This is a genomic window from Streptomyces camponoticapitis, assembly GCF_014646115.1.
Classification (GTDB): Bacteria; Actinomycetota; Actinomycetes; order Streptomycetales; family Streptomycetaceae; genus Streptomyces; species Streptomyces camponoticapitis.
In genome coordinates, this window is record NZ_BMMV01000017.1 from 1 (window position 1) to 115343 (window position 115343).

Genomic DNA, 115343 nt, shown 5'->3' on the forward strand with positions numbered 1-115343 from the left:
CCGCGTACTGGTTCCGCAACCTGCGCAACCCGGTGCAGTTCGAAGCGGCCGTACGGACCCTGCTGGACAGCGGCCGGCGGGTGTTCATCGAAGCGAGTCCGCACCCGGTGCTCACCGTCGGCGTACAGGAGACCATCGACACCACCGGTCTGCCCGCCTCGACGCTCGGGTCGCTGCGCCGCGACGAAGGCGGTCTCGCCCGCTTCACCGCCTCCCTTGCCGAAGCCTTCACCCACGGCGTGTCCGTCGACTGGCCGGTCTTCTTCGAGCGGTCCGCACCGCGCCGCGTGGAACTCCCGACGTACGCGTTCCAGCGCGAGCACTATTGGCTGACACCGTCGAACGCCACCGGCGACCCGGCGGAACTGGGTCTGGGCGCGGTGGAGCATGCGCTGCTTGCCGCCGCGGTCGAGGTGGCCGACGGCGGGGTCGTGCTGACCGGGCGGGTGTCGACGCAGGCGCAGTCCTGGCTGGCCGACCACGTCGTCGGCGGCGTCGCGCTGATGCCGGGCACCGCGTTCGTGGAACTGGCGATACGTGCCGGGGACGAGGCGGGCTGCGACCGGGTCGAGGAACTGGTCCTGGAATCACCGCTGGTGCTGCCGGAGCGCGGCGGTGTGGCCCTCCAGGTACGCGTCGGGCCCGAGGACGGCACCGGCCTCCGCACCTTCGGCATCCACTCCCGCCCCGACGAGGTCATGGGCGAGTGGACGCGGCACGCGAGCGGCACCCTGACCGCCGGCTCGCCGGAGAGCCCGCCCGAAGCGGCGGACCTCACGGCCTGGCCGCCCCCGGGCGCCACCCCCGTCGACGTCGAGGGGCACTACGAGCGGATGGCAGAGGCGGGCTACGCCTACGGCCACGCCTTCCGCGGGCTGCGGGCCGCGTGGCGCCGCGGGGACGAGGTCTTCGCCGAGGTCGCGCTGCCCGAGCACGTCCGGGAGCAGGCCGCCGGGTTCGGTGTGCATCCGGCACTCCTGGACGCCGCCGTGCAGGCGAGTGGCCTGGGCGACTTCTTCCGGACCGCGGGTGAGATCCGCCTGCCCGCCGAGTGGAACTCGGTGCGGCTCTTCGCCTCGGGCGCGACCGCGCTGCGGGTGCGGCTGACGAAGACGGGCCCGGACGCGTTCGCCGTCGCGCTCGCGGACGGCACGGGCCGGCCGGCGGCGTACGTCGAGTCGCTGCTCGTCCCGGCCGCCACGCCGGAGGAGCTGGAGGCCCTGCGCAGCGGCGAACAAGAGTCCCTGCTGCGGATGGACTGGCTGGCGCTGCCGGCCGGCGGCACGCGGACCGCGGGCCGCTGGGCCGTGCTGGCGGCCGAGCCCGGGCAGGTCTGCGACAGCCTGCGCACGGCGGGCATCACCGTCGAGACCCACGCGGACGTGCCGGCACTTGCCGCTGCCCTGGCCGAAGGGGCGCCGCCTCCGGACGTCGTGCTGCTCGTCTGCCCGGACGGCTCGGCGGGCGCCCTCGCGGAGCTGGCGCGCGAGGCTGCGGCGCACGCCCTGGAAACCGTCCAGACCTGGCTGGCCGACGAGCGGCTTGCCGCCGCACGGCTGGTCGTGGTGACCCGAGGGGCCCTTGCCGTCGGGGCGGACGACGAGGTGACCGAGCTGGGCCAGGCCACGGTGTGGGGTCTGATGCGTTCTGCGCAGTCGGAGAACCGCGACCGGATCACACTCGTCGACCTGGACGACCCGGCCGCCGCCGGTCTGCTGCCGGCGCTCCTGGAGAGCGGCGAACCCCAGCTCGCCGTACGGGCGGGGGAGGCGCTGATGCCCCGGCTCGCCCGGGCGGACGGCGACCTGCTGTCGCCCCCGCGCGGAGTGCCGTGGCGCCTGGACGTACGCGACGACGCGACCGGCGTGGAGAGCCTGGTGCCGGTGGCGTGCCCCGAGGTCGACAAGCCGCTCGAGCCGGGGCAGCTACGTATCGCGGTACGCGCCGCCGGGCTGAACTTCCGCGATGTCCTCGTCGCCCTGGGGGTGGTTCCGGACCGGGTGTTCACCGGGGGCGAGGGTGCCGGTGTCGTCACCGAAGTGGGTCCGGGTGTGGAGGGCTTCGCCGTCGGCGACCGGGTGCTGGGCTTCGTACCGCAGGCGTTCGGGCCCGTGGCCGTGGCGGACCACCAGTTGCTGACGCGGATGCCCGAAGGCTGGTCGTTCGAAGAGGCCGCCGCGGTACCGGCGGTGTTCGCCTCCGCCTACTACGGGTTGGTGGACCTCGCCGGACTCAGCAAGGGCGACGTGGTCCTCATCCACGCCGCGGCCGGCGGCGTCGGCACGGCGGCGACGCAGATCGCCCGCCACCTGGGCGTTGAGATCTACGGCACGGCGCGCCCGCAGAAGTGGCACGCCCTGCGCGCCGCTGGTGTGGACGACGCGCACCTGTCCTCGACCCGCGACCTCGACTTCGAGGCGAAGTTCCTCGCGGCAACCGGGGGCCGCGGCGTGGACGTCGTCCTCAACTCCCTCCCCGGCGAGTACATCGACGCCTCGGCGCGGCTCCTGCCGCGCGGTGGCCGGTTCCTGGAGCTGGGCAAGACCGACGTCCGCGACCCCGGGCAGTTCGCCGAGGCGCACCCGGGCGTGGCGTACCAGGCGTACGACCTGACGCAGGCGAGCCCGGAGCGGATCCAGGAGATCCTGTCGGAGGTCGTGCGGCTGATCGAGTCCGGCGAGCTGCGGCACATCCCGGTGACGACGTTCGATGTCGGCCGCGCCCGGCAGGCGTTCCGCTATCTGAGCCAGGCGCGCAACATCGGCAAGGTCGTCCTGACGATCCCGCCGCCGCTGGACGGCAGCGCATCGGTGCTGGTGACGGGCGGGACCGGGGTCATCGGCTCGGCCGTGGCGCGGCACCTGGCACAGGCCCATGGCGTGCGGCATCTGGTGCTGACCAGCCGGCGCGGCATGGCGGCGCCGGGTGCGGCGGAGTTGGTCGACGAGCTGGCGGGGCTGGGGGCACAGGCGAGCGTGGTGGCGTGCGACGCGGCCGACCGCGAGGCGCTGGCCTCGGTGCTGGCGGAGATCCCCGCCGAGCACCCCCTGACCGCGGTGGTGCATTCGGCGGGTGTCCTGGCCGACGGCGTGATCGGATCTCTGACCGGGGAACACCTGGAGGCCGTGCTGCGGCCGAAGGTGGACGCGGCGGTCAACCTGCACGAGCTGACGCGGGACATGGATCTGTCGGCATTCGTGCTGTTCTCTTCGGCGGCCGGTGTGCTCGGTGCGCCGGGTCAGGGCAACTACGCGGCGGCCAACGCCTTCCTGGACGGCTTGGCGGCCCACCGCCGGGCCCAGGGCCTGACCGCGACATCCGTGGCCTGGGGGTTGTGGGCGCAGGCGAGCGGCATGACCGGGCATCTGGACGAGCAGGACATCGCCCGCATGGGGCGTACCGGCTTCGTCGGCCTTTCGACCGACCAGGGGCTGTCGCTGTTCGACGCGGCGCTCAAGACCGACGAGGCACTGGTCGTCGCGGCCAAGGTCGACGCCGCGCGCCTCCGCGCCCAGGGCGGCGCCGTGCCCGCGATGCTCCGCAGTCTCGTCCGGGTCACGTCCCGCCGGTCGGCGAATGCCGCGGCCGATACGTCCGTGCTCGTACGGCAGTTGACGGGCGCGTCGGAGACCGATCAGCAGCGGATCCTGACCGCGCTCGTACGCTCGCACGTCGCGACCGTCCTCGGGCACGCCTCGCCGGACTCGGTCGTCTCCGACCAGGCGTTCAGCGAGATCGGCTTCGACTCCCTCACCGCGGTCGAGCTGCGCAACCGGCTCTCCGTCGTCACCGGGCTGAGCCTGCCGGCCACGATGGTCTTCGACCACCCCACCCCCGAGGCCCTGGCGGCCTTCCTCCGCGGCCGGTTCGCGCCCGGCTCGGACGAGAGCCCCGCCGCGGTGGAGCGCGGGGACGCAGACGAGGCGGAGGTCAGGCGAGCGCTGGCCGGGATTCCGCTGCCGCGGCTCCGCCAGGCGGGCGTGCTCGACCTGCTCCTCACCCTCGCGCGCTCCGACGGCGCGCCGGCCGCCGACGACCCGGGCGAAGGCAGTGCGCTCGCCGAGATGGGCGCGGCCGACCTCGTACAGCTCGCACTCAAAGACACGGACGGGGAGCCGAGCCTGTCATGACTCTGTCCACCGAGAAGGTCGTCGAAGCACTTCGTGCCTCGATGATGGAGGCCGAGCGGCTCCGCAAGCAGAACCAGCGGCTCACGTCCGCGCTGTCCGAACCCCTCGCGATCGTCGGCATGGGATGCCGCTACCCCGGCGGCGTGCAGTCGCCGGAAGAACTGTGGCGCCTGGTGGCGGACGAGCGGGACGCGGTGTCGCCGCTGCCCGGGGACCGCGGCTGGGAGCGGGGCGCGCCCGCACCACAGGGCCCGGGCGAGCCGGGCGGGAACGAAGGCCCCGTCGGCGGCTTCATCGACTCCGCGGCGGAGTTCGACGCGGGGTTCTTCGGGATCGGCGCCCGCGAGGCGACGGTGATGGACCCGCAGCAGCGGCTGCTGCTGGAGACCTCCTGGGAGGCGTTCGAGCGCGCCGGGATCTCTCCGGCAGCGGTACGCGGCAGCGCCGTCGGCATCTACATCGGCGCGATGGCCACCGAGTACGGCTGGGGCGCGGGCAGTGGCGGACGGATCGACGCGGCCGCGGTGGCCGGCCGGGCCACCAGCGTGATCTCCGGCCGGCTTGCGTACACGCTCGGCCTGGAAGGGCCGACGGTGACGGTGGACACCGCGTGCTCGTCCTCACTGGTGGCGCTCCATCTGGCCGGCCAGGCGCTGCGGTCGGGGGAGTGCTCCCTGGCGCTGGTGGGCGGGGTGTCGGTGATCAGCCATCCCGACCTGCTGTCCGGCGCGAGCCAGCAGTTGATCCTGGCCGCGAACGGCAGGTCCAAGCCCTTCGCGGCGAACGCCGACGGCGTGGGGCTGGGCGAAGGCGTGGGCGTCCTGCTGCTGGAGCGGCTGTCCGACGCGCGGCGGCACGGCCACCGCGTACTGGCGGTGATGCGCGGTTCCGCGGTGAACCAGGACGGCGCGTCCAACGGCATGACGGCGCCGAACGGACCCTCCCAGCAGCGGCTGATCGCGCGGGCCCTGGCCAGCGCCCGGCTGACGCCCGCGGATGTCGACGCGGTGGAGGCGCACGGTAACGGTACCCCCCTGGGCGACCCGATCGAGGCACAGGCCCTGATCGCCGCCTACGGCCGGGACCGCCCCGCCGAGCAGCCGCTGTGGATCGGATCGATCAAATCCAACATCGGCTACCCGAGGGCCGCTTCCGGCGTGACGGGCGTCATCAAGATGGTGCTGGCGCTACGGCACGGGATGCTGCCCAGGACGCTGCACCTGGACGAGCCGTCACCGCACGTCGACTGGTCCGCCGGCGCCGTGGCGCTGCTGACCGAGGCGCAGCCGTGGCCGGACACCGGCAGGCCGCGGCGGGCGGGGGTGTCCTCGTTCGGGATCAGCGGCACCAACGCCCACGTCATCCTCGAACAGGCCCCGCCGGGCGAGCCAGAGAGCGAACCTGCGGCGGACGGGGCGCTGGCGCCGCCGGTGGTGGTGCCGTGCCCGGTCTCGGCCAGAACCCAACAGGCCCTGGCGCGCCAGGCGGCGCGGCTGCACGACCACCTGTCCGCCGCTCCCGCGCCGGCTGTCGGCGGCGTGGCCGGCGTCGGCCACGCGCTGGCCACGACCCGGGCGCACCTCGACCACAGGGCCGTCGTGCTGGCCCGGGACCGGGACGACTTGATGGTCCAGGTCGCCTCGCTGTCGCGCGGGGAGCCGGTGCCCGGCCTGGTGACGGGCGAGGTGCAGCGGGACGTCCGGCTCGCGATGAACTTCCCGGGCACGGACTCGCGGTGGCGGGGGCAAGGCAAGGGCCTCTACGAGAGCTTCCCGGTGTTCGCGCGGGCACTGGACGAGGTGGGCGCTGCCCTGGACCGGCCGCTGGCGGCGGAGATCTTCGCGGACCACGAGCCGGACGCGGCGGGGCCGCCCGACACGGCATCCGCTGAGGCTGGCGTGTTCGCGCTGGAGGTGGCCCTCTGGCGGCTGCTGTCCTCCTGGGGCATCGAGCCCGACGTCATGGCAGGTGACGGAGTCGGGTACGTGGCCGCCGCGTTCGCGGCCGGGGCGCTGCCACTGGCGGACGCCTGCGCCCTGGTGGCCGCAGGCGGGCATGACCCGTACACCGAGGAATTCCGGCGGCTGGTCGAGAAGTCGTGGGTGTCCGCACCGAAGGTCACCCTGGTGCCCGACCTGGCCGCGCAGGACGCGACCGCGATCCTGGAGCTGGGGCCCGCCGGCCGCAACCGGGGGCCGGGGCCGGTGCTCGTTCCGGTGCTGCGCCCCGGCGAGGCGGAACCCCTGGCCGCCCTGACCGCGCTCGCCGAGGTGTTCGTGCGCGGGATTCCGGTGGAGTGGGCGGCTCTGTTCGACGGGGCACCGACGCCGGCCGTGGAGCTGCCGACGTACGCCTTCCAGCGGCAGCGGTACTGGCGGGCCTCGGACTCGGCGGAATCCGCAAGCGCGGAACCCGCGGGCGCGGATGCCACCGGCTCCCCGGCGGCGCCGCCCGGCCGGTCCGCGTTCTGGGCGGCGGTCGAGCACGGGGACGCCGAGACGCTGGCGCACACCCTCGCGCTCGGCAGCGAAGCGGAGCGCTCCGCGCTACGGACCTTGCTGCCGGCGCTGTCGTCGTGGCACCAGCGGGCCCCTTCGTGATGTTCAGCGACCGTACGAGAAAGGCAGCGCATTGACAGCGACCGCGACGGACCCGTGGATCAGGCAGTTGAACGACGCCGGAGGCGCCTCCGCACGCGTGGTCGCCTTCCCGCACGCCGGCGGCTCCGCCTCCTTCTACTTCCCGCTCGGCCGGACGCTCGGGCCCGCGGTGGAGGTGCTGGGCGTGCAGTACCCGGGCCGCCAGGAACGGCGGACCGAGGAGATGATCGACAACGTTCCCGGTCTGGTCGACCAGATCGCCGGCCGGATGACCGCGTGGCTCGACCGGCCGCTGGTGCTGTTCGGCCACAGCATGGGGGCCGTCCTCGCCTTCGAGGTCGCCCGCCGCCTGGAGCAGGAAGCCGGTACGGGCCTCTCCGCGCTCATGGTGTCCGGGCGGCGCGCACCCTCGATCGTCAGGGACGACGAGGACATGCATCTGCGCGACGACCGGGAGTTGCTGGCCGAGGTGCGGTCCCTGGGCGGAACGGACGGCGGGTTCCTTCAGGACGACGAATTGGTGCGGATGATCCTTCCGGCGATACGCACCGACTACAAAGCCATCGAGACGTATCGCATGCTGCCGGGACCCCGACTGCGGTGCCCCATCAGGGTGCTGACCGGGGACGCCGATCCCAAGGTGCACGTCGACGACGTCCCGGCGTGGTCCGACGAAACCTCGGGCGAGACCAGCGTCCACGTATACGAGGGCGGCCATTTCTATCTCGCGCCGCACCTCGCCGAAATCAGTGACCTGATCTCGGCGGAAGTCGCAGCCGCGCTCGCCGAGTAAATGACCCACATTTCACAGCGGAGGTTGCCGATGGGCACCCGAAAGATTCTTGTCGTGGGTGCCGGCCAGTCCGGGCTGCAACTGGCCCACGGACTGCGCCGGCACGACTACGACGTGACCGTGATGACGTCCCGTACCCCCGACGAGATCCGCGAGGGCCGGGTGCGGTCGACCCAGGCGATGTTCGCCCCCGCGCTCCGGCACGAACGCGACCTCGGGCTGAACTTCTGGGACGACGAGGCCCCCGTCATCGACGGGTTCCATTTCGCGCTACCCACCCTGACCGGCGGGCCAGGCAACCGGGGCATGGACTTCCACGGCCGGATGGAGAGCCCGTTCCAGTCCGTCGACCAGCGGCTCAAGATGTGCGTCTGGCTGCAGGAATTCGCCCGCAAGGCCACCCGGGAGACCGGTGAGGACCGGGTGATCGTGGGCAGCGCGATGGGCTCCGACCTGGAGTACATGACCCGCAACGAGATGTACGACCTGATCGTCATCGCGGCCGGACGGGGCGGGCTGTCGCGCATGTTCATGCCCGAACCCGCGCTCTCGCCCTACAAGGAGCCGCAGCGCAACCTGTCGGTGACCTACGTGCGCGGCTTGCGGCCCGACCCCGATCTCGGCGACGCGAACATGGTCAATTTCACCCTCATACCCGGCCTTGGCGAGCTGTTCATCGTTCCCGCCCTCACCACGACGGGCCCGTGCCACATCCTCTTCTTCGAGGCCGTCCCCGGCGGGGAACTCGACCGCTTCACCCGCCGCACCCACACGGGCGCGGAGCATCTGAAGATCACCCTCGAGCTGATGCAGAAGCACACACCGCGTGAATACGAGCGGGCCCGGGACGTGGAACTGACCGACTGGGGCGCCTTCCTCACCGGCGCCGTCACCCCGGGGGTGCGCAACCCCGTGGGGCGGCCCGGCAGGAACGGCGGTCCTGTCCTCGGCATGGCGGACGCGGTCCTCACCAACGACCCGATCACCGGCCAGGGCGCCAACAACGCGGCGCACTGCGCGGCGGTGTATCTGCAAGCGATCCTCGAGCACGAAGGCAAGCCCTTCGACGAGGAGTGGATGCGGCGCACGTGGGACACGTTCTGGAACACGACGGGCAAGGCCGTGACGACGTGGACCAACACGATGCTCCAGCCGCCGCCCCACGTGTCGCGCATGTTCCCCGCGGCCGACAGGCACCAGGAGGTCGCCGACCGCCTGGCCAACGGCTTCGCCGATCCCAACGATCTTTCCGCGTGGTTCCTGGACCCGGACAAGGGCAGCGCATATCTGTCCGAAGGAGGATTTTGGTGAACAGCGATGGAGAGAGCATGACCGGTCAGGAAGCCGTCACCATAGCTCTGGAAGGCGGCCCCAGTGATTCGCCCGGGGAGGCTGCGCACCCAGCGGTCTCCGGCGCCATGGACACGGTGAAGGTCCCTCACCAGGGCGGATACGAGCACTTCGAACGCGACCCGGACCCGAAGGGCCCCGGCGGCAGGAGCTCCGAGGTCTTCCGGTGGGTTACCCGGATGGCCGAATAGTCCCCGGCTCCCCGGCACACACCTCGCCGGCCGGCCCCGCCCGGGGCCGGCCGGCGAGGTGCTTCTCTCAGGCGGTGGCCCGGACGCTCAGCGCGGTGGAAGGCAGCATGATCCGCCCGTCGCCCGCCGCGTGGCGCTCGACGGCGTCGGCCACCGCGCCCCAGGTGCCGGGATCGTCCTCGGACCCGAAGCGGCGCTTGATCAGATCGAGTACGGCCCGGGGGGTGACCGCCCGGCCGAAGGCCGCGTACTCCGCGGGGTTCTGCAGCACGAACGGCACGGTGAACTCCGTGACCGTGACGTCGCTGAACCCCGCCGCCGTCACGGTCTTGGCGAGTGCGTCGGCCTCGCACATGCTGAACGGCCCCGGCTGCCCCGGGGGCGGCCCGGGCAGCCGCAGCCGCTCACCGAGCACGCGGGTGGCCGTGAACAGCATGGGCACGGACTGCGGCGGCCCCCACGTGGTCGTCGCCAGCACCCCGCCCGGCTTGAGCACGCGCCGGATCGCCTCGAAGGTCGCGAGTTGGTCGATGACGAGCATCAGACCCCAGCGGCTCAGCACCACGTCGAACGACTCCGCGGCCAGGCCGATCGACTCCACGTCGCCTTCCACGAACTCGGCCTGGGGGAGCGCGGCAGCACGTGCGTGGGCCCGCGCGAGCATGGCGGTCGACAGATCCACCCCGACGACGCGACCCTCCGGGCCCACCGCCTCCGCGGCCCTGATCGCGGGCTCCCCGTGGCCGGTGCCCAGGTCGAGGACCGACTGACCGGGGCGTACGCCGCCCCGTTCGAGAAGGTGCTCGGTGGTGGGCTGTCCGCCGCGCTCGAAGATGTCGGTCGCGGCCGCCCAGCCGGCGCTCATGCCGTCCCAGGTGGACCGCTGGTTGTCCTTGAAGCGCTGCGGGTCGACGGACGGCGTGGGCATGTTCGCTCCAGACAGGGACGAGACGGAGGCGTCGGTGGGGCGGGGAGTCCGGTGGGCGTTGCTCAGTCGGTGGTCGCAGTCTTGACGGGGCCGAACTCGGAGAGGACGTCCAGGTACGGGAGCGGGTCTCCGTCCCAGTCGAGGGCGAGGATCTGCTCCCGGCTGCGGCGTCCGGCCATGACGCGCAGCAACTCGTGCCGGTCCGCGCGCAGTCGCGCGCCCGGCTCGCCGTCGCCGATCGTGCGCTCCATGCCCGCGTAGGAGAGGACCAGCGCGGGCAGTCCGAGGGCGCGGATGCGGTGCCCCAGGCCCATGCCGTATCCCGCGAGGGCCGTGGACAGCGCGGGGGACTCGGCCGCCCGGGGCAGGCCGAGGGCGGCGCGGATGTCGGTCTCGTGCACGACCAGGTCGTTGAGCGCGATATTGCCGGTCAGTGCCCCGAAGGGCGCGGCGTCCGGCCGCGGGCCGCGCAGCAGCTCCAGCAGCGGCGGGGTGGACTTCTGCCACTCGGCCACCAGTTGGTCCACCGGCCGGTCTTCCCGCTCGGTGACCTGCCGGGCGGTCATCGCGTCCCTGGCCCGCGCGACCCCGTCGTCGCGCCACTCGTCGAGAATGCTCTGCCCCTCGGCGAACTCCGGAAAGTTTCCCGTCGCGATGTCCGCGACGTATCCGGTGTGATGGGCCAGCACGTCGTGCACCGACCAGGCTGGGCAGGCGGGGACCCGCGTCTGCAATGCGGTCGCGGGATCGGTGACGACCGCGATCAGCCGCTCCTGGACATGCTGGTAGCCCTCTGCCGGATCGGGCATGGTGACCTCACTTATCGGCGATCCGTACGTGTCTGGGGTCCGTCGGAGACGGTTTCTCAGCCCATCGGGTAACGGCGGAAGCCGACGGCGTAGTCGCAGCCGGCGCCCAGGCCGACGTATCCCGTCATGTTGCGGAGGAAGTCGTCGGGCTCGAAGTCGTTGTCCAGGCCGTCGATGTACGCCTGGTGCTCGCGCAGCGAGGCGACGCCGGCGTTGATCGTCTCGCTGACGTCGGCGAAGTGGGTCGGGTCGCCCGTGGCGGCCACGTACGCGTCCTTGAGGCCGGTCACCTTCGGGCCCGCTTCGGGGAAGACCCACTCGTTGGCGGCGTCCCGGCACGCGTCCAGCACTGCCAGCCCGAGGGCGCGGTGGTCGGAGTGGTTGACCGGCCCCTTCTCGCCCCAGGTGAGGTCGAAGCTCATGGTGATGACCACCTCGGGCCGCAGCCGCCGGAACGCGGCCGTCAGGTCCCGCCGCAGCGGCAGCCCGTACTCCAGCAAGCCGTCGGGGTGGTCGAGGAACTCGACGTCGCTCACTCCGACGACGGCCGCGCCGCGCCGCTGTTCCGCGACCCGCAGCGGGCCGACCTCGTCGGGGTGCTTGCCCGCGATGCCCGCCTCCCCGCGGCTGGCGAGTACGTAGCTGACGTGCTTGCCCTGGCCGGTCCACCGGGCGACCGCGGCGGCGACCCCGTACTCCAAGTCGTCGGGGTGAGCGGCGACGGCGACGGCGCGGCTCCAATCCTCCGGTATCGGCTGCATCTTGCTTCCTTCGTGGTCAGATGTGTCGGAACACCCGGGCGGGATCTCGGCCGGCTCGGAAGGCGTGCGGAGACCCTGCCCGGGATTGACCGCGATCCGCGTGAGACTGCACGGGTGGAACGAGGGCGTCGTGCCGCCGACGGTGCGGATGGAGTGCGTTCAAAGCAGGTAGGCAACGACCGGTGTGATGCGGCCCGGTGTCCTGGCGATGCCGCTGGCAGAGTTACGTGGTCGATGCAGATGGACGGAACGTGGCTTGGCGATCCCGCAGCACTCACCACGCTCGCCCTCAAGGCCGCAGCTCATGACGTCGATATCACCATGCCGGGATGATGGTATCGGAGTTGGGCGATGTTATCTAGGGTGTGTCGGGCTCGCCGTCCGGACGGAACTCCGCGCTGCCCGTGGTCTCCAGGATCTTCTCCGCGGACGACGTGAGCAGGTCCGGCAGGTCGGGATGGGCGAGCGAGTAGAACATCTGTCTTGCCTCCGGGCGCGCCACCACGAGACCGCACTCGCGCAGCACCGCCAAGTGGGCCGAGACCGAGGACTGCGCCATGCCCATGGCGGTCGTCAGGTCGACCACGCGTGCCTCGCCGCCGGCCAGTCGCTGCAGAATCAGGGCTGATTCAAAGTCGTGGTGATCATGTGGTGTTGCTGGTCACGGGAGGCCGATCAAGTCCAGTGGGAGGGTGAAGGGCTGGTAGGAGACCTTGCGCAGGCCGCCGGCGATGCTGTGGTGCCCGGCGGCGCGCAGGGTGCTGATCGCGAAGCTGCGGAGCGTGGCCGTGTTCTCCGGGCCGTGCCCGTTTCGGATCCTGGAGGCGTCCTCGCCGAACGTGGTGTCTCGGACGTAGTGGACGGCCTCGATGCCCCACTGCGTCGGGCGAGTTTCCCGATGGCCTGCGGCGATGCGTCACGGGCCGGCACCCGCAGCCGGCTGACGGTGCGCCCGCCGGGCAGCACGGCCGACAGCAGATGCGCGGCCGGCGCGCAGGCGGTGCGCGAGCCGCGGGCACACTTACCGTCCACGGCCAGATGTGCCGCACCGGCGGGATCACAGCCGAGCAGGTCGGCGAGCCCACCGGGGCACACCACGGCCAGAATGCGGCGGATCGTCGAGCCGGACGCCGCCCGGCGCACGCCCAGCGGACCGACGGCCCGCACACCGAGGCGGGCCAGTGTGTCCTGCGGCGCGTGACGGGCCCACTGGCCGACGGCCAGGTAGGAACGGGCACCGGCCAGCACCGCGCAGCAGGCGGTGAGCACCACCGCCACCAGTGAGTGCCGCCGTCCGCGCCGGTGGCGCGGGTCGCGAAGAACCGCGAGCCGCTCAGCGATGCCGCTCACGGCACGCTGGGCGGCAGCGGGCGACTTGGTCAGGCAGACGGTGGCAGACTGGCGGCACATCGAAGCTTCGGAAGCACTGGGCGACTTGGCAAGGTCACCCCGCCAACCGGAGCTTCGTTGCGTTCGTCACGGCCTCCCCCGGATCCTCACACCATCACGACCTGCACACCCTTATGATCACCCAGACTTTGAATCAGCCCTGGCTGAAGAATGGACAGCCGGGCCGGATCGGCGAGGCCCCGGAACAGTGACACGGCGGGCGCGAGATTCTTTCGGAATTCGGGCGATGCAGCCCCGCTCGTTATCGCCATACGTCGACGATAACACTCGGCGTAATTGCCCAGAACGGGCTGCCATACAACATGCGCAGGGGGTCGTGATTTAGCAATCCGCAGGCCCGCACGAGATACCGTTCATGACGCATTTCCTTCTACGGTGCCGTGAATATGACCGCACGCCGTATCGGCGCCCACTGCGGCCAGAAGGTGCCCCGCGTTGTTCAGCAGATCGAGGAGTTCCGGCTGATGGGTTATGTAGTAAGCGTGACCGTGCTCCGCGATGCGCCGGTCCACCAGCCCGCAGTCCATGAGATACGACAGGTGTGCCGAAGTGGTGGCGGAGGGCAGACCCAGGGCCTTCACGAGATCGACGACGGTGCCCTCGCCGAACGTCAGGCGCTGGAGGATTGCCAGCCTCGTGGTGTCGCCCAGGAGGTGGAACAGCGCCACCGTCGCCGCCTTGGTCTCGCCGGCGGTCCTGGTCTTGACGTCGAGATGGTCGCCGGATCGGCCCCAACTACGGGTCATTCTGATTCCTTCCGGTTGGGTCGGAAGTAGCGATGTGTTGCCATGTGTGCGTGAACAGGCATTCAGTGCTTCGTCGCGCGGAGCCATGGGGGTGTCCCACCTCCGTGCTCGCTCATTACCCGCAATGGTACGGGCGTATCGAAGGATGTCCAGCCACTTGAGTAAGCGAAGACCGACATTCCTCTTGAGTCATTCGGGCGGCGCCGGGTCATGAAGTCCGCGGAGTGCGGATACCCTCTCGATATTCATGCCTATTTGGGCACATTGGGGGCATTTCCGGGGGGTCGTTGTGGGTGGGGGGCTTTGATCGATGATATAACGTCGGATTACGCCCTGTCCTGGCGCTGCACTGACCACGAACGCGGCTCGTTCCGTAGCCGCGTGTTTCTCGGAGGTGAGTACTGTGCCCGTCCTTGCGCTCGTCCTTTTTGTGGCATTCGTACTGTTGGCCGGTGTTGCTCGGGCTCTGATCCAGCAGCGCCGCAACGACGACACGGGCATTCGCGCCCGCGCGTCGATCCCGGCCCAGCAGCAGGCGAGGTCCGTGCTGGTCACCGGGACGGTGCTGGTGGGTATCGCGGCGCCGGTGGCCGATCTCGTCGGCCTCGACGCGATAGGTTTCCTCGATCACACGGCCGTGCGGCTGACCGGTGCGGGTATCGCCGTGCTGACGCTGATCCTGGTCCTCGGTGCCCAGAGCGCCATGGGGGCTTCCTGGCGCAACGACGTCGACCCGGAGGAGAGCACCGCCCTGGTCACGGGCGGCCCCTTCGCCCTCATCCGCAACCCGATCTACACCGCCACCCTCGTCTTCGTCCTTGGCATCGCCCTGGTCGTGCCCAACTACCTGGCCCTGGTTGGAGGGGCGGCGTGCCTGCTCGGTCTGCAGCTCCAGGTGCGGCGGGTGGAGGAGCCCTACCTCCGCCGCGTCCACGGCAGCCCGTACCACCAGTACTGTGCCAGCACCGGCCGTTTCCTTCCGGTCATCGGCCGGGTGCGTGTTCCGGAGGCCGAGGCCGACCAGTCGGCCTGACCGAGGCCGCCGGCTGACGCAGACCGTGGGTTCTTGTTTCACACCTGTGTGAAACAAGAACCCACGGTCGCTGCGCAGCCGGCCGGGTGGTCGATCTCGTCAGCGCTCCGCCGTCGGCCGCGGCGGCCGGACTTCCCAAGCAGGCCGTTGGGGCCGGTCGTTGTAGACGATGACGTCGGCGTGGTCGGTGGGGCGTGCCGTGGCGAAGTAGAGCTGCTGGGCGGGGATGTAGCGGTGGCGCCAGGACCGTTCGATGTCCGTGGCACCGGCGGTGGACCCCGCCTGTGCGGTGGCCCGGTTCCGGGCGCGACCCACCGTCTCGTCGAACGGGACGGACACCAAGATGCGCAGGTCCCACCGGTCGATGGGATCCGGGCGCAGGAGGAAGACGCCGTCGAAGAGCAGGACGGCGTCTGCGGCGGCGGTCCTGGCCGGCGGGGACGCGGGGGTGTCGGTGCCGCCGTCGTGGACCGCGTGCCGGAACCTCCGGTCGCCGCCGGGGCCCAGCGGATCGAGCAGGACCGGCACAGCGCGGCGCGGTCGTGGGCGTCGTGGTAGCAGCTTGCGGCGGAGCACCGGCCGCGTCGGTAGCGCTGCTCGCGGGGGAAGAGGAAGTCGTCGACGGTCGCGCGGACGACGTCGCGGCCCTGCGCGCGCAGGGAGACGGCGAGTTCGTCGGCCAGTGTGGTCTTCCCGGCGGCGGGCGGCCCGTCGACGGCGACCCGCAGCGGGTGCGCGGTCGTGACGGAGCCGATCACCCCGGCCAGCCGGCCGATGAGCCCGGCGCGGGTACCTCGGTCCGTGGCTGCCTCCCATGCGGTGTCTCTACGGGTCCTCACATGCCGCGTTCAAGGGGTGTCCGGATCGGCAGGTCCACCGTCCTCTACGGCACGCTGCCCACCCGCTCGCGGCCTCCCAGCATCCCGCGCCGCGCCCGCGGCGGGGGCGGGCTGGTCCATCAGCCGCCACACGGGGAAGATCGCCGGGGCGAGCGTGACGACGAGGTACGCACCACCGAGCACCCACGTCGCGGCGAACAGCCCCGCCGAGTCCACGAAGTACCCCGCGACGAGGCCCCCGAGCGGCGTGACCGTCAGCACCGAGGCGGTGGTCGCGCTGAGCGCCGATGTCTGCGAGCCCTGCCGGCAAGAGACCCGTGGTGCTTGCGGAGCCGGTTACGTGGTTCGTACGTCCGCGACCGCGTGGGACAGGGTGGCTATGCCTTCTGCTATTGCGCGTTCCGAAAGGGTTGCGTAGCCGAAGATCAGGCCGCCCGGGCCCGCCGGGTTGAGGCGGTAGCGGGCGACGCTGCGTAGGGCGACGCCGCGGCGGGCGGAGGCGGCGACGACTGCCGCCTCGTCGAGATCCGGCGGCAGCCAGGCGACCACGTGTTGCCATGGTGGTGTCGAAGGTGTGGGCGTGACGGGGGTGGGCACGGCGGGTGGGTGGCTGGAGGGGCACGGCGGGGGCGCCGGGCTGGGGCGGGATCGTGTAGTTCCACTCGCCGTGGAAGCTGTCGGGGGTGATGGTGAGTGCGGCGGCGTGCTGGGCGTCGATTTCGATACCGATGGGCTAGGTGCCCTCGTCCAGGCGGGCTTCACGCTGGCGAGACGCCGACGTATCAATCGGATAGGCGGGCCGGGTGACCGGCCCTCCTACCCGATTGATGCTCCGTCGGAGGAGCAGCTCAGGTTCAACTTCCAAGAAGCATCCTCCGCGGTTGCCTACAGCGAGGACCCCGGGGACGACCGTCGGCGACTCCCAGTCGGTGAAGAGCACGACGACACAGATGGCCTGCGCTGACCTGAACACACACGGAAACGCTCCGGTGGGCGTCAGGGGAGTCGCAGGGGTCGTCTGGGTCTCGCAGGGCGATTGTCCGCAGGCTGGTTCTGCGCGGCCTGTGCGGGTCGGTGCAGGACTACCTCGACGGCGTCTTGGGCGACTGACGCGTTCCTGAAGTGTGGCTGCTGCTGGTGTGTCGGTTACAGGCGCTTCGCTGTGCGGTCGCGCAGCAGCAGCCACTGACTCGCGTCAGCGCCACCTGGGCGTACAGCCGGTCCATGCAGCAGCACGGCGTAAGCCGTCCTCTCCGCCGTGCCCGGGGCGCCATACTGGCCTGGCGCCTCCCGGGTCGGGAATGACCTCGTCATACCCTTCCAGGCCTTGTCCGCGTTCGGAGTGCTGAGCATCGGCCCTCCCGGGCTCAATAGGGTCGTGCAGTGAAGTACGAGCAGGCGTGTGAACATCCCCGGTACGGATTGACCGTCCATTCGAAGGGCATCCGGGACGCGCCCGGTGCCCGGTTCACGATCGAACGGGCGCGGATCTCGTGGAAGGTGATGCCGCGGAATTCGGGGGTGTCGAAGGTCCTGGCGGTCACCGCGTCCGTACCGAAGAGCGCAGCGTCGCGGGCCGACATGGGGTTCTCGGCCAGATTGTCCCAGCGCCTGTGCACCTCCTCAGTTGTACTGACCACTGAATAGAACACGTGTTCCCATGATCGATGCAACCCCGGATTTGGGCGCGCCTCGCGGAGATGGTTGGCTGGCCGCCCGGAGAAACGAATGCTGGAGGAAGCCATGGCGCAGGTCGAGGCCACGACGGAGCGGATCATCGCGGCGGACCCGGAGACGGTGTTCGACGCGCTGGCGGACTACCAGGAGATCCGTCCGAAGGTGCTGCCCGCGCACTTCAGTGAGTACGAGGTCCGCGAGGGCGGCGACGGCGAGGGGACGCTCGTCCACTGGAAGCTCCAGGCGACCAAGAAGCGCGTCCGTGACTGTCTCCTCGAAGTCACCGAGCCCACGGACGGGCAGCTCGTGGAGAAGGACCGCAACTCCTCCATGGTCACCACCTGGGTCGTCACCCCGGCCGGCGAGGGCCGTTCCAAGGCCGTCGTCACCACCGTCTGGGACGGCGCGGGCGGCATCGGCGGCTTCTTCGAGAGGACGTTCGCGCCCAAGGGACTCGCCCGTATCTACGACGAGCTGCTCGAAAAGCTCGCGGCCGAGACGGAGAAGGCGTCCGAGACGTCCTGAGTCTCAAGTCCGCGACCCGTCAAGTCCCTTGAGTACGCGGCCGCCCTGACGTCAAGAGACACCGGCCCCGGGGTCACCGATTCGAGTGGATTTCCCCGCGACGCGTGACGTGCGCCCGCGCACCACGCGTCGTGGGAAACCCGCTGATGAGCGCCCCCGGGAGTTCCTCCCCACCAACTGCCGCCACGCGCCGTACGGCCTTCGGCGAACCGTCCGACTTGCTCCCGCTCTGCGTGCAATGTGAAGAATTACGCCGCGCAGACGCGACGAAGGGGAGCAATTCGTGGGTGGCATCACGCTGGTGAAGGACGACGAGCAGGCCACCGTGCCCACTCCGGCCACGATCAATCCGCCCCCACCCGCCACCGGCGCCGCCACCCCGGGCGACGAACTCTCCCCGCGCCGGGTGCGCCTGGTCTTCATCGGGCTGATGCTCGCGCTGCTCCTCGCGGCGCTGGAGCAGATGATCGTCGCCACCGCCCTGCCGAAGATCGTCGGGGAGCTCCAGGGCCTCGACCGGATGCCCTGGGCGATCACCGCGTATCTGCTGACCTCCACGATCGGCCTGCCGATCTACGGCAAGCTCGGCGATCTCTTCGGCCGCAAGGGCGTCTTCCAGTTCGCCATCGTCGTCTTCGTCGTCGGATCGGCCCTGGCCGGCTGGTCCCGCACGATGAACGAACTCATCGCCTTCCGCGCCCTCCAGGGCGTCGGCGCCGGCGGACTCATGATCGGCGTCCAGGCGATCATCGCCGACATCGTGCCGCCCCGTGAACGCGGCCGCTACATGGGCCTCATCGGCGGCGCGTTCGGCCTCGCCTCGGTCGCCGGGCCGCTGCTCGGCGGCTTCTTCACCGACCATGTCTCCTGGCGCTGGTGCTTCTACTTCAACGTGCCGTTCGGCCTCGTCACACTCGCCGTCGTCACCGTCGTACTCAAACTCCCCAAGCCCCGGAGCAAGGCCCGTCTCGACATCATGGGCGCCTTGCTGCTCGCCGCCGCCTCGACCTGCCTGGTGCTGCTGACCAGTTGGGGCGGTACGGAGTACGAGTGGGGCTCGCGCGTCATCCTCGGACTCGCCGCCGGCTCCGTCGTGACGGCCGTCCTGTTCCTCGTGGTCGAACGCTTCGCGCCCGAACCGATCATCCCCCTGCGGCTGTTCCGCGACTCGATCTTCAACATCACCGGTCTCGTCGGCGCGGTCATCGGCGTCGCGCTCTTCGGCGCCGCCAGCTATCTGCCGACCTTCCTCCAGATGGTCGACGGCGCCTCGGCCACCGAGTCCGGCCTGCTGATGCTCCCGATGATGGGCGGCATCGTCGGCGCGTCCGTCATCTCCGGCCAGCTGATCAGCAAGACCGGCCGCTACCGGGTCTACCCCATCCTCGGCGCGGCGATCTCCGCCGTCGGCATGTGGCTGCTGTCCCGCCTGGAGACGGACACCTCCCGGCTCGAATACAGCGTCTGGCAGGCCGTGCTCGGCATCGGCATCGGCCTGGTCATGCCGGTGCTGATCCTCGCCGTGCAGAACTCCGTCCAGCCCTCCGACCTCGGCACCGCCACCAGTGCCAACAACTACTTCCGGCAGATCGGCGGCAGTGTCGGCGCCGCCATCTTCGGCACGCTCTTCGCCGACCGGCTCACCGACGCGCTCGTCGACCGAGTCCCGTCCGGGGCCGGGCTGCCGAGCGCGGAGTCCATCACGCCGCAGATGGTGCACGCGATGCCGCCCGCGCTGCGGGACAGCTACATCCAGGCGTACGCGGACGCGATGCCGCGAATCTTCCTCTACCTCGTGCCGGTGCTCCTGCTCGGCCTGCTCATCGCCTGCTTCCTCAAGGAGAAACCGCTGGTGTCCTACAACGCGTCCACCGCCGAGTCCACCGCCGTTCCGTCCGCCCGCACCGCCCCGTCGGCCTCCGTTCCCTCGAACGGCGCCGCCCCGTCCCCCACCTACACACCGGGCGTGGCCGTCTGCGGCACCGTCCAGCACCACGACGGCACCACCGTCCCGCGCGCCGCCCTCACCCTCATCGACGTACAGGGCACCCAGATCGGTCGCGGGGCCAGCGGCGAGGACGGGCGGTACGCGCTGAGCGTGCCCGGCGCCGGTTCGTACGTGATGATCGCCGCCGCCGGCGGGCACCAGCCGCAGGCCGTCACCGTGACCGTCGGCGAGCGGCCCGTCGAACTCGACGTGGTCCTCGGCGGCGCCGGACGGCTCGCCGGAGCCGTACTGACCGCCGACGGCACCCCCGTACGCGACGCCGCCGTCACCCTCACCGACGTACGCGGTGACGTCGTCGCCTCCACCCGCAGCGGGCGCGAAGGCGGTTACGTCATCTCGGAGTTGGTGGCGGGGGAGTACACCCTCGCGGCCAGCGCGCCCGCCTTCCGCCCCGCCGCGCTCCTCGTCAGTGTCCAGGCCTCGCGTGAGACCAGACAGGACATCGAGCTGGCCGGCGGAGCGGTGCTGCGCGGCACGGTACGGGCCGGCGGGGGCCGTACGGTCGAGGACGCCCGTGTCACGCTGCTCGACGCGGCGGGCAATGTCGTCGACACTCTTACGACGGGCGCCGACGGTACGTTCCGTTTCGTCGATCTGTCCTCCGGCGAGTACACGGTCATCGCCGCCGGGTATCCGCCGGTGGCCACGGTGCTGCGGATGGCGGGCGGCGGGCGCACCGAGCGGGACCTGCAACTGGGCCACGAGGACGGGGCCGCTTACTGACTGAATTTCAGTCAACTTTCCGGAGTGCGCGGGCGCACGACCTTTTGGTTGATTGCCCCGCGCACTGCGTGTTCGGAGCCGTACCGTGGGTGCACAGCCGCAGATCCCGGCGGCGGGGAAGGAGCCTTCCACCCATGGACAGTGGCACTCCGCCGCTCCGGTCACGGCAGCAGCACGCCGTGGCCGGCCGGATTCCGCTCGCCGTGGTCGTCGTGGACGCCAACGGCCTCGTGTCGCACTGGTCGAGCGGCGCACGGCGGCTTTTCGGCCATTCCAAGGAAGACGCGGTCGGGCAGCCCGCGGGCGATCTGATGCCGGTCGCCGGGGCGCTCACCGAGGACCGGACCGGGCGGGTCAACGGCGCGTACGAGGCGTACGACGGGTACGACGAGCTCGGTCCCGACCTGCACGGACGCAGCCCCTATCCGACCGCGGGCCGGGCGAAACTCTCCGACGTGGGACGACCCAGGCTCGACGTGCTGTGGTGGGCCTATCCGCTCGCGGGGCCGGGACCCGGCCGCCATCTCGTACTCGCGGCGGACGTCGACCAGCTCCGTATCGACGTCGGCGCCGACAGCGAGCGGATCGCGCCCAGCTTCTCGCTGCACACGGAATTCCCCGACTCCGACTCACTGGCCGGCCAACTCCCGCACATCCTGCCCAACATGAGCGTCGCGGACTCGGAGCGCATCGTCGCCCAGGTCCTCGAACTCGGCTATCCCGTCCTGGAGTTCAGCCACCACGACCGGGTCCCGGTCACTCCCGACTGGGGTGTGCCGCGCCGCGCGGCCGTACGGCGGGGCCGCGCGTACGGTACGGCGGACCGCGACGGGCCGGGCGCCGACCTGACGCACCACACCGCCGACGGCGCCGGCCACTCCGTGCCTACGCCCGAACTCGACCTCGAATACGCGGCCGTCCGCGAACGCCTGGAGTTCCTGAACGAGGTCAGCGGCCTGATCGGCTCCTCCCTCGATCTGGCGCGCACCATCCGCGAGGTCACCAGCGCTGCCGTCCCCCGCTTCGCCGACTTCGCGGGCACCCATCTGCGGGCCGCCGTCCTGGCCGGTGAGGGTTTCCCCACCGGCACGCCCGACGTGACCACCATCTGGCACCGCGTCTGGGTCGAGCACAACGACGAACCGGGCCGCTGGGACGACACGGTGCCGATCGGCGAGGCCATCGCCTTCCCCGAACACACCCCGTTCTTCCAGTGCATGGTCACCGGCGAGCCCGTCCTGATCCCCCGGCTCGACGAGGCGGACGGCGACCGGATCTCCGCGCAGTTCGAGAAGCGTGACCTGCGTCCGCTCATCAACAACCGCTCCATGCTGCTCGTACCGCTCAAGGCGCGCGACGTGGTGCTGGGCTTCATGGTGCTGATGCGGCGTCAGGAGCGGCACCCCTTCGACGACATGGACCGCACCACCGGCGCCGAACTGGCCGCGAGAGCCGGTCTGGTCCTGGACAACGCCAGGATGTACACGTATCAGGAGAATGTCGCCGACACCCTCCAGGACAGCATGCTGCCCCAGGTCGCGGGCCGGATGGCGGGCTGCGACATCGCCACCCGCTATCTGCCCGGCGCCCGGCTCGGCAGGATCGGCGGCGACTGGTTCGACTCCGTCAAACTGCCCGGCTCACGTACCGCGCTGATCGTGGGCGACGTCATGGGCCACGGCCTCAACTCGGCTGCGATGATGGGCCAGTTGCGCACTGCCGTGCAGACCATGGCGACCATGGAGATGCCGCCCGCCCAACTGCTCCGTAATCTAGACGACTTGGCCCAGCGTCTGGGCGAGAACTATCTCGCCACGTGTCTCTACGCGGTCTACGACCCCATCCGCTCCGAGCTCCAGATCGCCAACGCCGGACATATCCCGCCCGTCGTGGTCCGCGCCGCCGACGGCCGCAGCGAACTGCTCGACCTGCCGACCGGCGCGCCCATCGGCGTCGGCGGAGTGCCGTTCGAGACCGCGACGGTCCGGGTCGGTCCCGGCGACCGGCTGGTGCTCTGCACCGACGGCCTCGTCGAGGTGCGCGGCCAGGACATCGGCGCGGGCCTCGCGGCGCTCTGCGAGTCGGCCGCGCATCCCGCCGCCTCCATGGACCGGGCCTGCGACACCATCATCCGCGCGCTCAACACACACGGCGGCCGTAAGGACGACGTGGCGCTGCTGATGGCCAGGCTGAACGGCATCCCGGACGGTGACGTCGCCGAGTGGCAGCTCGCCCTCGACCCGCGCGAGGTCGCGCGGGCCCGGCGGCTGGTGCGCGGCAAGCTCGACGACTGGAATCTGCCCGGGGCCGTGGAGAACGCGGAGCTGATGGTCAGCGAGCTGGTCACCAACGCCGTACGGCACTCCCGTACCCGCCATGTGGGGCTGCGGCTGGTCCGCACGGACGCCCTGCTCTGCGAGGTCACCGACGACGAACCGGCCCCGGCGAGCCTGTTGGGCGCGAAGCCCGACGACCAGTTCGGCAGGGGGCTGCGGGTCGTGAGCCGGCTGGCCCGCGGCTGGGGGAGCAGCAGCACCCCGCTCGGCAAAACGGTGTGGTTCGAACAGGCCCTGGCGGGAAGAGGTCCGCGAGTCCCGCGGATCTGACGCATCGTCAATTCGCCCTCTCGGGGCGAGAGATGGGGAGGCCCCATGAGCGTGTCACAGCGTTATCTGGACGCGTGGGAGAGCTACTGGCGCGAGACCTCCGACGCCCCGGGCGAGGCGATCTGGGACTCCGACCCCTCTCTCACCGCCGTACCGCACTGCGACATACTCCTGCCGCACGCCGACCCGGCCCTTCCCGTGGTCGACCTCGGCTGCGGCAACGGCACCCAGACCCGCCATCTCGCCACCCGCTTCGCCCGCGCGGTGGGCGTGGACCTCTCGCACGCGGCGATCGAGCACGCGCGCCGCGCGGACACCGAGAAGGCCGCCGAGTTCGAGCAGCTCAGCCTCGTGGACCGGGAAGCGGTCCGGGCGCTGTCGGAGCGGGTCGGCGACACACACGTCTATATGCGGGCCGTCATCCACCAGAGCGAGCCGCAGGACCGGCCCGTCGTCGCGGGAGCGGTCGCCACGCTGCTCGGGACGCGCGGCAGGGCGTTCGTCGTGGAGCTGACCTCGGCGTCCAGGGCGGTGCTCCAGCGGGCCTCCCAGGACCCCGGCGGACCGCCCGCGAAGCTGCGGCGGGTCTTCGACCACGGCCTGAAGCCGGCCGGGGCCTCCGACGAGGAGGTGCCCAGGCTGCTGACCGAGGCGGGCCTGCAAATCCTCGACAGCGGGGACACCACGCTTCCCCAGACGGAGTATCTGGCCGACGGCACCCGGATCGACCTCCCCGCCCGTTGGTTCGTCCTGGCCCCCGCCCGAGGCGCTTAGGGGGCGCCTCGCCGATCTTGCGGTCCGCCCGGCACGGGCCGGGGTGGTCGTCGTGTCCGTCGGCGCGTACGGTTTCGCTGCATGAAGATCCTCATCAGCGCCGACATGGAAGGCGCCACCGGTGTGACCTGGCCGGCCGACGTCCTGCCGGGGACGCCGCAGTGGGAGCGCTGCCGCGCCTTGTTCACCTCGGACGTGAACGCCGCCGTCCTCGGCTTCCTGGACGGCGGCGCCGACGAGGTGCTCATCAACGAGGCGCACTGGACCATGCGCAATCTGCTGCTCGAAGAGCTGGACGAGCGCGCCCAGATGCTCACCGGCCGTCACAAGTCGCTGAGCATGGTCGAGGGCGTCCAGCACGGCGATGTCGACGGGATCGCCTTCGTCGGCTACCACACCGGCGCGGGCACCGAGGGCGTCCTCGCGCACACCTATCTCGCCAACTCCATCACCGGTGTCTGGCTGAACGGCGCCCGCGCGAGTGAGGGCCTGCTCAACGCCCAGGTCGTCGCCGAGTACGGCGTCCCCGTGGTCCTCGTCACCGGCGACGACCTGACCTGCCGGGACGCCGACGGTTACGCGGCGGGCGCCCGCAAGGTGGCCGTCAAGGACCATGTCTCGCGGTACGCCGCCGTCTGCCGCACCCCCGCGCGTACCGCGGCCGACATCCGGGCGGCGGCCAAGGAGGCCACCGCGCTGGCCGTACGGTACGAACCGGTCGCCGGCGGCCCGTTCACCGTCCAGCTGGAGTTCGACGCCGAGCATCTGGCCGCCGCCGCCACGGTCGTCCCCGGAGTGGTACGCGCCGGTGAACGGCGTGTCGCGTACACGAGCGGGACGATGTACGAGGGCATTCGCACCTTCAAGGCGGTCACCACGATCGTCTCGGCCGCGGTGGAGGAGCAGTATGGCTGACATGACGCCCGAGAACATGAGTACGGAGAGAGCACAGCCCATCGACATGGTGGCGCTGGACGAGGTGGTGTCGTTCACCTCGGACCTCATCCGTATCGACACCACCAACCGTGGCAACGGCGACTGCGAGGAACGCCCCGCCGCCGAGTACGTCGCCGAGCGGCTGGCCGCCGCCGGACTGGAGCCCACGCTCCTCGAACGGACCCCCGGCCGCACCAACGTCGTCGCCCGCATCCCCGGCACCGACCCGACGGCCGACGCGCTCCTGGTCCACGGCCATCTGGACGTCGTGCCCGCCGAGCCCGCCGACTGGTCCGTGCACCCCTTCTCCGGCGAGGTCAGGGACGGCGTCGTGTGGGGGCGCGGGGCCGTCGACATGAAGAACATGGACGCGATGGTGCTCGCCGTCGTCCGCGCCTGGGCCCGCGCGGGGGTCCGGCCGCGCCGGGACATCGTGATCGCCTACACCGCCGACGAGGAGGCGAGCGCGATCGACGGCTCCGGCTTCCTCGCCGACCACCACCCGGAGCTCTTCGAGGGCTGTACGGAGGGCATCAGCGAATCCGGGGCCTTCACCTTCCACGCCGGGCCCGGCATGACGCTCTACCCCGTCGGGGCGGGCGAGCGCGGCACCGCGTGGCTCAAGCTCACCGCGCACGGCAGGGCGGGCCACGGCTCCAAGGTCAACCGCGCCAACGCGGTCAGCAGGCTCGCCGCGGCCGTCGCCCGTATCGGCCACCACGAATGGCCGCTCAGGCTCACCCCGACCGTCCGCGCCGCGCTCGGGGAACTGGCCGCGCTCCACGGTTTCGACGTCGACGTCGAGTCCGAGCACTTCGACCCCGACGCCCTGCTCGCCAAGCTCGGCCCCGCCGCGGACCTGGTCGCGTCGACCGTGCGCAACAGCGCCAACCCGACGGTCCTGGAAGCCGGTTACAAGGTCAATGTGATCCCGGGGCAGGCCGTCGGCTTCGTGGACGGCCGGATGCTGCCGGGCGGCGAGGACGAATTCAGCACCACGATGGACGAGTTGACCGGACCCGACGTGGACTGGGAGTTCCACCACCGCGAAGTGGCCCTCCAGGCGCCGGTCGACTCACCGACGTACGCCAAACTCCGCGCGGCCGTCGAGCGGTTCGACCCGGCCGGGCACGTCGTGCCGTACTGCATGTCGGGCGGCACCGACGCCAAGCAGTTCTCCCGCCTCGGTATCACCGGCTATGGTTTCTCGCCGCTGAAGCTGCCCGTCGGCTTCGACTACCAGGCCCTCTTCCACGGAGTCGACGAACGGGTCCCGGTGGACGCCCTGCACTTCGGGGTCCGCGTTCTCGACCACTATCTCCAGACCGCGTAGGGGAGTTGGGCATGCCGCAGATCGCGCCGTACGGATCATGGCCGTCACCGATCGACGCCGCGCTGGCCGCCTCGCACGACGGGCGACCGGAGTACGTCGGCACGGTCGGCGACGAGGTGTGGTGGACCGAGCCGCGGCCCACGGAGGAGGGCCGGCGCGTACTCGTACGCCGCCGGTCCGACGGCCGTGAGGAATCCGTCCTGCCCGCCCCCTGGAACGTCCGCACCCGGGTCATCGAGTACGGCGGCAGGCCCTGGGACGGGGCGGTACGGGCCGACGGCTCCACCCTCGTCGTCTTCGCGCACTTCCCGGACCAGCGGCTGTACGCGTACGAGCCGGACGGCGACGGGCCCCCGCGCCCGCTCACCCCTGCCCCCGCCCCCGCGCCGGGCGGCCGGGTGACCGGCACCCTGCGCTGGGCCGATCCGCAGCTGCGTCTCGACAGCGGCGAAGTCTGGTGCGTACTGGAGGAGTTCACCGGAGAGTCGCCCACCGACGTACGCCGCGTCCTCGCCTCCGTACCGCTGGACGGCTCGGCCGCGGACGACCGCGCCGCCGTGACCGAACTCTCCGACGGCCGGCACCGCTTCGTCACCGGACCCCGGGTGTCACCGGACGGCCGGCACGTCGCCTGGATCGCCTGGGACCACCCCCGGATGCCCTGGGACGGCACGGAACTGCTGCTCGGGGACACCGCCGGGACAGGCGCCTTCACGGGGGTCCGCACCGTCGCCGGAGGACCGGAGGAGGCCGTCGTACAGGCCGACTGGGCGCCCGACGGCTCCCTCCTGTACGTCTCCGACCCCGGCGACTGGTGGCAGCTGAACCGGCTGCGGCTCGACCCCGCCGCGCCGGCCGGCGTCCGGGCGCCCGTCCGGCTGAGCCCCGCCGTCGACGAGGAGTTCGGCGGACCGCTGTGGAAGATCGGCCTCCAGTGGTTCCGGCCGATGGCCGACGGCATGATCGCCGTCGTCCACGGCAAGGGCGCCACCGCGCTCGGCATCCTCGACCCCGAGACCGGCCAGCTCGCGGACGCCGCCGGGCCCTGGACCGAATGGGCCGCCACCCTCGCCGTCCGGGGCACCCGGGTGATCGGCGTCGGCGCCAGCCCGCGCAGCGCGTACGAGATCGTGGAGCTGGACACCGCCACCGGGCGGGCCCGGGTCATCGGCTCGGCGCACGACGACCCGGTCGATCCCGTGTACTACCCCGAGCCGCAGATCCGCACGTTCACCGGCCCGGACGACCGCGAGATCCACGCCCACATCTACCCGCCGCACAGCCCCGGCCACAGTGCGCCCGGCGAGGAACTGCCGCCGTACGTGGTGTGGGCGCACGGCGGACCCACCAGCCACGCGCCCCTCGTACTCGACCTGGAGATCGCCTACTTCACCTCGCGCGGCATCGGCGTCGCCGAGGTCAACTACGGCGGCTCCACCGGCTACGGACGCGCCTACCGCGAACGGCTCCGTGAACAGTGGGGTGTCGTCGACGTCGAGGACTGCGCGGCCGTCGCCCGCGCCCTCGCCGACGAGGGCACCGCCGACCCCGCGCGGCTCGCGATCCGGGGCGGCAGCGCGGGCGGCTGGACCAGCGCCGCCTCGCTCACCTCCACCGACGTCTACGCCTGCGGCACCGTCATCTACCCGATCCTCGATCTGTCGAGCTGGGTCTCCGACGGGACGCACGACTTCGAGTCGCGGTATCTGGAGTCGCTCGTCGGCCCGTTCGCCGAGGTACCGGGCCGCTACCGCGAACGCTCGCCGATCAACCACGTCGACCGGATCACCGCCCCGTTCCTGCTGCTCCAGGGGCTGGACGATGTGATCTGTCCGCCGGTCCAGTGCGAACGCTTCCTCGCCCAGCTGGCCGGGCGCGGCATCCCGCACGCGTACATCACCTTCGAGGGCGAGGGCCACGGCTTCCGCAGGGCGGACACGATGGTCCGCGCGCTGGAGGCCGAACTGTCCCTGTATGCCCAGACGTTCGGGATCAGCCGTCCCGACGTCCCGGTACTGGAGCTGGAGAAGTGACCGCCTCGCCCGGCCCCGCGCCCGGCTCGTCCGTCGAGCCTCTGATCCGCCCGCCCCGGCTTCGCCCCGGCGCGAAGGTCGCCGTCGTCGCCCCCAGCGGCCGACTGCCCGCCGACCGCCTCGAAGCGGGCCTGGACATCCTGCGCGGCTGGGATCTCGATCCGGTCGTGGCGCCTCATGTCCTCGACCAGCACCGGGAGTTGGAGTACCTCGCGGGAACGGACGCCTCGCGCGCCCGCGACCTCCAGGACGCCTGGTGCGACCCGACGGTCTCCGCCGTCCTGTGCGCGCGGGGCGGCTACGGCGTCCAGCGCATGGTCGACCTGCTCGACTGGGACGCCATGCGCGCGGCGGCCCCCAAGGTCTTCGTCGGCTACAGCGACATCACCGCGCTGCACGAGGCGTTCGCCGTCCGCGCGGGAGTCTCGACCCTGCACGGTCCGATGGTCGCCGCCCTGACCTTCCTCAAGGACGCCGCCACCCAGGAGTCCCTGCGCGCGACGCTCTTCGAACCGGATACGGTCCGGACCGTCGGCCTGGACACGGCGGGCGCGCTCGTCCCCGGCCGGGCCCACGGCACCACCCTCGGCGGCTGCGTCAGCCTGCTCGCCGCCGACCTCGGCACCCCGCACGCCCGCCCGTCCGCCGCCGGCGGGCTGCTGCTGATCGAGGACATCGAGGAGGAGCCGTACCGGCTGGACCGGATCCTCACCCAACTCCTGCGCTCCGGCTGGCTGGACGGGGTCGCCGGGGTCGCGCTCGGCTCCTGGGCGGGCTGCGGCCCGTACGAGGCCGTCCGGACCCTGATGCTCGACCGCCTCGGCGCCCTCGGTGTCCCCGTGGTCGAGGAACTGGGCTTCGGGCACGGCCCGACGAACCTGACGGTGCCACTGGGCGTCCCGGCGGTCCTGGACGCCTCCGCCGGCGCCGCCACCCTCACGCTGGACGTGCCGGCTCTGAGCTAGGGCCCAGGGGTCGCGGATCCCGCCCGGTCCGCGGATTAGGCTGGCGCGATGCCCGACACCACCTCCCCCGCAGGCGAGGGGCCACGTACGCGCGTACGCCCGTACCGGTACGAGGACGCCCGCGAGTTCGCCGCCCTCGCCCGCGACAGCAGGGGACTGCACCACCCCTGGCTCTTCCCGCCCCGGACCCCCGAGGCGTACCGGGACTACGCGAACAGCGTCATCGAGGACCCCACCAAGGCCGGCTTCCTCGTCTGCGACCTGGCCGACGGCCGGATCGCCGGGTTCATCAACATCAACAACATCGTCCGCGGCGGCTTCCTCAGCGGAGCCCTCGGCTACGGCGCTTTCGCCCACGCGGCCGGCCGGGGACTGATGGGCGAAGGGCTCGGCCATGTGCTGCGCCACGCGTTCGGACCACTCGGCCTGCACCGCCTGGAGGCCAACATCCAGCCAGGGAACAGCGCGTCGCTCGCCCTCGTCCGCCGCGCCGGCTTCCGTCACGAGGGCTTCTCGCCCGACTTCCTGCGGATCGACGGGGCCTGGCGCGACCACGAACGCTGGGCGATCACCGCGGACATGATCCGCGACGAGCCGCCCGGAGGGCTCAGCGCCCCTTCCGGTTGATCTTCATCGTGTCCATGTCCGTCACGGTCGACCGCAGCTCCCCGAAGCCGGCGCCGACTCCCCCGCCGAGCGCCCGCAGCGCCGCCTCCGCCCGTTCCTCGGCGAGCGCGGCGGCCATCTCCTCGCCGTCGGCGGAGTCGGAGACGATCTCGAACCGGTACGAGAAGTGCTTGAGCGACCTGTCGTAGGTGAGCGACCCCTCGGGTGTGAACCGCATCTGGCTGAGCCCGTGGTCGGCGAGCTCGTCCAGCAGCCGCGCACGCGCCTCGTCCATCAGCTGTTCGAAGGTCCCGCGGACGATCACCCGATAGGTGTGCTGCGTGGTCATGGACGTGCCGCCTTCTTCCCGAAGATCTTCGTTGAAGAAGGAGCGTACGACGCGGAGGATGGTCGGCATGCGGAATATCGTGGTGATCGACGCCCCCTCCAACCTCGGCCTGCGCCCACCGGCCCCCGGAACCGTCCCCGGCTGCTACAAGCTGGCCGGAGCCATGCGTGAGCAGCGGATCGTTCAGCGGCTCGGCGCGTTCGAAGGCGGGGTCGTCGTCCCGCCCCGCTACGACCGGGGCGACTGGAAGGAAGGCGACGGTGTCTTCAACGCCGCCGCCATCGCCGCGTACACCCGCCGCCTCGCCGACCGGATCGAGCGGCATGTGCGGGCCGGTGACTTCCCGCTCGTCCTCGGCGGCGACTGCTCCATCCAGCTCGGCGCCTCGCTCGCGCTGCGGCGCCTCGGGCGGTACGGCATCGCCGCGATCGACGGCTCGGCCGACTTCCGGCACCCCGGGAACTCGGCGTCCGTCGGCGCGGCGGGCGGTGAGGAGCTGGCCATCGCCACCGGGCGCGGGCAGAGCGACCTCACCGACATCGAGGGGCTGCGCCCGTACGTACGCGACGAGGATGTACGGCTCTTCGGCATCCGCGACTACGACGAGGACCGCGAGGAACTGGCCCGGCTGCGGATTCCCACCGTGTCCGTGGGGGAGTTCCGCGAGTGGGGCGCCGCCGATCTCGCGGGCGCCGTCCTCCAGACCCTGGAGTTGCCCGTCACCGACGGCTTCTGGGTGCATCTGGACGCGGACGTGCTCGACCCCGAGGTGATGCCGGCCGTCGACAGCCCCGACCCCGGGGGACTGCTCCCCGACGAACTCCGGTCGCTGCTCACGGTTCTGGTCCGCTCGGACCGTTGCGTCGGGCTCAACCTGACCATCTACGACCCCGATCTCGACCCCGACGGCACCGCCGGAGCACTGCTCGCGGACATCGTTGTGGCGGCCCTCACCCAAGACTGATCCCAAGGTGCTCTGTTCGGCGCGCACTCGACCGTGTTCCATGGTCAACGGGTGCGCGCCGGCCAACCCGTCCGCCGGCGGCCCCAGCGAGCGAAGCGAGGTTTGCCTGTGGCCACGAGCGTGCGACGCGCCGTACTGACCCTGCCTGCCGCCCCCTTGGGGCCGGAGAACCCCCTGCCCGCGCTCCGGCCGCTCGACGAGACGCACTCCCTCGACCAGTACGACGAACGGGCCAAGCGGGACCTGCCCCGTGACATGGCGCGGCAGATCGGGTACGAGCCCCTGCGCACCCTGCTCCCGGTGCGGGTCCTCGACGGCTACGGACGCGAGCGTGTGAGCACCGACCTCGATGTGATCGTCATCGAGAACGACCGGCTGCGGGCGACCGTGCTGCCGGGGCTCGGCGGACGTGTCCACTCCCTGCACCACAAGCCCACCGACCGTGAACTGGTCTACCGCAACCCGGTGTTCCAGCCCGCCGACTTCGCGCTCAACGGCGCCTGGTTCTCCGGCGGCATCGAGTGGAACATCGGCGCGACCGGCCACACCACGCTCTCCTGCGCGCCCGTGCACGCCGCCCTCGTACCCGCCCCCGACGGCGGTGAGATGCTCCGGCTCTGGGAGTGGGAGCCGCTGCGCGGGCTGCCGTTCCAGGTCGACCTCTGGCTGCCCGACGACTCCGACTTCCTCCATGTCGGGGTACGGATACGCAATCCGCACCAGGGACCGGCGCCCGTCTACTGGTGGTCCAACATCGCCGTTCCCGAGGACGAGCACACGCGCGTCCTCGCACCCGCCGAGGAGGCGTGGCACTTCGGGTACGAACGGAGCCTGCGCCGGGTCCCGGTGCCCGAGTACGACGGCGCCGACCGCACGTACCCGCTGCGCGGCCGTTATCCGGCGGACTACTTCTACGAGGTCCCGCGCGAGGCCCGGAAGTGGATCACCTCGCTCGACGCGGACGGCCACGGGCTCGTCCAGACCTCCACGGACACCCTGAGCGGACGCAAGCTCTTCATCTGGGGAGCGGGGCGCGGCGGCCGGCGCTGGCAGCAGTGGCTCACCGAGCCGGGCACCCCCGGATACGCCGAGATCCAGGCCGGACTCGCCCGTACCCAGCTCGAACACGTCAGACTCGACGGCCACGACGACTTCAGCTGGCTGGAGTCGTACGGCCCGCTCGAAGCCGACCCCGCCGCCGTCCACGGCGCCGACTGGGACGCGGCCCGCGCGGAGGTCGACAGCCGGCTCGAAGAGGTCCTGCCGCGCGCGGATGTCGACGCCGCGTACGAGGCCTGGCTGCCGTACGCGGACAACGAGCCCGGCGAACGGCTCGCCACCGGCTCGGGCTGGGGCGCGCTCGAAGTCATGCGCGGCACGATGCGCGGCGGATACGACCTGCCCGGCACGCCGTTCGACGATTCCATGCTCGGCGAGCAACAGGCGCCGTGGGTCGAGCTGTACACCCAGGGCACGTTCCCGAAAGCGCGGAAGACCGAGCCGCCGGGGCCGACGCTCGTCGCGCCGCACTGGCGCGACATGCTGGAGACGGCGCCCGCCGAACCGCTGACGGAGTATCACCTCGGTGTCACACAGTGGCACGCCGGCGATCTGGCCCAAGCCGTACGGAGCTGGGAGCGCGGCCTCAAACTGGCCTCGTCCCGCTGGCCGTTGCTGCGCTGCCTGGCCGTCGCGGACCGGGAGGGCGGCAATCCGGAGCGGGCCGCCGATCTGTATCTGGAGGCGTTCGACGACCTCTGCCGCGAGCGCGGGGAGGAGACCGGGGAGACCGACGACGCCACCGAGTCCTGGACGGCGGCGACGGTCGCGCTGGCCCGCGAGGCGATCGCCGCGCTGCTCGACGCCGACCGTGAGCGGGACGCGCGCCGGATCTGGGACCGCCTCTCGGCCGGCATCCGGGAGCGCGGCGCCTTCCGGCTCATCGAGGCCCAACTGCTGCTCGCCGAGGGCGACAAGACCGCCGCACGCGCGGTGTTCGACGCGGGCTTCGAAGTGGCGGACCTGCGGGAGGGCGCGGAGACGCTGCACGAGGTATGGGCGTCCCTGACGGACGACCCGCTGCCGGAGGAGTACGACTACCGGATGCGGCCGGGGGACTGACCGGGGGCCTCGCGCCGGGGCCGTCGCCCTCGCCGGACGAGCCGCGCCCGCGGCCCGGCCGGCGAGGGGCGACGGCCGTCAGCCGCCCCGGACCGGGTTGCGGTCCACGTACTCGAAGACCGAGCCGTCCGGGTGGACGGCGATCAGATTGCGGCCGGCCGGGGTGGGGACCGGGCCCGCGAGGACCTGGGCGCCGACGCCCGTGAGCGCGGCGAACGCCTCGTCCACGTCCTTGACGGCGATCGTCGCGGTGACCTTGCGCAGCACCTCGATCTCCTCCGCGGGACCGCTCATCAACAGGAAGCAACTCACGGCGGCGACGGAGACCCCGCCGCGCTCGAAACGGAGCGCGGGGCTACCGGTCAGCCGTTCGTAGAAGGCGACCGAGGTCTCCAGGTCGTCGACGCAGATGCGCAGCGTGGTTCCCAGGATTTCCATACGGGTGAGGGTAGCGAAGCACCGATCTCCGCGACCATGAACCTCGGGGAACCAACTCTCAGACCCGGCACAGGATTTCACCGTGCGGGACCATGAACCAGGCATCGGGCTCCTCGCCCCACGCGCGCCACGCCTCCGCGATCTGGGCGAGCCGCGCCTCGTCCGCGTGGCCGCCGCGTACGGCCAGTTCCGCGTAGACCGACGCGGTCGTCCGCTCCGCCCACAGACCGCTCCACCAGGCGCGTTCGTCCGGGGTGGCGAAGCACCACGTGCCCGCTGTGGACGTGATGTCCGTGAAGCCCGCGCGGCGGGCCCAGGAGCGGAGCCTGCGGCCGGCGTCGGGCTCGCCGCCGTTGGCGCGGGCCACCCGCCGGTACAGCTCCTGCCAGCCGTCCAGGGCCGGGGACGACGGGTACCAGGTGAACGCGCCGTAGTCGCTGTCGCGAGCCGCGACGGTGCCTCCGGGCCTGCACACCCGGCGCATCTCGCGCAGCGCCTGTACGGGGTCCCCGACGTGCTGGAGCACCTGATGGGCGTGGACCACGTCGAAGGAGTCGTCGGGGAAGTCGAGGTCGTGGACGTCGGCGACCGCGAAACGGACGTTGTCCAGGCCGCGCGCCGCGACCGTCTCCCCGGCCCGCTCCAGTACGTCCGCGGCCGAGTCCACCGCGGTCACCGTGCCGGGCGCCACCAGCGCGGCGAGGTCGGCGGTGATGGTGCCGGGACCGCAGCCCACGTCCAGCACGTCCAGCCCGGAACGGAGTTCGGGCAGAAGATAGGCCGCCGAGTTCGCCGCCGTGCGCCAGCGGTGCGAGCGCAGGACCGACTCGTGGTGGCCGTGGGTGTAGACGGCGGTCTCCTTCGGCATGACCGGACTCCCTCTTGTGAAGTGATCCCGTCACGGTACGCCGCGATGTCGGAATATGAGACCTGCGTCTCGGGATGTGGTCGTCGGCTTCACCCGGAGGCCGTTCGCCGCCACTCCTCGCGGGTGAGCGCGTACTCCACCTCCCCCTCCTCCGAGCCCTCGATGACCTCCGGCCACTCCTCGACGTAGGTACGGACGAAGACCAGCCCGGCCTTCTCCATGACCCGCCGGGAAGCGGTGTTGACCGTCATCGTGTTCGCCGTGACCCGCTCGGTGCCCAGCTCCGTGAAGGCCTTGCGCACGAGCGCGCGGGCGCCCTCCGTGGCGTATCCCCGGCCCCACACGGCCCGGTGCAGCCGGTACCCCAGCTCCACCACCTCCCAGCCGGCGTCGTTCAGCGGCCGTAGCTCGAACCAGCCCAGCCACTGGCCGGTGGTCCGCTCCTGCGCCGCCCAGAAGCCGCGCCCGAGCAGCCGGGGCAGGGCCTCGGCCCGGAAGGTCTCGGGCGCGGCGGGCACGCCGCCGTCGATGAAGCGCTTCACCCCGGGGTCGTTGTCCAGCGCGAGGAGCCGGTCGAGGTCGGCCTCGACGCAGTCGCGCAGCCGCAGCCGGGGGGTTTCGAGGAAGGGGGCGGGTTCGGATTCCATGCGCATCAGCTTCGGCCCCGTGCCCCGGCCCGCGCCACCGGTATTTCCCGCGTCGGGCCGCCCGCCTCCGGCGACGGTCACTGGAACGCGTGCGGGCGGTAGACCGTCAGCGCCTCGTTCGCCTTGTCGATGGTCAACTCGACCGGTGACTCGGCCACTTCGCCGTCGAAGGCCAGCGGCGTACCGGGCGCGATACCCGTGATCCGCACCCGCCGCATCCGCTCCGCCGCGTGCACCGGCGACCGGCTCAGCGGCCCGGCCGCCGCCGCGGCCAGCAGCCGCAGACTGGGGAAGCTCCCGCCGTGCACGATACGCACGTCCAGCAGCCCGTCCGCCAGATCGAGTCGGTGGCCCGGGGTGAACCCGAACCGCTGGTAGATGCCGTTCCCCGCGAACAGCATCCACAGCGACCGGTGCCTGCCGTCGAACTCCGCCCGGAGCTGGTGCTGGCCGCGCAGCACCTTCGACGCCGCCACCACGCCGGCGGGCCAGCCGCCGATCCGTGGCGCCCAGTGCTCCCGGACCCGCACCAGCTCCGGATAGACGCCCAGGCTGAAGGTGTTGAGGAAGTGACCGCTCGTCCCGTCGGGCCCGGTGAACCGCCCCAGGTCGACGCGGACGGCGTCGCCCGCCGCCATCGCGCGGCAGGTGTCCTGCGGATTCTCGATCCCGAGGTCGTACGCGAAGTGGTTCAGCGTGCCGCCCGGGAACACCGCCAGCGGCAGCCGGTGCCGGGCGGCCACCACCGCGGCCCGGTTGACCGTGCCGTCGCCGCCGACCACACCGAGCGCGGCACAGCGCTCCGCCGCCTTCTCCAGCTCCGTGTTGACCTCCTCCGGCTCGCACTCCACGAACTCCGCGAGCGGCAGCGAATCACGCAGCGCGTTCGCGGTGTCCGACGAACCCGACGCGCGGTTGACGACGATCACCATGCCGTCGCCTTCCGGAAGCTCCGGCGCCTGCGCGTGCGGCCGCCCCGGCGACGGCAGCTGGGAGCGGGTCGGCACGATGCCGCGCACCGCGTACGCCGCCCCCACCCCCAGCGCTGCGCCCACCAGCACATCACTCGGGAAGTGCACGCCCGTGTAGACGCGGGACGCCGCGACGGAGAAGGCGATCGGGGCCACCACCGCTCCCCAGCCCTTGGACTCCAGGGCGACACCCGTGGCGAAGGCGGCCGCCGACGCCGCGTGCCCGGACGGGAACGAGGTGGTGACCGGCTGCCGCTTCAGCTGCCTGATCACCGGAACCGCGTCCAGGACCGGGCGCCTGCGGCGTACCGACCGCTTGCCCACGGTGTTGATCGCGGCCGAGGCCACGGCGAGCGAGGCCACCCCGCGCAGGGCGGCGCGCCGTGAGCGCTGGCCTCGCCCGAGGAGGGCGATCCCGGCCGCGGCGCCGAACCAGAGGAGACCGTGGTTGGCGGAGCGGCTGAGGCGTGGCAGTACCGGTTCGGCGCCCGGCCAGTTCCGGTGCGCCGCCGCCCGGAAGATTCGCTGGTCCCAGCCGGTGAGCAGCGCGGCGACCCGGGCCCGGGTGCGGGGATCGGCCGGGGGACGGCCCGCGTAGATGTCAGACATGCAACGCGGGTACCCCATACGGCGTGGCCCCAAGCAGGGGGCGGAGCCGGCCGTGGGACCGGCCGGACTCGCGTCCGGCCGGGGGGCCGGGGAAAGTGGGAGTCATGGATGATCGACTGCTGGACCGGCACGACGAGGCGCTCGGCCTGTTCACGGACCGGGTGCACGCCGTCCGCGCGGACCAGTGGGGCGCGCCGACGCCCTGCTCGGCGTGGTCCGTACGCGACCTGGTCAATCACCTGACCTCCGAGCAGCTCTGGGTGCCCCCGCTGGTGAGCGAGGGCCGGAGCATGGCGGAGGTGGGCGACGCCTTCGACGGCGATGTGCTCGGTGACGACCCGGTCGCCGCCTGGGACCGCGCGGCCTCGGGGGCACGCGCCGCGTTCGCCGAGCGCGGCGCTGCGGAGCGAATGGTCGAGCTCTCGTACGGGTCCACCCGGGCCGGCGCCTACTGCTCGCAGATGGTGCTCGACGCCGTGGTCCACACCTGGGACCTGTCGCGCGGGATCGGCGTGGACGAGCGGCTGCCCAGGCCGCTGGTCGACTTCGCGCTGGAGGAGGTCGAGCCGTACGCGGACAGCCTGTCGGCGAGCGGCATGTTCGACCCCCCGCTGGCACCGCCACCGGGCGCCGGCGCCCAGACCAGGCTGCTGGCGATGCTGGGCCGCGGGGGCTGACCGGGGGGCCGGACGACCGACCGCGGCCGGTGAGCGCGGGAGGAGGCGGGCATGGGAACGACGGGGACGGTGCGTGAGGGGCGCGGTCCCGTACGGTACGGGCCGCTCGCCCCGGACATGGGCCTGCCCGCGCTGCCCGAGCTCGTCACCGAGCTCTCCGGCGCCGCCGGAGAGACCTCGCCCGAGGAGCCCGGCGGCGGGCCGGTGCTGCGGGAGGCGGCCTGCGGCTACTGGTCCAGGCGCGGTCTGCCGACACATCCCCAGGAGGTCGCCGCTGCGGCCGGCGCCCAGCCGCTGCTCCTGGCGCTGCTCGCCGCGCACGGCGGCGACGTCCTGATGCCCCGCCCGCACCCGGCCTCCTGGGCGCCGCAGGCCAGGCTCCTCGGGCGGCCCTTCTTCCCGGTGCCGACCCCGGCCGAGTGCGGCGGCGTCCCCGATCTGTACGCCCTCCTGGAGACGGTGCGCCGGGTACGGGCCGAGGGCGGTCACCCACGGCTGCTGCTGCTCTCGATCGCCGACGACCCGACCGGCACCGTCGCACCGCCCGAGCTTCTGAGGGAGGCGTGCGAGGCCGCCGTCGCCGAGGGCCTGCACATCATCAGCGACGAGACCTGGCGCGACACCCTGCACCGGCCGCACGAGACGGTGCCGCTCAGCCCGGCCGAGATGTGGCCCGACGACGTCACCGTCTTCTCCGATCTGGCGGGCGCGCTCACCCCGGCGTCGTGGCCCGCCGCCGTGGCGCGTTTCCCCGCCACCGGGGTCGGCGCCCGGCGCCGGGCCAGGACGCTGGACCATCTCACCGCGCTGGGCGCGTTCGTCGCGGCGCCGGTCGCCGCGGCCGCCGCCCGCGCGCTGGACGAGCCGCCCGGAGTGACGGCGAGGGTCGCGGCCGCCGCCGCGCTGCACGCGCGCGTGGCCGGCGCCGTACATCACATCGTCCTCACCGCCGGGGCGCTGGCCAGACCGCCGCGGGCGGGCCGTCATCTGTACGCGGACTTCGGCCCGTTGCGCCGGGGGCTCGCCGCACGGGGGGTGGGCGACTCCATGGAACTCGAAGAGTTCCTGGGCGCACGGCTGGGCATACCGGTGCCCGGCGGGCACCGGTTCGGGGACGAACTGGGCGCGCTGCGGGTGCGGCTCGCCACCGGACCGCTGCTCGGGGCAACCCCGGAGCAGCGGATGGAGTCCCTCACCGATGTGGAGCCCCTGGAATTGCCGCATGTCGCCGAAGCGCTCAGCATTTTGACGGCGGCTCTGGGGGAGCCGCCCTGAGCCCGCCGGCCGCCGACCCGACCCGACCCACTCGTCTTCCGGCGTACCGCCCCGGCGAACCGCGTCGCACCGCCCTGAACGGAGCTTCGATGACGGAACACACCGATCGGACGGATTCCACCGGGCGCGCGCACGGCACCGCCCCCACCCCCTCCCGGGCCACGGCCTCCGGCCGGACCGCCCGGCCCGGCGGCACGCTCCGCCCGCTGGGAGAGACCGGCCGTCACTGGCCCCGGTCCTTCTCGCACCGGCTCACCACCCCGCTGCCCGGTGTACGCGCCCTGGCGCGGCTCGCCCGGGAAGGCGCCGCGCGGCCACGCCCCGGCGCGCTCGACGCCGTACCGAGGCTGCCCGTCGAGCGGGGGCCGCTGCCGTCCGTGGACGCCGCCACCGTCGCCGTCACCTGGGCGGGGCACGCGAGTTGGGTGGTCCGTATCGGCGGTCTCACCGTCCTGACCGACCCGGTGTGGTCACGCCGGATCCTCGGCACGCCCGCGCGGATCACTCCCGTCGGCGTCCGGTGGGAGGAACTGCCGCGCGTCGACGCCGTCGTCATCAGCCACAACCACTACGACCACCTCGACGCGCCCACGCTGCGACGGCTGCCGAGGGACACCCCGATGTTCGTCCCCGCCGGTCTCGCCCGCTGGTGCAGGCGCCGCCGCTTCACCCAGGTCACCGAGCTGGACTGGTGGGAGGCCGCCGAACTCCCCCGCGGGGACGGCGGCACCGTACGGTTCGACTTCGTCCCCGCCCACCACTGGTCCAAGCGCACCCTCACCGACACCTGCCGCTCGCTGTGGGGCGGCTGGATGCTCACCGACGGATCGACCGGCCGGCGCGTCTACTTCGCCGGGGACACCGGCTACGGCCACTGGTTCCGGGAGATCGGCGGCCGGTACCCGGACATCGACCTCGCGCTGATGCCCATCGGGGCGTACGACCCGCGCTGGTGGCTCAGCGACGTCCACGTGGACCCGGAGGAGGCCGTACAGGCCTGCCAGGACGTCGGCGCGCGGAACATGGCGCCCATGCACTGGGCGACGTTCGTGCTCTCGGCCGAGCCCGTGCTGGAGCCGCTGGAGCGGGTCAGGGCCGCCTGGGAGCGGACCGGGAGAGCGCGCGAGCAGCTGTGGGACCTGCCGGTCGGGTCCTCACGCCTGCTGACCGTCTGACTCCGACGGCCCGTCCGCCGCCGTCGGCCGCCCCGTCGGACCCTCCGGCGCGCCCTTCCCGTCCCGCCCGGCGGAGCCGTCCGCGTCCGCGCCCTTGCCGCGCGCCCGCAGCTTGCGCCAGATCGCGGGACTGCCGCTGATCAGCACCGTCAGAGCCACCGCCGCGACCACGCCCTCCCACGGCTCGGCGAAGAGCGAACCGCCGAGGATCCCGATCAGCTGGTACGTCGCCGCCCACGCCAGGCACGCCGGCAACGCCCCCTTGATGAACCGCATCGTCGGCCACTTGGTGAGCAGGCACGCCAGCATCACCGGAATCCGCCCCGCGGGCACCAGCCGCGACAGCACCAGCACCGTCACACCGTGCTCCCGCAGCTTGCGCTGCGTCTGTTCGAGCGTGTCGTCCGCGACCCGCCGCTCCAGCGCCGCCAGCCAGCGCGAGCCGTTCTTCGAGTTGACCCCGCGCCGCCCCAGCCAGTAGAGCGTGATGTCGCCGAGGAACGCCGCGAACGAGGCCACCACGAATATGTACAGCAGCGCGAGCGGCGCCGTCTGATGGAAGGCGACCACCGCCGCCGAACTCACCACCGCGCCCGTCGGCACCACCGGCACCAACGCCCCGAGCGCCACCAGCAGGAACAGCGACGGGTAGGTGACGGCCTGCTGCGCGGACTCCGACGGCAGCTGGCTCATGAGCTGGTCGATCACAGGGTGGCCCCCGGCCGCACACTCTCGCCGTGCTGAAGCCGGTGGACGGCGACTCCGGGCGCCCGCCGGGCGGCCTGACGGACGAACTCGTCGCCGGGTGAATGGAATTCGTGCGGCCGTACGCCGTCCATGCCGATCGGCCAGTACGTGCCGTAGTGCACCGGCACCGCGGCCTCGGGCGAGAGCCGGGACAGCGCCTCGGCCGCGCGGTCGGCGTTCAGATGACCGTGGCCCAGGTGCGGCCCCCAGCCGCCCACCGGCAGCAGTGCCACATCGACCGTGCCCACGACGTCCGCCATCTCGTCGAAGAGCCCGGTGTCGCCCGCGAAGTACGTCCGGCGTTCACCGCTGATCACATAGCCGAGCGCGGGGGAACGCTGCGGTCCCACCGGCAGCCGCCGCCCGTCGTGGCAGGCCGGCACCGCCCGTACCCACAGCGGTCCGATCTCCACCTCGTCGCCCGGCTCGACCTCGGTGATCCGCAGACCGCCGCGTCCGACGGCGTCCAGCCGCCGCAGTCCCGGCACCGCCCGCCGCGCGCCACGCGGCACGATCAGCCGGGTGCCCGGCGCGAGCTTCGCCAGCGACGGCAGATGCAGATGGTCGGAGTGCAGATGCGAGACGAGCACGGCATCGGCGACGGCCGCCTCCGGCGGCGGTACGTCACCGCGACGACGGCGCAGATGAGCCAGTCGGCGTGCGAAGAGCGGGTCGGTCAGCACCCGGACACCGGAGTCCTCGACCGTGCAGGTGGCATGACCCCACCAGGTGATGACATTTCCCAAAGCGGGACCTCAGCTCCGTCCGTATCCGGCTCTCAGCGTACGGCGGCCGTCGGCCGAACGGGCAGCAGATGGCTCGCGGCCGCACACCGCGCGCGCCTGAGGGCGTGCGCCTGTGGCAGATTCGTGCACCTGCATGTGCCCGATACGCGCCTCCTTATGAGGGCGTGATCGGAGTAGGGTCGTCCAACACCGGGGGACGGGGGGCGGCTTCGGGGACGGGGCCGGATGCACTGAGGCGGGGGACCAGAGACATGGGCGAGTTACGAGTGGCGGCCATAGCCAGCCTCACCCCGCTCGAAGAACTCGACCGCGAGCCGTTCCTGGTCGACATCCGCGGCCAGCAGGCGATGTGCGCGCGCTGGGCGGCCGACAAGGGGTACGTCGTCACGCGGCAACTGCTCCTCTACGGGACGCGCTCCGACCACTGCGGGCTCTGGGTCGATGTCGAGGCGGGAGCGATCGACGCCTTCGTCGTCCCCAACGAACGGGTGCTCGACCGGGCGTTCGCGTCCGTGCCCGCCTTCACCGCCGAGTGCGAGCGCCGCGGCGTCCCCCTGGAGACCGTGGGGATGGACGAACCTGTCTACGACGCGACGTCCAAGGCCAAGGTCCACCGCAGGCTCTCCATGCCGACGGCCGGCTACGACGGCTGCTGACCCCGCCCCGCGCCTTCCGGACCCCTCTCCTTCAAGAAGACAGGCCCCACCGCCCGCTGTGCGAGGCTGTGGAGCGAGCCCGTGGCGGTGTGCGGGCCCTGGACGTGAGGTGAGAACGCGGTGTTCAAGGGGCGATGGCGGACGGCCGGCAGGGCCCTGATGCGGGTGGTCGTCGTCTGGGCGGTCTCCACACTGACCCTGCTGGCGCTCGCGGGCATCCTGCCCGACTTCCAGCTGCAAGGCGCTGACGACAGCCTCACCAGGACGGCGATCACCGCCGCCTGGGGCGCGGGCGCCTTCGGTCTGCTCAGCGCCCTCGTCTGGCCCTTCCTGGTCCGCGCCCTGCTCCTCGTGCCGGCTCTCGTGATCGGCCTGCTGGTCTTCTTCCTCAACGGCTCACTACTGCTGGTCGCCCTCAAGGTCACCCCCGACGGCGGAGGCGCCGCCGACCCCGAGAACGCCGTCGTGGTCGCCGCCGTCATGTCCGCCGTCGCGTCGGCGACCTCCACAGCCCTCGCCGTACGCGACGACGACGCCTACCGGCGCAGGCTCTCGCGCCTCGCGCAACGTCGCCGGCGCCGCAGCGGTGAGGACAGCGCGCGCCGCGCCTACACCGCCTCGCCCGGCACGCTCTTCCTCCAACTCGACGGAGTCGGGCACCAGGTGCTGCTCGACGCGGTCGCCGACGGCCACATGCCCACCGTCGCCGGCTGGCTCGGGGAGCGCCCGACGCACCGGCTCACCCCCTGGCGCACCGACTGGTCCAGCCAGACCGGCGCCAGCCAGCTCGGCATCCTGCACGGCAGCAACCACGACGTCCCCGCCTTCCGTTGGTACGAGAAGGAGAGCGGGCGGATCATGGTCAGCAACCGGCCGGCCAGCGCCGCCGAACTCCAGCGCCGCGCCGTCGAACGCACCCGCGACGCCGGGCTCCTCACGCTCGACGGCGCCAGCCGCGGCAATCTCTTCAGCGGCGGCGCCGACCAGTTGGCGCTCGTCCTGTCGATGGCCGCCCGGCGCGGCAGGGCTACCCGCTCCCGGGCCGGCTACTTCGCGTACTTCACCGACCCGGCCAACGCCGTCCGTACGGCCGTCTCCTTCGTCGCCGAGGTCGGCCGCGAGATAGGCCAGTCCACGCGGGCCCGTGTCCGCGGCGACCGGCCCCGGGTGAGCCGGGGCGGGCTCTACCCCTTCATCCGGGCCTTCGCGACCGTCGTCGAGCGGGACGTCGTGGTCGCCGCCGTCATAGGGGACATGCTGGCCGGTCGCGCCGCCGTCTACGCCGACCTCGTCGCGTACGACGAGGTGGCCCACCACTCGGGCCCCCACAGCCGCGACGCCACACAGGTCCTGCGGCGCCTCGACCGCTCGATAGAGCTGCTGACCAAGGTCGCCGACCACGCGCCGCGCTCGTACCGGCTCGTGCTCCTCTCCGACCACGGCCAGAGCCCCGGCGAGACCTTCCTGGGTGTGTACGGGCTGACGCTCCGGGACCTCGTACGGGCCGGCTGCGGGCTGCCCGTGCCGCGCCGCGCGGTGCGTACGAAGAGCGGCGCGGAGGCGCGGGACGCGGCACGTGACGCCGTACGCACCGCCCTCCACCGCCCCGTCGAGGGGAGCCACGAGGGCGAGGCCGGCGAGAAGCGGTCGGCGCGGGGGTCCGACCCGATCGTGCTGGCCTCCGGGAATCTGGGGCTGATCTCCTTCCCCGACGTCCCGGAGCGGATGAGCCGCGAGCAGATAGACGAGCGCCACCCCGCGCTGCTGCGCACTCTCGCCAACCATCCGGGCATCGGCTTCCTCCTCGTACGCAGCGAGGCGAACGGCTCGGTGGTGCTCGGCCCCGCCGGGGCGGAGATCCCCGTCGCCAAGCTGGACGACACGGGGCTGCTGGCCACGATGGGGCCGGGCGCCGCGGACGCGGTCCGGCGCACCGACACCTTCCCGCATGTCGCGGACATCATGGTCAACTCGATGTACGACCCGGCGACGGGCCGGGTACACGCGTTCGAGGAGCAGATCGGCTCCCACGGAGGACTCGGCGGAGAGCAGTCCAACGCCTTCCTGCTGTCGCCTCTGACCCTGCCCGCGCCGGTGCCCGGCGACGGGGAGCTGGTGGGCGCGGAGCAGGTCCACTCGGTGCTGAACCACTGGCTGTACGACGGCCTCGGCCCGCAGGTCCCCCTCGGTCCGACACAGCCGACGGTCACCGTCCCCCAGGAGGAGACGGAGCCGAGCGCCTAGAGCCGGGACAGGGCCTAGGGGTTCTCTCGCCCGTATCGCCGGGCTCGCTCGATCGCACGCACCGACGGGTCATCAGCCGCTTCGCGGCGGGCGTGAGCCCCGCCCGGCGGGACTTCGCGGACACGCGCCAGGGCCTGTCCCGCGGCTCTCGGCGGAGGGGCGCCGTCCACGGGTCGGCGTAACGCGTGTCCCCCGGGAGAGCGGTTCTCGGCCTTCCGGCGGGCACCGCGGCGTCCACGGGCAGAGGATGCACGATCAGGAGGTCGTGCCGAGTGAACAGCGCCCCGGAACCGCACAGCGCCCGTCCCGTAGCGACGGGACGGACGACCGTGCGTCTGGTCACGCTGCTGGTGCTCTGCACCCTCCTGGGGATGTCGCTCGACCCCTGCGCGTCGGCCGCGCGCGGAGCGGAACCCCGCCCGGCCGTGTCGACCGTGCCCGAGCCCCTGGGGGAGGGCCATCACGACACCGCGATGGCCGCCCAGTCCGCGTCGGCCAGGGCCGGACGCGGCGCGGGCCCGGGCCGCAGGACCGGCCGCCGTGCGGCGCCCCGCCCTCCGTACGGAGGAGCTTTCCCCCCGTCGAGGAAGGGACCGGCCGCGCCGCCGGCCGCCCGCTGTGTGGTGCTGCGCTGCTGAGAGGTCCGGCACGTCCGTGTGCCTGTCGACCCCGTCGACCTCATCAGCCGGTCAACCCCCATCGCACCGCGAGGACACAGCCATGCCCATCGACCCGTTCGCCGTACTCAACGCCCTGCTGCGCGCCGAGGCGGCGCGCTCCAGCGAGCACGAGGCCAAGGCCCCGACGACCTCCTCCACCGCACCGGCACCCCCGCCGGCCCGGCCGTCCGAGCCCCGCGGGGACGCCCGCGACAGGTCCTGAACTCCCGGCCTGACGTGACCGGACCGGTCCACCGGGTCCGCCCGGCGGACCGGTCCGTCCTCAGCCCAGCGCCGACATCAGATACTTCGCCGTCGCCGGATCGGCCGGCAGGAACGTCTCGATCGCCAGCTCGGCCACCGTCACATCCATCGGTGTGTTGAACGTCGAGATGGACGAAAGGAAGGTCAGCACCTGGCCGCCGTGCTCGATCCGCAGCGGCAGCGCGAAGTTCCCGAGCGCGAACGCCGCCGCGTCACCGGCCTCCCCGCCCCCGGCCCCGCCCCCGGCCCCGCCCTCGTCCCCGTCCGACTCGTCGGCCCCCTCCGGCGGCGGATACGCGGCGACCTCCTCGTACAGCGCCCGCAGCGCGTCGGAGCGGTCGAGCGCGATCTGCCGCTCCATCTGGTCCAGCAGATGCGCGCGCCACTGCCGGTAATTGCGGATGCGCCCCGCCGCCCCTTCCGGATGCAGGACGACCCTCATCGCGTTCGCCGGCGGCGCCAGCAGATGCTCGGGCACGCCTTCCATGATCAGGGCGAGGCCCCGGTTGGCCGCCACCAGCGTGTACGTCCCGTCGACGACGAGCGCCGGATACGGCTCGTACCCCCGCAGCAGCCGCTCCAGCGCCTCCCGCACCACCGCCATCGACGGGTCGTCCATCGCGGTCTCGGTGAAGCGGGGCGCGTAACCGGCAGCCAGCAGCAGGGCGTTGCGCTCGCGCACGGGTACGTCCAGATGCTCCGAGAGCCGCAGGACCATCTCCTCGCTCGGCCGGGACCTGCCCGTCTCCACGAAGCTGATGTGGCGGGCGGACGAGTCGGCGCGCAGGGCCAGCTCCAGCTGACTGATCCGCCGCTGTTCACGCCAGCTCTTGAGCAGCGGCCCGACCCCGGTCCCCGACGCACGAGATGTCATACGCGGACGGTAGCCGGGGCCGGAGGACGCCCGCGCCGCCGGGCCCGTGTTCTGCGGGCTCCCCTCAAGTGGGGCAATCTGGTGGGTAGGGGGCAGAACGGGCGCGGCTGTCGTTTGCTTGTCGTCGCCCTCGGGCACCCGGAAAGTCCACCGTCCGCCCGTCCGGCCGCCGCATCCGGTCGCATCCGGTGAGGAGTGACATGCGTAGCGAACTTCTGACAGAACTGGGGCAGCAGCTCAGGGTCGACTCGGTCCGCGCGGCCGACATGGCGGGGTCCGGACATCCCACCTCGTCGATGTCCGCCGCCGATCTCGGCGCCGTCCTGCTGGCCAATCATCTGACGTACGACTTCGACCGGCCCGACCACCCGGGGAACGACCGGCTGATCTTCTCCAAGGGCCACGCGTCGCCGCTGCTGTACTCGATGTTCCTCGCGGCCGGCGCCATCGACGAGGCGGAGTTCCACACCTACCGCCGGGAGGGCAGCAGGCTCGAAGGCCACCCCACGCCGCGGCTGCCCTGGGTGGACGTGGCGACCGGCTCGCTCGGGCAGGGCCTGCCCCTGGGCGTCGGGATGGCGCTCGCCGGGCAGCGGCTCGGCAAGGTCCCCTACCGCGTCTGGGTGCTCTGCGGCGACAGCGAGATGGCCGAGGGATCGATCTGGGAGGCCGCCGAACACGCCGGGCACGAACATCTCGACTCACTGACGCTGATCCTCGACGTGAACCGGCTCGGCCAGCGCGGCCCCACCCGGCACGAGCACGACCTCGCCGCGTACAGCCGCAGACTGCACGCCTTCGGCTGGCACACCATCGAGGTCGACGGCCATGACATCGACGCGATCGAGGCGGCCTACGACGAGGCGCGCTCGACCCTCGGGGAGCCGACGGCGATCATCGCCGCCACCATGAAGGGCCGGGGCGTCGCCTCCGTCGAGGACCGCGAGGGCATGCACGGCAAGCCCCTCCCCGACGCGGCGGGCGCCATCGAGGAGCTCGGCGGCCGGAGGTCCATGCGGGTCGAGGTCCGCAAGCCCACGACCACCGCCACCGACGCCCACCCCGGCGTCGGGCATCTGAACCTGCCGCGCTTCGACGAGGGCGACCAGATCGCCACCCGTGACGCGTACGGGCAGGCCCTGACGGCACTCGGCTTCGCGCGCGGCGACATCGTGGCGCTCGACGGGGAGGTCGGCGACTCGACCCGTACCGAGTTCTTCTCGAAGGAGCACCCCGAGCGTTACTTCGAGTGCTACATCGCCGAGCAGCAGCTGGTGGCCGCCGCCGTCGGCATGCAGGCCTGCGGGCAGATCCCGTACGTCTCGACCTTCGCGGCCTTCCTCACGAGGGCGCACGACTTCCTGCGGATGGCCACGATCGGCAGGGCGTCGATCAGCGTCGTCGGCTCGCACTCCGGTGTCTCCATCGGCCAGGACGGGCCGTCCCAGATGGGACTCGAAGACCTCGCCATGTTCCGTGCCCTGCACGGCAGTACGGTGCTCCAGCCGTGCGACGCGAACCAGACCACCCGGCTCGTCGCCGCGATGGCCGAGCTGGAGGGCATCAGCTATCTGCGCACCCTGCGCGGCAAGACACCGGTGATCTACGGCCCCGACGAGCAGTTCCCGGTCGGCGGCAGCAAGGCGATCCGGCACACCATCGACGACCGGATGACGCTCGTCGGCTCCGGGATCACCGTCCACGAGTGTCTGAAGGCGGCCGATCTGCTCGCCGAGGAAGGCATCACCGTGCGGGTCATCGACATGTACTCGATCAAGCCGGCCGACGAGGTCACCCTCCAGGCCGCCGCGGCCGACACCGGCTGTCTGATCACGGTGGAGGACCACCACCCGCAGGGTGGTCTCGGCGACGCCGTCGCCGAGGTCTTCTCCGACGGCCGGCCCGCGCCCCGCCTCGTGCGGCTCGGTGTACGGGAGATGGCGGGCTCCGCGACCCCCGCCGAGCAGCTGCGCGCCGCCGGGATCGACGCCGATTCGATCGCCGCCGCCGTGAAGCTCCTGACGGGGACGGCGATGGTGCGCTGAGGCGGTATCGCGAGCGAGTGGGCAAGTAACCGGAACGAGCGCTCACCCGAAGCGGGTGAGCGCACCCGAGAGGACGTGACAAGCATGCGCGCGGCGTTTCTGATGGCGGCCGAAGGCATCGAACAGGTCGAGTTGACCGAGCCGTGGCAGGCGGTGCTCGACGCGGGCGGTGAACCCGTGCTGATCTCGCCGAAGCCGGGCACGGTGCAGGCGTTCGACCACCTCGACAAGGCCGATACCTTCCCAGTGGACGCCACTGTCGCCGACAGCTCGGTGGACGGTTTCGACGGCCTGATCCTACCCGGCGGGGTGGCCAATCCCGACGCCCTGCGACTGGACAAGGCGGCCGTCGCGTTCGCGAAGGGCTTCTTCGACGCCGGGAAGCCGGTGGCGGCGATCTGCCACGCCCCGTGGACGCTGGTGGAGGCCGATGTCGTACGCGGCAGGACGCTGACGTCCTGGCCGAGCCTGCGTACCGACATCCGCAACGCGGGCGGCACCTGGGTCGACCGGCAGGTCCAGATCTGCACCGACGGGCCGAACACCCTCGTCACCAGCCGCAGGCCCGACGATCTCAAGGCTTTCAACTCGGCCTTCCTGGACGTTTTCGACAGCTGACGACCGCCACGGAACGTGTCCGTTTGCGGACAACGGGTGATCGGCGCACCATGATGGGCAAGGCCCGCGGGACGGCGGAGTACCGCCGTCCCGCGGGCCGAGACGTCGCCGAACAAGCAGGTCCAGCCGGGCCGGCTTCGGGAATCGGGAGAAGAGCATGCTTCTGCCGGACAAGGCCGGGCTCGCCCAGCTGCTGCGCCGCTACCGGACCTGGGAGCAGCTGGTCCTGCAAGAGCCGCACAACCCGGTGCGACGGCGGCGGCTGGACGACGTCGCCTACACCCTGTGCGTGCTGATGGGGCATCGCACCGCCCACGAGGCGATCCGCGCGGCGGAGTCGTATCTCGGCAGAGGCCCGCGCGGCGGCCGCGGTCCGCGGGGTCAGGGAATTCTGCGCAACCGTCGTCGGGACAGCAGCCGCAAGGAAAGGATGTGAACCGGTCATGGCCGAATTCCTCACCGACATCAAGAAGATTCGCGACCGCGCCCGCCAGGAGATCGACAAGGGCCCGGTGACGGACGCCTACGGGGCGGACATCGGGCGGGTCATCCAGGTGCTGAACGAGGCGCTGGCCACCGAGATCGTCTGCACGCTGCGCTACAAGAGGCAGTACTACACGGCGACCGGGCTCTACGCGGAGCCGGTCGCCGCCGAATTCCTGGAACACGCGGGGGACGAGCAGGCGCACCGGACAAGGTGGCCGAGCGGATCGTGCAGCTCGGAGGTGAGCCCGACTTCAACCCCGACACCCTCACCGGCCGCTCGCACGCGGAGTACGACGAGAGCCTGGACCTGATCGAGATGATCAAGGAGGACCTGGTCGCCGAGCGGGTGGCCATCACGTCGTACACGGAGATCGCCCAGTGGCTGGGGGCGGGCGACCCCACCACGCGCCGGGTCTTCGAGGATCTGCTCGCGCAGGAGGAGGAGCACGCGGACGATCTGCGCGCCTTGCTGGAGCGGCTGCCGGGCGGCGCCAAGTCCTGACAGGGGCGCGGCCGGACCGGGAGGAACGGCACCCGAGGAGACCGGCGGGACTGGGAAACGGCACCGCCGCCGGCCGGAAGGCACTCAAGTGCCTTCCGGCCGACGGCGGTTCTGCGTCCGTCGGCGGTCGGGTCCGCCGTCCGTCAGCAGTCGTCAGCGGTGGTCGCGCGAGGGGTCAGTTCCCCACGGCGCGGCGCTTGCGCGCGGCCCACGTGATGCCAGCACCGGCCACGAGTATGACGGCGGCGGCGCCCGCGATCAGCGGCGTGGTGCTGGAGGAACCCGTCTCGGCGAGGTCGTCACCGGCGGGGCTCGGCTGCGAGGAGGGAACGGCCGCCGCGGCGGTCGTCTTGCTCGGCTCGGGCTTGGCCTCGGTCGGCGTGGGCTCGGGCTCGTCCGACGGCGGAGTCGTCGACGGCGTGGGCTCGGGCTCGGTGCCCTCGCAGACCGGAGCGGTCTTCGTGTCGTCGAGCGAACCGTCGTTGCCCGAACCGTCCTTCACCACGAGGTGGAGCGTGAGCTCCTTGTCGTGCTTCGGCAGTTCGATCTTCTTGTGGAACTCCCCACCGAACTTCTCGGTGGCCAGCAGTTCCTTGCCGTCGACACTCAGGGTCACCGTGTTCTCGGCGTCGGCGGTGTAGTTGACGAGATCGACGCTCACCTCCGAGCAGGTCACGGCCCAGGCCGGGGTGTGCGCCACCGCCGGAGCGGCGAAGAGGCCGACGCCGAGCGCACCCGCCGCCGCGACCGTCACGAGCGCCCCGGGGCGTCGCCACGATCTGTTGAATACAGTCACTGAATCCTCCGCGTTCACTTCGCCGCCGGATGACGGCGCGGGCGCACAGTATCGCCATTCAGGACCCACTCCCCACGCGCCCCTATGGACTTGACCGTCTCATGGGGCTGTTGTGCCCGAAATCGGTGCGCGCGCCACTTTGCTCGCTCCGGCCCCCTTGCCGCGCCCTTGCCACGTTTGTAACTTGGCGCGGATGGTTCGCTGGAAGCGCTTTCTGTGCGGTGGCGCCGTCTGTCCGAGCCGTACCGTCCGAGCCGATGAGGTGAGCGGGATGCCCAAGCCCGGAACAACAGGGAGAAGACGACTGGCCGTTGCGGCGGGGGTGCTGCTCATGGCGCTTCTCGTGCCGCCCGCCGCGGCGCGTGAGGACGGGCCGATCGCCGACCCGCTGCCCGATCCGACACTCTCCGAAATTGGCCTGGTTCTTGACGAGTTCTCGACGCTGCCCAAGTCGGAGCCGGTGCCGCCGCCGACCGACGACCGGCTCAAGCGCTGGGCCCGGATCAACTTCGTCGGTGAAGTCCCCGACGGGACGGGCCGGTTGTACGTCCCCGATCTCAACGGCAAGCTGTATCTGCTGGACAGCGCGGGCACACCCACCGAGTACCTGGACGTCGGCGCCGAGGCCGGCCCCGACTTCTGGTCCCACCAGGGGCTCGGCAGCGGCTTCGGATTCGTCGCGTTCCACCCGGAGTTCGCCGCCAACGGCAAGTTCTACACCGTCCACACCGAGGCCAGGGACGCGTTGCGCAAACGCCCGGACCTGCCGTCCGGCGGAGTCACGGTCGTCCACAGCGTGGTCACCGAGTGGACCGCCGACGACCCGGCCGCCACGGCCTTCGCGGGCTCGCGCCGTGAGGTGATGCGGCTCGGCTTCCAGGGCACGATCCACGACATCCAGGAGATAAACTTCAACCCCAACGCCCGCCCCGGCGACGAGGATTACGGGCTCCTCTACATCGCCGCCGGGGACGGCGGAGCCGGCTGGCGCAGTTCGGTGCCGCAGGATCTGTACGTCCCGCAGGGCAAGATCCTGCGCATCGACCCGGCCGGCGACAACGGCCCCGGCGGCAAGTACGGCATCCCCCCGTCCAACCCCTTCGTCCACCGGCAGTACGTGCTCGGCGAGATCTACGCGTACGGCTTCCGCGATCCGCACCGGTTCAGCTGGGACTCCGGCGGCAGCGGGCAGATGTTCGTGGGGAGCATCGGGGAGCACCGCATCGAGTCCGTGTACGACGTCAGGGCCGGTGACAATCTGGGCTGGAGCGACCGGGAGGGACCCTTCGAGTACCGCAAGGAGGGGAACCCGACCTGCGGTGTCTACCAACTCCCGGACAACGACGAGCAGTACGGCTACACCTATCCGGTCGCGGCCTTCGACCACGTACCGCCGCCGGACACACCGTGCGCCGACAGCGGCAACGCGCTGATCGGCGGGTTCGTCTACCGGGGCACCGAGATCCCCGGGCTGCGGGGCAAGTACGTCTACGGCGAAGGCGTCGGGGGCCGGATCTTCTACTCCGACGTGGCGGACATGCGCCGCGGCGGGCCGCTCGCCGAGGTCCATCAGTTCCAGGTCCTGGACGCGGCCGGCGCGACGACCTCGATGGCGGAGCTGGCCGGGGACGACCGGGTCGACCTGCGGTTCGGTACGGACAGCGCCGGTGAGCTGTACGTGCTGGCGAAGGCCAACGGCAAGATCTGGAAGGTGACCGATGCGCGCTGACTTCCCGGGGCGCAGGCTCGCTCTGACGCTCGCTCTGGTCACGACACTGCTGGTGACGGCCTTCGCACCGGCGGGTGATCCGGTGGCCCTTGAGCCCGTGGCGGGTGAGCCGGTGGCCGGGACCGCCGGCGCCGCCTCGCGCGTGCCGCGTCCCGTCGCCGCGTACGACTTCGAGCACCCCGTCCCCGGTGACCCGGCCCGCGAGCGGGACCGGGGCCGCTCCGGCACCACGCTCGAACTCGTCAACGGCGGCGCCGGGTCACGGGTCGGGGACGACGAGCGGCGCGGCAAGGTCCTGCGTACACGCCAGGTCTCGCCCACGACCACGGGCAACGACGACTGGAAGGCCGGCGTGTACGGCCCGCAGGGGGTGCCGACCCTGGGCGCCTTCAACGGCGCGCGGCAGGCCACCGTGATGGGCTGGTTCAGGATGACCGGCGAGAATCCCGCACCGAACCCGGGCACCCCCGACCCGGACGACCGTTACAACGCGATCGGCCTCGCCGGGATCCTCTCGGGCACCTCGCAGGGCCACGACGTGCGCGCCCTGCTCGAACTCATCACCGTCGACGGGGAGATGAAGGTCGTCGCCCTCGGTCGGCGGGTGGACAACGGGAGTTCGCAGACGTTCGCCGCCGACGCCGACTGGCGGCGGATCCTGCCTCCGGGCACCTGGGTGTCCCTCGCCGCCACCTTCGACTTCGACGCCGGCACGATGGCGCTGTACCGCGACGGCCGCCCGCTGCCGGGCCGCTACGTCGTACCCGGCGACCCCTGGGCGGTGGACGGGGCGCCGGAGCCCGACGCCGCGTCGCCGACCGATCCGCGCGGCATCAAGATCGGCGGCAGCTATCCGCAGAACACCCAGGAGGGCAATCCCTGCGACTGCCGGATGGATGACCTGATGTTCTTCGACCGGGCGCTCACGCCCGCCGAGATCATGTCGCAGTACCGGCGGACGCGAGGATAATGGGGGAGGGGGAAATACAGCTTAATCAGGGCAATCAGTGGCATGAGGGCCCGGAAGCAGGGTGACCGTCGTCCGCCCCGGCCCCGGCCGGGCGCACGGCGGGGCGTCCGCGGGGCCCGACAGGCCGCAGTCCGGAGTCGAACGTGAGCCGTTCCCGCATTGTCGTCGTCGGAGCCGGATTCGCCGGCTTCGAGGCCGCCCGTACGCTCTGCCGACGCGTACGGGACGAGGCCGAAGTCGTCCTCCTCAATCCGACCGACTACTTCCTCTACCTGCCGCTGCTGCCCCAGGTGGCCGCCGGAATCCTGGAGCCACGCCGGGTGACCGTCTCGTTGCCCGGCGCGCTGCCCCGGGTACGCCTCGTACTCGGGGAGGCGGACCACGTCGACCTGGAGAAACGGTCCGTGCGGTACAGGGGCCCCGAGGGCGAGACCGGCGAGCTGACGTACGACCGGCTCGTACTCGCCGTCGGCAGCGTCAACAAACTGCTGCCCATCCCGGGCGTCGCCGAGTACGCGCACGGTTTCCGGGGCCTGCCCGAAGCCCTCTACCTGCGCGACCACGTCACCCGCCAGATCGAACTCGCCGCCGCCGGGGACAGCCCCGAAAACCCGGCGCGCACCACCTTCGTGGTCGTCGGCGCCGGCTACACCGGCACCGAGGTCGCCGCCCAGGGCAAGCTCTTCACCGACGACCTGACCCGCAAGCAGCCCGGCCGGAAACGGAGGCCGGCCCCGCGCTGGCTCCTCCTCGACATCGCGCCCAGGGTCCTGCCCGAGCTGGACGAAAGACTCTCCGCCACCGCCGACCGCGTCCTGCGCCGGCGCGGCGTCGACGTCCGCACCGGCACGTCCGTCACGGAAGCCACCTCGGAGGGCGTCCATCTGGACGACGGGGAGTTCATCGAGACCCGGACCCTCGTCTGGTGCGTCGGCGTACGGCCGGACCCGCTGGTCGCCGATGTCGGCCTGCCCGTCGAACGCGGCCGGCTGGTCGTCGACCCCCGGCTCAACGTGCCCGGCCACCCCGAGGTCTTCGCGTGCGGTGACGCCGCCGCCGTACCCGATCTGACCAGGCCCGGGGAGTACACACCCATGACCGCGCAGCACGCGACCCGCCAGGGCAAGGTGGCCGGCCGCAACGTGGCCGCGTCCCTCGGCCACGGGGAGCAGCAGTCGTACCTGCACCACGATCTCGGTTTCGTCGTCGACCTCGGCGGGGTCAAGGCGGCTGCCAACCCCCTGGGGGTGCACCTCTCCGGACCGGTGGCCGGGGCGGTCACCCGCGGTTATCACCTGGCGGCCATGCCGGGGAACCGGGTGCGCGTCGCGGCGGACTGGGCGCTCGACGCGGTGCTGCCGCGGCAGTCCGTCCAGCTCGGCCTCGTACGCTCCTACAACGTTCCGCTCGACACCGCGTCCCCCGAACTGGCCAGGGTCCCCGGCGGGCCCCGTAAGGAGTGACCTCATGGCGAAGGAAGCACTGTCGTCGCAGGAGATCGACGACCGGCTGGCGGCGCTGCCGGAGTGGTCCCTGGAGGACGGGAAGATCACCCGGAACTACCGGCTCACCGACCACTTCGCCGCGACGGCGATGGTCGTGCACGTCGCGCGGATCCAGCAGGAGCTCAACCACCACTCCGATCTCACCCTCGGTTACAACACCGTCGACGTCGCGGTGAACTCGCACGACGTGGGCGGGATCACCGAGCGTGACTTCGATCTGGCCGCACGCGTCGAGGAGATCGCGCCCACGCACGGCGCGCTCTGAGCCGGCGACGGCCGCTGCGCGTGGGCGCCGGGACGCCCGTACCCAGGGGGCGTACGCGCCTCTAATCTGGGCGGTATGGACGCGCTCGCCGGACTTCTCGACGGACCCCGGGCCCGAGGGGCCTTCCTGCTCCGCATGGTGATGGAACCGCCGTGGTCCGTCCGGATCGAGGACCGGGCGCCGCTGTGTCTGATGTGCGTCACGCGCGGCGAGGCCTGGATCGTCCGGGGCACGGACCTGCCACCCGTCCACGTGCTCCCGGGCGACGTCGCGATTGTGCGGGGCCCGGAGCCGTACACCGTCACCGACGCCCCGGGCAGTGCTCCGCAGGCCCTCATCGGCCCCGGCGGCACCTGCCACACACTGCGCGGCGAACCGCTCGCCCAGTCGATGAGGCTGGGCGTACGGACCTGGGGCAACGCGCTCGACGGACCCTCGACCATGCTCGTGGGCACCTATCAGATGGCGGGCGAGGTCAGCCGGCGGCTGCTCGACGCGCTTCCCGACGTGCTGCGTCTGCCCGCCGACGCCTGGGACTGCCCGCTGCTGCCCTTCCTGGACGACGAGATCTCACGAGACGACCCCGGCCAGAGCGTCGTGCTCGACCGGGTGCTCGACCTGCTGATGATCGCGGTGCTGCGGACCTGGTTCTCCCGGCCCGACGCCGCCGCGCCCGGCTGGTACCGGGCCATGGGCGATCCGGTGGTGGGCCAGGCGCTGCGGCTGCTGCAGAACGAACCGGCCCGTCCGTGGACCGTCGCGTCGCTCGCCGCGGAGTGCGGGGTCTCCCGGGCGGCGCTCGCCCGCCGCTTCACCGAGCTGGTCGGCGAGTCACCGATGGCGTATCTCGCCGACTGGCGGCTGTCGTTGGCCGCCGACCGGTTGCGGGAGACGGACGCCACGGTCGAGTCGATCGCCCGGCAGGTCGGCTACGGCGGCTCGTTCGCGCTGAGCGCGGCGTTCAAGCGGGTACGGGGCATCAGCCCGCAGGAACACCGGGCGGGAAAGCGGGAGTAGGGCCTTCGGTTCCCCGGGTGCCCCGCTCTTCGCCGCCGCGCCCGCGCTCTTCCTCGGTGGCCGGCCGTCGCACCCGGCGGCGGCGGGGGAGACCCCCGGCGCCGGACGGTCCGAACCGTCCGGCGCCCGGGGACCGGCGTGTTCAGGCGTCGTAGGTGTCCGGGTCCGGGCCCAGCCGGGTCCCGGAGTCCAGCGCGGCGAGCGCCGCCAGGTCCTCCGGGTCCAGCTCGAAGCCGAACGGTTCGAAGTTCTCCTTGATCCGCGACGGTGTCACGGACTTCGGTATCACCACGTTGCCGAGCTGAAGGTGCCAGCGCAGCACGATCTGCGCGGCGGTCCTGCCGTGCTTCCGCGCGATCGCCAGCACCGTCGGGACCTCCAGCAGCCCCTTGCCGGAGCCCAGCGGCGACCAGGCCTCCGTGACGATGCCGTGCTCGGCGTTGAACGCGCGCACCTCGGTCTGGGCGAGCTGCGGGTGCAGTTCCACCTGGTTGACCGCCGGCGGGAGGGATGTCCTGCCCAACAGGCGCCGCAGGTGCGCGGGCTGGAAGTTGGAGACGCCGACGGCCCTCGCCCGGCCGCTCCCGGCGATCTCCTCGAAGGCGCGCCAGATGGTGAGGAAGTCGTCACGCACGGCGCGCGGCCAGTGGATCAGATAGAGGTCGATGTGGTCGAGAGCGAGCCGTTCGAGGGAGCGGTCGAACGCGCGCAGGACAGCGTCACGCGTCCATGTCTCGTTCTTGCCGTTCCACAGCTTGGTGGTGACGAAGAGTTCGTCGCGGGGGATCCCGGAGGCACCTATGGCCTTGCCTGTGCCCTCTTCGTTCCCGTAGATCTCGGCCGTGTCGATGCTGCGGTAGCCGGCCTCCAGGGCCGTGCTCACCGCCCGCGTCGCCTCGTCGTCGGGTACCTGCCAGACACCGAACCCCAATTGGGGCATTTCGACGCCGTTGTTGAGGGTGAGGGAGGGGACCTTACTCACGTGCGGTCGATCCTTACGTCGTCGGTTGATTTCTCAGGGCCGCAACCAACGCGGCCGCGCGGGCATTCCCGCGTGCTCCCCCCCGGGTCACCGGTAGAGCGCGTCCACCTCGACCGTGTACGCCGTCTCGATCGCCTTGCGTTTGAGCTTGAGCGACGGCGTCAGCAGTCCGTGCTCCTCGCTGAAGGGATGGGCCAGGATCCGGAACGTACGGATCGACTCGGCCTGCGACACCAGCGTGTTGGCGGCCACCACCGCCCGCCGGATCTCCAGCTCCAGATCCGGGTCGCGCACCAGGTCGACCGGTCCGAGCGGCGGCTTGCCCCGCATCGCCAGCCAGTGCTCCACCGCCTCCTGGTCGACGGTGACCAGCGCGGCGATGTACGGGCGGTTGTTGCCGACCACGATGCACTGGGCGACCAGGGCGTGCGCCCGTACGCGCTCCTCAAGAGCCGCCGGGGAAACGCTCTTTCCTCCGGACGTGACCAGGATCTCCTTCTTCCGCCCGGTGATGGTCAGATATCCGTCCTCGTCGAGCGCCCCGAGGTCACCCGTGGCGAGCCAGCCGTCACGCAGGACGGCTTCGGTGGCTTTCGGGTCGTTCAGATAGCCGTTGAAGACATGCCCGCCGTGCAGCCACACCTCGCCGTCCTTGGCGATGTGCACCGTGGTGCCGGGAATGGGCTGGCCGACCGTCCCGTACCGGGTGCGCTCGGGCGGGTTGGCGGTGGCGGCCGCGCTGGACTCCGTCAGGCCGTAGCCCTCGAAGACGGTGACACCGGCGCCCTCGAAGAAGAGGCCGAGCCGCCGGTCCATCCCCGAACCTCCCGACATCGCGTGCCGCACCCGGCCGCCCATCGCGGCACGCACCTTGGAGTACACGGCCTTCTCGAAGAACTGGTGCTGGATCCGCAGCCCCGCCGAAGGACCGGGGCCGAGCCCGAACGCCTTGTGCTCCATCGCCTCCGCGTACTTCACCGCGACGTCCACGGCCTTGTCGAACGGGCCTGTTCTGCCCTCGCGTTCCGCCTTGCGGCGCGCGGCGTGGAAGATCTTCTCGAAGATGTACGGCACGGCCAGGATGAAGGACGGCCGGAACGCGGCCAGGTCCGGGAGCAGTTCGTTCGCCCGCATCACCGGCTGGTGGCCCAGCTTCACCCGCCCCCGGATCGCGGCGATCTCGACCATCCGGCCGAAGACGTGCGCGAGCGGCAGGAAGAGGAGCGTCGACGCCTCGTCGCCCCGCTTGGAGTGGAAGACCGGCTCCCAGCGGGCGATCATCGTGTCCGTCTCGAACATGAAGTTCGCGTGCGTGATCACACAGCCCTTGGGGCGGCCGGTGGTGCCCGAGGTGTAGATGACCGTGGCCGTGGAGTCGGGTGTGACCGCCCGGCAGTGCCGGTGGACGACCTCGTCGTCGATGTCGGCGCCGGCGCGGGTCAGTTCGTCGACGGCGCCGGCGTCCAGCTGCCACAGCTTCTTGAGCCGGGGGAGACGGTCGATCACCGAGCCGACGGTCATCGCGTGGTCCTCGTGCTCGACCACGCACGCCGACACCTCGGAGTCGTACAGCATCCAGAAGACCTGCTCGGCGGAGGAGGTCGGATAGACCGGCACGGACTGGGCGCCGACCGACCAGAGCGCGAAGTCGAAGACCGTCCACTCGTACCGGGTACGGCACATGATCGCGACCCGGTCGCCGAACCGGACACCGTGCGCCAGCAGCCCCTTGGACAGGGCCATCACCTCGTCGCGGAACTGGGCCGACGTCACGTCGTGCCACACGCCGTCGGCGTCCTTGCGGCCGAGCGCGACCCGGTCGGGATCGTCCATCGCATGATCGAATACGGCGTCCGCCAGCCCGCCCGCATGGGGCGCAGACGCCATGGGTCGGACTGTGAACTCGCGCAATGACCTGCTCCTTGTGGCGCTCCGCACGGCGCCGTGACGCTACCCCAAGGCGGAGTCCGGCGGGAGGGAGCGGACGGAAGTCGCGCCTTGCCGTATCGGTGCAGGTCAGAGGCAGGAAGACGGCGCTGAGGAAAGACTGCGGACGGTCTTCTGACCGTAGAGTAAGTGTGCCTTGGGGGAATCTCCACCGAATCTGTACGGTGCGATTACGCCCCCGCCCCGGGGAGGGGGCTTGGCCTGTACCAGCGCCTCGGTGTGGCGGGTTCTCGTCGGTGGCGGATGTCGCGGATCTGGCGGGTGTGCCGCGAGAGTCGCGGCTCAGCGCGCCTCGGCCGGGCGGTGCAGCCGGTCGCCGCCCGCCAGAATGGCGTCGGCGAGCGCGTCCGCCGGACTCCGGTCCGACGCCCGCGCCGCCGCACGGACCGGCCGCCGTCCGTGCAGCAGCACGAAGTCCACACCGCCCAGCTCCGGCAGGGCCGCGCGGGCCGGTACGGGCACCAGGCCCGGCGGGATCAGTCCACGGGTGTGCGCCATCACGCCGAGACCCGCGCGGGCCGCCGCGATCAGCCCGCTCAGGCTCGCGCTCGTACAGGCGATGCGCCAGGCGCGCCCGTCCGCCTCCAGCACCTCCAGGGCGCGGGCGCGGGTGATGCCGGGCGCCGGGAACAGGATCAGCGGCACCGGACGCTCGGGATCGATCCGCAGCCGCGGCGCCCCGATCCAGACCAGCGTGGACTGCCAGACCAGCTCGCCGTGCGTGTCACCGCCCCGGCGCTTGGCCAGCACCAGATCCAGCTCGCCGGCCGCCAGGCGCTCGTGCAGCACCCCGGACAGCTCGACGGTCAGCTCCAGATCGACCTCGGGGTGATCCGCGCGGAACGACTCCAGGATCTCGGGCAGCCGCGTCAGGACGAAGTCCTCGGAGGCGCCGAAGCGGAGCCTGCCGCGCAGCCGGGTCCCGGAGAAGTACTCCGCCGCCCGCTCGTGGGCCGCGAGGATCGTACGGGCGAAGCCGAGCATGGCCTCGCCGTCCTCGGTCAGCTCCACACTGTGCGTGTCCCGCGTGAAGAGCTGCCGGCCCCCGGCCGCCGCCTCCAGCCGCCGTACGTGCTGGCTGACCGTCGACTGCCGTACGCCGAGGCGCCGCGCGGCCTGGGTGAAGCTCAGGGTCTGCGCCACGGCGAGGAAGGTACGCAGCTGCGCGGGGTCGTACATGTCGTACATGCGGCACAGGGTAGCCCGGGTCATCGCGGACCGTGATGACAGTCAGAGCCGCATGCGGGATTCCCGATCAAGCTCGGGCCCTGGATCATGGAGAGCGCGCGATCCGTCCCGGAACACGGACCAAGATCCGGAACGCGTAAGAGATCCGGAGCACACAGCAAGAGCCAGTGGAGCACATGAACCGCCGCCGTACGCCGTCCCCGTCACCCCCGTCCCCAGGGTCCCCCCGGTCTCGGCGGCTGCCGTCCTGGCTGCCCCTGGACCCGTACATCCTCGCCCTCCTCGGCACCGTCGCCCTCGCGGCCCTGCTGCCCGCGTCCGGCACCACGGCGGACGTCGTCGGCGGGGCGTCGACCGGCGCGGTCGCGCTGCTCTTCTTCCTGTACGGCGCCCGGCTCTCGACCCGTGAAGCCGTGGACGGCCTCAAGAGCTGGCGGCTCCATCTGACCGTCCTGGCCTGCACGTTCCTGATCTTCCCGGTGCTGGGGCTGGCCGCCCGCGGGCTCGTGCCCTTCGTCCTGACACCCGAGCTCCACAACGGGCTGCTCTTCCTCTGCCTGGTCCCGTCGACGATCCAGTCGTCCATCGCCTTCACGTCCATGGCACGGGGCAACGTACCCGCGGCGATCTGCGCCGGATCCTTCTCCAGCATCGCGGGCATCGTGGTGACCCCGCTGCTCGCCGCCCTGCTGCTCGGCGGCGGCACCGCCGGCATCTCGCCCGACTCGCTGCTGCGCATCGTGGCGCAGCTGCTGCTGCCGTTCGTGGCGGGCCAGTTGCTACGGCGCTGGGTCGGCGGCTTCCTCGCCCGGCACCGCACACTGCTGGGCCGGGTGGACCGTGGCTCGATCCTGCTGGTCGTCTACACGGCCTTCAGCCAGGGCATGGTGGCGGGCATCTGGCACCAGGTCACCCCGGGGCGGCTCGGCGGGCTGTTCGCGGTCGAGGCGGTGCTGCTCACGGTGATGCTGACGATCACCTGGTACGGCTCGCGGCGGCTCGGCTTCAACAGGGCGGACCGGGTGGCGATCCAGTTCGCGGGCTCGAAGAAGAGCCTCGCGGCCGGGCTGCCGATGGCGAGTGTGCTGTTCGGCGCGCAGGCGAGCCTCGCGGTACTGCCGCTGATGCTGTTCCACATGCTTCAGCTGGTGGTGTGCGCGGTGATCGCCAAACACCGCTCGAAGGACACGCCGGAACAGGACACGGCGCTCACCCCGGCCGGCGTACCGGCGAGTGAGCCGAAGGGCGCGCCGCTGTCGAAAGGGAGAGCGCGCGGAGGTTGGTGAGGAACGAGCGGACCGAACACGGTCGACCCTCGACAGTGGCTCAAAGCGCCCGGAGGTGAACCGAGCCCCCGGAGAATTCAGGAGGGACCCGGCCGGCGCAGGGGGCGCTCCCCGCCGGCCGGGTCCTTATCCCGTGTATCCCGTGCAGCGGCAGCGCGTCACACCTCGCTGTGGAGGGCGATGCGGTCGTCGCCGGCATACACGTTCATGGAGGGGCCGCGGAGGAAGCCGACGAGCGTCAGCCCCGTCTCCGCGGCGAGGTCGACGGCGAGCGACGACGGTGCGGAGACCGCCGCCAGGACCGGGATTCCGGCCATCACCGCCTTCTGGGCGAGTTCGAAGGACGCCCGGCCCGAGACCAGCAGGATCACCCGCGAGAGCGGCAGCAGACCCTGCTGGAGCGCCCGCCCGACGAGTTTGTCCACCGCGTTGTGGCGGCCCACGTCCTCCCGGATGTCGAGGAGTTCGCCGGTCTCGGAGAAGAGGGCCGCGGCGTGCAGACCCCCGGTCCGGTCGAAGACCTGCTGTGCCGCCCGCAACCGGTCGGGGAGGCCGGAAAGCAGAGCCGGTTCGACCCGGACCGGGGGAGTGTCGGCGATCGGGAACCGGGCCGTGGTGCGTACGGCGTCGAGGCTGGCCTTGCCGCAGAGCCCGCACGAGGACGTGGTGTAGACGTTGCGTTCCAGCGTGATGTCCGGCATCGGGACGCCGGGTGAGAGCTGGACGTCCACCACGTTGTACGTGTTCCTGCCGTCGTCCGTCGCGCCGGCGCAGTACACGATCGACCGGACGTCCTCGGCCGAGCCGAGGACGCCCTCACTGACCAGGAATCCGGCGGCGAGCGCGAAGTCGTCGCCGGGGGTGCGCATGGTGATGGCGAGCGGCTTGCCGTTCAGCCGGATCTCCATGGGTTCCTCGGCGACGAGGGTGTCGGGGCGGCTGGTGACGGCACCGTCCCTGATGCGGATGGTGCGGCGGCGTTCGGTGACCCGTCCCATGGCGATCCTTCCCGTTCCTCGCTCGTCGCGCCCCGCCGGTGCCGGGGCGACCGGCTCTAGTGCTGCTGCGCGTGCTGGTAGCCGAAGCGGCCCTTGATGCACAGATTGCCGTGGGTCACCGGGTTGTCGTGCGGTGAGGTGACCTTGACGATCTCATTGTCCTGTACGTGCAGGGTGAGGTTGCAGCCCACGCCGCAGTACGCGCAGATGGTCGTGGTTTCCGTCTGCGCCTCCTCGTTCCAGGTCCCGGCCTCGCGCATGTCGAACTCCGACTTGAAGCTGAGCGCGCCCGTGGGGCAGACCTCGATGCAGTTGCCGCAGTAGACGCACGCGGATTCGGGGAGCGCCACGGCGTGCTCGGTGGAGATCCGTGCGTCGAAGCCGCGGCCGGCGACGGAGATGGCGAAGGTGTTCTGCCACTGCTCGCCGCAGGCGTCCACGCACTTGTAGCAGAGGATGCACTTGTCGAGGTCGCGGACGTAGAGATCGTTGTCGATCTTCGGTGTCTCGTTGACCCGGGCCGCGTCGGGCCCGAACCGGTCGGGCTTCGCCTCGTACTCCTTGATCCACTCGGCCACCCGCGGTGTCGTGGAGAGGTCGGTGGACGAGGCGAGCAGTTCCAGGACGACCTTGCGGCTGGTCCTGGCGCGCTCGGAGTCCGTCTTCACCTCCATGCCGGCCTCGGCGCGGCGTGAGCAGGCGGGAGCGAGCGTACGGGCGCCCTCGACCTCGACGACACAGACCCGGCACGCGTTCTTCGGGGTGAGCGTGTCGCCTTCGCAGAGCGTCGGGATGTCCTTGCCCGCCGCCCGGCAGGCGTCCAGGATCGTGGAGCCCTCGGGGACCCGGACGGGTTCGCCGTCGAGTGTGAACTCAAGCAGACGGCGCGGCAGTTGAAGAGGAATGACGGTCACTTGAAAGCCCCCAGACGGTCGATGGCGGACTCGACGGCATTCCACGCGGTCTGTCCCAGACCGCAGATGGAGGCGTCGCGCATGGTCTGACCGACCTCGCGCAGCAGCGCGACGTCGTCGGACGCCTCGGCGCCCGTACGGTCCTTGATGCGGTGCAGCGCTTCCTCCTGGCGGACGGTGCCGACCCGGCAGGGCACGCACTGACCGCAGGACTCGTCGCGGAAGAACTCGGCGATGCGCAGCAGTGTCCGGGGCAGGCCGACGGTGTCGTCCATGACCAGGATCACGCCGGAGCCGAGGGTGGTGCCCGCGGCCCTGGTCCCCTCGAAGGTGAGCGGGATGTCCCGCTCGTCGGGCCGTACGAATCCGCCCGCCGCGCCGCCGAGCAGGATCGCCCGGATCTCGGTCGGGGTGCCCGCGAGGTCGAGGAGATCACCGAGGGTGGCGCCGAACGGCAGCTCGTAGATGCCGGGCCGCTCGACGCTGCCCGAGACGCAGAAGAGCTTGGGGCCGGTGGAGTTGCCGGTGCCGATCGCCGCGTACGCCTCGGCTCCCATCGTCAGGATGGGCAGCACGTTGATGAGCGTCTCGACGTTGTTGGCGGCCGTCGGCTTGCCGAACAGCCCCTTCTCCACCGGGAACGGGGGCTTGGAGCGCGGCTCGCCGCGGAAGCCCTCGATGGAGTTGAAGAGGGCCGTCTCCTCACCGCAGATGTAGGCGCCGGCGCCCCGGCGGATCTCGATGTCGAAGGCGTAGCCCTGGCCGAGGACGTCGTCACCGAGGAAGCCGCGCAGGCGGGCCTGGGTGAGGGCGTTCTCCAGGCGGTGCAGGGCGCGCGGGTACTCGCCGCGCAGATAGAGGTAGCCGACATGCGCGCCGGTGGCGTAACCGGCGATGGTCATGGCCTCGATCAGGGCGAACGGGTCGCCCTCCATGATCACCCGGTCCTTGAAGGTGCCGGGTTCGGACTCGTCGGCGTTGCAGACCAGATAGTGCGGCCGGTCGGGCTGGGAGGCGGTGGCCTGCCACTTGCGCCCGGTGGGGAAGGCCGCGCCGCCGCGGCCGAGCAGCCCGGAGTCGGTGACCTCGCGGATCACCCCGGCGGGGCCGATGTCGAACGCGGTCCGCAGGGCGTGGTAGCCGCCGTGCGCCCGGTAGTCGTCGATGCTGTACGGGTCGACGACGCCGATCCGCTGGAGCAGCATCAGGCCGTCCTGCCCGGCCTGCGGTACGGCCATGGCGGCGGAGGGCTCCTCGGGGGCGTCCTCCGGTGCCGTGGCGGCCTCGACCAGCGTGTCGACCGTGGCCGGGCCGATGACGGCGAACGCCTGCCGCCGGGGCGCGGGTTCGGCCGACGAGCCGTTGGCGTGCGCCCGCAGGGGCGTGACCACCGCGCCGTTGGAGGCGAGGTCGGCCCGGATGGGGGTGACACCGGCGCCGCCGGTGTCACCCCCGACCGTCTCGTCCGTGTCGCCCGCCGTGTCCGGGAGGCGCGCGGGCCCCGGGGTGAGGACGTCCCTGAGCCGGGGGTCCCGCTGCGCGGGGACCGTGTCGGACGGGGTGCCCGCCTGAAGCACCAGCGCCGCCGGGGCCCGTTCGCACAGGCCCAGGCACGGGCTCGGCTGCCAGACGACACCGTCCGCCGCCGAGCCCGCGGCGCCTATCCGTTCCTCCAGGTCCGCGCAGAGCTTGGCCGAGCCGTTCCCGGCGCACGCCAGGTCGGTGCAGACGTGCAGCACCTTGGCGGGCCGGGGCTTGACCGCGAACATCGCGTAGAACGTGGCCACGCCGTACGCCTCCGCCGGCGGCACCGTGAGCCGTCGGCAGAGGTAGGCGAGCGCGCCCTCGCTGATCCAGCCCACGCGGTCGTTGATGGCATGCAACCCCGGCAACAGCAGGTCGCGCCGTTCGCGTGCCTCGCGACCACCGCGGGCCCAGCGCAGATCCGCGTCCGAGCGGTCTTCCGCGCCTTCCCACGCCGACGTCGCGGGGCCGAGCAGCGAGTCGACCGCCGCCCGCTCCTCGTCAGTCGGTTTGCTGTCACCGAAGTGCAGGTCCACTGATTCTCAGCTCCTCGCCGCTGTCGCGGACATCTCTGTCACATATCCGGGCAACTTCTCGATCCGGATGGCCGACGCCTTGAACTCGGCGGTGCCGGCGATCGGGCAGTTCGCCTCGATCGTCAGCTGGTTGGTGTCCACCTCGTCCGGGAAGTGCATGGTCATGAAGGCCAGCCCGGGACGGAGCCCCGGGTCGATCCACACCGGCGCCCGCACCGTGCCGCGCCGTGAGGAGATCTGGACCTCCTCGCCGACCTGGACGCCGTACTTCTCCGCGTCCTCCGGGCACAGCTCCAGATACTCGCCGCGGCGCATCGGGGAGGCGAAACTCCCGCTCTGCACACCGGTGTTGTACGAGTCGAGCCGGCGCCCGGTGGTGAGCCTGATCGGATACTGATCATCCGTCAGATCCACCGGCGGGTCGTGCTTGACGATGCCGAACGGGGCGAGCCTGCCGCGCTTGGCGGGGTCCGCCTCCCACAACCTGCCGTGCAGATAGGTGGGTTCGAGCCGCTCGGTGTCGGGGCACGGCCACTGGATGCCGTGGTGCTCGACCAGCCGGTCGTACGTCATCCCGTAGTGGTCGGGCGACAGGTCGCGCAGCTCGTTCCAGACGGTCTCGGCGTCCGCGAACTTCCACGGATGCCCGAGCCGGGCGGCCAGGTCGCAGATGATGTCGATGTCCTCGCGTGCCTCGCCCGGCGGTTCGATCGCCTTGCGGACGCGCTGGACCCGGCGCTCGCTGTTGGTGGTGGTGCCGTCCGTCTCGCACCACGCGGCGGTCGCGGGCAGGATCACGTCCGCCAGTTCCGCCGTCTTGGTGTGGAAGATGTCCTGCACCACCAGGAAGTCGAGCGCCTTCAGCCGCTCCACGGCCTGCTCGCTGTCGGCCTCGGACTGCGCGGGGTTCTCGCCGATGCAGTAGACGGCCTTGAGGTCGCCGGTCTCCATCGCCTCGAACATGTCGGTCAGGTTGAGGCCGTAGTGGGGCTGGATCACGGTGTCCCACGCGGTCTCGAACTTCTGCCGGATCTCGGGTTCGAGGATGTCCTGGAAGCCCGGCAGCCGGTTGGGGATGGCCCCCATGTCGCCGCCGCCCTGCACGTTGTTCTGCCCGCGCAGGGGCTGGACCCCGGAGCCGTACCGCCCGACGTGCCCGGTGAGCAGCGACAGGTTGATCAGCGCCCGGACGTTGTCCGTGCCGTTGTGGTGCTCGGTGATGCCGAGCGTCCAGCACAGCTGGGCCCGCTCGGCGCGGGCGTAGGCGTGGGCGAGGTCGCGGATCGCCGCGGCGGGTACGCCCGTGACCTTCTCGGCCACGCCGAGGGTCCACGGCTCGACCTCGGCCGCGTACTCGTCGAAGCCGGTCGTGGCCTGCTCGATGAACGCCTTGTTGTGCAGCCCCGCGTGGATGATCTCGCGGCCGACGGCGTGCGCCAGCGGGATGTCCGTGCCGACGTTGAGCCCCATCCAGCTCTCGGCCCACTCGGCCGTGGAGGTGCGGCGGGGGTCGACGGCGTACATCCGCGCGCCGTTCCTGATGCCCTTGAGCACATGCTGGAAGAAGATCGGGTGCGCGAAACGGGCGTTGGAGCCCCACATCACGATCAGGTCCGTGTGCTCGACCTCCTCGTAGGAGGAGGTGCCGCCGCCGGAGCCGAAGGCCGCGGAGAGGCCCGCGACGCTCGGTGCGTGACACGTCCGGTTACAGGAGTCGACGTTGTTGGTGCCCATCACCACTCGCGCGAACTTCTGCGCGACGTAGTTCATCTCGTTCGTGGCCCGGGCGCACGAGAACATTCCGAACGCACCGCGCGCGGCGGCCAGCCCGGCGGCTGCCCGGTCCAGTGCTTCCTCCCAGGTCGCCCGCCGGAACGGGCCGCCCTTCTCGTCCCGTACCAGCGGGTGTTCGAGCCTGGCGTAGGTCTTCGGCGTGCGATCCCGCCTTCTTGCGCTGCTTTTCACGCTGCGCTCCCTCATGAGTCATGGCTTGTGGCCGCGCCATTGCATACAGTATCCCGATGGCCGTCGTGAAGCGGAAGTCTTACGTACGGGTTTTGTGAGGGACCGGAGCCTTCAACGGGCCGCGCGCGGCCCGTTGAAGGCTCCGGTCGACGGCGGTCAGGCGGCCACACCCCGCGCCAGCAGGTCCGAGATGGCGTCGACCGTGCGAAGCGTCGGCACCTCGATGCCGCACATGGCGGCGAGTTCGACGACCGCCGCGAGCAGCACGTCGAGCTCCATCGGCTTCCCCTTCTCCAGGTCCTGGAGCGTGGAGGTCCGGTGGTCCCCGACCCGTTCCGCGCCGGCCAGCCGGCGTTCGACGGAGATGTCGGGGTGGCAGCCGAGCGCCTCGGCGACCCGGAGCGTCTCGGTCATCATCAGCTCGATGACCTCGCGTGTGCTGCGGTGCAGACACATCTCCCGCATCGTGGCGCGGGTCAGCGCGCTGATCGGGTTGAAGGAGATGTTGCCGAGGAGCTTGATCCAGATTTCATCGCGGAGTTCGGCCTCGACCGGACATTTGAGCCCGCCCGCCCGCATGGCCTCACTGAACTCCTTGGTGCGCGGCGAGAGCGACCGGTCCGGCTCCCCGATGGAGAACCGGGTGCCTTCCAGGTGCCGTACGACTCCGGGCCCTTCCAGCTCCGTCGCCGCGTAGACCACACAGCCGATGGCGCGCTCCGGCGGCAGGACCGCGCTGACCGAGCCGCCGGGGTCGACGCTCTCGATACGGCGGCCGTCGTGCGGGCCGCCGTGCTGGTGGAAGTACCACCAGGGGATGCCGTTCTGCGCGGCGATGACCGCCGTGTGGTCCTGGAGCAGAGGCGCGATGAGCGGCCCGCACGCCGCGTACGAATTCGCCTTGAGGCCCAGGAACACGTGGTCGACCGGCCCGATGTCGGCCGGGTCGTCGGTGGCGTGCACCCGCGCGGTCCAATCACCGCGCGGGCTGTACACCCGGACTCCGTGCTGCCTCATGGCCGCCAGATGCGGTCCACGGGCGATGAGATGGACTTCGGCGCCTGCGCGATCCAGCGCGGCTCCGACATAGGCGCCGATCGCACCGGCGCCGACGACTGCGACTTTCACCGTGGGGCTCTCCGTTCGCTTTGAGGGTGTTGAGAGAAGCGCAGGAATCAGGGAAGAGACACACTTTGCCCACGATATATTGTCTACAGTATGGAATAACTGCCGACAAGAGTTCTGTCGTCGGCATACGGTCGACCTGGAACAGGTAAAAGATCTTCCCAAACGGTGGGAACGGTTCCTAGAGTTCGCGACCATGACCCCACCACTCGCCCCGGTCGGCTGGAGCCGCTGGCTGGTACCCCCCGCCGCGCTCTCGGTGCACCTCTCGATCGGTCAGGCCTACGCATGGAGCGTGTTCAAGCCGCCGCTGGAATCCGCTCTCGACCTCTCAGGCACCCAGAGCGCCCTCCCCTTCCAGCTGGGCATCGTGATGCTCGGCCTCTCGGCCGCGTTCGGCGGCACCCTCGTCGAACGCAACGGCCCCCGCTGGGCGATGACCGTCGCCCTCATCTGCTTCTCGTCCGGTTTCCTGCTGTCCGCGCTCGGCGCGGCGACCGAACAGTTCTGGCTGATCGTCTTCGGCTACGGCTTCGTCGGCGGCATCGGACTCGGCATCGGGTACATCTCGCCCGTCTCCACGCTGATCAAGTGGTTCCCCGACCGGCCGGGAATGGCCACCGGTATCGCGATCATGGGATTCGGCGGCGGCGCGCTCATCGCGTCGCCGTGGTCCGCGCAGATGCTGGAGTCGTTCGGCTCCACCAGTGACGGCATCGCCAAGGCCTTCCTCGTGCACGGTCTGGTCTACGCGGTCTTCATGCTGCTCGGCGTCCTGCTGATCCGCGTACCGCGCCCGGACGCGGCGCCGAAGGCGGCGCCCGCACCCGCGTCGGCCCTGATAACCACGGCCCAGGTCTCCGCGAACTCGGCTGTCCGCACACCGCAGTTCTGGCTGCTCTGGGTCGTCCTGTGTATGAACGTCACCGCGGGCATCGGCATCCTGGAGAAGGCCGCGCCGATGATCACGGACTTCTTCGCGGAGACCGACACGCCGGTCTCCGTCTCGGCCGCGGCCGGTTTCGTCGCCCTGCTGTCGGCGGCCAACATGGCCGGGCGCATCGGCTGGTCGTCCACCTCCGACGTGATCGGCCGGAAGAACACCTACCGCGTCTATCTGGGTGTCGGCGCCCTGATGTATCTGCTCATCGCGCAGTTCGGCGACTCCTCCAAGCCGCTCTTCATCATCTGCGCGCTGGTGATCCTCTCCTTCTACGGAGGCGGCTTCGCGACCGTCCCCGCGTACCTCAAGGACCTGTTCGGCACCTACCAGGTGGGCGCGATCCACGGACGGCTGCTCACCGCCTGGTCGGCGGCCGGCGTCCTCGGCCCGCTCATCGTCAACCGGGTGGCCGACAGCCAGGAGGAGGCGGGCAAGAGCGGGCCCGGACTGTACGGGCTCTCGCTGACCATCATGATCGGGCTGCTCGTCGTCGGTTTCGTCGCGAACGAGCTGGTCCGCCCCGTACACCCGCGCCACCACCGGCCGGAGAACAGCACCGGCGCGGAGCCGGAAGAACCGAAGGAGGCCGCCGATGACCACAGCACCGGAGAGCGGGAGCGCAGTGCCTGAGTCCCGGCGAACCGCGCTGATCGTCTTCGCCTGGCTCTGGGTGGGCGCCCCACTCGCGTACGGTCTGTACGAACTGGTCCGCAAGGCCACCCAGCTGTTCACCGGGTGACCTGGGAACCGCCGTTCGGATCGTGCCGGGCCCATGGGCCCGCGGGCGATTCGAACGGCGGTCACCCGGACGACGCCTGATGATCCGGAGTCTCCAAGAGGAGGCGGGGAATCCTGTTGGGTCGCCTGCCCCCGTACTCGTGAGTCGCTGACGAGACTGGGAATCTCCTGACGTCGACCGAGAAGGAGGTCCCGGGGATGACCGGCACTCGTATCGCCGCGCTGGGGCACTACCAGCCCGCCAAGGTGCTCACCAACGACGACCTGGCGGCCATGGTCGACACCAGTGATGAGTGGATCAGGAGCCGCGTCGGCATCAGAACACGGCATGTGGCCGGGCCCGACGAGCCGGTGGACGAGCTGGCGGCGCACGCCGCCGCCAAGGCACTCGCCGCGGCCGGCCTCACGCCCACGGACATCGACCTCGTCCTGGTCGCCACCTCCACCGCGATCGACCGGTCCCCGAACATGGCCGCCCGTGTCGCCGCCCGGCTCTCCATGGGCTCACCGGCCGTGATGGACCTCAACGTGGTCTGCGCCGGTTTCACCCACGCGCTCGCCACCGCGGACCACGCCGTACGGGCCGGAGCGGCGACCCGCGCGCTCGTCATCGGCGCGGACAAGATGGCCGACATCGCCGACTGGACCGACCGCTCCACCTGCGTCCTGCTCGGTGACGGCGCGGGCGCGGCGGTCGTCGAGGCGGTCCGGCCGGACGAGGAGCCGGGCATCGGCCCGGTGCTGTGGGGCTCGGTCCCCGAGATGGGCAACGCCGTACGGATCGAGGGCACCCCGCCCCGCTTCGCCCAGGAGGGCCAGTCCGTCTACCGCTGGGCCACCACCCGGCTGCCGCCGATCGCCCGCAAGGTGTGCGAGCGCGCGGGCATCGCCCCCGAGGACCTGGCCGCCGTCGTGCTGCACCAGGCCAATCTGCGGATCATCGAACCCGTCGCCCAGAAGATCGGCGCGGTCAACGCCGTCATCGCGCGCGATGTCGTGGACTCCGGAAACACCTCGGCCGCGTCCATCCCCATGGCGCTGTCCAAACTGGTGGAGCGCGGTGAGGTGGAATCGGGCGCTCCCGCGCTCCTCTTCGGGTTTGGCGGGAATCTCTCTTACGCCGGCCAGGTCATCCGCTGCCCCTGAGCGCTACGGTTCTCGGTAGACTGTAGACGATAGCCAATCGTTGCCGTCTGTTGCCGGGGTCTTTGCCGCAGATCAGCCAGGATGGGGGACCGCATGTTGTCCGCAGGACTGCCACAGGGCTCAGTGCCCAAGCTCGAACGCCCCGGCCCGCTGCGCGAGCGCGTCTACGAGGCCCTGCTGGAGCTCATCACCGTCCGCCAACTGCGGCCGGGACAGCATCTGGTGGAGAGCGAACTCGCCGGTCATCTCGGCGTGTCCCGGCAGCCGGTACGCGAGGCACTCCAGCGGCTGAACACCGAGGGGTGGGTCGATCTCCGGCCCGCCCAGGGCGCGTTCGTCCATGAGCCGACCGAGGCGGAGGCCGACCAGCTGCTCTCCGTCCGTACGCTCCTTGAGGCCGAGGCGGCGAGGCTTGCCGCCGCGAACTCGGGCTCGGCGGGCATCGCCGCGCTGGAGGCGCTCTGCGCCAAGGGCGAGCAGTCGGTGGCCGACGACGACGTGGATCTCACGGTCGCGACGAACGCGGCGTTCCACGCGAAGGTGATGGAGCTGGCGGGAAACGTTGTCCTGGCGGAGCTCGCGGCGCAGGTGGACCGCCGGGTGCGCTGGTACTACACACCGGTGGCGCGGCAGCGCGGCAAGCAGTCCTGGATCGAGCACCGGGCCCTGATCGCGGCGATCTCGGCACGGGACGAGCGCGCGGCCACGGAGGTCATGCGCTCCCACACGGAGCAGACGCGCACCACGTACCACCACCGCGGGGACACCCAGGTCTGACCGTATTCGCACGTGTGCAGTCGCAGAGCGAGGCGCCTCCGCCCGGTCGGGGAGGCGTCTTTCGTATGTCCGGCGACGGATCATGGGCCAGGTGCCGCGAAACGCCTTTGTCCTGACTGTGGAGAAAGTTAGGAGCGATTCCTGCTCAACTTCTTCCCACTCGGGGAAAGCGCTGCTACGTTCCCCTCGAAAGCCCGTCGAAACGACACCGACGTAGCGACGCATCACACAGCCGAGAGGCGGGGAGGGGCGCGTGAGACGTATGACCGCACGACCCGCGAACGCTCATCAGGCGCGACTGCTCCGGCTCTTGCGTGACGGTGGGCCCAACTCCCGCGCCCAGCTCGGCGATCAGGTCGACCTCTCCCGCTCCAAGCTCGCCGTCGAGGTCGACCGGCTGCTGGAGACAGGGCTCGTCGTCGCCGACGGACTCGCGGCGTCGCGCGGCGGCCGCCGCTCTCACAACATCCGGCTCGCGCCCGCCCTCCGCTTCCTCGGGGTGGACATCGGCGCCACGTCCATCGACGTCGCCGTCACCAACGCCGAACTCGAAGTGCTCGGACACGTCAACCATCCCATGGACGTCCGCGAGGGCCCGGTCGCCGTCTTCGAGCAGGTGCTCGCGATGGCCGCCAAGCTCAGGGCCTCGGGCCTCGCCGACGGTTACGACGGCGCCGGCATCGGCGTTCCGGGTCCGGTCCGCTTCCCCGAAGGCGTCCCGGTCGCGCCACCGATCATGCCCGGCTGGGACGGTTTCCCCGTACGCGAGGCCCTCAGCCAGGACCTCGGCTGCCCCGTCATGGTCGACAACGACGTGAATCTGATGGCGATGGGCGAGCAGCACGCGGGCGTCGCACGCTCCGTGGGCGACTTCCTCTGCGTCAAGATCGGTACCGGTATCGGCTGCGGCATCGTGGTCGGCGGCGAGGTCTACCGGGGCACCACCGGCAGCGCGGGCGACATCGGCCATATCCGGGTCGAGCCCGACGGGCGCGCCTGTGTCTGCGGCAACAGGGGTTGCCTGGAAGCCCACTTCAGCGGTGCCGCGCTGGCCAGGGACGCCGAGGACGCCGCCCGTACGGGCCGTTCCGCCGAACTCGCCGCGCGCCTCGAAGCGGCCGGCCGGCTCACCGCCGCCGATGTCGCCGTGGCCGCCGCGGCCGGCGACCCCACCGCCCTCCACCTCATCCGCGAGGGCGGCAACCGGGTCGGCCAGGTCATCGCCGGACTCGTCAGCTTCTTCAACCCGGCCCTCGTCGTGATCGGCGGCGGGGTGACCGGCCTCGGCCACACCCTGCTGGCCAGCGTCCGCACCCAGGTCTACCGCCAGTCGCTCCCGCTGGCCACCGGCAATCTTCCCATCGTGCTGGGGGAGTTGGGACCGACCGCCGGAGTCACCGGAGCGGCCCGCCTGATCAGCGACCACCTCTTCTCCCCGGCCTGACCCCGGTGAACCCGGAGCCAGGCCGTACGGCACACGCTTCATCCGCACAACCGAAATAACAGCAAAAGACATAACAAAAGCATCACCGGTCACGGCGTCATCCAGCTCCCGGCGCCACGCGCACCACCCGCACCGAGCCGCACCACCCGCACCTCGCACCGCCCAGTTCCGCACGCCCGCAAGCCCGCTCACCGGCCGCATCCGCCGAGGGGATACGCCATGGCACCAGCACCACCCGAAGGCCACCTGCTCACCATGTCCGGCATCACCAAGCTGTTCCCGGGCGTCCGCGCCCTGGACGGCGTGGACCTGGAGGTCCAGGCAGGCGAAGTCCACTGTCTGCTCGGCCAGAACGGGGCCGGCAAGTCCACACTCATCAAGGTGCTCGCCGGCGCGCACCAGCCCGACGACGGTGTCATCACCTGGCGCGGCGAAGAGGTCCAGCTCAAGTCACCCATCGCGGCGATGAAGCTCGGCATCGCGACCATCTACCAGGAACTCGACCTGGTCGAGGGCCTGTCGGTCGCCGAGAACATCTTCCTCGGGCATGAGCCGACGTCCGCCGGTTTCATCGTCAAGGGCGGCGAGGCCAGGGCCGCCGCCACCGCGCTGCTCGCGCGTCTCGGCCACCCCGAGATCCCCGCGAGCCGGCAGGTCGGTGAACTCTCCGCCGCACACCAGCAGATCGTCTCCATGGCCCGCGCGCTCTCCCACGACGTACGCCTCATCGTGATGGACGAGCCGTCGGCGGCGCTCGACCCGGACGAGGTCGACAACCTCTTCCGTATCGTCGAGACACTCACCGCCGACGGTGTCGCCGTCATCTACATCTCCCACCGGCTGGAGGAGATCCGCCGGATCGGCGACCGGGTGACCGTCATCAAGGACGGCCGTACCGTGGCCGTGGGCCTGCCCGCGAAGGAGACCCCCACCAGCGAGGTCGTCTCCCTGATGACCGGCCGGAAGGTCGCGTACGTCTTCCCCGACCGCCCGTCGGTCGCCGACGCCCCGCGCGGCGAGCCCGTACTGCGGACCGAAGGACTCACCAGGGAGGGCGAGTTCGAACCGGTCGACCTCGAACTGAGGCCCGGCGAGATCGTCGGACTCGCGGGACTCGTGGGCTCGGGACGCTCCGAGATCCTGGAGACCATCTTCGGCGCCCGCAAGCCCACGGCCGGCCGGGTGCTGGTCGACGGCCAGGAGCTGAAGCCCGGCAGTGTCCGCGCCGCCGTACGCGCCGGACTCGGCCTCGCCCCCGAGGAGCGCAAGGCCCAGGCCCTGCTGCTCATCGAGTCGGTCACCCGCAACGTGTCGGTGTCCTCACTCTCCCGGTTCTCCCGCGGCGGCTGGCTCGACAGCTCCGCCGAGCGCAAGGCCGCCAGGGGCGCGACCCAGGAGCTCTCCCTGCGCCCCGACAACCCCGACGCCGTCATCCGCACCCTGTCCGGCGGCAACCAGCAGAAGGCGGTCCTGGCCCGCTGGCTGCTGCGCGGCTGCCGGGTGCTGCTTCTCGACGAACCCACCCGCGGTGTGGACGTCGGCGCGCGCGCCGAGCTCTACGCCGTGATCCGCCGGCTGGCCGACGAAGGCCTCGCCGTACTTCTCGTCTCCAGCGAGGTCCCCGAGGTCCTTGGCCTCGCCGACCGGGTGCTGGTGCTCCGGGAGGGCCGTGTCGTCCACACGTCACCGGCCCAGGAGCTGGACGAGCACCGTGTACTCGACCTTGTGATGGAAGGGAGCCCGACGCCATGAAACAGCCTGCCTCTGAGGCGCAGCAGGGCGGGCCCGACGCCGCACCCGCCGCCGACGCCGCACCCGTGCCGCTGACCAAGCCCGCCGGAAAGACCCCGGGAGGATCCGGGAGCCGGCCGCCGCTCGGGCTGCGTCTCGATTTCCGGACGCTCTCGCTGCTCGGCGTGCTCGCCGTCCTGATAATCGTCGGCGGTGCCACCAAGCCCGACGCGTTCCTGGCGACCAGCAACCTCCAGCTGGTCCTCACCCAGGCGTCGATCATCGGTGTCGTCACCGTCGGCATGACGTTCGTCATCACCAGCGGCGGCATCGACCTGTCGGTCGGCGCGATCGTGGCCCTGGCATCGGTGTGGGCGACAACCCTGGCGACCCAGGAGTACGGCTTCGCCGGCATCCTGTTCACCGCGATCATCGTGGGTCTGGCCTGTGGTCTGGTCAACGGAGTGCTGATCGCGTACGGCGGGATGGCACCGTTCATCGCGACGCTCGCGATCATGGCGTCCGCCCGTGGTCTGGCCCTTCTCATCACCGAAGGCAACACGCAGATCGTCACCCTGAAGTCGGTGCTCGACCTCGCCGCGCGTGACTCGTACATCCTCGGGATCCCACCGCTCGTCATCATCTTCGCGGTGGTGACGGTGGTCGGCTGGCTGCTGCTCAACCGCACGACCTTCGGCCGCCGCACGATCGCGGTCGGCGGCAACGCGGAGGCGACCCGGCTCGCCGGTATCGACGTCCGCAGGCAGCGGCTGTATCTGTATCTGTTCTCCGGCCTGTGCTGCGGTATCGCGGCCTTCATGCTGATCGTGCTCTCCGGCTCCGGACAGAACACGAACGGCAACCTCTACGAGCTCGACGCCATCGCGGCGGCGATCATCGGCGGCACCCTGCTCAGCGGTGGCCGCGGCACGATCGTCGGCTCCGTACTCGGTGTCCTGATCTTCACCACGATCACCAACATCTTCGCGCTCAACAACCTGCAGAGCGACGTCCAGCAGATCGCCAAGGGCGCGATCATCGTGGCCGCCGTACTTGTCCAGAGCCGCACGGCGCGCCACGGCGAGGCCTGACCTCGTTGCCCCGGGGCTCCGCCTCGTAACCGCTTCCGACGTACCGCTCCATCCGCTCACTTGAAGGGGACGAACCGCCATGCCAGAGACGAGCCGCAGAGGCCTGCTGTTCGGCACCGCCGCGATTTCCGCGGGTGCCTTCCTCACCGCCTGCACCAGCAACGAGAAGAAGGACGAGCCCGCGGCGAACGACGAGCCCGCGGCCGACGACAAGCCCGGCAAGCCGGTCACCATCGGCTTCGCCGGCCCCCAGGCCGACCACGGCTGGCTCAACGCGATCAACGACAACGCCCGCAATCAGGCGAAGAAGTACTCGGACGTCACCCTCGACATCACCGAGGGCTCGAACGACACCGCCGCCCAGATCGGCCAGATCGACGCCCTGATCAACAAGAAGGTCGACGTCCTGGTGATCCTGCCGGCCGACGGCAAGGCCCTCACCCAGGCCGGTCTCAAGGCGATGCGCGCGGGCATCCCCGTCATCAACCTGGACCGGATCTTCGCCGACCCGCAGGCGTTCCGCTGCTACGTCGGCGGCGACAACTACGGCATGGGCGTCAACGCCGGCAACTACATCGGCGAGAAGCTGAAGGACAAGGCGGGCGCCACCGTCATCGAACTGTCGGGCCCCGACAGCCTGGAGCTGACCAAGCAGCGCACCCAGGGCTTCGACGACGCGCTCGCGAACTACCCGAACATCAAGAAGGTCGCCCGCCAGGCGGCCGACTTCACCGTCGAGTCCGGCCAGGCCAAGATGGCCCAGCTGCTCCAGGCGCAGTCCAAGTTCGACGCCCTGTGGAACCACGACGACGACCAGGGTGTCGGCGCGCTGCGCGCCATCGACCAGGCCGGCCGTGACGGCTTCCTGATGGTCGGCGGCGCCGGTGCCAAGTCGGCGATGGACGCCATCAAGGCGGACAACAGCGTCCTGAAGGCGACGGTGCTCTACCCGCCGATCATGGCCTCGTCGGCGATCGACCTCGCCCGTGCGCTGGGCCAGGGCAAGGGCGTGAGCGGTATGGCCGGTCTGGAGATCCCGGCCCAGGTCACCCTGTTCTCGGCGGTCGTCGACAAGACGAACATCGACGAGTACCTGCCCCAGGGATTCAGCTGACCGGCTCGCCCAGCCATGGCCTGGCGTGTGGATCCTGCCGGGCTCGCGGTCCCTGGTGCCGCGCCTCGCGGCGTTGCCGTCGGTCCACGGCACCAGACCCCGCTCCCTGATCCGGCCTGATCCACACGCCAGGCCCGAGCCCCCACACGCGCGAGAGACGAGGAGTACTCCCTTATGACCAGCAGGGAAGCGTCGGAGAAGGAAGCCGGCGCACCGCCGCCACTCGGTATCGGCATGATCGGATACTCGTTCATGGGTGCCGCCCACTCCCAGGGCTGGCGCACGGCGGGACATGTCTTCGATCTGCCCATGCGGCCGGAGCTCGCCGCCATCTGCGGGCGGGACGAGGCGGCCGTCGCCAAGGCGGCCGACAAACTGGGCTGGGCCGCCGCCGAGACCGACTGGCGGGACCTCATCGCGCGTGACGACGTGCAGCTGGTCGACATCTGCACGCCGGGGGACAGCCACGCGGAGATCGCCATCGCCGCGCTGGAGGCGGGCAAGCACGTCCTGTGCGAGAAGCCGCTGGCCAACTCGGTGGCCGAGGCCGAGGCCATGGTCCGGGCCGCCGAAGCGGCCAGGTCCCGCGGCCAGTTGGCCATGGTGGGCTTCAACTACCGGCGCGTGCCCGCCATCGCGTACGCCCGCAAGCTGATCGAGGAGGGCAGGCTCGGCGCGCTCCGGCACGTACGGGTCACCTACCTCCAGGACTGGCTGGTCGACGCGGAGTTCCCCCTCACCTGGCGGCTCAAGCGTGAGCACGCGGGCTCGGGGGCGCTCGGCGACCTGGGCGCGCACATCGTGGACCTCGCACAGTTCCTCGCGGGGGAGCCGCTGGTCGGGGTCTCGGCGATGACCGAGACGTTCGTACGGGAGAGGCCGCTGCTCTCCGGGGCGTCGGCCGGTCTCTCGGCGTCCGGCGGTGCGGAGCTCGGCCCGGTCACGGTGGACGACGCAGCCCTGTTCACGGGGCGGCTCGCCTCGGGGGCGCTGGCGTCCTTCGAGGCCACCCGGATGGCGGCGGGACGCAAGAACGCGCTGCGGCTGGAGATCAACGGCGAGCGCGGTTCGCTCGCCTTCGATCTGGAGCGGCTCAACGAGCTGTCGTTCCACGACCAGTCGGAGCCCGCGGTCACCGCGGGATTCCGGCGGATCCTGGTCACCGAGTCCGAGCACCCGTACCTGGACGCCTGGTGGCCGCCGGGCCACGGGCTCGGCTACGAGCACACCTTCGTGCACCAGGCCAAGGATCTGGTCGAGGCGATCGCCGCCGGAACCGATCCCGCGCCCTCCTTCGCCGACGGTCTCCAGGTGCAGCGGGTCCTCGCGGCCGTGGAGGACAGCGCGGAGAAGAACGCCATCTACACATCCGTGCCGGCCCCGTCCGGAATCGAGTCTTGAGGGAAGGTCCGTATGCCACGCCCGTTCACGCTGTTCACCGGCCAGTGGGCCGATCTGCCACTGGAAGAGGTCTGCCGGCTCGCCCGTGACTTCGGTTACGACGGACTGGAACTGGCCTGCTGGGGCGACCACTTCGAGGTCGACAAGGCGCTCACCGACCCCGGCTATCTGGAGAGCCGCCACCAGCTGCTCGACAAGTACGGCCTCAAGTGCTGGGCGATCTCCAACCACTTGGTCAGCCAGGCGGTCTGCGACAGCATCATCGACGAGCGCCACCAGAACATTCTGCCCGGCCGTATCTGGGGCGACGGGGAGCCCGAGGGCGTACGCCAGCGGGCCGCCGCCGAGATCAAGGACACCGCGCGCGCCGCCGCCGCCTTCGGTGTCAACACGGTGATCGGCTTCACCGGTTCGTCGATCTGGCATCTGCTGGCGATGTTCCCGCCGGTGCCGCCCCACATGATCGAGCGCGGCTACGACGACTTCGCGGAGCGGTTCAACCCGATCCTCGACGTCTTCGACACCGAGGGAGTGCGCTTCGCCCACGAGGTCCACCCCGGCGAGATCGCGTACGACTACTGGACGACCAAGCGCGCGCTCGAAGCGGTCGACCACCGGCCCGCGTTCGGGCTGAACTTCGACCCGAGCCACTTCGTCTGGCAGGACCTGGACCCGACCGGATTCCTGTACGACTTCCGGGACCGGATCTACCACGTCGACTGCAAGGAGGCGCGCAAGCGTCTCGACGGCCGCAACGGCAGGCTCGGTTCGCACCTGCCGTGGGGCGACCCGCGGCGCGGCTGGGACTTCGTCTCGGCCGGGCACGGCGACGTGCCGTGGGAGGACGTCTTCCGCATGCTGGGGGCGATCAACTACGAGGGTCCGATCTCGGTGGAGTGGGAGGACGCCGGTATGGACCGGCTCGCCGGCGCCCCCGAGGCGCTCGCGGATCTGAAGCGGTTCGACTTCGACCGGCCGACCGCGTCCTTCGACGCGGCCTTCGGCGGCGGCGAATAGCAGGTCGGCACGGCCCGGCGGGGAGCTTGTCCCCCGCCGGGCCGTCCGGCATGCCCGGAAAGCCCTTTGTCCTGAGGCGGGAAAAAGTTGAACTTCACCGCTGCGCAAGGGCTTTCCGTCTCGGACGAACAGGGTTACGGTCACTGAGATGTACAGGACATGTTGATCTCCGGTGCGACGGCGCGCTCCGGCGAGACAGCAGACCGAGAGCAACAGATGCGGGACCACGGGTGCTTGGACGAGCACTCCCCCCATCCCCCCACCCCGAGGCGAGCGAAGTGCTCCTTTTCTCCTCGGAGACCCGCACGTACCACAGGCATTTCCGGAGGACTCTCGTGCACAGTCAACGACGTCCCAGAGGCCGGACATTTCTCGCACTGCTGACCGGTGCCCTGCTCGCGGGGTCGACCCTCAGCGCCGTTCCGGCCACCGCCGCCGACCCTGGAAGACAAGCCGCCGCCCCCACGTTTCAGCAGGTGACCCTTGCCAAGGGTGCCGAAGAAGCAGGCGAGCCCATGACCCTCGCGGTCCTGCCGGACCGCCGCGTCCTGCACACCTCGCGCGACGGCACACTCCGTATCACCGACGAGGGCGGCACCACCAAGGTGTCCGGCACCCTCGACGTCTACAGCCATGACGAGGAAGGTCTGCAAGGAGTCGGGGTCGACCCCGGCTTCGCCCAGAACCGGGCGATCTACCTCTATTACGCGCCCGAACTCGACACCCCCGCGGGCGACGCGCCCGAGACGGGCACCGCCGCCGACTTCGCCCCCTTCGACGGGGTCAACCGGCTCTCGCGCTTCACGCTGAACGAGGACGGAACCCTCGACAAGGCGAGCGAGAAGAAGGTCCTCGACGTCCCCGCCTCGCGTGGCACCTGCTGCCATGTCGGCGGCGACATCGCCTTCGACGCGGAGGGCAACCTGTACCTGTCGACCGGCGACGACACCAACCCGTTCGCCTCCGACGGCTACAGCCCGATCGACGACCGTCCGAACCGCAACCCCGCGTTCGACGCCCGCCGTTCGGCCGGCAACAGCAACGACCTGCGCGGCAAGGTCCTGCGTATCAAGGTCGCGGACGACGGCTCGTACACAGTCCCCGAGGGCAATCTCTTCGCCCCCGGCACGGAGAAGACGAAGCCCGAGATCTACGCCATGGGCTTCCGCAACCCGTTCCGGATCTCCGTCGACAAGGAGACGGGCGTCGTCTACGTCGGCGACTACGGTCCCGACGCGGGCGCGGCCGACCCGGACCGCGGACCGGCCGGCCAGGTCGAGTTCGCCCGCGTCACCGAGGCGGGCAACTTCGGCTGGCCGTACTGCACCGGCGACAACGAGCCCTTCAAGGACTTCGACTTCGCCACCAACACCTCCGGCGCGGCCTTCGACTGTGCGGCCCCCAGGAACGACTCGCCGCACAACACCGGTCTCACCGAACTGCCGCCGTCCCAGGCCGCCTGGATCCCGTACAACGGGAACAGCGTCCCGGAGTTCGGCGACGGCTCCGAGTCCCCGATGGGCGGTCCCGTCTACAACTACGACGCGGACCTCGACTCGCAGGTCAAGTTCCCCGAGGAGTACGACGGGAACTTCTTCGCCGGTGAGTTCGGCCGCAAGTGGATCAAGCGCATCGACCAGGGTGCCGACGGCACCGTCAACTCGATCAACGACTTCCCCTGGGCCGGCACCCAGGTCATGGACCAGGAGTTCGGCCCCGACGGCGCGCTCTACGTCCTGGACTACGGCACCGGTTACTTCGGCGGCGACGAGAACTCGGCGCTCTACCGCATCGAGAACGCCACCGAGGGCTACGCGCCGGTCGCCGTTGCCGCCGCGGACAAGACGTCGGGCACCGGACCGCTGGAGGTGGCCTTCTCCTCGGAGGGCACCGAGGACGCGGACGGTGACGAGCTGACGTACGCCTGGGACTTCGGTGACGGCGGAACCTCCACCGAGGCCAACCCGACCCACACCTTCGAGGAGAACGGCACCTACTCGGCGACCGTCACCGCGAAGGACCCGGGAGGGCTCACCGGCACCGCGTCCGTGCAGGTCGTCGTCGGCAACACCGCGCCCGTGGTGAAGCTGGACCTGCCCGCGCCCGGCACGCTCTTCAACTTCGGTGACGAGCTGCCCTTCAAGGTCACCGTGACCGATCCCGAGGACGGTCAGGACATCGACTGCTCCAAGGTCACCGTCCGCTACATCCTCGGTCATGACAGCCACGGTCACCCGATCACCTCGAAGACCGGCTGCGAGGGCACCATCACGGCGCCCGCGGACGCCGAGCACGATCCCAACGCGAACATCTTCGGAGTGATCGACGCCGAGTACACCGACGGCGGGGGCGGCGGCCAGGCCTCGCTCACCGGTCACGGCCAGTCCGAGATCCAGCCGAGGCACCGTCAGGCGGAGCACGCCAACGACTCGTCCGGCACCACCGTGACGGACCGTGAGGGAGCCAACGGCGGCAAGACCGTCGGCGGTATCTCCGACGGCGACTGGATCTCCTTCGAGCCGTACCACCTGGCCGGGGCCTCCAAGCTGACCGCCCGGGTCTCGTCCGGCGGCGCCGGCGGCACCCTGGAGGTGCGTACGGGCGCGGCCGACGGCGAGCTCCTCGGCTCGGCCGAGGTGCCCGTCACCGGCGGCTGGACCACGTTCGAGGACGTCGAGGTGACGTTGACCGGTGCCCCCGCGGAGACCACCGATCTCGTCCTGGGCTTCAAGGGCGGCGAGGGCGACCTCTTCGACGTGGACGACTTCGAGATCACCGGGGAGGCACCCGCCGAGGCGGGCGAGCGGGTCCTGGTCTTCTCCAAGACCGCGGGCTTCCGCCACGACTCCATCGAGGCCGGCACAGCGGCCCTGAAGGAGCTGGGGGAGTCGGCCGACATCGCGGTCGAGTCCACGGAGGACGCGGGCGCCTTCACGGCCGAGAACCTCGCCGGCTACGACGCGGTGGCGTTCCTGTCCACCACCGGTGACGTACTGAGCACCGAGCAGCAGACGGCGTTCGAGGAGTACGTCGCCTCGGGCGGCGGCTACCTGGGTATTCACGCCGCCGCCGACACCGAGTACGACTGGGAGTTCTACGGCGGCCTGGTGGGGGCCTACTTCGACTCCCATCCGGCGATCCAGCCCGCCACCGTGAAGGTCGAGGACCACGAGCACCCGGCAACGGCCCATCTGGAGGACACCTGGGACCGTACGGACGAGTGGTACAACTACCGCACCAACCCCCGTGAACAGGCCCGGGTACTCGCCTCGCTGGACGAGTCGAGCTACGAGGGCGGCAACATGGGCGGCGACCACCCCATCGCCTGGTGCCAGACGTACGAGGGCGGCCGGTCCTTCTACACCGGAGGCGGCCACACCAAGGAGTCGTACGCCGAACCGGCCTTCCGCGACCATCTGCTCGGCGGCCTGAAGTACGCCACCGGACAGGTCGAGGCGGACTGCACCCCGGCCGGCACCGACCCGGACCCCGGGTACACGCCCATCTTCGACGGCGAGACGCTGGACGGCTGGAAGCAGGCCGGGCCGGGGCGGTTCGCGGTCGTCGACGGTGAACTGCGCTCCGAGGGCGGCATGGGCCTGCTCTGGTACGAGGCGAAGGAACTGTCCTCGTACTCGCTCACGCTCGACTGGAAGATGGACGGCGACGACAACTCCGGTGTCTTCGTGGGCTTCCCGGCCTCCGACGACGTCAACTCGGCCGTGAACAACGGCTACGAGGTCCAGATCGACGCCACCGACGCCGACGACCGCACCACGGGATCGGTGTACGGATTTAAGGCCGCCGACATCGAGGCCAGGGACAAGGCGCTCAAGCCGCCGGGTGAGTGGAACAGCTATGAGCTCAGGGTCGACGGGGAGCGCCTCCAGGTGTTCCTCAACGGGGTCGCGATCAACGACTTCACCAACACCGACCCGGTCCGGAGCCTGAAGGACGGTCACATCGGCCTGCAGAACCACGGGGCCGACGACCAGGTGTCGTTCCGGAACATCCAGCTCAAGGAGGGGCCCGTGTAAGCGGCACGGTGCGGTGACAGGGACGTGCCCGGCGGTGGTCAGAAGCCATCGCCGGGCCGTCCGGTCTGCCATTTCTGCCTTTGTCCTCAACTGGGAAAAAGTTGAACCCAATTGCTGCGCAAGGTCTTTCCGGCGCGGACCAACCGGGCTAACGTCCAGCGAGATGTAGGGGACACGTTGCTGGCACAGGACGTACCTCAGGCACGTCGGGAGACGCGACGCGTTCTCCCGGCACCCGCACGTACGAACAGCCCCACCCCTGGAGGACTTTCGTGCCCAGAAGACGTCATAGATCCAGATCCCTCCTCGCGCTCGTGGCCGGCGCACTGATCGCCGGCACCATCTCCGCCGTCCCCGCCGCCGCCCATCCGGACGAGCCCCACCCGGCGGACGGCAACTTCCAGCAGGTCGCCCTCGCCAAGGGCGCCGACGAGGTGGGCGAGCCGATGTCGCTCGCCGTTCTGCCGGACCGCCGCGTCCTGCACACCTCGCGCGACGGCACACTGCGCATCACCGACGCCGCCGGCGACACCAAGGTCGCGGGCAAGCTCGACGTGTACACGCACGACGAGGAAGGCCTCCAAGGCGTCGGTATCGACCCCGACTTCGCCGAGAACCGGGCGATCTACCTCTACTACTCCCCGGTGCTCGACACCCCCGCCGGTGACGCACCCGAGACGGGCACGGCTGCCGACTTCGCCCCCTTCGACGGGTACAACCGGCTCTCCCGCTTCACGCTGAAGGAGGACGGCACCCTCGACAAGGCCAGCGAGAAGAAGGTTCTCGACATCGAGACCAACCGCGGCCTGTGCTGTCACGTCGGCGGCGACATCGCCTTCGACGCGGAGGGCAACCTGTACCTGTCGACGGGTGACGACACCAACCCCTTCGCCTCCGACGGCTACACGCCGATCGACGAACGCTCCAACCGCAACCCGGCGTTCGACGCCCGGCGTTCCTCCGGCAACACCAACGACCTGCGGGGCAAGGTCCTGCGGATCAAGGTCGCCGACGACGGTTCGTACACCATCCCCGAGGGCAATCTCTTCGCCCCCGGCACGGCGAAGACCCGCCCCGAGATCTACGGCATGGGTTTCCGCAACCCGTTCCGGATCAACGTCGACCAGAAGACCGGCATCGTGTACGTCGGTGAGTACGGCCCCGACGCGGGCGCGGCGTCCGAGGCGCGCGGCCCGGCCGGCCAGGTCGAGTTCGCCCGCATGACGGAGGCCGGAAACTTCGGCTGGCCCTTCTGCACCGGCGACAACGACGCCTACCGCGACTTCGACTTCGCCACCGGCACCTCCGGCCCGGCCTTCGACTGCGCGGCACCGAAGAACGACTCGCCGCACAACACGGGTCTCACCGATCTGCCCCCGGCCCAGGCCGCCTGGATCCCGTACAACGGGAACAGCGTCCCGGAGTTCGAGGACGGCTCCGAGTCCCCGATGGGCGGCCCGGTCTACAACTACGACGCGGACCTCGACTCCCCGGCGAAGTTCCCCGAGGAGTACGACGGCGACTTCTTCGCCGGCGAGTTCGGCCGCGAGTGGATCAAGCGCATCGAGAAGGACGCGGACGGCACCGTCACCGCCATCCACGACTTCCCGTGGACCGGCACCCAGGTCATGGACATGGAGTTCGGCCCCGACGGCGCGCTCTACGTCCTGGACTACGGCCGCGCCTGGTTCGGCGGCGACGAGAACTCGGCGGTCTACCGCATCGAGAACATCGCCGACGGCCGCGCCCCGGTCGCCGTGGCGTCCGCGAGCAAGACGTCCGGAGTGGCGCCCCTGCGGACGAACTTCTCCTCCGCGGGCACCGTGGACGCGGACGGTGACGACATCACCTACGCCTGGGACTTCGGCGACGGCGGCAAGTCCACCGAGGCCAACCCCAGCCATGTGTACAAGAAGAACGGCACCTACACCGCGACGCTGACCGCCACCGACCCCAAGGGTCACACCGGCACGGCCTCCGTACGCGTGGTCGTCGGCAACACCGCGCCCAAGGTGACGCTCACCGTGCCCGCGGACGGCGCCCTCTTCAAGTTCGGCGACAAGCTGCCCTTCAAGGTCACTGTCACCGACCCGGAGGACGGCCCGATCGACTGTGACAAGGTCACCGTCAACTACATCCTCGGCCACGACAGCCACGGCCACCCGATCACCTCGGCCAAGGGCTGCGAAGGCACCATCACCGCCCCGGCGGACGGCGAGCACGACCCCAACGCCGACATCTTCGGTGTCATCGACGCCGAGTACACCGACGGCGGAGGCGGTGGCCAGGCCGCGCTCACCACGCACGACCAGGTGCAGCTCCAGCCGCGCCACCGGCAGGCCGAGCACTTCACCGACTCGTCGGGCATCAACACCTTCGACAAGGCGTCGGCCAACGGCGGCAAGACCGTCGGCGACATCAGCAACGACGACTGGATCTCCTTCAAGCCGTACAACCTGACCGGGTCCAAGACCCTCACCGCCCGGATCTCCTCCGGCGGCGCGGGCGGATTCCTCGAAGTGCGTACGGGCTCCGCCACCGGCAAGCTCCTCGGCTCCGCGCCGATCCCGGTGACCGGCAGCTGGGACACCTTCCAGGACATCGACGTACCGCTGCGCTCGGTGCCCAAGGCCACCACGGAGCTGTTCCTCGTCTTCAAGGGCGGCGAGGGCGCGCTCTACGACCTCGACGACTTCGAGATCAGCGACCAGGTCGCCGGAAAGACCGAGAAGCGGGTCCTCGTCTTCTCCAAGACCGCCGGATTCCGTCACGACTCCATCGCGGCCGGCACCGCGGCCCTGAAGGAGCTCGGCGAGACCAGCAACATCACGGTCGACTCCACCGAGACCGCGGCGCAGTTCACCACCAACAACCTCGCCCGGTACGACGCGGTGGTCTTCCTCTCCACCACCGGTGACGTCCTCAACCCCGAGCAGCAGAAGGCCTTCGAGTACTACATCTCCACCGGCGGTGCCTACATGGGCGTCCACGCCGCGTCGGACACGGAGTACGACTGGGCCTACTACGGCAAGCTGGTCGGCGCCTACTTCTCCGGCCACCCGCAGATCCAGCAGGCCACCGTCCGGGTCGAGGACCACGACCACCCGGCCACCGGTCATCTGGACGACGAGTGGCAGCGCACGGACGAGTGGTACAACTACCGCGACAACCCGCGCTCGGACGTGAAGGTCCTCGCCACCCTGGACGAGACCACCTACCAGGGCGGCACCATGAGGGGCGACCACCCGATCGCCTGGTGCCAGACCTTCGAGGGCGGCCGGTCCTTCTACACCGGCGGCGGCCACACCAAGGAGTCGTACACCGAACAGGCCTTCCGGGACCACCTGCTGGGTGGTCTGCGCTACGCGGCCGGCCAGGTGAAGGCCGACTGCAAGCCGAACACCGGCTACCGCGACATCTTCAACGGCAAGACCCTGGAGGGCTGGAAGCAGGCCGGTCCGGGCAAGTTCAACATCGGTGGCGGCGAGCTGCACACCGAGGGCGGCATGGGCATGCTCTGGTACCAGCCCAAGCAGCTCGGCGCCTACTCGCTGAAGATGGACTGGAAGATGGACGGGGACGACAACTCCGGTGTCTTCATCGGCTTCCCGGAGTCCGACGACCCCTGGTCTGCGGTCAACAACGGCTATGAGATCCAGATCGACGCCACGGACGCGGTGGACCGCACCACCGGCGCGATCTACACCTTCAAGTCGGCCAACATCAAGGCCAGGGACCAGGTTCTGCGGCCTCCGGGCCAGTGGAACAGCTACGAGATCAAGGTCCAGGGTGAACGGGTACAGGTCATCCTCAATGGAGTCAAGATCAACGACTTCACCAACAAGGACCCGGCACGCAGCCTGAAGGACGGCTACTTCGGCATCCAGAACCACGGTGCCGGCGATCAGGTCGCGTTCCGCAACATCCAACTGAAGGAACTGGCCTCCTAACACCAGGAGGACCAACCGGCCTCCTGGCCCAGTCCAGGAGGCCGGCCGCCAGCCGGCGGCGGGCGGGGAGGCGCCGTACCCCCCGCCCGCCGTCAACCAACCCACCCACCCGGCAGGGAGGCAGCCCGTGACCACCAACGATTCGACTGCAGGACGTACCGGAGTCTGGTTCGTCGGAGCACGCGGCTCCGTCGCGACGACCGCCGTCGCGGGATGCGCGGCGGTCACCGCCGGGCTCCACCCCGCGACCGGCATGGTCGCCGAGACGCCGCCCTTCGCGGAGTCGGGCCTCCCCGCCCTGTCGTCGCTCGTCTTCGGCGGACACGACACCGCGAGCTGTCCCCTGCCCAAACGGGCCGAGGCGCTCACCGCGGCGGGAGTCCTGCCGCACGGCCTGCCCAACACGATCGCCGCCGAACTCGAAGCGGCCGACGCGGAGATCCGCATCGGCGGGCCGATGCCCGGCGACACCCGCGGCGACGACGAGCTGATCGCCGCGTTCGCCGACGACATCACCTCCTTCGTCCGGCGCACCGGCGTCGCGCGCGCCGTCGTCGTCAACGTCTCCTCCACCGAGCCCGAGCCCGCCGCGGACGACCCGCGGCTGCCGGCCAGCTCCCTCTACGCGGCGGCCGCCATCAAGGCCGGCTGCGGTTACGTGAACTTCACCCCGTCGACCGGGCTGCGCACCGCGGCCCTCGCGGACGCCGTCGAGGCAAGCGGACTTCCCCACGCGGGCCGTGACGGCAAGACAGGCCAGACGCTGCTCCGTTCCGTGCTCGCCCCGATGTTCGTCCAGCGTGCCCTCGACGTCAGGGCCTGGTCGGGCACCAACCTGCTGGGCGGCGGGGACGGAGCGGCGCTGGCCGACCCGGCGGCCGCCGCCGCCAAGAACGCGGGCAAGGAGCGGGTCCTCGCCGACACGCTCGGGACCGCGCCCGAGGGCGAGGTGCACATCGACGACGTGCCCGCGCTCGGCGAGTGGAAGACCGCCTGGGACCACATCGCCTTCGACGGGTTCCTCGGCTCCCGCATGATCCTCCAGACCATCTGGCAGGGCTGCGACTCGGCGCTCGCCGCGCCGCTCGTACTGGACCTGGCCCGGCTGGTCTCCCGCGCCCACGAGGCCGGACTGAGCGGACCGCTGCCGGAGCTGGGCTTCTACTTCAAGGACCCGGACGGCGGGCCCGCCGCGCTGGCCGAACAGTTCGACGCGCTGCTCTCCTTCGCCGAGCGCCTGAAGGAGAGCAAGTGACGCTGCGCGCCTGGGCCGAACTCCTGCGGGTGTCCGCGCTGTTCACGGTCCCGGGCGATGCCCTGGCCGGCGCGGCGTCCGCGGGCGTCCGGCCCAACCGCGGCACCGCGCTGGCCGTCGGCGCTTCCCTGTGCCTGTACGAGGCGGGGATGGCGCTCAACGACTGGGCCGACCGCGACGAGGACGCCGTGGAGCGCCCGCACCGCCCGATCCCCTCGGGCCGGATCACCCCGAACGCGGCACTGGCGGCGGCGGGCGGCCTGACGGCCGCGGGCCTTCTCCTGGCCTCCCGCGCGGGCCGCCCGGCCCTCGCCCTGTCGACGGCGCTGGCGGCCTCGGTGTGGGCGTACGATCTCCGCCTCAAACACACGGCGGCGGGCCCGGCGGCGATGGGCGCGGCGCGCGCGCTGGACGTCCTGCTGGGCGCGACGGCGACGGCCTCGGCGTCTCGCCGAACCCCGGCGCACCGGCCCCCGCCCGCTCGGCGGGGCGTACTGGCACGTCTGTCGGCCTGGGCGGGTGGCTCGAAGACCGGGCCGGACCCGACCCCCGCGAGCAGGCTCAACGGCGCGGCGCCCCAGGCGGCCGCCGACGCCGCCGCGTCGACAGCGCGGTTCTCGCCGCCCGCCGAGCGGGGCGTACTGGCGCGTCTGTCGGCCTGGGCCGACGGCCCGGGCGGTCAGGGCCGTACGACTCCGCCGGTGGCGGCCGTCGCCGGCAGGCTCACCGGCTCGGCTCACCGCCCCGCGCTGGAGCCCGGCGCGTCCACGGCCCGCTTCCCGGCGCCGCCGGACGGACCGGCCCGGCACGGGCGTACGACGATCCAGGCGGGCGGCCCCGCGGAGCCCTTGGCCTCCAAGGCCGCGGCCTCGGCGCCCGGTCACCGCCGGGCGGGGATCGCGACGGCCGGCTCCGCCTCCCGTACGCCGCAGGGGCCGCTCGCGCGGCTGTCGGCCTGGGCCGACGTCTCCGCCGCATCGCGCGGCCCGGGCGCCGCGTGGCGCGGGGGCGCCCCGCCGTCCGCCGTACCACGCGGTGCTCTCCTCCCCGCCGCTCTGCTCGGCGCGCACACCGTCGCCGTCACGGGCGTCTCCCGCAACGAGGTGTACGGCGGGTCCGTCGGGGCCCCGCTGGCCGCGCTTGTCGTTACCGGGGTGCTCGGCGGGGTCGTCGGGCGGTCCCGGGACCCGGGCGCCGCCGCGCTCGTCAGCGGCGGCCTCGCCGCCGCCTACGCGCTGACCGCCGGGCGGCCCTTCCTGCACGCCGCGCTCAATCCGTCCCCGCAGCTCACCCAGCGCGCCGTCGGTGGCGGGATCCGGGCCATGATCCCGTTCCAGGCCGCGCTCGCGGCACGCGGCGGGTCGCCCGTGGTCGGGCTCGCCGTCATGGGACTCGTGCCGCTGGCGAGGAAGTTCGCGAAAAAGGTGAGTGTGACATGACCATCCGCTACGGATACGGCACCAACGGGCTCACCGATCTGCGTCTGGACGACGCCCTCGGGCTGCTCGCCGACCTCGGGTACGACGGGGTCGGACTGACCCTCGACCATATGCATCTCGACCCGCTCGCCCCCGAACTCGCCGCCCGCACCGCCAAGGTGGCCGCCCGGCTCACCAAGCTCGGTCTCGGCGTCACCGTCGAGACCGGTGCCCGCTACGTGCTCGACCCGCGCCGTAAGCACGGGCCCACCCTCCTCGACGCCGACCCCGAAGCGCGCGCCGCGCGCACCGGTCTGCTCGTCACGGCCGTCCGGGTCGCCGCCGACCTCGGCGCGCACGCCGTGCACTGCTTCAGCGGCATCACACCCGAGGGCACCGACCCGGACACCGCCTGGAAGCGGCTGGAGGAGTCGATCACCCCGGTCGTCGACGCCGCACAGGCTGCCGGCGTCCCGGTCGCCATCGAGCCCGAACCCGGCCATCTCCTCGCCGACATCGCCGGCTTCCACCGCCTCAGAACCCTCCTCGGCGACCCCGAGCCCCTCGGCCTGACGCTCGACATCGGCCACTGCCAGTGCCTGGAGCCGGCGTCGCCCGCCGACTGCGTCCGGGACGCCGGTCCCTGGCTCCGGCACGTACAGATCGAGGACATGCGGCGCGGTGTGCACGAGCATCTGCCGTTCGGCGAGGGCGAGATCGACTTCCCGCCCGTGCTGGCCGCGCTCGACGCCACCGGCTACCAGGGCCTGACCGTCGTGGAGCTGCCCCGCCACTCGCACGCCGGCCCCGAAATGGCCCGCACCTCCCTGGACTTCCTGCGCTCGAAGGGAGCATCGGCATGAACCGCGAGTCCATCGACGGGCGTCTCGACAGCGCGGCCGTCGCCTGGCTGGACCAGGCACTCGCCGAAGCGGCGGAAGCGGCCGACGAGCCCGACAACGTTGCCGTGCCGCGCTGGCAGCTGCGCTTCGCCGCCGCCGGCCGCCACTGCGGCCAGGAGAACGCCGACGCTGTCCGCACGCTCCTGCTGCGGCGCGCCGCCGCCGACGTCGGCACCCTGACCCGGCTCTACCAGCAGGGCGCCGCCGCCGAGCGCCGCGCCGTACTCCTCGCCCTGCCCGACCTCGTGCCGGGCCCCGAGGCCCTGCCGCTCGTCGAGGACGCCCTGCGCACCAACGACACCAGGCTCGTCGAGGCGGCCGTCGGCCCGTACGCCGCCGGCCATCTCGACCCGCACGCCTGGCGGCACGCCGTACTGAAGTGCCTCTTCACCGGCGTGCCCGTCGCCGCGGTCGCCGACGCGGAACGCCGCGCCCACGGCGACGCCGAACTCGCCCGGATGCTCGCCGACTACGCGTCCGAGCGCACCGCGGCGGGCCGGTCGGTACCCGCCGACCTGCACCGCGTACTGATCATGACCGGCGAGGAGTCCTGATGCGCATCTTCGACCCCCACATCCACATGACCTCCCGCACCACGGACGACTACCAGGCCATGTACGCCTCCGGAGTCCGTGCGCTCGTCGAGCCGTCCTTCTGGCTCGGCCAGCCCCGTACCTCGCCCGCGAGCTTCTTCGACTACTTCGACGCGCTCCTCGGCTGGGAGCCCTTCCGCGCCGCGCAGTACGGCATCGCGCACCACTGCACCCTCGCCCTCAACCCCAAGGAGGCGAACGACCCGCGCTGCACGCCCGTCCTGGAGGAACTGCCGCGCTACCTCGTCAAGGACGGCGTCGTCGCCGTCGGCGAGATCGGCTACGACTCCATGACCCCCGCCGAGGACGTGGCGCTGGCCACCCAGCTCCAGCTCGCCGCCGAGTACGCGCTGCCCGCGATGGTCCACACCCCGCACCGCGACAAGCTGGCCGGGCTGCGCCGCACCATCGACGTCGTCGCGGAGTCGAACCTCGACCCCGAGCACGTCCTGCTCGACCACCTCAACGAGACGACCGTCAAGGTCGCTGCGGACAGCGGCAGTTGGCTCGGCTTCTCCATCTACCCGGACACCAAGATGGACGAGGACCGGATGGTCTCCGTCCTGCGCTCCCACGGCACCGACCGGGTCCTCGTCAACTCCGCGGCCGACTGGGGCAAGAGCGACCCGCTCAAGACACGGAAGGTCGGCGACGCGATGCTCGCCGCCGGCTTCTCCGAGGACGACGTCGACAAGGTGCTCTGGCGCAACCCCGTCGCGTTCTACGGCCTCAGCGGCAGACTCCAGCTCGACGTCCCGGCGCCGGAAGCCCTCCACGAGGGGAACTCCATCCTCCGCGGCGGTGAGTGAGCCATGCGCTTCCGCCACCCCGACGGCTCCACCGTCCATCTCTCGTACTGCACCAACGTCCACCCCGCCGAGGACCTCGAAGGCGTACTGGCCCAGCTGCGCGACCACTGCGAGCCGGTACGCAAACGCCTCGGCCGTGACCGGCTCGGCATCGGGCTGTGGCTGGCCCGCGGAGCGGCCCGTTCGCTGATCAACGACCCCGCCCAACTGCGCGGTCTGAAGGGCGAGTTGGAGCGCCGCGGCTTGGAGGTCGTCACCCTCAACGGATTCCCTTACGAGGGCTTCGGCGCCGAGGAGGTCAAGTACCGCGTCTACAAACCGGACTGGGCCGACCCCGAGCGTCTGGAACACACCACCGACCTCGCCCGGCTCCTCGCCGCCCTGCTGCCCGACGACGTCACCGAGGGCTCCGTCTCGACGCTGCCCCTCGCCTGGCGCACCGACTTCGACGACGCCGCGGCCCGCACCGCCCACGCAGCCCTCACCACCCTCGCCGAACGGCTGGACGCCCTGGAGGAGCTGACCGGCAAGTCCATCCGTATCGCGCTGGAACCCGAGCCCGGCTGCACCGTCGAGACCACCGCCGACGCGATCGGGCCGCTCACCGACGTCGCCAGCTCCCGGATCGGCATCTGCGTCGACACCTGCCATCTCGCCACCTCCTTCGAGGACCCGGCGACGGCGCTGGAAGCCCTCGCCGAGGCCGGGGTCACCATCCCGAAGGCGCAGCTCTCGGCCGCGCTGCACGCCGAACACCCCCATCTGCCCGAGGTACGGGACGCCCTGGCCGCCTTCGCCGAGCCGCGCTTCCTGCACCAGACCCGCACCCGTACGGCCGCCGGCCTGCGCGGCACCGACGACCTCGAAGAGGCCCTGGCCGGCCGGGCGCTGCCCGACGGCGCTCCCTGGCGCGCCCACTTCCACGTGCCCCTGCACGCGCCGCCCGCCCCGCCCCTGACCTCGACCCTCCCCGTACTCCAGGACACCCTCGCCCGGCTCGTCGGCGGCGCCGAACCGCTGACCCGCCACCTGGAGGTCGAGACGTACACCTGGCAGGCGCTGCCGCCCGAGCTTCGCCCCCGCTCACGCGGCCGGCTCGCCGAGGGCATCGCCGCCGAACTGACGCTGGCCCGCGACCTCCTGGTCGACCTGGGTCTCAAGGAGCTGCCATGACCGCCGACCCCACACCCGAGCCGAAGACGGAGCCCAGCGAGGCCCCGGCCGGCCCCACCCCGCTGCTGGTCCTGGACGTCGTCGGCCTCACGCCCCAGCTCCTGGCCCATATGCCGAACCTCAAGAAGCTCGCAGCCGGGGGCTCGCAGGGCCCGCTGACCACCGTGCTGCCCGCCGTCACCTGCAGCGCGCAGTCCACGTTCCTCACCGGCACCCTGCCGTCCGAACACGGCATCGTCGGCAACGGCTGGTACTTCCGCGAACTGGGCGACGTGCTGCTGTGGCGCCAGCACAACGGACTCGTCTCCGGCGACAAGCTCTGGGACGCCGCCCGCCGCGTCCACCCCGGCTACACCGTCGCCAACATCTGCTGGTGGTACGCGATGGGCGCCGACACCGACTACACCGTCACGCCCCGCCCCGTGTACTACGCGGACGGCCGCAAGGAGCCCGACTGCTACACCCGGCCGCCGGCCCTGCACGACGAACTGCACGACAAACTCGGCACGTTCCCCCTCTTCCACTTCTGGGGACCCGGCGCCGACCTTGTCTCCTCGCAGTGGATCATCGACGCCACCCGCCACATCATCGACACCCGCCACCCCGACCTGGCACTCTGCTACCTCCCGCACCTGGACTACGACCTCCAGCGCTTCGGGCCCGACGACCCCCGCTCCCACCAGGCGGCCCGCGACCTCGACGCGGCGATGGGCCCCCTGCTGGACGACGCGCGCCGCGAAGGCCGCACGGTCGTCGCCCTGTCCGAGTACGGCATCACCAACGTCTCCAGGCCCGTCGACATCAACCGGGCCCTGCGCCGCGCCGGACTGCTTGAGGTCCACACCCAGGACGGCATGGAGTATCTGGACCCGATGGCGTCGCGCGCCTTCGCCGTCTCCGACCACCAGATCTCGCACATCTACGTCCGCCGCCCCGAGGACATGGACGCGACCCGTGAGGCGCTGAAGGACCTCGAGGGCATCGAGGAGATCCTGGACGACGAGGGCAAGAAGAACTACGGCCTGGACCATCCGCGCTCCGGCGAACTGGTCGCCGTCGCCGAACCGGACGCCTGGTTCACGTACTACTACTGGCTCGACGACGCCAAGGCGCCCGACTTCGCCCAGCTCGTCGAGATCCACCGCAAGCCGGGCTACGACCCCGTCGAGCTGTTCATGGACCCCCTCGACCCGTACGTGAAGGTCAAGGCGGCCAAGGCCATCGCCCGCAAGAAGCTCGGCATGCGCTACCGGCTCGCCGTGGTTCCGCTGGACCCCTCACCCATCCGCGGCAGCCACGGCCGCCTTCCCACGAGCGACGACGAAGGTCCGCTCATCCTCTGCTCCACCCCCGAAGCCGTCACCGGCCGCACCGAGGCCACCGACGTGAAATCCCTGCTCCTCAATCTCGCAGGACTGCACTGACATAAGGAGTTCCACGCATGAGCCGCAAGAAGTCAGTCGACCCGGAGCTCGCAGCCAAGCTCAGCCGGCGCAACATGCTGGGAGTGGCCGCGGGCACCGGTGCCGCCGCCATCCTCGGTCTCTCGGCGGCCACCCCCGCCGCCGCGACGGACCGGGGCCGGGGTCACGGCCACGGGCACGGCCATGGTCACGGGAAGACCGAGCCGGTCCTCACCCCGGGCCACCTCGGCATCCAGCTCTACTCGCTGCGTGACAAGGTCAACTCCCTCGGCTTCGCGAAGGTCTTCGAGGAGCTGGAGCGCTTCGGCTACGACGAGATCGAGTACGCGGGCTACACCCAGGGCAGCGCCGGCGACATCACCATCCCCCAGCTCCGCAAGCTGGCCAGGGACCACGGTCTGCGCCCGATCGGCAGCCACGTCAACTACGCCGACGACAACAACCCGGACGCGTACAGCTTCGCCCAGAACCTGGAGAAGGTGCTGGACGACGCCCAGGCGCTGGGCCTCGACCACATCGGAACGGCCTCCGGCCCGTTCCGTCACGGCGACACCGTCGACGCCTGGAAGCGGGCGGCCGAGGACTTCAACACCTACGGCGCCGCCGCCCGCAAGCGCGGCATGAAGTTCTACCAGCACAACCACGCGGAGGAGTTCTCCTTCGCGAGCGACCAGCCGGGCGTCCGCCTGTACGACGTCCTGCTCGCCGAGACGGACCCCAAGCTGGTCTATCTGGAGATGGACATCTACTGGGCCTTCTCCGCCGTGCACCGCTTCAGCAAGACCGGCGACGGCAAGCCCGCTCCCTTCGACCCGCTGCGCTACGTGCTCAAGCAGCCCGACCGCTACCCCCTCTTCCACGTCAAGGACGGCGTGAAGAACGAGGAGGCGCGCGACGGTTACGACATGGTCGACGTCGGTGACGGCGACATCGACTACAAGAAGTTCATCTCGGCCGTGAACAAGACCCACAACGGCCGCAGGGACCACCACTGGCAGGCCGAGCACGACAACCCCGTCGACTCGATCCTGTTCGCCCAGAAGTCGGCGGACCACCTGCACTCGCTGCGCGAGAAGCGCTGCTGATCCTGTCGCTCCTGAAGAGGAGCTGAACGGCCTGGGGCCACGTCGACCGGAATGAACCGGTCGACGTGGCCCCAGGCCATAGGCGGTGCGGAATCATTCCCCGTCGCGGCTGAGGGGAGCCGGATTTGCCTTGACGAGCTTGCCTTTTGGCCGTCCGGGCTGATGCAGGAACAGCGCTACGAATGCAGCGAACAGCGAAATCGAGCCGGCCAGCACGAACGCTCCGCCGTAGCCCCAGGCGCCCACGACGACGGCGCCCATGCCGGAGCCGAGCAGACCCGACACCAGTTTCGAGCTGTAGACCATTCCGTAGTTCGAGGCGTTGTTGTTCTCACCGAAGTAGTCCGCGGTCATGGCCGCGAACATCGGGAAGATCGCACCGCCACCGAAGCCGGAGATGCTGGAGAACAGCAAGAACAGGGGAAGGTTGTTGATATTGCCCGAGAACAGAATGCCGTACTGCGAGAGGCCGAGCACGATGCACACGAGGATGAGGCAGCGCTTGCGTCCGTAGAGGTCCGAGAGCCAGCCGATGACTCCGCGGCCCGTACCGTTGACGATCGCCTTCAGTGACATCGCGGTCGCCACGATGCCGCCCGTGAAGCCCGCCTCTTTACCGAACGGAACCTGGAACGCGATACCGAAGATGTTCACACCTGATGTGCACAGCAGACAGAACCACATGACGGGAACGACACGTGTCTGCCACGCCTCCTTGGGCGTGTACTGCTTCACCGCCGGCGGGTTCATCGCCAGCGCGCGGCGCGCACGCTTGTCCTCCGGCTTGCGCAGCGGGTCGACCTCCTCGGGCCACCAGTTGTTCGGCGGGTCCTTGAAGAAGTAACCGGCGACCGCGACCACGGCAGCCAGGAACAGACCGACCGAGACGAGCACCCACTTGAAGTTCGTCACGTCCATGTAGCCGGTGAACAGGAAGACGAACGGCACCGAACCGTAGGCGAAACCGCCGTTGACGAAGCCGGTCTTGCCTCCCTTGCGTTCGGGATACCACTTGCCGACCATGTTCACGCAGGTCGCGTAGACCATACCCGCGCCCGCGCCGCTGAACATACCGAAACCGATGTACGCCACGATCACGTGCGGCGCGTACGCCAAGGACACGTAGCCGAGCAGGGTGCCGAGCGCGCCGAGCATCATCGCCCAGCGTGCGGGGAGTTTGCCGGACTCACGCAGCTTGCCCGCGGGGAAGGCCACGCCGCCCTGGAAGAGCACCCAGATGCCGAGCATCCAGAAAATGTGCGCACTGTTCCAGCTGTGCGCGATGTGCAGAGTGTCCTCGGCCGAAGCGAACGCGTACTCGGCCGAGCTGATGCCCATCATGCCGACCCACGGCAGGATGACCATCCACTTCCGCTTGCGTCCCATGATGTCGACATCGGACTCGCCGAGCCGGTACACACGGCCGTTTGCGTCCGTCACCTCCCTGTAGGGGACGGGTGCGGAGATGTCAGTCGTTGCCATTCGATCGAACCCCTTGCGTCGAAGAAGTCAGGCCAGCGCCCCCTGTCCGTTCTCTTCGTGCGGGGGGCCTGCGATGAGCGGAATCCACAGGCCCCCTGGGTCGCACCGTCAGCTCATCCGGCGCCTCCCCACAGCTCCGCGGCTCGCGCCTGCCGACCGGTGTACGGCCGCTGCCCGTTGCTCACAGCAGCCCCGCCGCGCGTGCCCAGCGGTACTTCGCGCCGAGTACCTCGACGGGCTTCTCGGTGGTGTACGGGTACGCCACGACGCCCCGTTCGTAGAGGTACTGGCACGCGGCCTCCACCTCGACGTCGCCCGCGAGCGAAGCCACCACCGGCTTCTCGATGCCGCGTTCCCTGAACTCGGCCACCACCCGCGCCGTCAGCTCGGCGAAGACCATCGGCGGGGTGACGATCGTGTGCCAGTAGCCCAGGACGAGGGAGTGGATCCGGGGATCCTCCAACCCGAGCCGGATCGTGGCCTCGTACGTGGACGGCGGCTCGCCGCCCGTGATGTCCACCGGGTTGCCCGCCGCCCCGAAGGGGGGGATGAAGGCGCGGAACGCCTCGTCCAGGTCCGGCGGGATCTCCATCAGCGACAGGCCGTTGTCGACGATCGCGTCCGACAGCAGCACACCCGATCCGCCGGCGCCCGTGATGATCACCACGTTGTCGCCCTTGGGGGTGGGGAGTACGGGCAGCCCGCGCGCGAACTCCAGCATCTCGCTCAGCCCCGGAGCCCTGATGACGCCGGACTGCCGCAGGATGTCCTCGTACACCGCGTCGTCGCCCGCGAGGGCCCCGGTGTGCGAGCCCGCCGCCTTGGCACCGGCCGCGGTACGCCCGGCCTTGAGGACCACCACGGGCTTCTTCGGTACGGTCGCGCGCGCCGCCTCGACGAAGGCGCGGCCGTCCTTGAGGTCCTCCAGGTGCATCGCGATGCAGTCGGTGTTGTCGTCCTCACCGAACCAGGTCAGCAGGTCGTCCTCGTCGAGGTCCGACTTGTTGCCGAGTCCGACGATGGCCGACACACCGGTCCTGGTGGTCCTCGCGAAGCCGAGGATCGCCATCCCGATGCCGCCGGACTGCGAGGTCAGTGCCACGCCGCCCTTGACGTCGTACGGGGTGCAGAACGTGGCGCAGAGGTCCTGCCAGGTGGAGTAGTAGCCGTAGATGTTCGGCCCGAGCAGCCGGATCCCGCTATCCTCGGCGATCGTCACGATCTGCTGCTGGAGTTCGTGCTCACCGGTCTCGGCGAAACCGGACGGGATCAGGACCGCGTTGGGGATGTTCTTGCGGCCGACCTCGGTGAGCGCGGTGGCGACGAACTTCGCGGGGATCGCGAATATCGCCACGTCAGGCTCACCGGGAACATCCATCACGCTCTTGTACGCCTTACGGCCGAGTATGTCATCGGCTTTGGGATTGACCGGGTAGATCTCGCCCGCGAAACCTCCGTCGATGAGGTTCCGCATGACCGAATTGCCGATCTTGCCCTCCTCGTTGGAGGCACCGATGACCGCCACCGAACGCGGCTCCATGAGCCGGCGCATGGAGGTGAGGATCTCCTCGCGCGAGTAGGTGCGGCGGGGGGCCGGCACCTCATCGGTGAGCAGGATCCGTACGTCGGCCGCCATGACCCCGCTCGCCGAGGCGAAGACCGGGTTGAGGTCCACCTCCGCGATGTTGGGGAAGTCGGCGGCCAACTGCGAGACCCGCACCACGAGATCGGCCAGCGCGTCGCGGTCGACCGCGGCCCCGCCCCGTACCCCGCGCAGGATCTCCGCGGCCCGGATGCCGTCCAGCATGGACAGCGCGTCGTCCTTGGTGGCGGGCGCGAGCCGGAAGGTGACGTCCTTCAGCACCTCCACCAGGACACCGCCGAGGCCGAAGGCCACGACCTTGCCGAAGGTGGGGTCGGTGACCGTCCCGATCAGGATCTCGGTGCCCGCGGGCACCATCTGCTGCACCTGCACACCGAGGATCTGCGCGTTCGGGTCGTACGCCCGCGCGTTGGACACGATCGTGGTGAAGGCCGCCCGTACCTCCGCCGCCGAGCCGACGCCGATCTGCACGCCGCCCGCGTCCGTCTTGTGCAGGATCTCCGGCGACACGATCTTCATCGCCACCGGGAACCCGATCCGGGCGGCCACGGCCACGGCGTCGTCGGCCGACTCCGCGAGCGCCTCGCCCGGTGTCGGGATGCCGTACGCGTCCGTGATCGCCTTGCCCTCGGGCGCGGTCAGTGACGTACGCCCCTGCGCCAGCGCGGCCTTGATGATCGCGTCGACGTTGTTCTTGTCGGGCTTGAACGCAATGCTGTCCGCCACTAGATGACTCCGTTCGTCTTCAACAGGCGCAGTTCCTCGTCGCCGAGACCGAGCTCGCCGACGTACACCTCCGCGTTGTGCTCACCGAGCAGCGGGGATGCGGTGATGTGGACGGGGGAGTCGGAGAGCTTCAGCGGGCTCCCGACCGTGGTGAAGCTCCCGCGCTGCGGGTGCTCGACCTCGACGACCATCTCGTTGGCCGCGAGCGAGGGGTCCTCGATGATCTCCTTGGTGGAGAGGATCGGACCGCACGGGATGTTGTGCGCGTTGAGCTTCTCCAGCACCTCCCACTTGGGAAGGGTCGAGGTCCACTCCTCGATGAGCTGGAACATCTTGCCCAGCTTGGTGAGGCGGGCCTCGGGAGTCGCCCAGTCCGGGTCGTCGGCCAGTTCGGGCCGGCCGATCAGCTCGCTGACGGGCTTCCAGCCGACCGGCTGCACGATCACGTACACGTAGTCGTTGGGGCCGCCCGGCGCGCACTTGACCGCCCAGCCGGGCTGTCCGCCGCCGCTGGCGTTGCCCGAGCGCGGGACCGCGTCGCCGAAGTCCTCGTTCGGGTACTCGGCGAGCGGGCCGTGCGACAGACGCTGCTGGTCGCGGAGCTTGACCCGGCAGAGGTTGAGCACGGCGTGCTGCATCGCGACGTTCACACGCTGCCCGCGCCCGGTGGCGGTCCGCTGGTAGAGCGCGGCCAGGATGGCGGCCACCGCGTGCATACCGGTGCCGGAGTCGCCGATCTGCGAGCCGGTCGCCAGCGGCGGGCCGTCCTCGAAGCCGGTGGTCGACATCGAGCCGCCCATCGCCTGGGCGACGACCTCGTACGCCTTGAAGTTGGTGTACGGGCCCTCGCCGAAGCCCTTGATCGAGGCGTACACGATCTTGGGGTTGATCTCCTGGATCTTGTCCCAGGTGAATCCCATCCGGTCGACCGCGCCGGGGCCGAAGTTCTCGACCATCACGTCGGAGCGGCGGATGAGTTCGGTCAGGATCTCCTTGCCGCGCTCGGTCTTGGTGTTGAGCGTGACACTGCGCTTGTTGCAGTTGAGCATCGTGAAGTACAGCGAGTCGACATCGGGGATGTCGCGCAGCTGCTTGCGGGTGATGTCGCCCGTCGGCGCCTCGACCTTCACCACGTCCGCGCCGAGCCAGGCGAGGATCTGGGTGGCCGAGGGACCGGACTGCACATGCGTCATGTCGAGGACACGGATGCCGCTCAGGGCCTGGGTGCTCGGTGTGTCGGGGGAGTTCTCCGGGGCTTCGAGAGCCTGGGTCATCATGGCCTCCCTTACTTGTACATGGTCTGGTTCATGGTTCCGGGGGCGTACGCGTCGGGGTCGACCCAGACGTTGATCAGCGACGGCAGTCCGGACTCGCGGGCCCGCTGGAGCGCGGGTGCGATGTCGGCCGGGTCCCTGACCTCTTCGCCGTAACCGCCCAGCATCTGGGCGAACTTGTCGTAGTGGACGTCGCCGAGGGTGTTGCCGACCCGCTCGCGCTCGTCGCCGTACTTGGCCTTCTGGCCGTAACGGATCTGGTTCATCGACGAGTTGTTGCCGACGATGCCCACGAACGGCAGGTTGTAGCGGACGAGCGTCTCGAAGTCCCAGCCCGTCAGCGAGAAGGCCCCGTCGCCGAAGAGCGCCACGACCTCCTTGTCCGGCCGTGCCTTCTTCGCCGCGAGGACGAAGGGGACGCCGACACCGAGCGTGCCGAGCGGGCCCGGGTCCATCCAGTGGCCCGGCGACTTGGGCTGCACGACCTGGCCGGAGAAGGTGACGATGTCGCCGCCGTCGCCGATGTAGATCGAGTCCTCGGTGAGGAATTCGTTGATCTCGCTGACCAGCCGGTAGGGGTGGATCGGCGAGCTGTCCTTCTTGAGCGACGGCAGCCGCTTCTCGATCGCCGTCTGCTCGGCGGCCCGCAGCTCCTCCAGCCATGCCTTGCGCTTGACCGAGCCGCCGTTGATCCGGCCGCTCGCCGCCTCGGTGACCGACTTCAGCACCAGGCCGGCGTCACCGACGATGCCGAGGTCGATGTCGCGGTTCTTGCCGACCGTCCGGTAGTCGAGGTCGATCTGGACGACCGTCGCGTCGGGCGAGAGCCGCTTGCCGTAACCCATCCGGAAGTCGAAGGGGGTGCCGACGATGATGATGAGGTCGGCGTTGGTGAAGGCGTAGCGGCGGGAGAGCTGGAAGTGGTGCGGGTCGCCGGGGGGCAGGGTGCCTCGCCCCGCACCGTTCATGTAGGCCGGGACGTTCAGCGTCCGTACGAGCTCGATCGCGTCGTCCGTGGCCCGCGTGGTCCACACCTGGCTGCCGAGCAGGATCGCCGGCTTCTCGGCGTGCACCAGCAGATCGGCGAGCTTCTCGATGGCCGCGGGGTCACCGGCCGAACGGGTCGAGGCCCGGTACTGGCCGGCCTTGGGTACGCGTGCTTTGTCGGCCGGGACCTTCGCGTCGAGGACATCGCGCGGAATCTCCAGGAAGGACGGGCCGGGGGCGCCGTTGTAGCACTCCCGGAAGGCCATGGAGACCATGTCGGCCGCGCGGGCCGTGTCGGGGACGGTCGCCGCGAACTTGGTGATCGGCGTCATCATGTCCACGTGCGGCAGGTCCTGCAGCGAACCCATCTTGTGCTGGGTGAGCGCGCCCTGGCCGCCGATGAGCAGCATGGGTGACTCGGCACGGAACGCGTTGGCGACACCGGTGACGGCGTCGGTCGTGCCCGGTCCGGCGGTGACGACGGCGCAGCCGGGCTTGCCGGTGATGCGCGCGTAACCGTCGGCGGCGTGGGCGGCGACCTGCTCGTGACGTACGTCGACGACTTCGATGCCCTCGTCGACGCAGCCGTCGTAGATGTCGATGATGTGGCCGCCGCAGAGGGTGTAGATGACCTCGACACCTTCTGCCTTGAGTGCCTTGGCGACCAGATGACCACCGGAGATGAGTTCCTGGCTGTCGTCGGGCATGAGGTTGTCCTGTCCCTTCGTAGGGGAGCCGGGGGGCTCTTGGGGGTGCTCCCGAGTGCTCCCGCGATGGATTGCATACAGTCGACGAATACTGTATGAAGCTTGTTATCCCGCATTCGGTGGGTGGTGTCCAGGGGGCGTGCGGCACTTTCATTCCTTTCTGTTGCAGTGGGAGCCGGCATGGATCTGTACGAGCACCAAGCCAGAGACCTGTTCGCGGAGTACGGCATCGCCGTGCCGGAGGCCGAAACCGTCGAGTTCGCGAGGGAGGCCGCGCTCGCGGCCGAACGGCTCGGCGGCCGGGTCGTCGTCAAGGCACAGGTGAAGACCGGAGGCCGGGGCAAGGCCGGCGGGGTGAAGCTCGCGGCCGATCCGGCCGCCGCGGAGCTGACCGCTCGCCAGATCCTCGGGATGGACATCAAGGGCCACACCGTCGTCAAGGTGATGCTGGCCCAACCGGTGGACATCGAGACCGAGTTCTACGTCAGCTATGTGCTCGACCGTGCCGCGGGGACCTTCCTCGCGATCGCGTCCGCCGAGGGCGGCATGGAGATCGAGGAGGTGGCGGCGACCCGCCCCGAGGCGGTGGCCAGGATCCCCATCGACCCCGCCGAGGGCGTCACGGCGGCCAAGGCGGCCGAGATCGCGGCGGCGGCCGCGCTGCCGCCGGAGACCGCCTTCGTCCTCCAGTCGCTCTGGCAGGTCCTGATCAAGGAGGACGCCCTGCTCGTCGAGGTCAACCCCCTCGTCAGGACAACGGACGGCCGCATCCTCGCACTTGACGGCAAAGTGACCCTCGACGACAACGCCCAGTTCCGCCAGAGCCGTTGGGGCGACGACCAGCAGGACCCCGGCGCCGACCCGCTGGAGGCGGCGGCCGCCGCCAAGGGCCTCAACTACGTCAAGCTCGACGGCGAGGTCGGCATCATCGGCAACGGCGCGGGGCTCGTCATGTCGACCCTCGACGTCGTCGCCGGCTGCGGCGCCCGCCCCGCCAACTTCCTCGACATCGGCGGCGGTGCCTCGGCGCAGGTCATGGCCGACGGACTCTCCGTCATCCTGTCCGACCCCGACGTCAAGTCCGTGTTCGTCAACGTGTTCGGCGGGATCACGGCCTGCGACGCCGTCGCCGAAGGCATCGTCCAGGCCCTGGAATCCGTCCGGCTGACCAAACCGCTCGTCGTGCGCCTCGACGGCAACAGCGCCGCACGGGGCCGCGCCATCCTCGACGACCGTGCGCACCCCCTCGTGGAGCAGGCCACGACGATGGACGGCGCCGCGCGCCAGGCCGCCGTACTCGCGAACGCCGGACAAGCCTGACAGCAGCAGGCATTGCGGACAACGGAGAAGAGGGAACAGAGACCATGGCGATTTTCCTGACCAAGGAGAGCAAGGTCCTCGTCCAGGGCATGACCGGTGCCGAGGGCATGAAGCACACCCGCAGGATGCTGGAGGCCGGGACCGACGTCGTCGGCGGCGTCAACCCGCGCAAGGCCGGCCAGGGTGTCGACTTCGACGGCCGGGCGGTCCCCGTCTTCGGCTCCGTCGCGGACGGCATCGCGGCGACCGGCGCGGACGTCACCGTCGTCTTCGTACCGCCGCCGTTCGCCAAGGCGGCGGTCCTGGAGGCCGTCGACGCGGGCATCGGCCTCGCCGTCGTGATCACCGAGGGCATTCCCGTCCATGACGCGGTCGTCTTCCAGGCGTACGCTGGAAAAAGCGACACCCGGATCATCGGGCCCAACTGTCCCGGGCTCATCAGCCCCGGCCAGTCCAACGCCGGCATCATCCCGGCGGACATCGCGACCAAGCCCGGCAAGATCGGGCTGGTCTCCAAGTCGGGCACGCTGACCTACCAGTTGATGTACGAGCTGCGCGAGATCGGCTTCTCGTCGGCGGTCGGCATCGGGGGAGACCCCGTCGTCGGCACGACGCACATCGACTGCCTCGCCGCCTTCGAGGCCGACCCGGACACCGAACTCATCGTCCTCATCGGCGAGATCGGCGGCGACGCGGAAGAGCGTGCGGCGGCCTACATCGCCGACCACGTGACGAAGCCGGTGGTCGGCTACATCGCGGGCTTCACCGCGCCCGAGGGCAAGACGATGGGCCACGCCGGCGCGATCGTCTCGGGCTCGTCCGGCACGGCGGAGGCGAAGAAGAAGGCACTGGAGGCGGTCGGGGTGCGCGTCGGCTCGACGCCCTCCGAGACGGCCCGCCTGGTGCTGGACCGCATAGCGGTCACGGCCTGACGCGACGCCCGGCCGGGCGGACCCCACCGGCCGGCCGGGCGTCGTGCCCAACTCCCGGTCGGACACAGCGATTCCGCCCGGACGTCGGGCACGCCCGGAGTCCGGGCCGAGGCGGGGCCGGACAACCGGACACGGCGCCGCCTCACCGCCCACCGGGCGCTCCGACAACCGAACACCCTTCCCCGGGCACCCCCAACGCCGGGTGGGCCCGGACAACAGAACACCCGCCCCGCGCCTTCGCCGGACGACCCGTGCATCTCGTCCGGCGACCGCGCCCACGCCTTCCGCCAGCCATGCAACTCCCGCCCCCTTTCGAGCGGAGAACCCTCAATGGCACCCACCCTCATCCTCAAGCCGGGCACCGCGTGGTCCGACGCCTGGCAGCAGTGCCTCGCCATCGCGCCCGAGGCCTTCCGGGAGGACCACGTCCTCAACCTCTGGGACGCCTCCTGGCAGTCCGGCGGCCGTACCCTGCCCGCCTACAGCGCCGTCGACGGCAGCCCCATCGCCGGGCCGCCCCGGCTCGACGCCGAGGCAGCCCAGCAGGCCGTACGCGCCTCCCTCGACCAGCACCGCGCCTGGCGGCACGTCCCGCTGGCCGAGCGCCGCGCCCGCGTCGGCGCCACGCTCGACGCCCTGACCGAACACCGTGAGCTGCTCGCCCTCCTCCTCGTCTGGGAGATCGGCAAGCCCTGGCGGCTCGCCCAGGCCGACGTCGACCGCGCCATCGACGGCGTGCGGTGGTACGTGGAAGGCGTCGAACCCATGCTGGAGGGCCGCTCCCCGCTGCCGGGCCCGGTCTCCAACATCGCCAGCTGGAACTACCCGATGTCCGTGCTGGTCCACGCCATGCTCGTGCAGGCCCTGGCCGGCAACGCGGTGATCGCCAAGGCGCCCACCGACGGCGGCGTCGCCTGCCTCACCCTGGCCTCCGCACTCGCCGTCCGCGAGGGGCTGCCGTTCACCCTGGTCAGCGGCAGCGGCGGGGAACTCTCCGAGGCGCTGGTCCGCTCCCCGGAGATCGGCTGCGTCTCCTTCGTAGGAGGCCGCGACACCGGCGCGCGCATCGCCACCACCGTCGCCGACCTCGGCAAGCGCCACATCCTCGAACAGGAGGGACTCAACACCTGGGGCGTCTGGAACCACTCCGACTGGGACGCGCTCACCGCCGTGATCCCCAAGCTGTTCGACTACGGCAAGCAGCGGTGCACCGCGTACCCGCGCTTCGTCGTCCAGCGCTCGCTCTTCGCCGACTTCCTCGGGGCGTATCTGCCCGCCGTCCGCTCCATCCGGCTCGGCCATCCGCTGGCCGTCGAGCACCCCGACGACCCGCTGCCCGAACTGGACTTCGGCCCGCTCATCAACGCCGCCAAGGCCAAGGAGCTGGACGACCAGGTGGCCGAGGCCATCGACCGGGGCGCGGTCCCCATCCACCACGGATCGCTCGCGGACGGGCGTTTCCTGCCCGGTCAGGACACCTCCGCGTATCTCGCGCCGGTGACACTGCTCAATCCGCCGCCGTCCTCGCCGCTGCACCACGCGGAGCCCTTCGGCCCGGTCGACACCATCGTCCTGGTCGACACCGAGGCGGAACTCCTCGCCGCGATGAACGCCTCCAACGGGGCGCTCGCCGCGACGCTGGCGACCGACGACCCGGAGACGTACGCCAGGCTGTCCCCGCAGATCCGCGCGTTCAAGGTCGGCCACGGCCGGCCCCGTTCACGCGGCGACCGCGAAGAGCTCTTCGGCGGCTTCGGGCACTCCTGGCGGGGCGCCTTCGTCGGCGGCGAACTGCTCGTGAAGGCCGTCACCAACGGCCCCGACGGGGAGCGCCCACCGGGGAACTTCCCGGACTACCACCTGATGCCGTGACGGTGCGGTCACCCCTGATCCCACCCTCACCATGAGCCGGAATCGGCTGAGGTCGCTCGGAACCCCTCCTCAGCCGATTCCTCTCATCCGACGTGTGTTCTCGCAGGTCAGGCACGCTTTCCAGGGCCCGGTGGTAGCGTGGCGCCCATGGACCCGAAGGATCTCGCCAACCTCGCGCACCTGCGCCGGGCGCGCGATCTGATCGACCGCGAGTACGCGCGTCCGCTCGACGTGCCCACGATGGCCCGGCACGCGCTCATGTCGCCCGCGCACTTCTCGCGGCGGTTCCGGGCCGCCTACGGCGAGACGCCGTACAGCTATCTCATGACCCGCCGTATCGAGCGCGCGATGGCGCTACTGCGCGCGGGCACGAGCGTGACCGACGCGTGCATGGCCGTGGGCTGTACGTCCCTCGGCTCGTTCAGCTCCCGGTTCACCGAGATCCTGGGGGAGACGCCGAGCGCGTACGCCGCCCGCGAGCACGGAGCCGTCACGGCGATGCCCTCCTGTCTGGCGAAGGTGCTCACCCGGCCCACGAGATAGAGGGACACCGAGCAGGATTCGAGAAGCGGGCCCCGAAGCCGCCGCCTAGCGTTGACGGCATGACCATCGCACTGCAGTACTCCCAGATCACCGTCAACGACCCCGACGAGGCGCTCACCTTCTACCGTGACGCGCTCGGCCTGGAGGTCCGCAACGACGTCGCCTCCGGCGGATTCCGCTGGGTCACCCTCGGCAGCCCGACCCAGCCCGGCCTTGAGCTCGTCCTCTCGCAGCCGCACGCCGGCCGCTCCCAGGCCGACGGCGACGCCCTCCAGGAACTCCTCACCAAGGGCGTCCTGACCCAGATCGTCTTCCGCACCGACGATGTCGACGCGACCTTCGAGAAGGTACGGGCGGCCGGCGCCGAAGTGCTCCAGGAGCCCATCGACCAGCCGTGGGGCCCCCGCGACTGCGCGTTCCGCGACCCCTCGGGCAACACGGTACGAATCTCCCAGGAGCCGAAGGCCGCGTAGGGCGGGTTTCGGAAGTGGCGTCGTGAGCCGGACGGGACCTCTGAACCACGCCCTGGGCACGCACCCTCTCGGCACCGTACGCTCCGCCGCGTCCCGCGGGAGCGTACGGTGCCGCCCGAACCGCCCCCGCACCGGGCCCCGTGCGCCCCGGACCATGGGATATGCGGGTGAAGAGCACCCCCGGGCCCTGGTATCGTTCACTACGTCGCCCGGCGGAAACGCCGAGGTTCGACCACTCGTCCGGGTGGCGGAATGGCAGACGCGCTAGCTTGAGGTGCTAGTGCCCTTTATCGGGCGTGGGGGTTCAAGTCCCCCCTCGGACACCAGCTGGGACCCCACCACGTGTGGGGTCTTCCGCGTTTTCGGGGCAGTGCGGCATCCCGTCTCCCCATGGCTTGAACCGGTGCATGGCCCGGGCCGTTCCACCGGGCGACGGGCGGGCGACACCGTACCGTCGCGCAGAGCGGGGATACCCAGGAGGAACCCTCCGCCCGCGCCTTGGCGCGTCATGGAAGGACGGCCGCGCCGTGTCGATGACCCTGCCCTCCGCACTGCGGCGCGTGCCGCTGCGGCAGCTGGTCTGTCTCGTTCCGCTCCTCCTCGTGGCCGCCTGGGTGGCCGGGAACTGGCCCGTGATCCTCTCGGGCGTCGAGGAACTGCGCGGCGCGGACCGGGACTGGCTGCTGGCCGCCGTCGTCGTGACCGGGGCGTGCTGGATACCGGTCTGCCTGCTGCGGCAGGGCACCGTCATGGAACGGCTGCCCGCCGGGCGCCTGCTGGCCTCCCAGATCGCGGCCGGGTCGGCCAACCATCTGCTGCCCGCCGGGCTCGGCGCGCACGTGGTGACGCTGCGGTTCCTCCAGCGCTGCGGGATCTCCACCGCGCGGTCCTGCGCCGCGCTCGCCCTCTACTCGCTGGCCCAGCCGGTCGGCCGGTACACCCTGCTGCTCACGCTCATGGCCGCCTTTCCGGGGGCCATCCCGACAGGCGGGCTGCCGCCGGCGGAGTACGGGATGCTCGCGCTGCTCCTGCTGGCCGGGGGGCTCGCGCTGGCGGCGCTGGTGCTCTGGTCGGTGCGGCCGCTGCGCGGCGTCGTCCAGGACTTTCTGCGTACCGCGCTGACCGACGCGCGCGCCCTGCACACCCGGCCCGCCCGGGTGATCGCCCTGTGGACCGGGGCGTTCGCCTTCCCCGCGCTCCAGGCCTGCGTGATGGTCACGGTGGCCCGCGCGCTCCAGATGCCCGTGCCCACCGTCGACATCATGATCGCCTACCTGGCCGCCGGAATCGTGGCCGGGATCGTGCCGACGCCGGGAGGCATCGGCTCCGTCGAGGCGGCGCTGTTCATCGCGCTCGTCGGCGCGGGCTCCCCGGTCTCCGTGGCGACCGCCGCGGTCCTCGGGTTCCGCATCGTCACGGTGTGGCTGCCGCTGCTTCCCGGGGCTCTGGTGCTGGCCGTTCTGGTCCGCCGGAAGGTCCTCTGAGCGCCGGGTGCGGTGGCCGGAGGGGGAGCGCCAGGAGCAGGGCGAGTTCCGTCCAGACGAACGCGTTGGCGCCGACGAAGCCGTCGATGCCGCTCGCGTCGTACCGCCAGAGCCATACGACATAGCTGCACAGGATCACGTACACCGAGACCGCCACGATCAACCGCCTCCGGCGGCGCGGCGGTTCGAGGGCCCGGTCGGCGAGGACCGCCAGCGCCGGGAGCAGCCACACCAGGTGGTGCACCCAGGTGACCGGGCTGATCAGGCACGCGGCGGCGCCGGTCAGCGCGATGCCGCCGCGCACGTCGCCCACCGCTCGGGCCTTGCCGATCCGGTACACCCAGGCCCCGACGACGGCGGCGACGCCGCACGCCCACCACAGCCGGTCCGGTTCGGCCGGTGCGGAGAGCCGGGCGAGGACGCCCTGCCAGGACTGGTTGGAGACGTAACTCAGGTCTCCGATACGGCTCGTGTCCCAGAGGGCCGATGTCCAGTACGCCTGCGAGGCACCGGGTGAGAGCCACACGGCGAGCAGGGTCGCGCCCACGGCGACGGCGGCGGCCGTGCCGGCGGCACGCCGGCGACGGGTGAGAACGAGATAGCCGATGAAGATCGCGGGGGTGAGTTTGACCGCCGCGGCGAGTCCGATGCCGATGCCGGCCCACCGGCTGCCGGTGGACAGCAGACGGGCGTCGGTGAGGACGAGAGCCAGCAGGAGGAGATTGACCTGGCCGAAGCTGATGCTGTCGTAGACCGGCTCCAGCAGTGCGAGCATGCACAGGATCAGGGTGTACGAGGTCCACCGGTCCAGGCCGTGACGGCGGATCACCGGTTCCGCGAGCCGGCGCAGGATCAGCGCCAGGGCGCCGAGGTTCGCCGCGATGCCGATGGTCAGCGCGGCCGGCCAGCTCAGCGGCGACAGCGGCAGCACGCACAGCGCGGCGAAGGGCGGGTAGGTGAATCCGTAACTCTGGCCGGGCACCCGGTAGTCGTAGAGCCCGCCGCCCCGCACCCCGCCCTCCGCGTCGGTCCAGTGGCGCACCGCGTCGTAGTAGACCCACAGATCGAACCAGTCCCGGTGGTAGGGGACGGTCGCGACGAAAGCCGTCACGCCCGCGCACAGCACACCGAGGAGCAGATGTCTCCGGCGCCGTGTCATGGGCCACCACCCCGCCGGCCACCGGCCCGTCACGCCCTGGCCCGTCACGCCCTGGCCCGTCATGCCGTCCTCCCCGGTTCCCGCGCGGTCAGCGTCACTTCGTCGCCCGACATCTCGCGCGCCCAGAAGAGCGCGACCACCGCGAACAGCCCGCCGCATGCGGCGAGCGCCAACTGGAGGCCGTCCGCGGCGAGTCCACTGGGCAGCTGGGCCAGCGCGAGCACCCCGCTGGCGACGGCCACCACCCGGCGCGCCGGTCCCGCCGGGGCCGCCGCCGCCAGCGGGAACAGGCCCCACAGCACGTACCAGGGGCGGATCGCCGGGCCCAGGACGGCGACCGCGATCAGGCTGAGGCCCAGCGCGTACACGGGGCTGTGCCGGGGGCGGCGCAGCCACACCAGCAGCACGGCGACGGCGGTCGCCGCCAGACCGGCCGCGCGCCAGGCGTCCAGGGCGAACGGTGCCAGATCGCTGCCCGCGCTGTGCAGCGCCGACGCGGTCATCCGGCCGAGGAGGGAGGTCAGGGCCCAATTGTGCTGGGACACCGGGGTGTTGAGGGCGCCGATCCAGCCGTAGCCGGTGCCGGTGACGGCGGTCACCACGGCGGTCGTCGCGAGGGAGACACCGGCGACCGCGCCCGCCGCCCTGAGCCATCGGTACCGGCCGGTGAGTCCGCCGGCCCAGAACGCGGCGACGGCCAGCAGACCAAGCGCGGCGGGCGCCTTGACCAGCGCGGCGAGAGTCATCAGGACCGCACCCAGTAGGGGGAAGCGGCCCTTGGCGGCCACCAGCGCCATGCCGAGCAGACCCAGCATCACGGCGTCGTTGTGCGCGCCTGCCACCAGATGCAGCAGGAGCAGCGGATTGAGCGCCCCGAGCCACAGCGCGGCACCCGGTGGGGTTCCGCTGCGGCGGGCGAGCGGCACCAGCGACACCACCATCAGCCCCACGCCGAGCAGCGCGACCAGCCGCATGCCGAGCACCCCGGCCGAGAGCTCCGCCCGTGTGGCGCGCGCGATCAGCGAGGCGAACGACAGGAACAGCGGCCCGTACGGGGTCGGCGTGTCCTGCCACATGGGCGAGACCTGCGCGGCGAGCGGACCGCCGAGCTGGTCGGGGCCATGGGCGTACACGTCGATCTGGGCGTCCACCATGGCGCCCTGCGCCAGATAGCTGTACACGTCGCGGCTGAACAGGGGCGGGGCGATCACCAGCGGTGCGGCCCACACCGCGAGCGTGACCACCATGCCGCGCGCACCGGGTGGCCGTGGTCCGCGCACGGCGCGGCCGAGCCACGCCCAGGCCGCGACGAGCAGCACGAGCCCGAAGTAGGCGCCGAAGAGTCCCACCGCCGCCGCTCCCGACGACGGTGCGAGGGCCTCACCGACCGGCAGTGCGCCGGCACTCGCGCCGCCGACGGCCACGGCCGTGGAACCGGTGAGCCCCAGTAGCCGGCATTTGCGTATATGCGATTCGTCGCCCGGGGTCTGCACCCAGGGAGCGTGCCCGTGGCCGGTGGCGGGAAGGGAACGTGCGGTGCGCCGGAGGGAGTCCGGAACGTGTCGGGCACGACAGGCGCGGACCGAGGGGTCCTCGATCCGCGCCTGCCGTGTTCTGGGCCTTACCGAGTGGTCACCGTCGGCCACCGCCCGTCAGTCTGCCCGGTGCGAGCGGCGGTGTCGGGCCGCCGGTGATCACGAAGCCCGATCCCGGCTGGGTGACGATGTCGCCGTCCGCCGAGTTCGTGATCGTGACGTCTCTCAGTGTCGCGCTGCCCCGGGCCCCGCTCATCGCCAGGATGCCCGCGCCGTTGTTGGATTTGTCGATCTTGACGTTGCTGATCACGACGCCCGGCATGGTGCCGCCGCCCGTCTTGAACTGGATGCCGTCGTACGTGGAGTCGTAGATGTCGGTGTCCCTGATCGTGACGCCGGGTATGTCCCGGCTCGCCGCGAAGAGGGTGATGGCACCGAACTCCTGGTCCTCGTTCCAGAAGGCACCGCCCGTGCGGTGGAGCGCGTTGTTGGCGATCAGGGTCTGCCCCGAGAAGGGCAGCGGATCGTGGTCGGTCGCCAGCATGATGCCCGGGTAGTTCGCCGTGTCGGAGACGATGTTGTTCTCGATCTTGTTACCGTAGCCGCCGTAGACCGCGATGCCGGTCGCGCGCCAGGGCAGCTGGATGGTGTTGTTGGTGAACGAGTTGTCGTGCGCGACGTCGACGGACGTGTCCTTGACGTACCGGTTGGCCCAGACCGCCAGGGAGTCGTCACCGGTGGTGCGGAACGAGGAGTTGAAGACCTTGGAGTTCCGCGTCCCGTTGGTGAAGTTGATGCCGTCGGCGTAGGTGTTGCGGATGCGCATCCCGGTGAACTCGAGCCCGTCGCCGGGGCCCCAGAGGGACGGGATGTTGTCGTAGTCCCGGCCGACCCAGGCGCCCACGTTGGCGTGCTCGATCCACACGTTCGAGATCTTGGTGTTCTTGCCGAACCGGCCGTTCAGACCGACTCCGCCCTCGGCGTTGCCGTCGCCGCCGCGGATCCGGCCGGAGCCGAAGATCGCGATGTCGGAGATCTGGGTGTTGTCGTCGATGTCGAAGCCGAAGTTGCCCTCGTGCGGGTGGTTGATCCCGCCCGCGTTCTGCGGCTCGGTCAGGGTGTAGAGCTGTGAGTGCCACATACCCGCGCCGCGGATGGTGACGTTCTTGATGCCGATCTGGTTGAACTGCCCCTGGTTCAGCGGGTCGTCGGTCAGGATCTTCTTCTCCTGACGCCACTGGCCCGCCGGGATCCAGACACAGGCGATGGTGCCGTTCTGGTCGGCGGTGACGGCCGACTGGATGGCGGTCGTGTCGTCGATCCCGTCACCCGGCACCGCGCCGTACTCGGTGATGGAGGTGCACTCGGCGGGCTTGGCCGCCGGGGGCGCGACCTGCTCCAGGTCGATCAGGTCGATGTAGTAGAAGGACGCGCTGTCACCGGCGTCGCGCTGGAGCTTGAACTTGGTGCCCGCCGGATAGGTCGTGGACAGCAGCGAGTTGGCCTCGTCGAAGAGCCGCCGGGCGTCCGCCTGGGGCGTGTTCGTCAGGGCCTCGGGGCCGTCCGTGTTGCCGTACAGCCAGCTGTGCTTCGAGGAGAGAGTCAGCTTCTTCACGAAGGTGTCGTTGGCGTACAGGCTGATCGTGGCCTCGGTGCCGCCGCCGTTCGGGGCGTCGGGGATCGAGTTGCGCACCACGATCGAGTTGGCCGGGTTGGCGGAGGTGAACTCCACGAACTGGCCCTGGCTGCTGAGCCGTACCGACTTGCGGCCCGAGGACTCGGAGCCGAAGTTGGTGTGCCCGAAGGTGCGTACGGCGTCGGCCTCCACCAGGGTGCCGGAGTACCGGCCCGCCTCGGCCTCGTACTCCACGTACGGGACGGCCGCGCCGCGCCCGACCACGATGGAGCGGGAGAACGAGTTGTTGGTCTCGTTGGTCTCCGTCACGGCGTTGGTCGCGTCGGCGGTGGCCACGATGTTGGCGCCGCCGCTGGTGGCGGTCCAGCTGCCGCTGATGCTCACGTTGGTCGTCGCGCCGGCCGCGATCGACGGGGTGTTGGTGTTCAGCGTCGTGCCGCCCACCGCCACCCGGGTGACCGTGGTGGCGCCGCTCGCGGTCGTCCCGCGGTTCTGCACCGCCACGCTGAACTGGACGGAGGCGCCGACGGCCGGGTTCTGCGGCGTCGAACTGACGCTCAGCACCTGGAGGTCGGGCCCGGGGGCCTGTCCGACGACCAGTGATCCGGCCGCGGTGAAGCTGTTGTTGTCGTTGTCCTGCTCGACGATCGTGTCGGTCGGGTCCACCACCGCGGTCACCTTGTAGGTGCCTTCGGCGCGCTTGCCCGCGGCGACCTGGACGGTCGCCGAGGCACCCGCGGCGAGGCCGCCCACGGAGGCGCTGCCCGCGACCACTCCGCCGATGCTGACGTTCACGGTCGTCGGGCCGGACGCGGCCGTGCCGGCGTTGCGCACCGTCGCGCTCACGGTGGTGGTGTCGGTCTCCACCGGGGCGGTGGGGGACCAGGAGAGTCCGGTGACGGTGAGGTCCGGGTTGGGCGCGGGCGTCCCGATGACCTGGAGTTCGGCGACCTGGCCGCCCTGCGCGCCGGTGTTGGAGAAGATCTGGAGCTGTACGTCGGCGACGCGCCCGGTGACCGGGATACGGACCGTGTTCTGGTTCGTCGCCGGGTTGAAGCCGTAGTCGGCGCGTGCCTTCAGTGAGGTGAACCCGGTGGCGCCCTG

The 115343-nt window shown here is 71.0% G+C and carries 92 protein-coding genes, 1 tRNA gene and 3 pseudogenes (1 of these 96 running past the window's edge); 61 read left to right on the top strand and 35 right to left on the bottom strand.

Annotated elements, in window-relative coordinates:
- The 5 genes from IEY79_RS23815 to IEY79_RS23835 form a co-directional block, all read left to right on the top strand.
- Nucleotides 1-4130 (top strand): SDR family NAD(P)-dependent oxidoreductase (locus tag IEY79_RS23815; RefSeq protein WP_189109627.1); only part of this gene is annotated, 4130 nt, incomplete at its 5' end.
- Nucleotides 4127-6730 (top strand): type I polyketide synthase, encoded by a 2604-nt coding sequence (locus tag IEY79_RS23820; protein WP_189109628.1) that lies wholly within the window; start codon nt 4127-4129, stop codon nt 6728-6730. The genes IEY79_RS23815 and IEY79_RS23820, both read left to right, overlap by 4 nt.
- Nucleotides 6731-6761: 31 nt before the next feature.
- Nucleotides 6762-7523: a thioesterase II family protein gene (locus IEY79_RS23825; RefSeq protein ID WP_189109629.1), complete on the top strand. Its 762-nt coding sequence runs from the start codon at nt 6762-6764 to the stop codon at nt 7521-7523.
- A gap of 30 nt (nt 7524-7553) precedes the next feature.
- The gene (locus IEY79_RS23830) at nt 7554-8834 is read left to right on the top strand and encodes a styrene monooxygenase/indole monooxygenase family protein (RefSeq protein WP_189109630.1); all 1281 of its coding nucleotides are present in this window, start codon (nt 7554-7556) and stop codon (nt 8832-8834) included.
- 17 nt (nt 8835-8851) lie between these two features.
- Nucleotides 8852-9064, top strand: a complete 213-nt coding sequence (locus IEY79_RS23835; protein WP_189109631.1) for a DUF5988 family protein — start codon at nt 8852-8854, stop codon at nt 9062-9064.
- Nucleotides 9065-9131: 67 nt separating this feature from the next.
- Here the strand turns inward: IEY79_RS23835 and IEY79_RS23840 are convergent, their stop codons facing one another.
- From IEY79_RS23840 to IEY79_RS23870, 7 genes are all read right to left on the bottom strand, one after another.
- Nucleotides 9132-9992 carry a class I SAM-dependent methyltransferase gene (locus IEY79_RS23840; RefSeq protein ID WP_189109632.1) on the bottom strand — a complete coding sequence of 287 codons (861 nt, stop codon included), beginning with the start codon at nt 9990-9992 and terminating at the stop codon, nt 9132-9134.
- A 62-nt stretch (nt 9993-10054) separates the two neighbouring features.
- Complete coding sequence (locus IEY79_RS23845) at nt 10055-10801, bottom strand: maleylpyruvate isomerase family mycothiol-dependent enzyme (RefSeq protein WP_189109633.1); 747 nt, start codon at nt 10799-10801, stop codon at nt 10055-10057.
- 56 nt (nt 10802-10857) lie between these two features.
- Nucleotides 10858-11562: a PIG-L deacetylase family protein gene (locus IEY79_RS23850; protein WP_189109634.1), complete on the bottom strand. Its 705-nt coding sequence runs from the start codon at nt 11560-11562 to the stop codon at nt 10858-10860.
- A gap of 358 nt (nt 11563-11920) precedes the next feature.
- Nucleotides 11921-12184 (bottom strand): ArsR/SmtB family transcription factor, encoded by a 264-nt coding sequence (locus tag IEY79_RS23855; RefSeq protein ID WP_189109760.1) that lies wholly within the window; start codon nt 12182-12184, stop codon nt 11921-11923.
- Nucleotides 12185-12237: 53 nt separating this feature from the next.
- Nucleotides 12238-12972 (bottom strand): transposase family protein, encoded by a 735-nt coding sequence (locus IEY79_RS38440; RefSeq protein WP_373292607.1) that lies wholly within the window; start codon nt 12970-12972, stop codon nt 12238-12240.
- 86 nt (nt 12973-13058) lie between these two features.
- Nucleotides 13059-13223, bottom strand: coding sequence for a hypothetical protein (locus IEY79_RS23865; protein WP_189109635.1), 165 nt, complete (start codon nt 13221-13223; stop codon nt 13059-13061).
- 102 nt (nt 13224-13325) lie between these two features.
- Nucleotides 13326-13805, bottom strand: a complete 480-nt coding sequence (locus tag IEY79_RS23870; protein ID WP_229701074.1) for an ArsR/SmtB family transcription factor — start codon at nt 13803-13805, stop codon at nt 13326-13328.
- 316 nt (nt 13806-14121) lie between these two features.
- Here IEY79_RS23870 and IEY79_RS23875 point away from each other — a divergent pair, with 316 nt between their 5' ends.
- Entirely contained in the window at nt 14122-14751 is a 630-nt protein-coding gene (locus IEY79_RS23875) for a methyltransferase family protein (protein ID WP_189109636.1), read from the top strand.
- Between the two features lie 99 nt (nt 14752-14850).
- Here IEY79_RS23875 and IEY79_RS37470 read toward each other — a convergent pair whose 3' ends face one another.
- From IEY79_RS37470 to IEY79_RS23895, 4 genes and pseudogenes are all read right to left on the bottom strand, one after another.
- Nucleotides 14851-15279 (bottom strand): nucleoside/nucleotide kinase family protein, encoded by a 429-nt coding sequence (locus tag IEY79_RS37470; protein WP_229701075.1) that lies wholly within the window; start codon nt 15277-15279, stop codon nt 14851-14853.
- 320 nt (nt 15280-15599) lie between these two features.
- A complete protein-coding gene (locus IEY79_RS23885; RefSeq protein ID WP_189109637.1) occupies nt 15600-15851 on the bottom strand; it encodes a hypothetical protein in 252 nt (83 codons plus the stop codon).
- A 75-nt stretch (nt 15852-15926) separates the two neighbouring features.
- Entirely contained in the window at nt 15927-16139 is a 213-nt protein-coding gene (locus IEY79_RS23890) for a hypothetical protein (protein WP_229701076.1), read from the bottom strand.
- Between the two features lie 827 nt (nt 16140-16966).
- Nucleotides 16967-17173: pseudogene (locus IEY79_RS23895) on the bottom strand (Rv2578c family radical SAM protein); the annotation flags it as partial.
- Nucleotides 17174-17333: 160 nt separating this feature from the next.
- Here IEY79_RS23895 and IEY79_RS23900 point away from each other — a divergent pair.
- From IEY79_RS23900 to IEY79_RS23940, 9 genes are all read left to right on the top strand, one after another.
- Nucleotides 17334-17792 (top strand): SRPBCC family protein, encoded by a 459-nt coding sequence (locus tag IEY79_RS23900; protein ID WP_189109762.1) that lies wholly within the window; start codon nt 17334-17336, stop codon nt 17790-17792.
- Between the two features lie 283 nt (nt 17793-18075).
- Nucleotides 18076-20523, top strand: a complete 2448-nt coding sequence (locus IEY79_RS23905) for an MFS transporter (RefSeq protein WP_189109638.1) — start codon at nt 18076-18078, stop codon at nt 20521-20523.
- Nucleotides 20524-20657: 134 nt separating this feature from the next.
- Nucleotides 20658-23129, top strand: a complete 2472-nt coding sequence (locus IEY79_RS23910; RefSeq protein WP_189109639.1) for an ATP-binding SpoIIE family protein phosphatase — start codon at nt 20658-20660, stop codon at nt 23127-23129.
- Between the two features lie 45 nt (nt 23130-23174).
- Nucleotides 23175-23903, top strand: coding sequence for a class I SAM-dependent methyltransferase (locus tag IEY79_RS23915; RefSeq protein WP_189109640.1), 729 nt, complete (start codon nt 23175-23177; stop codon nt 23901-23903).
- A gap of 81 nt (nt 23904-23984) precedes the next feature.
- Nucleotides 23985-24818 carry a M55 family metallopeptidase gene (locus IEY79_RS23920; RefSeq protein ID WP_189109641.1) on the top strand — a complete coding sequence of 278 codons (834 nt, stop codon included), beginning with the start codon at nt 23985-23987 and terminating at the stop codon, nt 24816-24818.
- Between the two features lies 1 nt (nt 24819).
- Nucleotides 24820-26172 carry a M20/M25/M40 family metallo-hydrolase gene (locus tag IEY79_RS23925; RefSeq protein WP_373292614.1) on the top strand — a complete coding sequence of 451 codons (1353 nt, stop codon included), beginning with the start codon at nt 24820-24822 and terminating at the stop codon, nt 26170-26172.
- 11 nt (nt 26173-26183) lie between these two features.
- Nucleotides 26184-28205, top strand: coding sequence for a S9 family peptidase (locus tag IEY79_RS23930; RefSeq protein ID WP_189109643.1), 2022 nt, complete (start codon nt 26184-26186; stop codon nt 28203-28205).
- The gene (locus IEY79_RS23935) at nt 28202-29170 is read left to right on the top strand and encodes a S66 peptidase family protein (RefSeq protein WP_229701077.1); all 969 of its coding nucleotides are present in this window, start codon (nt 28202-28204) and stop codon (nt 29168-29170) included. The genes IEY79_RS23930 and IEY79_RS23935 overlap by 4 nt, the downstream gene beginning before the upstream one ends.
- Nucleotides 29171-29218: 48 nt before the next feature.
- Nucleotides 29219-29797: a GNAT family N-acetyltransferase gene (locus IEY79_RS23940; protein WP_189109644.1), complete on the top strand. Its 579-nt coding sequence runs from the start codon at nt 29219-29221 to the stop codon at nt 29795-29797.
- Here IEY79_RS23940 and IEY79_RS23945 read toward each other — a convergent pair.
- Nucleotides 29778-30125, bottom strand: coding sequence for a DUF6204 family protein (locus IEY79_RS23945; RefSeq protein ID WP_189109764.1), 348 nt, complete (start codon nt 30123-30125; stop codon nt 29778-29780). The two genes, IEY79_RS23940 and IEY79_RS23945, sit on opposite strands and share 20 nt — an antisense overlap.
- Nucleotides 30126-30192: 67 nt before the next feature.
- Here IEY79_RS23945 and IEY79_RS23950 point away from each other — a divergent pair, with 67 nt between their 5' ends.
- Both IEY79_RS23950 and IEY79_RS23955 read left to right on the top strand, forming a co-directional pair.
- Nucleotides 30193-31089: an arginase family protein gene (locus IEY79_RS23950; RefSeq protein WP_189109645.1), complete on the top strand. Its 897-nt coding sequence runs from the start codon at nt 30193-30195 to the stop codon at nt 31087-31089.
- A gap of 108 nt (nt 31090-31197) precedes the next feature.
- The gene (locus IEY79_RS23955) at nt 31198-33210 is read left to right on the top strand and encodes a DUF5107 domain-containing protein (protein ID WP_189109646.1); all 2013 of its coding nucleotides are present in this window, start codon (nt 31198-31200) and stop codon (nt 33208-33210) included.
- Between the two features lie 78 nt (nt 33211-33288).
- On the opposite strand, the gene IEY79_RS23960 is transcribed toward IEY79_RS23955, so the two are convergent.
- The 4 genes from IEY79_RS23960 to IEY79_RS23975 form a co-directional block, all read right to left on the bottom strand.
- Entirely contained in the window at nt 33289-33648 is a 360-nt protein-coding gene (locus tag IEY79_RS23960) for a VOC family protein (RefSeq protein ID WP_189109647.1), read from the bottom strand.
- Nucleotides 33649-33706: 58 nt separating this feature from the next.
- A complete protein-coding gene (locus tag IEY79_RS23965; RefSeq protein WP_189109648.1) occupies nt 33707-34516 on the bottom strand; it encodes a methyltransferase domain-containing protein in 810 nt (269 codons plus the stop codon).
- An 89-nt stretch (nt 34517-34605) separates the two neighbouring features.
- Nucleotides 34606-35163 carry a GNAT family N-acetyltransferase gene (locus IEY79_RS23970; protein WP_189109649.1) on the bottom strand — a complete coding sequence of 186 codons (558 nt, stop codon included), beginning with the start codon at nt 35161-35163 and terminating at the stop codon, nt 34606-34608.
- A gap of 77 nt (nt 35164-35240) precedes the next feature.
- Nucleotides 35241-36743, bottom strand: a complete 1503-nt coding sequence (locus tag IEY79_RS23975) for a bifunctional phosphatase PAP2/diacylglycerol kinase family protein (RefSeq protein ID WP_229701078.1) — start codon at nt 36741-36743, stop codon at nt 35241-35243.
- Between the two features lie 104 nt (nt 36744-36847).
- Here IEY79_RS23975 and IEY79_RS23980 point away from each other — a divergent pair, with 104 nt between their 5' ends.
- The 3 genes from IEY79_RS23980 (at nt 36848) to IEY79_RS23990 (ending at nt 39870) form a co-directional block, all read left to right on the top strand.
- Nucleotides 36848-37420, top strand: coding sequence for a TIGR03086 family metal-binding protein (locus IEY79_RS23980; RefSeq protein ID WP_189109651.1), 573 nt, complete (start codon nt 36848-36850; stop codon nt 37418-37420).
- 51 nt (nt 37421-37471) lie between these two features.
- Nucleotides 37472-38695 (top strand): aminotransferase class I/II-fold pyridoxal phosphate-dependent enzyme, encoded by a 1224-nt coding sequence (locus IEY79_RS23985; protein ID WP_189109652.1) that lies wholly within the window; start codon nt 37472-37474, stop codon nt 38693-38695.
- Between the two features lie 89 nt (nt 38696-38784).
- A complete protein-coding gene (locus IEY79_RS23990) occupies nt 38785-39870 on the top strand; it encodes an MBL fold metallo-hydrolase (RefSeq protein WP_189109653.1) in 1086 nt (361 codons plus the stop codon).
- Here the strand turns inward: IEY79_RS23990 and IEY79_RS23995 are convergent.
- Complete coding sequence (locus IEY79_RS23995; RefSeq protein WP_189109654.1) at nt 39850-40563, bottom strand: DedA family protein; 714 nt, start codon at nt 40561-40563, stop codon at nt 39850-39852. The two genes, IEY79_RS23990 and IEY79_RS23995, sit on opposite strands and share 21 nt — an antisense overlap.
- 11 nt (nt 40564-40574) lie before the next feature.
- The gene (locus IEY79_RS24000) at nt 40575-41363 is read right to left on the bottom strand and encodes an MBL fold metallo-hydrolase (protein ID WP_189109655.1); all 789 of its coding nucleotides are present in this window, start codon (nt 41361-41363) and stop codon (nt 40575-40577) included.
- A gap of 251 nt (nt 41364-41614) precedes the next feature.
- Here IEY79_RS24000 and IEY79_RS24005 point away from each other — a divergent pair, with 251 nt between their 5' ends.
- The 4 genes from IEY79_RS24005 (at nt 41615) to IEY79_RS24020 (ending at nt 45145) form a co-directional block, all read left to right on the top strand.
- On the top strand, nt 41615-42019 hold the full coding sequence (locus IEY79_RS24005) for a hypothetical protein (RefSeq protein ID WP_189109656.1): 405 nt from the start codon (nt 41615-41617) through the stop codon (nt 42017-42019).
- Between the two features lie 120 nt (nt 42020-42139).
- A complete protein-coding gene (locus IEY79_RS24010; RefSeq protein WP_229701079.1) occupies nt 42140-44263 on the top strand; it encodes a phage holin family protein in 2124 nt (707 codons plus the stop codon).
- Between the two features lie 272 nt (nt 44264-44535).
- Nucleotides 44536-44901, top strand: coding sequence for a hypothetical protein (locus tag IEY79_RS24015; protein ID WP_189109657.1), 366 nt, complete (start codon nt 44536-44538; stop codon nt 44899-44901).
- Nucleotides 44902-44983: 82 nt separating this feature from the next.
- The gene (locus IEY79_RS24020; RefSeq protein WP_189109658.1) at nt 44984-45145 is read left to right on the top strand and encodes a hypothetical protein; all 162 of its coding nucleotides are present in this window, start codon (nt 44984-44986) and stop codon (nt 45143-45145) included.
- A gap of 60 nt (nt 45146-45205) precedes the next feature.
- Here the strand turns inward: IEY79_RS24020 and IEY79_RS24025 are convergent, their stop codons facing one another.
- The gene (locus IEY79_RS24025; RefSeq protein ID WP_189109659.1) at nt 45206-46060 is read right to left on the bottom strand and encodes a helix-turn-helix domain-containing protein; all 855 of its coding nucleotides are present in this window, start codon (nt 46058-46060) and stop codon (nt 45206-45208) included.
- A gap of 200 nt (nt 46061-46260) precedes the next feature.
- Between IEY79_RS24025 and IEY79_RS24030 the strand changes: the two genes are divergently transcribed.
- The 4 genes and pseudogenes from IEY79_RS24030 to IEY79_RS24045 all read left to right on the top strand — a co-directional run bounded on the left by IEY79_RS24030 (nt 46261) and on the right by IEY79_RS24045 (nt 49711).
- Entirely contained in the window at nt 46261-48105 is a 1845-nt protein-coding gene (locus tag IEY79_RS24030) for a transketolase (RefSeq protein WP_189109660.1), read from the top strand.
- Between the two features lie 84 nt (nt 48106-48189).
- Nucleotides 48190-48723 carry a type 1 glutamine amidotransferase domain-containing protein gene (locus IEY79_RS24035; protein ID WP_189109661.1) on the top strand — a complete coding sequence of 178 codons (534 nt, stop codon included), beginning with the start codon at nt 48190-48192 and terminating at the stop codon, nt 48721-48723.
- 157 nt (nt 48724-48880) lie between these two features.
- Complete coding sequence (locus IEY79_RS24040; protein ID WP_189109662.1) at nt 48881-49159, top strand: DUF5133 domain-containing protein; 279 nt, start codon at nt 48881-48883, stop codon at nt 49157-49159.
- Nucleotides 49160-49166: 7 nt separating this feature from the next.
- Nucleotides 49167-49711 (top strand): annotated as a pseudogene (locus IEY79_RS24045) (ferritin-like domain-containing protein).
- Between the two features lie 175 nt (nt 49712-49886).
- Here the strand turns inward: IEY79_RS24045 and IEY79_RS24050 are convergent.
- The gene (locus tag IEY79_RS24050) at nt 49887-50507 is read right to left on the bottom strand and encodes an LAETG motif-containing sortase-dependent surface protein (RefSeq protein ID WP_189109663.1); all 621 of its coding nucleotides are present in this window, start codon (nt 50505-50507) and stop codon (nt 49887-49889) included.
- A gap of 271 nt (nt 50508-50778) precedes the next feature.
- On the opposite strand from IEY79_RS24050, the gene IEY79_RS24055 reads away from it, so the two are divergent.
- The 5 genes from IEY79_RS24055 to IEY79_RS24075 all read left to right on the top strand — a co-directional run bounded on the left by IEY79_RS24055 (nt 50779) and on the right by IEY79_RS24075 (nt 55993).
- Nucleotides 50779-52236 (top strand): PQQ-dependent sugar dehydrogenase, encoded by a 1458-nt coding sequence (locus IEY79_RS24055; RefSeq protein ID WP_189109664.1) that lies wholly within the window; start codon nt 50779-50781, stop codon nt 52234-52236.
- Nucleotides 52226-53206 carry a LamG-like jellyroll fold domain-containing protein gene (locus IEY79_RS24060; RefSeq protein WP_189109665.1) on the top strand — a complete coding sequence of 327 codons (981 nt, stop codon included), beginning with the start codon at nt 52226-52228 and terminating at the stop codon, nt 53204-53206. The genes IEY79_RS24055 and IEY79_RS24060 overlap by 11 nt, the downstream gene beginning before the upstream one ends.
- Before the next feature lie 143 nt (nt 53207-53349).
- Entirely contained in the window at nt 53350-54669 is a 1320-nt protein-coding gene (locus tag IEY79_RS24065) for an NAD(P)/FAD-dependent oxidoreductase (protein ID WP_189109666.1), read from the top strand.
- A gap of 4 nt (nt 54670-54673) precedes the next feature.
- Nucleotides 54674-54976: a 4a-hydroxytetrahydrobiopterin dehydratase gene (locus tag IEY79_RS24070; RefSeq protein ID WP_189109667.1), complete on the top strand. Its 303-nt coding sequence runs from the start codon at nt 54674-54676 to the stop codon at nt 54974-54976.
- 75 nt (nt 54977-55051) lie between these two features.
- The gene (locus tag IEY79_RS24075) at nt 55052-55993 is read left to right on the top strand and encodes an AraC family transcriptional regulator (RefSeq protein ID WP_189109668.1); all 942 of its coding nucleotides are present in this window, start codon (nt 55052-55054) and stop codon (nt 55991-55993) included.
- Nucleotides 55994-56135: 142 nt separating this feature from the next.
- On the opposite strand, the gene IEY79_RS24080 is transcribed toward IEY79_RS24075, so the two are convergent.
- The 3 genes from IEY79_RS24080 to IEY79_RS24090 all read right to left on the bottom strand — a co-directional run bounded on the left by IEY79_RS24080 (nt 56136) and on the right by IEY79_RS24090 (nt 60101).
- On the bottom strand, nt 56136-56975 hold the full coding sequence (locus IEY79_RS24080; protein ID WP_308426686.1) for an aldo/keto reductase: 840 nt from the start codon (nt 56973-56975) through the stop codon (nt 56136-56138).
- Nucleotides 56976-57062: 87 nt separating this feature from the next.
- Nucleotides 57063-58862: an AMP-dependent synthetase/ligase gene (locus IEY79_RS24085; protein WP_189109669.1), complete on the bottom strand. Its 1800-nt coding sequence runs from the start codon at nt 58860-58862 to the stop codon at nt 57063-57065.
- Nucleotides 58863-59204: 342 nt separating this feature from the next.
- Nucleotides 59205-60101: a LysR substrate-binding domain-containing protein gene (locus tag IEY79_RS24090; protein WP_373292615.1), complete on the bottom strand. Its 897-nt coding sequence runs from the start codon at nt 60099-60101 to the stop codon at nt 59205-59207.
- A gap of 185 nt (nt 60102-60286) precedes the next feature.
- Here IEY79_RS24090 and IEY79_RS24095 point away from each other — a divergent pair, with 185 nt between their 5' ends.
- Nucleotides 60287-61396 carry a bile acid:sodium symporter family protein gene (locus tag IEY79_RS24095; protein WP_189109767.1) on the top strand — a complete coding sequence of 370 codons (1110 nt, stop codon included), beginning with the start codon at nt 60287-60289 and terminating at the stop codon, nt 61394-61396.
- Nucleotides 61397-61554: 158 nt separating this feature from the next.
- On the opposite strand, the gene fdhD is transcribed toward IEY79_RS24095, so the two are convergent.
- The 5 genes from fdhD to IEY79_RS24120 form a co-directional block, all read right to left on the bottom strand.
- Entirely contained in the window at nt 61555-62394 is an 840-nt protein-coding gene (gene fdhD, locus IEY79_RS24100; protein ID WP_189109671.1) for a formate dehydrogenase accessory sulfurtransferase FdhD, read from the bottom strand.
- 56 nt (nt 62395-62450) lie between these two features.
- A complete protein-coding gene (locus IEY79_RS24105) occupies nt 62451-63308 on the bottom strand; it encodes a 2Fe-2S iron-sulfur cluster-binding protein (protein ID WP_189109672.1) in 858 nt (285 codons plus the stop codon).
- Nucleotides 63305-65368 carry an NAD(P)H-dependent oxidoreductase subunit E gene (locus tag IEY79_RS24110; RefSeq protein ID WP_189109673.1) on the bottom strand — a complete coding sequence of 688 codons (2064 nt, stop codon included), beginning with the start codon at nt 65366-65368 and terminating at the stop codon, nt 63305-63307. Before IEY79_RS24110 ends, IEY79_RS24105 begins: the two co-directional genes overlap by 4 nt.
- Nucleotides 65369-65374: 6 nt before the next feature.
- A complete protein-coding gene (locus tag IEY79_RS24115; protein WP_373292609.1) occupies nt 65375-67333 on the bottom strand; it encodes a molybdopterin oxidoreductase family protein in 1959 nt (652 codons plus the stop codon).
- A 156-nt stretch (nt 67334-67489) separates the two neighbouring features.
- The gene (locus IEY79_RS24120) at nt 67490-68461 is read right to left on the bottom strand and encodes a 2-dehydropantoate 2-reductase (RefSeq protein ID WP_189109675.1); all 972 of its coding nucleotides are present in this window, start codon (nt 68459-68461) and stop codon (nt 67490-67492) included.
- Between the two features lie 193 nt (nt 68462-68654).
- Here IEY79_RS24120 and IEY79_RS24125 point away from each other — a divergent pair, with 193 nt between their 5' ends.
- The 20 genes from IEY79_RS24125 to IEY79_RS24220 all read left to right on the top strand — a co-directional run bounded on the left by IEY79_RS24125 (nt 68655) and on the right by IEY79_RS24220 (nt 96506).
- Nucleotides 68655-70031 carry an L-lactate MFS transporter gene (locus IEY79_RS24125; RefSeq protein WP_189109676.1) on the top strand — a complete coding sequence of 459 codons (1377 nt, stop codon included), beginning with the start codon at nt 68655-68657 and terminating at the stop codon, nt 70029-70031.
- Nucleotides 69994-70140 (top strand): MFS transporter small subunit, encoded by a 147-nt coding sequence (locus IEY79_RS24130; RefSeq protein ID WP_189109677.1) that lies wholly within the window; start codon nt 69994-69996, stop codon nt 70138-70140. The genes IEY79_RS24125 and IEY79_RS24130 overlap by 38 nt, the downstream gene beginning before the upstream one ends.
- 197 nt (nt 70141-70337) lie before the next feature.
- Nucleotides 70338-71285: a beta-ketoacyl-ACP synthase III gene (locus tag IEY79_RS24135; protein ID WP_189109678.1), complete on the top strand. Its 948-nt coding sequence runs from the start codon at nt 70338-70340 to the stop codon at nt 71283-71285.
- Nucleotides 71286-71378: 93 nt separating this feature from the next.
- The gene (locus IEY79_RS24140; protein WP_078494123.1) at nt 71379-72062 is read left to right on the top strand and encodes a GntR family transcriptional regulator; all 684 of its coding nucleotides are present in this window, start codon (nt 71379-71381) and stop codon (nt 72060-72062) included.
- Nucleotides 72063-72324: 262 nt separating this feature from the next.
- On the top strand, nt 72325-73506 hold the full coding sequence (locus tag IEY79_RS24145) for an ROK family transcriptional regulator (RefSeq protein ID WP_189109679.1): 1182 nt from the start codon (nt 72325-72327) through the stop codon (nt 73504-73506).
- A gap of 219 nt (nt 73507-73725) precedes the next feature.
- Complete coding sequence (locus IEY79_RS24150; protein ID WP_189109680.1) at nt 73726-75258, top strand: sugar ABC transporter ATP-binding protein; 1533 nt, start codon at nt 73726-73728, stop codon at nt 75256-75258.
- The gene (locus IEY79_RS24155) at nt 75255-76328 is read left to right on the top strand and encodes an ABC transporter permease (RefSeq protein ID WP_189109681.1); all 1074 of its coding nucleotides are present in this window, start codon (nt 75255-75257) and stop codon (nt 76326-76328) included. The genes IEY79_RS24150 and IEY79_RS24155 overlap by 4 nt, the downstream gene beginning before the upstream one ends.
- A gap of 79 nt (nt 76329-76407) precedes the next feature.
- Nucleotides 76408-77442 (top strand): substrate-binding domain-containing protein, encoded by a 1035-nt coding sequence (locus IEY79_RS24160; RefSeq protein WP_189109682.1) that lies wholly within the window; start codon nt 76408-76410, stop codon nt 77440-77442.
- A 174-nt stretch (nt 77443-77616) separates the two neighbouring features.
- Entirely contained in the window at nt 77617-78843 is a 1227-nt protein-coding gene (locus IEY79_RS24165) for a Gfo/Idh/MocA family protein (RefSeq protein WP_189109683.1), read from the top strand.
- 12 nt (nt 78844-78855) lie between these two features.
- Complete coding sequence (locus tag IEY79_RS24170) at nt 78856-79860, top strand: sugar phosphate isomerase/epimerase family protein (RefSeq protein ID WP_189109684.1); 1005 nt, start codon at nt 78856-78858, stop codon at nt 79858-79860.
- A gap of 335 nt (nt 79861-80195) precedes the next feature.
- Nucleotides 80196-83897, top strand: a complete 3702-nt coding sequence (locus IEY79_RS24175; protein ID WP_229701080.1) for a ThuA domain-containing protein — start codon at nt 80196-80198, stop codon at nt 83895-83897.
- Nucleotides 83898-84169: 272 nt separating this feature from the next.
- Nucleotides 84170-87847, top strand: a complete 3678-nt coding sequence (locus IEY79_RS24180; RefSeq protein ID WP_189109686.1) for a ThuA domain-containing protein — start codon at nt 84170-84172, stop codon at nt 87845-87847.
- A gap of 127 nt (nt 87848-87974) precedes the next feature.
- Nucleotides 87975-89102, top strand: a complete 1128-nt coding sequence (locus IEY79_RS24185) for an inositol-3-phosphate synthase (protein WP_189109687.1) — start codon at nt 87975-87977, stop codon at nt 89100-89102.
- Nucleotides 89099-90541, top strand: a complete 1443-nt coding sequence (locus IEY79_RS38445) for a UbiA family prenyltransferase (protein WP_373292611.1) — start codon at nt 89099-89101, stop codon at nt 90539-90541. The genes IEY79_RS24185 and IEY79_RS38445 overlap by 4 nt, the downstream gene beginning before the upstream one ends.
- Nucleotides 90538-91383 (top strand): sugar phosphate isomerase/epimerase family protein, encoded by an 846-nt coding sequence (locus tag IEY79_RS24195; protein WP_189109688.1) that lies wholly within the window; start codon nt 90538-90540, stop codon nt 91381-91383. Before IEY79_RS38445 ends, IEY79_RS24195 begins: the two co-directional genes overlap by 4 nt.
- Nucleotides 91380-91976 carry an EboA domain-containing protein gene (locus tag IEY79_RS24200; protein ID WP_189109689.1) on the top strand — a complete coding sequence of 199 codons (597 nt, stop codon included), beginning with the start codon at nt 91380-91382 and terminating at the stop codon, nt 91974-91976. The genes IEY79_RS24195 and IEY79_RS24200 overlap by 4 nt, the downstream gene beginning before the upstream one ends.
- Nucleotides 91976-92824 (top strand): TatD family hydrolase, encoded by an 849-nt coding sequence (locus tag IEY79_RS24205; protein WP_189109690.1) that lies wholly within the window; start codon nt 91976-91978, stop codon nt 92822-92824. Before IEY79_RS24200 ends, IEY79_RS24205 begins: the two co-directional genes overlap by 1 nt.
- 3 nt (nt 92825-92827) lie before the next feature.
- A complete protein-coding gene (gene eboE, locus IEY79_RS24210) occupies nt 92828-93997 on the top strand; it encodes a metabolite traffic protein EboE (protein ID WP_189109691.1) in 1170 nt (389 codons plus the stop codon).
- Entirely contained in the window at nt 93994-95421 is a 1428-nt protein-coding gene (locus IEY79_RS24215) for an alkaline phosphatase family protein (RefSeq protein ID WP_189109692.1), read from the top strand. Before eboE ends, IEY79_RS24215 begins: the two co-directional genes overlap by 4 nt.
- A gap of 17 nt (nt 95422-95438) precedes the next feature.
- Complete coding sequence (locus tag IEY79_RS24220) at nt 95439-96506, top strand: sugar phosphate isomerase/epimerase family protein (protein WP_189109693.1); 1068 nt, start codon at nt 95439-95441, stop codon at nt 96504-96506.
- A gap of 93 nt (nt 96507-96599) precedes the next feature.
- On the opposite strand, the gene IEY79_RS24225 is transcribed toward IEY79_RS24220, so the two are convergent.
- The 4 genes from IEY79_RS24225 to IEY79_RS24240 form a co-directional block, all read right to left on the bottom strand.
- Nucleotides 96600-97988: an OFA family MFS transporter gene (locus tag IEY79_RS24225; RefSeq protein ID WP_189109694.1), complete on the bottom strand. Its 1389-nt coding sequence runs from the start codon at nt 97986-97988 to the stop codon at nt 96600-96602.
- 181 nt (nt 97989-98169) lie between these two features.
- Nucleotides 98170-100269 (bottom strand): acetate--CoA ligase family protein, encoded by a 2100-nt coding sequence (locus tag IEY79_RS24230; RefSeq protein ID WP_373292616.1) that lies wholly within the window; start codon nt 100267-100269, stop codon nt 98170-98172.
- A 47-nt stretch (nt 100270-100316) separates the two neighbouring features.
- Nucleotides 100317-101591 (bottom strand): formyl-CoA transferase, encoded by a 1275-nt coding sequence (gene frc, locus IEY79_RS24235; protein WP_189109768.1) that lies wholly within the window; start codon nt 101589-101591, stop codon nt 100317-100319.
- Nucleotides 101592-101602: 11 nt separating this feature from the next.
- Nucleotides 101603-103285, bottom strand: a complete 1683-nt coding sequence (locus IEY79_RS24240; RefSeq protein ID WP_189109695.1) for a thiamine pyrophosphate-binding protein — start codon at nt 103283-103285, stop codon at nt 101603-101605.
- A 180-nt stretch (nt 103286-103465) separates the two neighbouring features.
- Here IEY79_RS24240 and sucC point away from each other — a divergent pair, with 180 nt between their 5' ends.
- From sucC to IEY79_RS24275, 7 genes and pseudogenes are all read left to right on the top strand, one after another.
- Complete coding sequence (gene sucC / locus IEY79_RS24245; protein ID WP_189109696.1) at nt 103466-104605, top strand: ADP-forming succinate--CoA ligase subunit beta; 1140 nt, start codon at nt 103466-103468, stop codon at nt 104603-104605.
- 44 nt (nt 104606-104649) lie between these two features.
- Nucleotides 104650-105537: a succinate--CoA ligase subunit alpha gene (gene sucD, locus IEY79_RS24250; RefSeq protein ID WP_189109697.1), complete on the top strand. Its 888-nt coding sequence runs from the start codon at nt 104650-104652 to the stop codon at nt 105535-105537.
- Between the two features lie 330 nt (nt 105538-105867).
- Nucleotides 105868-107409 carry an aldehyde dehydrogenase family protein gene (locus tag IEY79_RS24255; RefSeq protein WP_189109698.1) on the top strand — a complete coding sequence of 514 codons (1542 nt, stop codon included), beginning with the start codon at nt 105868-105870 and terminating at the stop codon, nt 107407-107409.
- Between the two features lie 147 nt (nt 107410-107556).
- Nucleotides 107557-108001, top strand: a pseudogene (locus tag IEY79_RS24260) (helix-turn-helix transcriptional regulator).
- Between the two features lie 10 nt (nt 108002-108011).
- Nucleotides 108012-108425: a VOC family protein gene (locus IEY79_RS24265; RefSeq protein WP_189109700.1), complete on the top strand. Its 414-nt coding sequence runs from the start codon at nt 108012-108014 to the stop codon at nt 108423-108425.
- Nucleotides 108426-108663: 238 nt separating this feature from the next.
- Nucleotides 108664-108751 (top strand) — tRNA-Leu (locus IEY79_RS24270).
- A gap of 207 nt (nt 108752-108958) precedes the next feature.
- Nucleotides 108959-109909: a lysylphosphatidylglycerol synthase transmembrane domain-containing protein gene (locus tag IEY79_RS24275; RefSeq protein ID WP_189109770.1), complete on the top strand. Its 951-nt coding sequence runs from the start codon at nt 108959-108961 to the stop codon at nt 109907-109909.
- Here IEY79_RS24275 and IEY79_RS24280 read toward each other — a convergent pair.
- The 3 genes from IEY79_RS24280 to IEY79_RS24290 all read right to left on the bottom strand — a co-directional run.
- Nucleotides 109839-111131, bottom strand: coding sequence for a glycosyltransferase 87 family protein (locus tag IEY79_RS24280; protein ID WP_308426687.1), 1293 nt, complete (start codon nt 111129-111131; stop codon nt 109839-109841). The two genes, IEY79_RS24275 and IEY79_RS24280, sit on opposite strands and share 71 nt — an antisense overlap.
- On the bottom strand, nt 111128-112561 hold the full coding sequence (mptB, locus tag IEY79_RS24285; RefSeq protein WP_189109701.1) for a polyprenol phosphomannose-dependent alpha 1,6 mannosyltransferase MptB: 1434 nt from the start codon (nt 112559-112561) through the stop codon (nt 111128-111130). Before mptB ends, IEY79_RS24280 begins: the two co-directional genes overlap by 4 nt.
- Nucleotides 112562-112700: 139 nt before the next feature.
- On the bottom strand, nt 112701-115343 hold the 3' portion of the coding sequence (locus IEY79_RS24290; RefSeq protein ID WP_189109702.1) for a CARDB domain-containing protein. 819 nt of this gene lie beyond the right edge of the window; the window shows 2643 of its 3462 coding nt (coding positions 820-3462); its start codon lies off the right edge, out of view; its stop codon occupies nt 112701-112703.

Bases quoted from the DNA above. Each gene is read 5' to 3' on its own strand.
- IEY79_RS23840 (WP_189109632.1), bottom strand. From the start codon at position 9,992: ATGCCCACGCCGTCCGTCGACCCGCAGCGCTTCAAGGACAACCAGCGG.
- IEY79_RS24165 (WP_189109683.1), top strand. From the start codon at position 77,617: ATGACCAGCAGGGAAGCGTCGGAGAAGGAAGCCGGCGCACCGCCGCCA.
- IEY79_RS24125 (WP_189109676.1), top strand. From the start codon at position 68,655: ATGACCCCACCACTCGCCCCGGTCGGCTGGAGCCGCTGGCTGGTACCC.
- IEY79_RS24150 (WP_189109680.1), top strand. From the start codon at position 73,726: ATGGCACCAGCACCACCCGAAGGCCACCTGCTCACCATGTCCGGCATC.
- IEY79_RS23980 (WP_189109651.1), top strand. From the start codon at position 36,848: ATGGATGATCGACTGCTGGACCGGCACGACGAGGCGCTCGGCCTGTTC.
- frc (WP_189109768.1), bottom strand. From the start codon at position 101,591: ATGACCCAGGCTCTCGAAGCCCCGGAGAACTCCCCCGACACACCGAGC.
- IEY79_RS24055 (WP_189109664.1), top strand. From the start codon at position 50,779: ATGCCCAAGCCCGGAACAACAGGGAGAAGACGACTGGCCGTTGCGGCG.
- IEY79_RS23995 (WP_189109654.1), bottom strand. From the start codon at position 40,563: ATGAGCCAGCTGCCGTCGGAGTCCGCGCAGCAGGCCGTCACCTACCCG.
- IEY79_RS24160 (WP_189109682.1), top strand. From the start codon at position 76,408: ATGCCAGAGACGAGCCGCAGAGGCCTGCTGTTCGGCACCGCCGCGATT.
- IEY79_RS23940 (WP_189109644.1), top strand. From the start codon at position 29,219: ATGCCCGACACCACCTCCCCCGCAGGCGAGGGGCCACGTACGCGCGTA.
- IEY79_RS23965 (WP_189109648.1), bottom strand. From the start codon at position 34,516: ATGCCGAAGGAGACCGCCGTCTACACCCACGGCCACCACGAGTCGGTC.
- IEY79_RS24200 (WP_189109689.1), top strand. From the start codon at position 91,380: ATGAACCGCGAGTCCATCGACGGGCGTCTCGACAGCGCGGCCGTCGCC.
- eboE (WP_189109691.1), top strand. From the start codon at position 92,828: ATGCGCTTCCGCCACCCCGACGGCTCCACCGTCCATCTCTCGTACTGC.
- IEY79_RS23870 (WP_229701074.1), bottom strand. From the start codon at position 13,805: ATGGCTCCGCGCGACGAAGCACTGAATGCCTGTTCACGCACACATGGC.
- IEY79_RS23960 (WP_189109647.1), bottom strand. From the start codon at position 33,648: ATGGAAATCCTGGGAACCACGCTGCGCATCTGCGTCGACGACCTGGAG.
- IEY79_RS24090 (WP_373292615.1), bottom strand. From the start codon at position 60,101: ATGTACGACCCCGCGCAGCTGCGTACCTTCCTCGCCGTGGCGCAGACC.
- IEY79_RS24040 (WP_189109662.1), top strand. From the start codon at position 48,881: ATGCTTCTGCCGGACAAGGCCGGGCTCGCCCAGCTGCTGCGCCGCTAC.
- IEY79_RS24035 (WP_189109661.1), top strand. From the start codon at position 48,190: ATGCGCGCGGCGTTTCTGATGGCGGCCGAAGGCATCGAACAGGTCGAG.
- IEY79_RS24195 (WP_189109688.1), top strand. From the start codon at position 90,538: ATGACCATCCGCTACGGATACGGCACCAACGGGCTCACCGATCTGCGT.
- IEY79_RS38440 (WP_373292607.1), bottom strand. From the start codon at position 12,972: ATGTGCCGCCAGTCTGCCACCGTCTGCCTGACCAAGTCGCCCGCTGCC.
- sucD (WP_189109697.1), top strand. From the start codon at position 104,650: ATGGCGATTTTCCTGACCAAGGAGAGCAAGGTCCTCGTCCAGGGCATG.
- IEY79_RS24060 (WP_189109665.1), top strand. From the start codon at position 52,226: ATGCGCGCTGACTTCCCGGGGCGCAGGCTCGCTCTGACGCTCGCTCTG.
- IEY79_RS24240 (WP_189109695.1), bottom strand. From the start codon at position 103,285: ATGCCCGACGACAGCCAGGAACTCATCTCCGGTGGTCATCTGGTCGCC.
- IEY79_RS24205 (WP_189109690.1), top strand. From the start codon at position 91,976: ATGCGCATCTTCGACCCCCACATCCACATGACCTCCCGCACCACGGAC.
- IEY79_RS24005 (WP_189109656.1), top strand. From the start codon at position 41,615: ATGGGCGAGTTACGAGTGGCGGCCATAGCCAGCCTCACCCCGCTCGAA.
- IEY79_RS23915 (WP_189109640.1), top strand. From the start codon at position 23,175: ATGAGCGTGTCACAGCGTTATCTGGACGCGTGGGAGAGCTACTGGCGC.
- IEY79_RS23975 (WP_229701078.1), bottom strand. From the start codon at position 36,743: ATGTCTGACATCTACGCGGGCCGTCCCCCGGCCGATCCCCGCACCCGG.
- IEY79_RS23835 (WP_189109631.1), top strand. From the start codon at position 8,852: ATGACCGGTCAGGAAGCCGTCACCATAGCTCTGGAAGGCGGCCCCAGT.
- IEY79_RS23930 (WP_189109643.1), top strand. From the start codon at position 26,184: ATGCCGCAGATCGCGCCGTACGGATCATGGCCGTCACCGATCGACGCC.
- IEY79_RS23865 (WP_189109635.1), bottom strand. From the start codon at position 13,223: ATGGCGATAACGAGCGGGGCTGCATCGCCCGAATTCCGAAAGAATCTC.
- IEY79_RS24225 (WP_189109694.1), bottom strand. From the start codon at position 97,988: ATGGCAACGACTGACATCTCCGCACCCGTCCCCTACAGGGAGGTGACG.
- IEY79_RS23900 (WP_189109762.1), top strand. From the start codon at position 17,334: ATGGCGCAGGTCGAGGCCACGACGGAGCGGATCATCGCGGCGGACCCG.
- fdhD (WP_189109671.1), bottom strand. From the start codon at position 62,394: ATGGGACGGGTCACCGAACGCCGCCGCACCATCCGCATCAGGGACGGT.
- IEY79_RS24145 (WP_189109679.1), top strand. From the start codon at position 72,325: ATGACCGCACGACCCGCGAACGCTCATCAGGCGCGACTGCTCCGGCTC.
- IEY79_RS23950 (WP_189109645.1), top strand. From the start codon at position 30,193: ATGCGGAATATCGTGGTGATCGACGCCCCCTCCAACCTCGGCCTGCGC.
- IEY79_RS23945 (WP_189109764.1), bottom strand. From the start codon at position 30,125: ATGACCACGCAGCACACCTATCGGGTGATCGTCCGCGGGACCTTCGAA.
- IEY79_RS24085 (WP_189109669.1), bottom strand. From the start codon at position 58,862: ATGGCGTCTGCGCCCCATGCGGGCGGGCTGGCGGACGCCGTATTCGAT.
- IEY79_RS24030 (WP_189109660.1), top strand. From the start codon at position 46,261: ATGCGTAGCGAACTTCTGACAGAACTGGGGCAGCAGCTCAGGGTCGAC.
- IEY79_RS23920 (WP_189109641.1), top strand. From the start codon at position 23,985: ATGAAGATCCTCATCAGCGCCGACATGGAAGGCGCCACCGGTGTGACC.
- IEY79_RS24265 (WP_189109700.1), top strand. From the start codon at position 108,012: ATGACCATCGCACTGCAGTACTCCCAGATCACCGTCAACGACCCCGAC.
- IEY79_RS24140 (WP_078494123.1), top strand. From the start codon at position 71,379: ATGTTGTCCGCAGGACTGCCACAGGGCTCAGTGCCCAAGCTCGAACGC.
- IEY79_RS23845 (WP_189109633.1), bottom strand. From the start codon at position 10,801: ATGCCCGATCCGGCAGAGGGCTACCAGCATGTCCAGGAGCGGCTGATC.
- IEY79_RS24155 (WP_189109681.1), top strand. From the start codon at position 75,255: ATGAAACAGCCTGCCTCTGAGGCGCAGCAGGGCGGGCCCGACGCCGCA.
- IEY79_RS23925 (WP_373292614.1), top strand. From the start codon at position 24,820: ATGACGCCCGAGAACATGAGTACGGAGAGAGCACAGCCCATCGACATG.
- IEY79_RS24075 (WP_189109668.1), top strand. From the start codon at position 55,052: ATGGACGCGCTCGCCGGACTTCTCGACGGACCCCGGGCCCGAGGGGCC.
- IEY79_RS24280 (WP_308426687.1), bottom strand. From the start codon at position 111,131: ATGACGGGCCAGGGCGTGACGGGCCAGGGCGTGACGGGCCGGTGGCCG.
- IEY79_RS24130 (WP_189109677.1), top strand. From the start codon at position 69,994: ATGACCACAGCACCGGAGAGCGGGAGCGCAGTGCCTGAGTCCCGGCGA.
- IEY79_RS24135 (WP_189109678.1), top strand. From the start codon at position 70,338: ATGACCGGCACTCGTATCGCCGCGCTGGGGCACTACCAGCCCGCCAAG.
- IEY79_RS24275 (WP_189109770.1), top strand. From the start codon at position 108,959: ATGACCCTGCCCTCCGCACTGCGGCGCGTGCCGCTGCGGCAGCTGGTC.
- sucC (WP_189109696.1), top strand. From the start codon at position 103,466: ATGGATCTGTACGAGCACCAAGCCAGAGACCTGTTCGCGGAGTACGGC.
- IEY79_RS23990 (WP_189109653.1), top strand. From the start codon at position 38,785: ATGACGGAACACACCGATCGGACGGATTCCACCGGGCGCGCGCACGGC.
- IEY79_RS24220 (WP_189109693.1), top strand. From the start codon at position 95,439: ATGAGCCGCAAGAAGTCAGTCGACCCGGAGCTCGCAGCCAAGCTCAGC.
- IEY79_RS24070 (WP_189109667.1), top strand. From the start codon at position 54,674: ATGGCGAAGGAAGCACTGTCGTCGCAGGAGATCGACGACCGGCTGGCG.
- IEY79_RS24170 (WP_189109684.1), top strand. From the start codon at position 78,856: ATGCCACGCCCGTTCACGCTGTTCACCGGCCAGTGGGCCGATCTGCCA.
- IEY79_RS23830 (WP_189109630.1), top strand. From the start codon at position 7,554: ATGGGCACCCGAAAGATTCTTGTCGTGGGTGCCGGCCAGTCCGGGCTG.
- IEY79_RS24215 (WP_189109692.1), top strand. From the start codon at position 93,994: ATGACCGCCGACCCCACACCCGAGCCGAAGACGGAGCCCAGCGAGGCC.
- IEY79_RS23985 (WP_189109652.1), top strand. From the start codon at position 37,472: ATGGGAACGACGGGGACGGTGCGTGAGGGGCGCGGTCCCGTACGGTAC.
- IEY79_RS23970 (WP_189109649.1), bottom strand. From the start codon at position 35,163: ATGGAATCCGAACCCGCCCCCTTCCTCGAAACCCCCCGGCTGCGGCTG.
- IEY79_RS24255 (WP_189109698.1), top strand. From the start codon at position 105,868: ATGGCACCCACCCTCATCCTCAAGCCGGGCACCGCGTGGTCCGACGCC.
- IEY79_RS23910 (WP_189109639.1), top strand. From the start codon at position 20,658: ATGGACAGTGGCACTCCGCCGCTCCGGTCACGGCAGCAGCACGCCGTG.
- IEY79_RS24020 (WP_189109658.1), top strand. From the start codon at position 44,984: ATGCCCATCGACCCGTTCGCCGTACTCAACGCCCTGCTGCGCGCCGAG.
- IEY79_RS23850 (WP_189109634.1), bottom strand. From the start codon at position 11,562: ATGCAGCCGATACCGGAGGATTGGAGCCGCGCCGTCGCCGTCGCCGCT.
- IEY79_RS24095 (WP_189109767.1), top strand. From the start codon at position 60,287: ATGAACCGCCGCCGTACGCCGTCCCCGTCACCCCCGTCCCCAGGGTCC.
- IEY79_RS24025 (WP_189109659.1), bottom strand. From the start codon at position 46,060: ATGACATCTCGTGCGTCGGGGACCGGGGTCGGGCCGCTGCTCAAGAGC.
- IEY79_RS23820 (WP_189109628.1), top strand. From the start codon at position 4,127: ATGACTCTGTCCACCGAGAAGGTCGTCGAAGCACTTCGTGCCTCGATG.